Origin of the sequence: Enterobacter sp. 22452 (assembly GCF_052045065.1) — a bacterium.
GTDB lineage: Bacteria > Pseudomonadota > Gammaproteobacteria > Enterobacterales > Enterobacteriaceae > Enterobacter > Enterobacter mori.
Genome location: NZ_JBQEOB010000001.1, coordinates 448,367 through 531,993 on the forward strand (window position 1 = coordinate 448,367; position 83,627 = coordinate 531,993).

Annotated in this window: 75 protein-coding genes and 5 tRNA genes (1 of these 80 cut by a window edge); 54 read left to right on the forward strand and 26 right to left on the reverse strand. The window is 56.1% G+C overall.

Annotated elements, in window-relative coordinates:
- On the reverse strand, positions 1-302 hold the 5' portion of the coding sequence (ybfF, locus tag ACTJJA_RS02195) for an esterase (protein ID WP_440665943.1). Its footprint begins 472 nt before the window's first position; the window shows 302 of its 774 coding nt (coding positions 1-302); its start codon is at positions 300-302; the stop codon falls past the left edge of the window.
- A 183-nt stretch (positions 303-485) separates the two neighbouring features.
- Here ybfF and seqA point away from each other — a divergent pair, with 183 nt between their 5' ends.
- Together seqA and pgm are read left to right on the forward strand one after the other, a co-directional pair.
- Complete coding sequence (seqA, locus tag ACTJJA_RS02200; protein ID WP_440665945.1) at positions 486-1,034, forward strand: replication initiation negative regulator SeqA; 549 nt, start codon at positions 486-488, stop codon at positions 1,032-1,034.
- Positions 1,035-1,058: 24 nt separating this feature from the next.
- Positions 1,059-2,699 carry a phosphoglucomutase (alpha-D-glucose-1,6-bisphosphate-dependent) gene (gene pgm, locus ACTJJA_RS02205; RefSeq protein ID WP_440665947.1) on the forward strand — a complete coding sequence of 547 codons (1,641 nt, stop codon included), beginning with the start codon at positions 1,059-1,061 and terminating at the stop codon, positions 2,697-2,699.
- A gap of 89 nt (positions 2,700-2,788) precedes the next feature.
- Here the strand turns inward: pgm and potE are convergent, their stop codons facing one another.
- The 9 genes from potE to kdpF all read right to left on the reverse strand — a co-directional run bounded on the left by potE (position 2,789) and on the right by kdpF (position 14,720).
- The gene (potE, locus tag ACTJJA_RS02210) at positions 2,789-4,102 is read right to left on the reverse strand and encodes a putrescine-ornithine antiporter (protein WP_010428664.1); all 1,314 of its coding nucleotides are present in this window, start codon (positions 4,100-4,102) and stop codon (positions 2,789-2,791) included.
- The gene (gene speF / locus ACTJJA_RS02215; RefSeq protein ID WP_440665949.1) at positions 4,099-6,297 is read right to left on the reverse strand and encodes an ornithine decarboxylase SpeF; all 2,199 of its coding nucleotides are present in this window, start codon (positions 6,295-6,297) and stop codon (positions 4,099-4,101) included. The genes potE and speF overlap by 4 nt, the downstream gene beginning before the upstream one ends.
- Positions 6,298-6,551: 254 nt before the next feature.
- Entirely contained in the window at positions 6,552-6,656 is a 105-nt protein-coding gene (gene speFL, locus ACTJJA_RS02220) for a leader peptide SpeFL (protein ID WP_003858645.1), read from the reverse strand.
- A 278-nt stretch (positions 6,657-6,934) separates the two neighbouring features.
- Positions 6,935-7,612 carry a two-component system response regulator KdpE gene (gene kdpE / locus ACTJJA_RS02225; RefSeq protein ID WP_218307881.1) on the reverse strand — a complete coding sequence of 226 codons (678 nt, stop codon included), beginning with the start codon at positions 7,610-7,612 and terminating at the stop codon, positions 6,935-6,937.
- A complete protein-coding gene (kdpD, locus tag ACTJJA_RS02230) occupies positions 7,609-10,296 on the reverse strand; it encodes a two-component system sensor histidine kinase KdpD (RefSeq protein WP_440665951.1) in 2,688 nt (895 codons plus the stop codon). The genes kdpE and kdpD overlap by 4 nt, the downstream gene beginning before the upstream one ends.
- Complete coding sequence (kdpC, locus tag ACTJJA_RS02235; RefSeq protein WP_440665953.1) at positions 10,297-10,872, reverse strand: potassium-transporting ATPase subunit KdpC; 576 nt, start codon at positions 10,870-10,872, stop codon at positions 10,297-10,299.
- Between the two features lie 12 nt (positions 10,873-10,884).
- Positions 10,885-12,933, reverse strand: coding sequence for a potassium-transporting ATPase subunit KdpB (gene kdpB / locus ACTJJA_RS02240; protein WP_109081175.1), 2,049 nt, complete (start codon positions 12,931-12,933; stop codon positions 10,885-10,887).
- An 18-nt stretch (positions 12,934-12,951) separates the two neighbouring features.
- Positions 12,952-14,631: a potassium-transporting ATPase subunit KdpA gene (gene kdpA / locus ACTJJA_RS02245; protein ID WP_440665955.1), complete on the reverse strand. Its 1,680-nt coding sequence runs from the start codon at positions 14,629-14,631 to the stop codon at positions 12,952-12,954.
- Positions 14,631-14,720 (reverse strand): K(+)-transporting ATPase subunit F, encoded by a 90-nt coding sequence (kdpF, locus tag ACTJJA_RS02250; protein WP_014069365.1) that lies wholly within the window; start codon positions 14,718-14,720, stop codon positions 14,631-14,633. Before kdpF ends, kdpA begins: the two co-directional genes overlap by 1 nt.
- 309 nt (positions 14,721-15,029) lie before the next feature.
- Here kdpF and ACTJJA_RS02255 point away from each other — a divergent pair, with 309 nt between their 5' ends.
- The 7 genes from ACTJJA_RS02255 to nei all read left to right on the forward strand — a co-directional run bounded on the left by ACTJJA_RS02255 (position 15,030) and on the right by nei (position 21,137).
- Positions 15,030-15,236 carry a YbfA family protein gene (locus ACTJJA_RS02255; protein ID WP_003858637.1) on the forward strand — a complete coding sequence of 69 codons (207 nt, stop codon included), beginning with the start codon at positions 15,030-15,032 and terminating at the stop codon, positions 15,234-15,236.
- 600 nt (positions 15,237-15,836) lie between these two features.
- Positions 15,837-17,249, forward strand: a complete 1,413-nt coding sequence (gene phrB / locus ACTJJA_RS02260; protein ID WP_440665958.1) for a deoxyribodipyrimidine photo-lyase — start codon at positions 15,837-15,839, stop codon at positions 17,247-17,249.
- 10 nt (positions 17,250-17,259) lie between these two features.
- Complete coding sequence (locus ACTJJA_RS02265; protein ID WP_120159168.1) at positions 17,260-18,003, forward strand: type 2 GTP cyclohydrolase I; 744 nt, start codon at positions 17,260-17,262, stop codon at positions 18,001-18,003.
- Between the two features lie 14 nt (positions 18,004-18,017).
- Positions 18,018-18,674, forward strand: coding sequence for a 5-oxoprolinase subunit PxpB (pxpB, locus tag ACTJJA_RS02270; RefSeq protein ID WP_100165275.1), 657 nt, complete (start codon positions 18,018-18,020; stop codon positions 18,672-18,674).
- A complete protein-coding gene (gene pxpC, locus ACTJJA_RS02275) occupies positions 18,668-19,600 on the forward strand; it encodes a 5-oxoprolinase subunit PxpC (protein ID WP_237846366.1) in 933 nt (310 codons plus the stop codon). Before pxpB ends, pxpC begins: the two co-directional genes overlap by 7 nt.
- Positions 19,587-20,327 carry a 5-oxoprolinase subunit PxpA gene (gene pxpA / locus ACTJJA_RS02280; RefSeq protein WP_440665961.1) on the forward strand — a complete coding sequence of 247 codons (741 nt, stop codon included), beginning with the start codon at positions 19,587-19,589 and terminating at the stop codon, positions 20,325-20,327. The genes pxpC and pxpA overlap by 14 nt, the downstream gene beginning before the upstream one ends.
- 18 nt (positions 20,328-20,345) lie before the next feature.
- The gene (nei, locus tag ACTJJA_RS02285) at positions 20,346-21,137 is read left to right on the forward strand and encodes an endonuclease VIII (RefSeq protein WP_440665963.1); all 792 of its coding nucleotides are present in this window, start codon (positions 20,346-20,348) and stop codon (positions 21,135-21,137) included.
- Between the two features lie 84 nt (positions 21,138-21,221).
- On the opposite strand, the gene ACTJJA_RS02290 is transcribed toward nei, so the two are convergent.
- Positions 21,222-22,505, reverse strand: a complete 1,284-nt coding sequence (locus ACTJJA_RS02290; RefSeq protein ID WP_010428698.1) for a citrate synthase — start codon at positions 22,503-22,505, stop codon at positions 21,222-21,224.
- Positions 22,506-23,144: 639 nt separating this feature from the next.
- Between ACTJJA_RS02290 and sdhC the strand changes: the two genes are divergently transcribed.
- The 8 genes from sdhC to sucD all read left to right on the forward strand — a co-directional run bounded on the left by sdhC (position 23,145) and on the right by sucD (position 32,807).
- A complete protein-coding gene (gene sdhC / locus ACTJJA_RS02295) occupies positions 23,145-23,549 on the forward strand; it encodes a succinate dehydrogenase cytochrome b556 subunit (protein ID WP_020684965.1) in 405 nt (134 codons plus the stop codon).
- Positions 23,543-23,890 carry a succinate dehydrogenase membrane anchor subunit gene (gene sdhD / locus ACTJJA_RS02300; RefSeq protein WP_010428702.1) on the forward strand — a complete coding sequence of 116 codons (348 nt, stop codon included), beginning with the start codon at positions 23,543-23,545 and terminating at the stop codon, positions 23,888-23,890. The genes sdhC and sdhD overlap by 7 nt, the downstream gene beginning before the upstream one ends.
- Positions 23,890-25,656 (forward strand): succinate dehydrogenase flavoprotein subunit, encoded by a 1,767-nt coding sequence (gene sdhA, locus ACTJJA_RS02305; protein WP_089598911.1) that lies wholly within the window; start codon positions 23,890-23,892, stop codon positions 25,654-25,656. Before sdhD ends, sdhA begins: the two co-directional genes overlap by 1 nt.
- A gap of 15 nt (positions 25,657-25,671) precedes the next feature.
- A complete protein-coding gene (gene sdhB, locus ACTJJA_RS02310; RefSeq protein WP_010428707.1) occupies positions 25,672-26,388 on the forward strand; it encodes a succinate dehydrogenase iron-sulfur subunit SdhB in 717 nt (238 codons plus the stop codon).
- Positions 26,389-26,611: 223 nt separating this feature from the next.
- Positions 26,612-29,419 (forward strand): 2-oxoglutarate dehydrogenase E1 component, encoded by a 2,808-nt coding sequence (gene sucA / locus ACTJJA_RS02315; protein WP_440665965.1) that lies wholly within the window; start codon positions 26,612-26,614, stop codon positions 29,417-29,419.
- A 14-nt stretch (positions 29,420-29,433) separates the two neighbouring features.
- The gene (gene odhB, locus ACTJJA_RS02320; RefSeq protein WP_411777097.1) at positions 29,434-30,654 is read left to right on the forward strand and encodes a 2-oxoglutarate dehydrogenase complex dihydrolipoyllysine-residue succinyltransferase; all 1,221 of its coding nucleotides are present in this window, start codon (positions 29,434-29,436) and stop codon (positions 30,652-30,654) included.
- A 117-nt stretch (positions 30,655-30,771) separates the two neighbouring features.
- On the forward strand, positions 30,772-31,938 hold the full coding sequence (gene sucC, locus ACTJJA_RS02325) for an ADP-forming succinate--CoA ligase subunit beta (protein ID WP_023310791.1): 1,167 nt from the start codon (positions 30,772-30,774) through the stop codon (positions 31,936-31,938).
- Positions 31,938-32,807 carry a succinate--CoA ligase subunit alpha gene (sucD, locus tag ACTJJA_RS02330; protein ID WP_008501094.1) on the forward strand — a complete coding sequence of 290 codons (870 nt, stop codon included), beginning with the start codon at positions 31,938-31,940 and terminating at the stop codon, positions 32,805-32,807. Before sucC ends, sucD begins: the two co-directional genes overlap by 1 nt.
- An 84-nt stretch (positions 32,808-32,891) precedes the next feature.
- Here sucD and ACTJJA_RS02335 read toward each other — a convergent pair whose 3' ends face one another.
- Positions 32,892-33,608: a GntR family transcriptional regulator gene (locus ACTJJA_RS02335; RefSeq protein WP_410975090.1), complete on the reverse strand. Its 717-nt coding sequence runs from the start codon at positions 33,606-33,608 to the stop codon at positions 32,892-32,894.
- Between the two features lie 170 nt (positions 33,609-33,778).
- On the opposite strand from ACTJJA_RS02335, the gene mngA reads away from it, so the two are divergent.
- From mngA to pnuC, 20 genes are all read left to right on the forward strand, one after another.
- The gene (gene mngA, locus ACTJJA_RS02340; RefSeq protein ID WP_440665968.1) at positions 33,779-35,686 is read left to right on the forward strand and encodes a PTS 2-O-a-mannosyl-D-glycerate transporter subunit IIABC; all 1,908 of its coding nucleotides are present in this window, start codon (positions 33,779-33,781) and stop codon (positions 35,684-35,686) included.
- A gap of 23 nt (positions 35,687-35,709) precedes the next feature.
- The gene (gene mngB / locus ACTJJA_RS02345; RefSeq protein WP_440665970.1) at positions 35,710-38,340 is read left to right on the forward strand and encodes a mannosylglycerate hydrolase; all 2,631 of its coding nucleotides are present in this window, start codon (positions 35,710-35,712) and stop codon (positions 38,338-38,340) included.
- Between the two features lie 675 nt (positions 38,341-39,015).
- The gene (gene cydA, locus ACTJJA_RS02350) at positions 39,016-40,584 is read left to right on the forward strand and encodes a cytochrome ubiquinol oxidase subunit I (RefSeq protein ID WP_440665972.1); all 1,569 of its coding nucleotides are present in this window, start codon (positions 39,016-39,018) and stop codon (positions 40,582-40,584) included.
- 15 nt (positions 40,585-40,599) lie between these two features.
- Entirely contained in the window at positions 40,600-41,739 is a 1,140-nt protein-coding gene (gene cydB, locus ACTJJA_RS02355; RefSeq protein ID WP_010428732.1) for a cytochrome d ubiquinol oxidase subunit II, read from the forward strand.
- 14 nt (positions 41,740-41,753) lie between these two features.
- A complete protein-coding gene (gene cydX, locus ACTJJA_RS02360; RefSeq protein ID WP_003858598.1) occupies positions 41,754-41,867 on the forward strand; it encodes a cytochrome bd-I oxidase subunit CydX in 114 nt (37 codons plus the stop codon).
- Positions 41,867-42,157, forward strand: a complete 291-nt coding sequence (gene ybgE / locus ACTJJA_RS02365; protein WP_109081183.1) for a cyd operon protein YbgE — start codon at positions 41,867-41,869, stop codon at positions 42,155-42,157. The genes cydX and ybgE overlap by 1 nt, the downstream gene beginning before the upstream one ends.
- Positions 42,158-42,305: 148 nt before the next feature.
- Complete coding sequence (gene ybgC / locus ACTJJA_RS02370) at positions 42,306-42,710, forward strand: tol-pal system-associated acyl-CoA thioesterase (RefSeq protein WP_003858593.1); 405 nt, start codon at positions 42,306-42,308, stop codon at positions 42,708-42,710.
- Entirely contained in the window at positions 42,707-43,399 is a 693-nt protein-coding gene (gene tolQ, locus ACTJJA_RS02375; RefSeq protein ID WP_089598919.1) for a Tol-Pal system protein TolQ, read from the forward strand. Before ybgC ends, tolQ begins: the two co-directional genes overlap by 4 nt.
- Positions 43,400-43,402: 3 nt before the next feature.
- Positions 43,403-43,831, forward strand: coding sequence for a colicin uptake protein TolR (gene tolR, locus ACTJJA_RS02380; RefSeq protein WP_003858589.1), 429 nt, complete (start codon positions 43,403-43,405; stop codon positions 43,829-43,831).
- Positions 43,832-43,859: 28 nt separating this feature from the next.
- On the forward strand, positions 43,860-45,113 hold the full coding sequence (tolA, locus tag ACTJJA_RS02385) for a cell envelope integrity protein TolA (protein ID WP_100165268.1): 1,254 nt from the start codon (positions 43,860-43,862) through the stop codon (positions 45,111-45,113).
- A 134-nt stretch (positions 45,114-45,247) separates the two neighbouring features.
- A complete protein-coding gene (tolB, locus tag ACTJJA_RS02390) occupies positions 45,248-46,540 on the forward strand; it encodes a Tol-Pal system beta propeller repeat protein TolB (protein ID WP_089598921.1) in 1,293 nt (430 codons plus the stop codon).
- A gap of 35 nt (positions 46,541-46,575) precedes the next feature.
- On the forward strand, positions 46,576-47,097 hold the full coding sequence (gene pal / locus ACTJJA_RS02395) for a peptidoglycan-associated lipoprotein Pal (protein WP_003858578.1): 522 nt from the start codon (positions 46,576-46,578) through the stop codon (positions 47,095-47,097).
- Positions 47,098-47,106: 9 nt separating this feature from the next.
- Positions 47,107-47,901 (forward strand): cell division protein CpoB, encoded by a 795-nt coding sequence (cpoB, locus tag ACTJJA_RS02400; RefSeq protein WP_100165267.1) that lies wholly within the window; start codon positions 47,107-47,109, stop codon positions 47,899-47,901.
- A 161-nt stretch (positions 47,902-48,062) separates the two neighbouring features.
- A tRNA-Lys gene (locus ACTJJA_RS02405) sits at positions 48,063-48,138 on the forward strand.
- Positions 48,139-48,164: 26 nt separating this feature from the next.
- A tRNA-Val gene (locus tag ACTJJA_RS02410) sits at positions 48,165-48,240 on the forward strand.
- Between the two features lie 3 nt (positions 48,241-48,243).
- Positions 48,244-48,319, forward strand: a tRNA-Lys gene (locus tag ACTJJA_RS02415).
- A gap of 46 nt (positions 48,320-48,365) precedes the next feature.
- A tRNA-Lys gene (locus ACTJJA_RS02420) sits at positions 48,366-48,441 on the forward strand.
- A gap of 24 nt (positions 48,442-48,465) precedes the next feature.
- Positions 48,466-48,541: transfer RNA gene (locus tag ACTJJA_RS02425), tRNA-Lys, on the forward strand.
- A 275-nt stretch (positions 48,542-48,816) separates the two neighbouring features.
- Positions 48,817-49,860, forward strand: coding sequence for a quinolinate synthase NadA (gene nadA, locus ACTJJA_RS02430; RefSeq protein ID WP_440665975.1), 1,044 nt, complete (start codon positions 48,817-48,819; stop codon positions 49,858-49,860).
- Between the two features lie 22 nt (positions 49,861-49,882).
- Entirely contained in the window at positions 49,883-50,602 is a 720-nt protein-coding gene (gene pnuC, locus ACTJJA_RS02435; RefSeq protein WP_010428749.1) for a nicotinamide riboside transporter PnuC, read from the forward strand.
- Here the strand turns inward: pnuC and zitB are convergent.
- Both zitB and ACTJJA_RS02445 read right to left on the reverse strand, forming a co-directional pair.
- On the reverse strand, positions 50,599-51,534 hold the full coding sequence (gene zitB, locus ACTJJA_RS02440; RefSeq protein WP_440665977.1) for a CDF family zinc transporter ZitB: 936 nt from the start codon (positions 51,532-51,534) through the stop codon (positions 50,599-50,601). The two genes, pnuC and zitB, sit on opposite strands and share 4 nt — an antisense overlap.
- Before the next feature lie 100 nt (positions 51,535-51,634).
- Positions 51,635-52,015: a YbgS-like family protein gene (locus ACTJJA_RS02445; protein WP_029485008.1), complete on the reverse strand. Its 381-nt coding sequence runs from the start codon at positions 52,013-52,015 to the stop codon at positions 51,635-51,637.
- A 304-nt stretch (positions 52,016-52,319) separates the two neighbouring features.
- On the opposite strand from ACTJJA_RS02445, the gene aroG reads away from it, so the two are divergent.
- The gene (gene aroG / locus ACTJJA_RS02450) at positions 52,320-53,372 is read left to right on the forward strand and encodes a 3-deoxy-7-phosphoheptulonate synthase AroG (RefSeq protein WP_440665979.1); all 1,053 of its coding nucleotides are present in this window, start codon (positions 52,320-52,322) and stop codon (positions 53,370-53,372) included.
- A 62-nt stretch (positions 53,373-53,434) separates the two neighbouring features.
- Here aroG and gpmA read toward each other — a convergent pair whose 3' ends face one another.
- From gpmA to modE, 7 genes are all read right to left on the reverse strand, one after another.
- A complete protein-coding gene (gpmA, locus tag ACTJJA_RS02455; protein ID WP_089598926.1) occupies positions 53,435-54,187 on the reverse strand; it encodes a 2,3-diphosphoglycerate-dependent phosphoglycerate mutase in 753 nt (250 codons plus the stop codon).
- A gap of 275 nt (positions 54,188-54,462) precedes the next feature.
- On the reverse strand, positions 54,463-55,506 hold the full coding sequence (gene galM / locus ACTJJA_RS02460; RefSeq protein ID WP_440665981.1) for a galactose-1-epimerase: 1,044 nt from the start codon (positions 55,504-55,506) through the stop codon (positions 54,463-54,465).
- Positions 55,500-56,648, reverse strand: coding sequence for a galactokinase (galK, locus tag ACTJJA_RS02465; protein WP_440665983.1), 1,149 nt, complete (start codon positions 56,646-56,648; stop codon positions 55,500-55,502). Before galK ends, galM begins: the two co-directional genes overlap by 7 nt.
- A 3-nt stretch (positions 56,649-56,651) precedes the next feature.
- Complete coding sequence (gene galT, locus ACTJJA_RS02470) at positions 56,652-57,698, reverse strand: galactose-1-phosphate uridylyltransferase (protein WP_042719424.1); 1,047 nt, start codon at positions 57,696-57,698, stop codon at positions 56,652-56,654.
- Positions 57,699-57,707: 9 nt separating this feature from the next.
- On the reverse strand, positions 57,708-58,724 hold the full coding sequence (gene galE, locus ACTJJA_RS02475) for a UDP-glucose 4-epimerase GalE (RefSeq protein ID WP_042719422.1): 1,017 nt from the start codon (positions 58,722-58,724) through the stop codon (positions 57,708-57,710).
- A gap of 201 nt (positions 58,725-58,925) precedes the next feature.
- Complete coding sequence (gene modF / locus ACTJJA_RS02480) at positions 58,926-60,398, reverse strand: molybdate ABC transporter ATP-binding protein ModF (protein ID WP_440665985.1); 1,473 nt, start codon at positions 60,396-60,398, stop codon at positions 58,926-58,928.
- A gap of 67 nt (positions 60,399-60,465) precedes the next feature.
- Positions 60,466-61,254, reverse strand: a complete 789-nt coding sequence (modE, locus tag ACTJJA_RS02485; protein WP_440665987.1) for a molybdenum-dependent transcriptional regulator — start codon at positions 61,252-61,254, stop codon at positions 60,466-60,468.
- A gap of 127 nt (positions 61,255-61,381) precedes the next feature.
- Between modE and ACTJJA_RS02490 the strand changes: the two genes are divergently transcribed.
- The 4 genes from ACTJJA_RS02490 to modC all read left to right on the forward strand — a co-directional run bounded on the left by ACTJJA_RS02490 (position 61,382) and on the right by modC (position 64,232).
- Positions 61,382-61,531, forward strand: a complete 150-nt coding sequence (locus ACTJJA_RS02490) for an AcrZ family multidrug efflux pump-associated protein (RefSeq protein WP_008501118.1) — start codon at positions 61,382-61,384, stop codon at positions 61,529-61,531.
- Positions 61,532-61,708: 177 nt separating this feature from the next.
- Positions 61,709-62,482 (forward strand): molybdate ABC transporter substrate-binding protein, encoded by a 774-nt coding sequence (gene modA / locus ACTJJA_RS02495; protein ID WP_440665989.1) that lies wholly within the window; start codon positions 61,709-61,711, stop codon positions 62,480-62,482.
- Positions 62,482-63,171 carry a molybdate ABC transporter permease subunit gene (modB, locus tag ACTJJA_RS02500; protein WP_440665991.1) on the forward strand — a complete coding sequence of 230 codons (690 nt, stop codon included), beginning with the start codon at positions 62,482-62,484 and terminating at the stop codon, positions 63,169-63,171. Before modA ends, modB begins: the two co-directional genes overlap by 1 nt.
- 2 nt (positions 63,172-63,173) lie before the next feature.
- Positions 63,174-64,232, forward strand: a complete 1,059-nt coding sequence (modC, locus tag ACTJJA_RS02505; RefSeq protein ID WP_216357192.1) for a molybdenum ABC transporter ATP-binding protein ModC — start codon at positions 63,174-63,176, stop codon at positions 64,230-64,232.
- Here modC and ACTJJA_RS02510 read toward each other — a convergent pair whose 3' ends face one another.
- Complete coding sequence (locus ACTJJA_RS02510) at positions 64,233-65,051, reverse strand: pyridoxal phosphatase (RefSeq protein WP_440665993.1); 819 nt, start codon at positions 65,049-65,051, stop codon at positions 64,233-64,235. It abuts the gene before it with no gap.
- A 140-nt stretch (positions 65,052-65,191) separates the two neighbouring features.
- Here ACTJJA_RS02510 and pgl point away from each other — a divergent pair, with 140 nt between their 5' ends.
- Complete coding sequence (gene pgl / locus ACTJJA_RS02515; protein ID WP_221550717.1) at positions 65,192-66,187, forward strand: 6-phosphogluconolactonase; 996 nt, start codon at positions 65,192-65,194, stop codon at positions 66,185-66,187.
- A 443-nt stretch (positions 66,188-66,630) separates the two neighbouring features.
- Entirely contained in the window at positions 66,631-66,720 is a 90-nt protein-coding gene (gene tisB / locus ACTJJA_RS02520; protein ID WP_023332440.1) for a type I toxin-antitoxin system toxin TisB, read from the forward strand.
- A gap of 53 nt (positions 66,721-66,773) precedes the next feature.
- On the opposite strand, the gene ACTJJA_RS02525 is transcribed toward tisB, so the two are convergent.
- Complete coding sequence (locus ACTJJA_RS02525) at positions 66,774-68,057, reverse strand: putative acyl-CoA thioester hydrolase (RefSeq protein ID WP_218307898.1); 1,284 nt, start codon at positions 68,055-68,057, stop codon at positions 66,774-66,776.
- A gap of 223 nt (positions 68,058-68,280) precedes the next feature.
- Between ACTJJA_RS02525 and hutI the strand changes: the two genes are divergently transcribed.
- The 5 genes from hutI (at position 68,281) to hutH (ending at position 74,526) form a co-directional block, all read left to right on the forward strand.
- Positions 68,281-69,504: an imidazolonepropionase gene (hutI, locus tag ACTJJA_RS02530; protein WP_440665996.1), complete on the forward strand. Its 1,224-nt coding sequence runs from the start codon at positions 68,281-68,283 to the stop codon at positions 69,502-69,504.
- Positions 69,501-70,439 (forward strand): formimidoylglutamase, encoded by a 939-nt coding sequence (gene hutG / locus ACTJJA_RS02535; RefSeq protein ID WP_440665998.1) that lies wholly within the window; start codon positions 69,501-69,503, stop codon positions 70,437-70,439. Before hutI ends, hutG begins: the two co-directional genes overlap by 4 nt.
- Positions 70,440-70,458: 19 nt before the next feature.
- Entirely contained in the window at positions 70,459-71,193 is a 735-nt protein-coding gene (locus ACTJJA_RS02540) for a histidine utilization repressor (protein WP_440666000.1), read from the forward strand.
- Between the two features lie 127 nt (positions 71,194-71,320).
- Positions 71,321-73,006: a urocanate hydratase gene (gene hutU / locus ACTJJA_RS02545; RefSeq protein ID WP_440666002.1), complete on the forward strand. Its 1,686-nt coding sequence runs from the start codon at positions 71,321-71,323 to the stop codon at positions 73,004-73,006.
- On the forward strand, positions 73,006-74,526 hold the full coding sequence (gene hutH, locus ACTJJA_RS02550; protein ID WP_440666003.1) for a histidine ammonia-lyase: 1,521 nt from the start codon (positions 73,006-73,008) through the stop codon (positions 74,524-74,526). The genes hutU and hutH overlap by 1 nt, the downstream gene beginning before the upstream one ends.
- Before the next feature lie 84 nt (positions 74,527-74,610).
- Here the strand turns inward: hutH and ACTJJA_RS02555 are convergent, their stop codons facing one another.
- Positions 74,611-75,087, reverse strand: a complete 477-nt coding sequence (locus tag ACTJJA_RS02555) for a kinase inhibitor (protein ID WP_008501131.1) — start codon at positions 75,085-75,087, stop codon at positions 74,611-74,613.
- A gap of 48 nt (positions 75,088-75,135) precedes the next feature.
- Positions 75,136-76,443, reverse strand: a complete 1,308-nt coding sequence (bioA, locus tag ACTJJA_RS02560) for an adenosylmethionine--8-amino-7-oxononanoate transaminase (RefSeq protein ID WP_440666005.1) — start codon at positions 76,441-76,443, stop codon at positions 75,136-75,138.
- 68 nt (positions 76,444-76,511) lie between these two features.
- On the opposite strand from bioA, the gene bioB reads away from it, so the two are divergent.
- From bioB to bioD, 4 genes are read left to right on the forward strand one after another with little or no spacing between them, the layout of a single operon-like run.
- The gene (gene bioB, locus ACTJJA_RS02565; protein WP_440666007.1) at positions 76,512-77,552 is read left to right on the forward strand and encodes a biotin synthase BioB; all 1,041 of its coding nucleotides are present in this window, start codon (positions 76,512-76,514) and stop codon (positions 77,550-77,552) included.
- The gene (gene bioF, locus ACTJJA_RS02570) at positions 77,549-78,706 is read left to right on the forward strand and encodes an 8-amino-7-oxononanoate synthase (RefSeq protein WP_440666009.1); all 1,158 of its coding nucleotides are present in this window, start codon (positions 77,549-77,551) and stop codon (positions 78,704-78,706) included. Before bioB ends, bioF begins: the two co-directional genes overlap by 4 nt.
- A complete protein-coding gene (bioC, locus tag ACTJJA_RS02575; protein WP_440666011.1) occupies positions 78,690-79,445 on the forward strand; it encodes a malonyl-ACP O-methyltransferase BioC in 756 nt (251 codons plus the stop codon). The genes bioF and bioC overlap by 17 nt, the downstream gene beginning before the upstream one ends.
- On the forward strand, positions 79,438-80,139 hold the full coding sequence (bioD, locus tag ACTJJA_RS02580) for a dethiobiotin synthase (RefSeq protein WP_253179161.1): 702 nt from the start codon (positions 79,438-79,440) through the stop codon (positions 80,137-80,139). Before bioC ends, bioD begins: the two co-directional genes overlap by 8 nt.
- Here bioD and ACTJJA_RS02585 read toward each other — a convergent pair.
- On the reverse strand, positions 80,102-80,824 hold the full coding sequence (locus tag ACTJJA_RS02585) for an ABC transporter ATP-binding protein (protein ID WP_174340587.1): 723 nt from the start codon (positions 80,822-80,824) through the stop codon (positions 80,102-80,104). The two genes, bioD and ACTJJA_RS02585, sit on opposite strands and share 38 nt — an antisense overlap.
- 752 nt (positions 80,825-81,576) lie before the next feature.
- On the opposite strand from ACTJJA_RS02585, the gene uvrB reads away from it, so the two are divergent.
- Positions 81,577-83,592 (forward strand): excinuclease ABC subunit UvrB, encoded by a 2,016-nt coding sequence (gene uvrB / locus ACTJJA_RS02590; protein ID WP_238459206.1) that lies wholly within the window; start codon positions 81,577-81,579, stop codon positions 83,590-83,592.
- Positions 83,593-83,627: the final 35 nt, after the last annotated feature.

Here is an 83,627-nt window from a genome sequence, read left to right on the forward strand (position 1 = left end):
AGCGCCGTCAGGGCCATCACCGCTTTGCCACCCATGGAATGCCCGATCAGCGTTACCTTCTGCAGGTTATGTGCATCCAGCGTATCCAGCAGATCCTGCGCCATCGCCGCGTAGGTCATCTCGTCGGAACGCCCGGAAAGACCGTGATTGCGCATATCAACCTGTAAAATATCGTGGTCGGAAACCAGATCGCGCGCCAGCACGCCCAGGTTATCGAGGCTACCAAACAGCCCGTGAACCAGTACGATGGGAGAATTATTGTTCGGCGATTGTGCAGATTGCGCTCGGGTATTCAATTTCATGGCAAAGTTCTTTTTTTACGTATGTCAGGTTAGGGTATCATGTTGACCATTCTGCCGCCCGGCTGCAAGGATCCAGTTTAATCTGACTTTTGCCGCCTGCCGGGTTTGACGCTATCCGCTGTTGGGATTTGACCTTATAATCCCAACGACTTGTATTCAGATAAGATATCGCACTGGATTAAGATGAAAACAATCGAAGTTGATGACGAACTCTATCAGTTTATTGCCAGCCAGACGCGGCATATCGGGGAGAGCGCGTCCGACATTTTACGGCGTATGCTTAAAATTTCCGCCGCCTCACAGCCTGCTACCCCTGTCACAAAAGATGTCGTGTCTCAGCCGAGCGTTGTTGCACAAGTAAAACCTGCCGTGATACCGGCAAAAGATAAAGTGCGCGCAGTACGTGAACTGCTGCTGTCTGATGAATATGCAGAGCAGAAAAAGGCGGTTAACCGCTTTATGCTGGTGCTGTCTACACTTCATTCACTGGATAACAAAGCGTTTGCTGAAGCGACCGAGTCGCTCCACGGTCGCACCCGTGTCTATTTCGCGGGCGACGAACAGACGCTGTTACAAAATGGCAATCAAACCAAACCTAAACATGTCCCTGGCACACCGTACTGGGTCATCACCAATACTAATACGGGCCGCAAGTGCAGCATGGTTGAACACATCATGCAGTCCATGCAGTTCCCGGCGGAATTGATTGAAAAGGTTTGCGGTACAATTTAACCCTTGCATCAAAAGGACCAGGCAATGGCAAATCACAGCCGTGCAGGCCAACCTGCACAACAAAGCGATTTGATTAACGTCGCTCAACTGACCGCGCAGTATTACGTGCTGAAGCCGGTCGTGGGCAACGCAGAACACGCAGTGAAGTTCGGCACATCTGGTCACCGCGGTAGCGCGGCGCGCCATAGCTTTAACGAACCGCACATTCTGGCCATTGCCCAGGCCATCGCGGAAGAGCGCGCCAAAAATGGCGTTACCGGTCCATGCTATGTGGGGAAAGATACTCACGCCCTGTCTGAACCGGCGTTTATTTCCGTACTGGAAGTGCTGGCAGCGAACGGTGTGGATGTGATTGTTCAGGAGAACAACGGTTTCACGCCAACGCCTGCGGTCTCTAACGCAATTCTCGTACACAACAAAAAAGGTGGCGCACAGGCTGACGGTATCGTCATTACGCCATCTCATAACCCGCCAGACGACGGTGGCATTAAATACAACCCGCCTAACGGTGGCCCGGCAGACACCAACGTCACCAAAGTGGTGGAAGACCGTGCGAACGCCCTGTTAGCCGACGATCTGAAAGGTGTTAAACGTATCTCTCTGGATGCCGCCATGGCGTCCGGTCATGTGAAAGAGCAGGATCTGGTTCAGCCGTTCGTGGAAGGGCTGGCGGATATCGTCGATATGGCGGCCATCCAGAAAGCCGGTCTGAAGCTGGGCGTGGATCCGCTGGGCGGCTCTGGTATTGAATACTGGAAGCGCATTGCAGAGCATTACAAGCTGGATCTGACCATCGTGAACGATCACGTCGATCAGACCTTCCGCTTTATGCACCTCGATAAAGACGGCGCGATCCGCATGGACTGCTCCTCCGAGTGCGCGATGGCGGGCCTGCTGGCGCTGCGTGATAAATTCGACCTGGCATTTGCTAACGACCCGGACTACGACCGTCACGGTATCGTCACCCCTGCCGGGCTGATGAACCCGAACCACTATCTGGCCGTTGCAATTAACTACCTGTTCCAGCATCGCCCGCAGTGGGGCAAAGAGGTGGCCGTCGGTAAAACGCTGGTCTCCTCTGCGATGATCGACCGCGTGGTCGAGGCGCTGGGCCGCAAGCTGGTGGAAGTGCCGGTGGGCTTCAAATGGTTCGTTGACGGTCTGCACGACGGCAGCTTTGGCTTCGGCGGTGAAGAGAGCGCGGGCGCGTCCTTCCTGCGCTTCGACGGCACGCCATGGTCGACCGATAAAGACGGCATCATCATGTGCCTGCTGGCGGCGGAAATCACCGCGGTCACCGGTAAGAACCCGCAGGAACATTACAACGAGCTGGCGGAGCGTTTTGGTGCACCAAGCTATAACCGCATTCAGGCTGGCGCAACATCAGCCCAGAAATCGGCTCTGTCCAAACTCTCTCCGGAGATGGTCAGCGCAAGCACTCTGGCGGGCGATCCGATCACCGCGCGTCTGACGGCGGCGCCGGGCAACGGGGCGTCTATTGGTGGTCTGAAAGTGATGACCGAAAACGGCTGGTTCGCCGCGCGTCCATCCGGTACGGAAGATGCGTATAAAATCTATTGCGAAAGCTTCCTCGGCGCTGAGCACCGTCAGCAGATTGAGAAAGAAGCGGTAGAGATTGTCAGCGAAGTGCTGAAAAACGCGTAAGTGCGGTTTGTGTGCCGGGCGGCACTGCGTTTGCCCGGCCTACAACAGCGATCGTAGGCCCGGTAAGCGCTAGCGCCACCGGGCTTTTTTTAACTATGCTTATTCTTCAATTCAAACCGCGGTGACACCAGACCGTACAGCGTCCAGCCCATAAAGGTTACCATCGCCCCGTACAGCATCGCTTCCTGGCCGGATGAGTAGAGCGCATAGAAGCTGTAGATTGCCCCAATCAGCGCCACGATATTGGCCGCTCGCGCCTTGCGTGGATCAACCTTCGCGACTTTCTGAATAATCACCAGCGCCGCCATCGACAGAATGTACGGAATGATATTTGTCACAACCGCCAGGTTGACCAGCACGTTGAACTGGCTGTTCAGCGATGGGCTAATGGTCATCAGCGACAATCCGCTCTGGAAGATGACAATCGCCAGCATGCCCTGCACAGGTGCATCGGCTTTGCTTACGCGGGAGAAAATTTTCGGGAAGTAACCTTCATCTGCGGAGGATTTAAACACCTGCGCAATGGTGAACTGCCAGCCGAGAAGGGAACCGCAGCAGGACATCACCATCAGACCCATAATCACTTTACCGACTTCCGGCGTGAACATCTGCGCGAAAGCCAGCCCGAACGGCGCCGTGGAGTTTGCCAGATCCATATTCGGTACGATGCCCGCAATCACGTTAGTCGAGACGATATAGATCACCGCCGCGCCCAGCGTGCCGCCGAGGACCGCAATCGGCACGTTCTTTTCCGGATTCTCTACCACTTCCGCGTTCGCGCAGGCGGATTCCAGACCGAGGAAGGCCCACAGCGTCATGGCGATGGATGACCCAACAGCAGTAAAGAACGGCACGTGGTGCGGGTTCCAGGAGTTGGCGTACAGCGTCGGGCTAAACCAGAACCAGCCGATGATGCACAGACCGACTACCGGGATAATCACGCCCCAGACGGTGATGCTGCTGAGCTGTCCGGTGATGCGCGCGCCGCCAAAGTTGGCGACGGTGCAGATCCACAGCACCCCGATGGTCGCCAGCCCTATTTGTACCGGGCTGAGCGTCGCGCCAAACAGCTCCGTACCGTAACCCACCGCGGAGATGGCAATCGCCACGTTGGCGATCAGCAGCGACACCCCGTAGGTATAGTTGGCCATAAAGTTGCCCGACTTGCCAAAGGCGTATTCGGCATAGCCGCCCATGCCGCCAGACTTACGGCTGAACATCCCGCACTTGGCAAACGCCCACGCCAGCGCCATTGAGCCGACTGCCGTTACCAGCCAGGAGATAATCGAAATGGTCCCCACTTCTGCGAGCTTGGTGGGCAGCATGATAATCCCGGATCCCATCATGTTGACCATGGTGAGGATGGTGAGTTGCACCACGCCCATCTTATTGGACTTGCTCATAATTTTTCTCCTTTCGGCAGAGATGGCTGAGCGGCGGGTTGTTTAATGACGTAGCAGCGAACCTGTTTTCGACCATCACACTCCTCGACGTACACGCCCTGCAGCTCCGGCGCGAAGCCCGGCAGAAGGTTGATGCCTTCTTCCAGCGCGGCAAAATAGCGCAGTACGGAACCGCCCCAGACTTCACCCGGCACAACGCACAGCACCCCCGGTGGATAAGGAAGCGCACCTTCAGCGGCGATACGGCCTTCTGCGTCACGCAGTGAAACCAGCTCGACCTCACCGCGCAGATAGGCATAGTTCGCCTCTTGCGGGTTCATCATGACGCGCGGGAAGTGAGACTTGCGGAACATCTCTTTCTGCAGCTGTTTCACGTTGTGGCGGGCGTACAGGTCATGCATTTCCAGGCAGATCTGGCGCAGGGTGTAACCGGCGTAACGCTCCGGATGCTGTTTGTAGAGAGAAGGCAGGACCTCTTTTAGCGGAACATCGCTCTCGAGCAGTTTTTCGAAGCGCACCAGTTGAGCAACCAGCTGCTGCAGTTTGCCCATGTCCTCCGCAGGCGTGAGCAGGAACAGGATCGAGTTGAGATCGCATTTCTCCGGCACGATGCCGTTTTCACGCAGGAAGTTGGCGAGGATAGTGGCGGGCACGCCGAAGTCCTCATATTCCCCGGTGCGGGCGTTGATGCCCGGCGTGGTCAGCAGCAGCTTGCACGGGTCGATAAAATACTGGTGCTCAGCGTAGCCCTCAAAGGCGTGCCAGCGTTCACCCGGCACGAAGTGGAAGAAGCGCAGATCGGTCGCAATGTCCGCCGTGTCCCAGCTTTCCCAGGGACGGCCATCCACCGTCTCCGGCACGAACGGGCGGAGATACTGACAGTTTTCCAGGATCAGCTTGCGCGCCTCGATACCGTTCACCACGCAGTCCATCCACATGTTGCGGCCGCTCTGGCCTTCATGCATACGGGCGTTGATGTCCAGTGCGGCAAACAGCGGATAGAACGGGCTGGTGGAGGCGTGCATCATAAAGGCATTATTCAGCCGTTTATGCGGGACATAGCGCTGTTGCCCTTTGATATGGCTGTCTTTCTTGTGGATTTGCGAAGTCTGCGAGAAGCCGGCCTGCTGTTTATGCACGGACTGAGTGACCAGGATCCCCGGATCGTTTTCGTTCAGCTCCAGCAGCAGCGGAGAGCAGTCGGCCATCATCGGAATAAACTGCTCGTAGCCCACCCAGGCAGAGTCAAACAGGATGTAATCACACAGGTGCCCAATCTTATCCACCACCTGACGGGCGTTATAGATGGTGCCATCGTAGGTACCCAGCTGGATCACCGCCAGACGGAACGGACGCGCATCGCGTGCACGGCCAGGCGCCACCTCTGCCACCAGCTCGCGTAGATAATTTTCTTCAAAGCAGTGGGCGTCAATGCCGCCAATAAAGCCGTACGGGTTGCGCGCGGTTTCCAGATAGACCGGCGTTGCGCCAGCCTGGAGGAGGGCACCGTGATGGTTAGATTTGTGGTTGTTACGGTCGAACAGCACCAGGTCACCCGGCGTGAGCAGGGCGTTTAGCACCACTTTGTTGGATGACGAGGTGCCATTCAGCACGAAGTAGGTCTTGTCGGCATTAAAGACTTTTGCTGCATGCTGTTGGGCGATGCACGGCGCGCCTTCATGAATGAGCAGATCGCCCATTGCGACGTCAGCATTACACAGATCGGAGCGGAAAAGCGTCTCACCAAAGAAGTCGACAAACTGATTACCGGCTGGATGGCGGCGGAAGAACTGTCCTCCCTGATGCCCCGGGCAGTCGAACGCGCTGTTGCCCTGTTTTACGTAATCGACCAGGGCGCGGAAGAACGGTGGACGAAGCTGGGTTTCGTACTTCAATGCAGCCGCTTCCAGCTGGCGTCCATAAAAATCGTTGCTGGTGTCTGAATACTCAAATACGCCATGAATGCGCGATAAATAGTCTGCCGGAATGAATTCTTCTTTGTGCGTCGCGACAAAAACAGGAATGCCAAAACCGGTGGCTTCTATTTCGTCCAGAATACCGCTGGCAATATCCGTGACCGCCAGAACAATGGCGGCAACATCAATATAATCAGAAGCGCGGACATCCACCAGTTCACGCTGGGTAATAAAGCAATCCGGACATGCACGGCTGGCTGCGATTTTTAAACTTTTCATCTTTCTCTCTTTATTTTAGGTAATAAGCGTCCCTCGATTTCTTGCAAGAAAGAAATCGATAATTTTCCGGAAAAAAAGCAAAGGGTGACCGCTGATTAAAATCAGTAAATTGCTTTTTTGATGATTGAAATTCAGTCCGCCCGGTGCGGATGAGTCTGAATCAAGATGAATGAGCGCACGAGATCACAGGCAATAGCCTGTAAAATAAGGTGTTTCAGGATGACCTGTGAGCGAGTGCGCCAGAAGTCGAAGGACTACCGGGCATTAAAGAGATGAAAGTCAAAGCAGTTTCGGTGGGCAAACATCATGATATGTGTTGTCCGCCTTATATGGGGCATTAAACGATTGTTGTTTTCCATGTTTCATTTTCCTTTCAGTAATTGAAAGCATGGTCATTTTATCCAGGAAATGGCGATTAACTGTGAAGGAGATCACCGTTAACCGATCATTTCACAAATAATTAGTCGTTTTTGATGAATAACACAGATCAAAATGCTGTTTTGTTGATGGTGTGTTAATGTTGTGTTTGTTTGGTGTTTTTATTGGGCGTAAATAATCCGTAAAATAACGTTTTGATTATTTTTATGTCTATTTTGGCAGGTGGTTTTCTTTATTTGAAATTAACTTGAATAGTTATTCAAATCATAAACCGATAACCGATACCGGTTTCAGTTAATAAATGGCGAGGGCGCGCGGGGTCAACTTCAAGTTTTTGACGAAGGTGTCCCATATAAATGCGTAAATAGTGACTATGCTCGACGGCATTGGGTCCCCAGACCTGGCTTAACAGCTGGCGCTGAGTCAGCACCTTGCCATGATTGTTGAGCAAAACGGCAAGCAGACGGAACTCGATAGGCGTGAGGTGGATCTCTTCTTCTGCCCGGGTGATGCGCCGGGCGGCAAGATCGACCTGAATGTCACCGAAGGTATACACCGGGTCGGAAGGCGTCGTTGCACTATGACGACGCAATGCGACGCGAAGCCGGGCCTGCAACTCACCAATGCCAAAGGGCTTGATAAGATAGTCGTCTGCACCTGCATCCAGCGCGGCGATTTTATCCGCTTCTTCCGTTCGTGCAGAAAGCACCAGAATCGGCATTTGGCTCCACTGACGAACCTCACGGATAAAATCGATGCCATCCCCATCCGGTAGCCCCAAATCGAGGATCGCCAGGTCAGGCTTGCGCGTCGCGGCCTCAATTAACCCCCGTTGAAGCGTACCGGCTTCATGAACGCGCAGGCCGTCGGCTTCCAGCGCGGTACGCAGAAAACGGCTTATGGCGAGCTCATCTTCAACAATCAGGACGTTAATCACAAATCCTCTGGTAATTCATCAAGTTCTGGTGGGGTATCAAGTGGAAGTGTAACACAAAAATGTGCGCCGCCTTCCGGACGGTGCTCTGCCGAAATGGTGCCGCCGTGCACGTCAATAATCGCTTCGCAAATAGCGAGACCCAGCCCAACGCCGGGGATCGCAGATTCCTTATTACCGCGCGAAAATTTTTCGAAAATGGCCTTTTCCTGCCCGACCGGAATACCCGGCCCGGTATCCCAGACTTCCAGCTGCAGCGTTTGTGCCTTCACCGTGGCATTAATGCCAATCTGTGCTTTCGCACCCGCATATTTAGCGGCATTTTCGAGCAGGTTAATCAGCACACGCTCGAACAGGGGGCCATCAACGTGAATTAACGTCAGGGGTTCAGGCATGTTCAATGCGATATGGCGGCCGCCCAGGCCGGGCTCCAGCATTTTCAGCGAGCTCCCGACGACCTCTTCCAGCGTGAGCCACTCTTTTTTGAGGTTAAACCCGCCAGACTGAATGCGCGCCATATCCAGCAGGTTATTCACCAGCCGCGTGGTATTCAGCACATGCTGGCGGATTTCGCTGGCCTGCATCGCATGTTTTGAACCTTCAGCAGCCAGGTCCAGCGTCAGGATCTCCGACTGACCAAACAGCACGGTGAGGGGGGTGCGTAGATCGTGAGAGAGCGCCGCCAGTAATGAATTTCGGATGCTTTCGCGCTCGCTTGCCAGCCGCGCCTGCTCTTCGCTGGCGGTGAGTGCCAGCCGTTCGAGCGCGCTGGCGACCAGCAGGGTGAAGGTTTCCAGCAAACGTTGCTGTTCGGGGATCATCAGTTGGCGCAGGTTGGTTGGCTCAACGATAACCAGCCCCTGATTTTTATCCGCACTGCGTAGCGGCAGGATCTGATAAGGCACGCCTGGCAGAGTGTCCGTTCCTGCGCCTGCGGGCAGCCCTTTATCAAAACTCCAGCGCGCGATGGCTTCATCCCAGGGCGTCATGCCGGAGGCGGAGGTGAGCGGACGAAGGTTGCCATGCTCGTCCGGGAGCAAGATAAGATTACTGGCGTTAAACGTAGAGCGAATAAATTGCTCGCTGGTCTGGACAATATCCAGCGGCGTGCGGCCGACTGCCAGCGATTTGGACATCTCATAGAGATGGCGCGTACGCTGCTCGCGATAGCGTGCAATACGCGCCTGATAGCGAACGCCCGCCGTCAGGTTACCAATCACCAGCCCGACGGTGAGCATCACGCCAAAGGTGAGAATGTACTGCACGTCGGACACGGCAAGCGTTCCGCGCGGGGCAATGAAGAAAAGATCGAAGCTGACAACGTTGATGACCGTCGCCAGCACGGACGGCCAGCGTCCGTAGAAGAGCGCCACCACCACCACGCCGAGCAGGTAAATCATCACCAGGTTGGCGGCGTCGAAGGCGATCAGCCACTGGCTGGCAATCACGGTAATCAGGGCGCAGAGCACGACGGCGACAAGGCAGCCGCGGATCTGGATCCGCCATTTATCACCAAAGGCGCGGGCATCCGGCGCACGGTTGGGCAGGGGCGTGGGCTTGTCATCCAGCGCCACGATCACCAGATCCAGGTCCGGCGCGCGGCGGGCCAGCTTATCGGAGAAGGATTCACGGCTGAACCAGCGGCGGTGCTGGCGACGACCAATGACAATTTTCCCGAGGTTATGCTCGCGCGCGTAGCGCAGGATGGCTTTATCTTCCTGAGGATCGGAAAGGGTGGCGGTTTCGGCACCCAGCTCCTGCGCCAGCCGTAGCGAGCTGAGGATGGCGCGACGCTGATGTTCCGGCAGAGCATGCAGCTGCGGCGTTTCGATATACACCGCATGCCAGACGCTGCCAAATTTCGCCGCAAGCCGCGCGGCGGTGCGGATCAGTTTCTCATTGCCGCTACCGTGCCCGATGCAAAGCAGAATGGCGTCGCGGGTGTGCCAGACGCGTTCTTGCCCTTGCAGGTCGCGCCAGGCGCGCATCTGGTCATCAACGCGGTCGGCGGTACGGCGCAGGGCCAGCTCGCGCAGGGCAATCAGGTTGCCTTTGCGGAAGAAATGTTCGATGGCGCGTTCGGCCTGACCGGCAATGTAGACTTTGCCCTCGTTCAGGCGCTGGCGCAGGTCGTCCGGCGGCAGATCGACCAGCACCACCTCATCGGCGGAGTCAAAAAAGGGATCGGGCACTGTCTCTCGCACCTGAATGCCGGTAACGCTGCTCACCACGTCGTTCAGGCTCTCCAGATGCTGGACGTTAACGGTGGTGAACACGTCGATGCCAGCTTCCAGCAGCTCTTCCACGTCCTGCCAGCGTTTCGGATGACGCGAGCCTGGCGCATTGCTGTGTGCCAGTTCGTCCATCAGGATAAGTGCAGGACGGCGGGCGAGGGCGGCATCGAGATCGAACTCCGTGACCAGCCGTCCACGATGGCTAATTCGTCGTGGCGGCTGTGTGGCAAGTCCTTTTAACAGCGCCGCTGTCTCTTTACGGCCATGGGTTTCCACCACGCCGATGAGAATATCGAGCCCCTGCGCCCGAAGCCGCTGGGCTTCCGTCAGCATGGCGAAGGTTTTCCCGACACCTGCGCAGGCGCCAAAGAAAATTTTCAATTTGCCGCGATGGGCTTCAGCCGTCTGTTCTAGCAGCCTGTCCGGATCCGGGCGCATGGGCTCGTCGGTCATTTAGTTTTTCCTTAGCGCGTCCAGCGCCAGATTCAGCTCAACAATATTCACTACCGGCATGCCGATGAAGCTGACCAGCGGCTTTTGCGTATGCTCAGCGACCAGCTGGCTCACCTGCTCAATGGTCAACTGACGGGCCGCAGCGACGCGCGGAATTTGCCATGCCACCGCCTGTGGCGTCAGGCTGTAGTCCAGCCCGCTGGCTGAGGTGGTGACCAGCTCTACGGGAACGTCACGGCTGGCCTGCGGGTTGGCGGCGCGCAGGGCGGCAACGCGTTCTGCAACGGCTTTATCCAGCTCCGGGTTGCTGCCCGCCAGGTTACTGCCGCCGGATGCCATCGGATTATACGGGCTTTCCGCGGTGGCGGAAGGGCGGCCCTGGAAGTAATGGGCATCCGTAAAGTTCTGACCAATCAACCGTGAACCGCGGGATTCTCCGTTCTGGATAATCTGTGAGCCGTTAGCCTGCTCGGCAAACCACCACTGACCCAGCGCGGTGGTCACCAGCGGGTAAAGCCCGCCGGTAATAAGAGACAGCAGAATAAATAACAGTATAGCGGGACGTAACATCGTCATTTGATTCACCTTTTAGACCAGCCCGAACAGCGTCAGGAGCACGTCGATAACCTTAATACCAATAAAGGGCACAACCAGCCCGCCCAGCCCGTAAATCCACAGGTTGCGGCGCAGCATGGCGGCCGCCGTCAGCGGCTTATAGCTCACCCCTTTCAACGCCAGCGGAATAAGAAAGACAATGATCAGGGCGTTAAAGATAACCGCACTGAGAATGGCCGATGCCGGGGAGTGCAGGTGCATCACGTTCAGCGCATTCAACTGTGGATAGGTTGCCGCAAACGCCGCCGGGATAATGGCGAAATACTTCGCCACGTCGTTGGCGATACTAAACGTGGTCAGTGAACCACGCGTCATCAGCATCTGTTTCCCGATGTGCACTACCTCAATCAGCTTGGTCGGGTTAGAGTCGAGGTCAACCATGTTGCCCGCCTCTTTTGCCGCCTGCGTGCCGGAATTCATTGCCACCGCCACGTCGGCCTGCGCCAGGGCAGGGGCATCGTTGGTGCCGTCACCGGTCATCGCGACCAGACGGCCCTCTGCCTGATACTGACGGATCAGCGCCAGCTTCGCTTCCGGCGTCGCCTCAGAAAGAAAATCATCCACGCCTGCTTCGGCGGCAATGGCGGCAGCGGTCAGACGGTTATCCCCGGTGATCATCACCGTTTTGATGCCCATTTTGCGCAGTTGAGCAAAACGCTCCTTGATGCCGCCCTTAACGATATCCTTCAGGGCAATCACGCCCAGCACGTTCGAGCCTTCCGCCACCACCAGCGGCGTGGCCCCCTGTCGGGCGACGCTTTCGACCAGTTTGTCTACTTCAGGCGGGAAGTGACCGTTGTTGGCTTCGATATGGCGACGGATGGCGTCAACGGAGCCTTTACGAATCATTCGGTCCTGAATGTTAATCCCACTCATGCGGGTCTGCGCGGTGAAGGGGACGAAAGTGGCATGCAGGCTTTGCACGTCACGCTGGCGCAGATTGAAACGCTGCTTAGCCAGAATCACGATGCTGCGACCTTCCGGCGTTTCATCGGCCAGAGAGGAGAGCTGTGCGGCATCCGCGAGCGTTTTTTCATCCACGCCCGGTGCGGGCAAGAAATCAGAGGCCTGGCGGTTGCCGAGGGTGATGGTCCCGGTTTTATCCAGCAGCAGTACGTCGACGTCTCCGGCGGCTTCAACGGCGCGTCCGCTGGTGGCGATGACGTTCGCGCCCAGCATACGGCTCATCCCGGCGACACCGATAGCGGACAGCAATCCGCCAATGGTGGTTGGAATCAGGCATACCAGCAGCGCCACCAGTACGGTGATGCTGACCGCCGTGCCGCCATAGGCGGAGAACGGCCACAGCGTCGCGGTTGCCAGCAGGAAAACGATAGTCAGGGCGACCAGCAGAATGGTCAGGGCAATCTCGTTCGGCGTTTTGCGACGCTGCGCGCCCTCCACCATGGCGATCATCCGGTCAAGGAATGTTTCGCCCGGGTTAACGCTGCACTGGATCACCAGCCAGTCGGAGAGAATGCGCGTCCCGCCCGTCACGGAGGCGAAGTCACCGCCAGACTCACGAATAACCGGCGCGGATTCCCCGGTAATGGCGCTTTCGTCAACCGATGCGCCGCCTTCAATGACTTCCCCGTCGCACGGGATGATGTCACCGGCCTCGACCAGCACCACGTCGCCTTTACGCAGTTCATCTGCCGGAACGTGGTCCATCTGCGCGCCGTATTTAGGTTCACGTAATTTGCGCGCGAAGGCGGTTTTTTTGACCCCTTTCAGGCTGTTAGCCTGTGCTTTACTGCGGCCTTCCGCCAGCGCCTCTGCGAAGTTGGCAAACAGCACGGTAAACCACAGCCAAAGGCTGATGGCACCGGTAAAGAGTGCATTACCCGGAAGATGCCCCGTACCCATCGCAACTGCCAGCGCGGTGGTGAGTAAACTCCCTATCCAGACGATAAACATCACCGGGTTGTGCCACTGCACGCGTGGGCTCAGTTTTTTCACCGCATCCATGAGGGCCTGACGAACTAACGTCGGTTCGAGCAGGGCCAGTTGTTTACGACTCATGACAAATTCTCCGCAAAATCAGCGTAAAGAGAGGGTTTCCGCGACCGGGCCTAACGCGAGGGCGGGGATAAAGGTCAGGGCACCGACCAGCAGCACGGTACCAATCAGCAGGCCGATAAACAGCGCGCCGTGTGTCGGTAACGTACCGGTGGTGGTCGGTTGGATTTTTTTGCTCACCAGCGCTCCCGCGATCGCCATCACTGGCACAATCACGCCGAAACGCCCCACGAACATGCAAAACGCCAGCAGACAGTTCCAGAACGGTGAGTTAGCGCTTAAGCCTGCAAAGGCGCTACCGTTGTTGTTGGCGGCAGACGAGACGGCGTAAAGCACTTCGCTAAAACCGTGAATGCCTGGGTTAAAGATGCCGCTGCGTCCGGCGTCGGTCATCAGCGCCAGCGCGGTGCCGATCAGAACGAGGGCAGGGGTGACCAGAATCGCCAGGGCGGTTAATTTCATCTCGCGGACGTCGATTTTTTTGCCCAGATATTCCGGAGTACGGCCAATCATCAAACCGGCGATGAATACGGCGAGCAGAACGAACAGCAGCATGCCGTACAGCCCGGAGCCGACGCCGCCAAAGACCACTTCGCCAATTTGCATTAGCCACATTGGGATCATGCCGCCGAGTGCGGTAAAGGAGTCGTGCATGGCGTTAACCGCCCCGCACGACGCCGCCGTGGTGACCACCGCATACAGGCTGCTGGCGAGAATGCCAAAGCGGCTCTCTTTGCCTTCCATATTGATGTTGCTGTTGGCACCCAACTGCATGAAGTGGCTGTTACCGTTCCATTCGGCCCACATCACCAGCGCCACGCAAACCACGAAGATTAGCGACATTGCCCACAGCAGGGTGCGCCCCTGACGGCGATCGTTAACCACATCGCCAAAGGCAAAACACAGCGCGGCGGGGATCAGGAAGATCGCCAGCATTTGCACCATGTTGGTCAGCGCCGTTGGGTTTTCAAAGGGATGCGATGAGTTGGCATTGAAGAACCCGCCGCCGTTAGTACCAAGCATTTTAATTGCTTCCTGCGAGGCCACTGGCCCCATCGGCAGGAGTTCTTTTGCGCCTTCCAGTGAGGTGTATGGGGCATAAGGCAGCACGTTTTGCAGGGATCCTTGCTGGATAAAGAACAGGGCAATCAACAGTGCCACAGGCACCAGCACCCACAGGGTTATGCGCGTCAGATCGACCCAGGCGTTGCCCAACGTGCCAATGTTCTGACGGGCAAATGCACGCGTCAGGGCGAAGATCACCGCTATCCCGCTTGCCGCAGAGAGGAAGTTTTGCACGGTTAAGCCAGCCATCTGACTGAAATAGCTGAGCGTGGTTTCACCGGCATAGGATTGCCAGTTCGTGTTGGTCACAAAGCTCACTGCTGTGTTCAGCGCCAGATGCCAGGACAGGCCCGGCAGTTGCTGCGGGTTCAGCGGCAGGCTCCCCTGCAGCATCAGCATGGCGAAGAGAACAACCAGCCCGACGATGTTTAGCAGCAAAATGGCCATCATATACTGACGCCAGTTCATCTCCCGATCGTCTATTCCCAGTACGCGCCAGATCCCTTTTTCAATGCTTCCCGTGCCCGGTAAGGCTACGTTGTTGATCAGCCTTGCCAGTCCTGTTCCCAATGGCCTGGCCAGTACGAACAACACCAGTAAAAAGCTGGCGATAAGCAAAAACGCCTGAGCAGCCATCAGAATGCCTCCGCATTAATCAGGGCGTAGACCAGATAACCCAATAACAGGAACACCAGCACAATGCCGGCAATCAAACCTGCACTCACAATCCACCTCCGGGTGACATTTGTATTTGTGCTAAAGGTAGGATTTACGGCGCAAAGATTTCGCAAAAATCAGGCGGGAGGGTGTAAAAAAAGTATAAAAATGGAGATACCCACAATTTAACCATTGGTAAGTAAATCGTTAACTTTTTTGTAACTTAATTACGGCGTGAATGTAAATATTCACTAAATGGATAAAAATAAGTGGTCGGATGAGTAGTAAAATTACAAACAAAGCGATATTATTTTAGCCAGGTCACAGATTTTGAATTTTCCGGATGACGTTTCCGGCCAACTATAGGGGAGAAAAATATGGATCTTTATAAAGAGTTTCCGGCTCATATCATTTTCATGCGTCGCACTTTCGCCGTAGTGGCTGGCGTGCTGGCACTGCCGGTAATGCTGTTCTGGAAAGATCGTGCACGTTTTTATAGCTATCTGCACCGCGTCTGGGCGAAAACCAGCGAGAAGCCGGTGTGGATGGATCAGGCCGAGAAAGCGACCTGCGATTTCTACTGATACGAAGACTACACACAGCAATAAAAAAAACCGCCTACAGCAATGTGGCGGTTTTTTTGTCCCTCGGGATTCGCGGTCCGTTGGGTGGTTTTCAAACCCTCGTCAGAGGCTTACAAGAATATCTCGGGTCCTTAAGTAATCAAACTGCAACGCCCTAAATATAATCTTAAAAACCTTTTCAGTGGATTACGTTTTGTCGCTGGGCCAACTACTATGCAGCGTCCCTTTCCGCCATCTCGCACATGGGCGCCGGTCCCGGGAGAGGTGTTACCACAACCGTAAGTCAGGCTCTCGTCAGAGCTTGTGTCCACCGACTTATCACCGGTGGTGAACGGTGGAGCGGTTAGCTGCAGGGACCGCATAATGAAACGCTATTTTTGCATCGCGTTCATTGTCGCCAGCGTACTCGTTGTGAAAAGTGATGAACCGACCGTGTTTGTTGCATTTACCACGTTAGCGCAGGACAAGTAGCGTTAAGGCCGCCTCGGGCGGCCTTTTTTATTTCATCCCGTCTACACTTCATGGCAAAGTAGTTCAATGCATGCTTTTTCCTTTTACGGCATGCCCTTACGGACATAATGGACAATTGCCTGGAGTTTTATGCCCACCCATCTGGTTTGGTTTCGCGCGGACCTGCGCGTACATGACAATATCGCCCTTGCGGCAGCCTGCCGCGCCAAAGACGCTAACGTACTGGCACTGTTTATGGCTACACCCGAGCAGTGGCGGCAGCACGATATGGCCCCCCGACAGGCGGCCTTGCTCCGGGCGTATCTGAACGATCTGCAGCACTCGCTTGCCGGAAAAGGCATACCGCTTCTCTATAAAGAGGTGAGTGATTTTGCCGCACAGCTCCAGACGCTGCAGGAGACCTGTAAGCAGCACGACGTCAGGCATCTTTTTTATAACTACCAGTATGAATTCAACGAGCAGCAGCGGGATCGTCAGCTGGAGAACGTGCTGGAAGGGGTCGTCTGTGAAGGGTTTGACGACAGCGTGATGCTGGCACCGGGCAGCGTGATGACCGGCAACCACGAGATGTATAAAGTTTTTACGCCGTTTAAAAACGCCTTTATCAAACGCCTGAAGGAGGCGCTGCCGGAGTGCGTTGCCGCGCCTGCCGTGCGGGGCGAGCCCGTGACGGATTTGCCAGAGCTGACGTTTGATTACCCTCAGCAGGCGTTTGATGAAACGCTGTTCCCCGCCGATGAGAAAGCGGCTATTGCCCAACTCCGGCAGTTCTGTGAACAGAATGCGGCTGATTACGAAGCGCGTCGGGATTTCCCCGCCGTTGAAGGCACCAGCCGTCTGTCGGCCTGTCTCGCGCTGGGTGCGATCTCTCCCCGCCAGTGTTTGCATCGCCTGTTGGCAGAACAGCCGCAGGCGCTGGACGGTGGCGCAGGGGCTGTCTGGCTCAATGAACTTATCTGGCGCGAGTTCTATCGCCACCTGATGACGTATCACCCTGATTTATGTAAACATCGCCCATTCATTAAATGGACTGATAATGTAAGGTGGCAGTCGAATGATAAGCAGCTCAGAGCCTGGCAATCCGGACAGACGGGTTTCCCAATTGTCGATGCCGCCATGCGTCAGCTCAATGAAACCGGATGGATGCACAACCGCCTGCGGATGATTACCGCCAGCTTTCTGGTGAAAGATCTGCTTATCGACTGGCGTATCGGAGAGCGCTATTTTATTTCTCAGCTGATCGATGGCGATCTCGCGGCGAATAACGGTGGCTGGCAGTGGGCGGCCTCCACCGGCACCGATGCGGCTCCCTATTTTCGGATTTTTAATCCGACGACGCAGGGGCAAAAATTTGATGCGGACGGCGAGTTTATCCGCCAGTGGGTACCTGAACTTAACGTTGTCCCCGCGAAAGCGATCCACGACCCATGGGCATGGGCGGATAAACAGGGCGTAAAGCTCGATTATCCCCGTCCGATTGTCGACCACAAACAGGCACGCGTCGCCACGCTGGCGGCGTACGAAGCCGCGCGCAAAGTATGAGAGAGTGATGATGAAAAACAGCGAACTGGAAAGCCTGATTAACGAAAAACTGAACAGCGCCTCCTTCAGCGACTACGGCCCGAACGGCCTGCAGGTGGAAGGGCGCGAAACGGTGCAGAAAATTATCACCGGCGTAACGGCAAGCCAGGCGCTGCTGGATGAAGCCGTGCGTCAGGAAGCCGATGCGGTCATCGTTCACCACGGTTATTTCTGGAAGAACGAATCCCCCATTATTCGCGGCATGAAGCGCAACCGCCTGAAAACATTGCTGGCAAATGACATCAACCTGTACGGTTATCACCTGCCGCTGGATGCGCACCCGGAACTGGGTAACAACGTGCAGCTAGCGCAATTGCTGGGTATTACCGTGATGGGGGAAATCGAACCGCTGGTGCCGTGGGGCGAACTGGCGATGCCGGTGCCGGGTCTCGAGCTGGCGTCGTGGATCGAAGCGCGCCTCGGACGTCGTCCGCTGTGGTGTGGCGACACGGGGCCAGATACCGTGAAGCGTGTGGCCTGGTGCACCGGGGGCGGGCAGGGCTTTATCGATAGCGCCGCGCGTTTCGGCGTCGATGCCTTTATTACGGGGGAAGTGTCTGAGCAGACGGTTCACTCCGCCCGCGAGCAGGGGCTCCATTTTTACGCGGCAGGTCATCATGCAACGGAACGAGGCGGCATTCGCGCCCTCAGCGAGTGGCTGACGGAAAATACCGATCTGGATGTGACCTTTATTGATATCCCTAATCCGGCCTGATGAGAGGTGCCCGAGTGCAGAGAGCGCGTTGTTATCTTTTGGGTGAAACCGCCGTCGTACTGGAGCTTGAACCTCCGGTCACGCTTGCCACGCAAAAGCGTATCTGGCGGCTGACGCAGCGTCTGGCCGATATACCTGAAGTGGTTGAAACCATTCCGGGCATGAACAATATCACTGTCGTGCTGCGCAATCCGCACACGAAAGCCCTGGATGCCATCGAACGCCTGCAGCGCTGGTGGGAAGAGAGCGAAGCGCTGGAGCCGGAATCGCGTGCCATTGAGATCCCGGTCGTCTATGGCGGCACGGGAGGGCCGGATCTGGGCGTTGTGGCAGCGCACTGTGGGTTAACAGAAAAGCAGGTGGTTGAGTTGCACAGTTCGGTTAATTACGTGGTCTGGTTCCTGGGGTTTCAGCCCGGCTTCCCGTATCTGGGCGGATTGTCTCCCCAGCTGCATACGCCGCGTCGTGCCGAACCGCGCCTGAGCGTACCTGCGGGGACGGTGGCTATCGGCGGCGAGCAAACTGGCGTTTATCCGCTGGCATCGCCCGGCGGCTGGCAGCTTATTGGGCACACGGCTACGCCGTTATTTGAACCCGGACGGGAGACGCCAATACTCCTGCGTCCCGGCGATACCCTTCGTTTTATCCCGCAAAAGGAGGGGGTATGTTAACGCTTATTCGCGCAGGGCTTTACACTTCTGTGCAGGATGCAGGCCGCTTTGGCATGCGTCAGTCCGGCGTGAGCTATTGTGGTGCGCTGGACAGGCCTGCGCTGGAAATTGCTAACGTGCTGGTGGGCAACCCCGGCAGTACGGCCGCGCTCGAAATTACGCTCGGCCAGTGTGTGATTGAGTTTGGTCAGGAGACCTGGTTTGCCTTAACCGGCGCAGGCTGTGAGGCCACGCTGGATGGTAAAGCGGTGTGGACCGGCTGGCGGCTGCGGGCGAAAGCCGGACAGCGTCTGACGCTCAAGCGTCCGCTACACGGTGTGCGTAGCTATCTCGCGGTGGCTGGCGGCATTGACGTGCCAGAGGTGCTGGGCTCATCCAGTACCGATCAGAAGGCGGGCATCGGCGGGCATGAAGGGCGTCTGCTGCGCGACGGCGACCGGCTGGCAATCAAGCCCTCCGCGCGCCATTTCTCGACCACGCAGGGCGTAAAGCAGCTGCTGTGGGGAAACCAGATCCGCGCCTTACCGGGGCCGGAATATCATGAGTTTGACGAGGCTTCCAAAGAGTCTTTCTGGCGCTCGCCGTGGAAGCTCAGTCCGCAGAGTAACCGTATGGGCTACCGCCTGCAGGGGCAGCCGCTGACCCGCACGACGGACCGGGAACTGCTCTCCCATGGGTTATTGCCGGGGGTCATTCAGGTGCCGGGCAACGGTCAGCCCATCGTGTTAATGAACGATGCGCAAACCACGGGCGGATACCCGCGAATTGCCTGCATAATCGAAGCCGATCGCTACCATCTGGCGCAAATTCCTCTCGGGCAGCCGATTCACTTCGTGCAGTGTTCGCTGGAGGAGGCGCTCAAGGCGCGGCAGGATCAGCAGCGTTATCTCGAACAGCTGGCGTGGAGGCTTGATGGTAAAGATTGATTTAAATGCCGATCTGGGCGAGGGCGGTAGCGCAGATGCTCAACTGATGATGCTGGTCTCCTCGGTCAATATCGCCTGTGGCTTTCACGCGGGCGATGCGCAAACCATGCTGGAGAGCGTGCGTAATGCCATCAAAAACGGCGTCGCGATTGGCGCTCACCCCAGCTTCCCTGACCGGGAGAACTTTGGCCGCACGGCGATGGATCTGCCGCCGGAGACGGTCTACGCTCAGGTGCTCTACCAGATTGGTGCGCTGGAGGCGATGGTGCGCGCTGAGAACGGTGTTATGCGCCACGTGAAGCCGCACGGCATGCTCTACAACCAGGCGGCGAAAGCTCCGGCGCTGGCGGACGCTATTGCTCGCGCGGTGCGGGACAGTAATCCGCAGCTTATCCTTGTAGGTCTGGCCGGTAGCGAGCTGATTCGCGCCGGGAAGCGGCTGGGGCTGACTACGCGTCAGGAAGTCTTTGCCGACCGCGGCTATCAGCCCGATGGCAGTCTGGTCCCGCGCACGCAGGCCGGGGCGCTGATAACCGATGAAGGTAAAGCGCTGGCGCAGACGCTGGAGATGGTGCGCGCCGGGCGGGTAACCGCCGTGGACGGAACACCGGCAAACGTTCAGGCCGAAACGGTGTGTTTACACGGCGACGGCGAGCATGCGCTCCAGTTCGCGCGCCGCTTGCGGGCAGCGTTCTCTGAAGAGGGCATTCTGGTCAGCGCGGAATAATCATGAAAGGACAATAACATGCCAGAAGGTCCGGAGATCCGCCGCGCGGCGGATAGCCTGGAGGCGGCGATAAAGGGCAAACCGTTGACGAAGGTGTGGTTTGCTTTTCCTCAGCTAAAACCGTTTGAATCACAGCTGGTGGGGCAGACGGTGACCCATATTGAAACGCGCGGCAAGGCCTTGCTTACGCACTTCTCCCATAACCTGACGTTATATAGCCATAACCAGCTGTACGGCGTCTGGCGAGTGGTGGAGGCCGACGAGCAGCCGCAAACCACCCGCGTACTGCGCGTCAGGCTGCAAACGGCGGATAAAGCAATCCTGCTTTACAGCGCGTCGGATATTGAAATGTTAACGCCGGAGCAACTGCTGACGCACCCGTTCTTACAGCGGGTCGGGCCGGACGTGCTGGACATGCGCCTGACGGCAAACGATGTTAAAACCCGCTTGTTATCCCCCAAATTCCGCAACCGGCAATTTTCCGGGTTATTGCTCGAGCAGGCGTTCCTGGCAGGGTTAGGTAACTATCTGCGGGTGGAAATTCTGTGGGAAGTGGGGCTGGCGGCGCAGCACAAAGCGTCTCAGTTAAGCGATGAACAGCTGGAGGCGCTGTCCCACGCGCTGCTGGATATTCCGCGGCTGTCGTACAATACGCGCGGCGTGGTGGATGAGAACACGCATCACGGGGCGCTGTTCCGCTTCAAGGTGTTTCATCGGGCGGGAAAAAAGTGCGAGCGGTGCGGCGGGATTATCGACAGGATGATGCTCTCTTCACGACCGTTTTACTGGTGTCCACACTGTCAGAAATAAAAAAGCCGGGTGGCGGCTACGCCTTACCCGGCCTACATTTCGCCCTCGTAGGCCCGGCAAGCGTAGCGCCGCCGGGCATCTCTGTTAGCGCTTAATATCAGACTTAAAATCACGCTGCTCGTAGCCGGTATACAGCTGACGAGGACGGGCGATTTTCATGCCTTCGCTGTGCATTTCGTTCCAGTGCGCAATCCAGCCTACGGTACGGGCCATGGCGAAGATCACGGTGAACATGGAAGACGGAATGCCCATCGCTTTCAGAATAATGCCAGAGTAGAAATCGACGTTCGGGTAGAGTTTCTTCTCGATGAAGTACGGGTCGTTCAGCGCGATGTGTTCCAGCTCCATCGCCACTTCCAGCAGGTCATCTTTGGTACCCAGCTCTTTCAGCACTTCATGGCAGGTCTCACGCATGACGGTCGCGCGCGGGTCGTAGTTTTTGTAAACACGGTGACCGAAGCCCATCAGGCGGAAGGAATCATTCTTGTCTTTCGCGCGACGCACGAACTCAGGAATGTGCTCAACGGTGCTGATCTCTTCCAGCATCTTCAGTGCTGCTTCGTTCGCGCCGCCGTGCGCCGGTCCCCACAGGGAGGCGATGCCCGCAGCGATACAGGCGAACGGGTTCGCGCCTGAAGAGCCCGCGGTACGGACGGTAGAGGTAGAGGCGTTCTGTTCGTGGTCAGCGTGCAGGATCAAAATACGGTCCATAGCGCGTTCCAGAACCGGGTTCACTTCGTACTCTTCGCACGGCGTGGAGAACATCATGCGCAGGAAGTTACCCGCGTAGGAGAGATCGTTGCGCGGATACACAAACGGTTGGCCGATAGAGTATTTGTAGCACATCGCCGCCATGGTAGGCATTTTGGACAGCAGGCGGAACGCCGCGATATCACGGTGACGCGGGTTATTCACGTCAAGGGAGTCGTGGTAGAACGCCGCCAGCGCACCGGTAATCCCGCACATCACCGCCATCGGGTGAGAGTCACGACGGAACGCATGGAACAGACGGGTAATCTGCTCATGGATCATGGTGTGACGGGTCACGGTGGTTTTGAATTCATCGTACTGCGCCTGCGTCGGTTTTTCGCCGTTCAGCAGGATGTAGCACACTTCCAGATAGTTGGATTCGGTGGCTAACTGATCGATGGGGAAGCCGCGATGGAGCAGGATACCTTCGTCACCGTCAATGTAGGTGATTTTGGATTCGCAAGATGCGGTAGAGGTAAATCCAGGGTCAAAGGTGAAAACTCCTTTGGAACCCAGCGTACGGATATCAATAACATCCTGACCGAGCGTGCCTTTTAGCACATCCAGTTCAATAGCAGTGTCACCACCCAGGGTGAGCTTTGCCTTTGTATCAGCCATTTACGGTCTCCTTAGCGCCTTATGCTTAAGACTGCGCTTTACCGGATTTGCTTTCAGCTGTTAATCACCGTTACCAGATTGTTATTTGGCTTACCGCTCAGCTCACGAGGACAAACCAGGGTACAGAGCTATGGCGCCTTGCAGGTAAACGAATGAAATATCAGTGAAACAACAGCAAATCAGCGTTTTTGCAGTCCGAATTATTCAAACCTGTATATCACTAATAACTGTCCTGATAACTTCGGTCAATACCATCACACTGTTACATAACTATTTGTCAGGTGAAAGTGAGACCTCATAACTTTTGCGCATTATATGCCTTTTCTGCTGACGTTTGTAACAATATTGTTTAACATTTGTCAAATCAGATGATTAAAAATTAAAAAGATGTTGTTATCGTGACCCTGATCACTGTTCCAGAGAAAACCCGACAAACTGTATGTAGGTTAATTGTAATGATTTTGTGAACGGCCTATACTGCCGCCAGGTCTCCGGAACACCCTGCAATCCCGAGCCACCCAGCGTTGTAACGTGTCGTTTTAGCATTTGGAAGCAATGTTTTGCATGACGCGCAGTTATAGAAAAGGAACGCTGCTTGACCCGCATCGCAGTCCGGAGGAAGGAAACAATAAGAACAGCATGTGGGCGTTATTCATGATAAGAAATGTGAAAAAACAAAGACCTGTCAATCTGGATCTCAAAACGATCCGATTCCCTGTAACAGCAATAGCGTCCATTTTGCACCGCGTCTCCGGTGTGATTACGTTTGTGGCGGTCGGTATTTTGCTGTGGTTACTGGGAACCAGCCTCTCTTCTCCTGAAGGATTCCTCCAGGCCTCTGCCATTATGAACAGCTTCTTCGTGAAATTTATCATGTGGGGCATTCTGACCGCGCTGGCGTACCACGTTGTGGTGGGTGTTCGCCATATGCTGATGGACTTTGGCTACCTGGAAGAAACGTTCGAAGCCGGGAAACGCTCCGCTAACATTTCATTTGTGATCACTGTCGTGCTTTCACTTCTCGCAGGAGTTCTCGTATGGTAAGCAACGCCTCCGCATTAGGACGCAACGGCGTACATGACTTCATCCTGGTCCGTGCTACCGCCATCGTTCTCACCCTTTACATCATCTATATGATCGGTTTCTTCGCGACCAGCGGCACGCTGACGTGGGAAATCTGGAGCGGGTTCTTCGGATCTGCCTTCACCAAAGTGTTCACCCTGCTGGCGCTGTTCTCCATCCTTATTCATGCCTGGATTGGCATGTGGCAGGTGTTGACCGATTACGTTAAACCACTGGCGATTCGCCTTCCTCTGCAGCTGGTTATTGTTGTTGCCCTGGTGGTTTACGTTATTTATGGATTCGTTGTGGTGTGGGGTGTGTAATGAAACTGCCAGTCAGAGAATTTGATGCTGTAGTGATTGGTGCGGGTGGCGCAGGTATGCGTGCCGCACTGCAAATTTCCCAGAGCGGCCAAACCTGTGCGCTGCTCTCTAAAGTGTTCCCAACCCGTTCGCACACCGTGTCTGCTCAGGGCGGTATCACCGTTGCGCTGGGTAATACCCATGAAGATAACTGGGAATGGCACATGTACGACACGGTAAAAGGTTCCGATTACATCGGTGACCAGGACGCCATCGAATATATGTGTAAAACCGGCCCGGAAGCGATTCTGGAGCTGGACCACATGGGTCTGCCGTTCTCCCGTCTGGAAAATGGCACCATCTATCAACGTCCGTTTGGCGGCCAGTCGAAAGATTTCGGCGGCGAGCAGGCGGCACGTACTGCGGCAGCGGCTGACCGTACCGGCCACGCGCTGCTGCACACGCTCTATCAGCAAAACCTCAAAAACCACACCACTATCTTCTCCGAGTGGTATGCGCTGGATCTGGTGAAAAACGCCGATGGCGCAATCGTCGGTTGTACCGCACTGTGCATCGAAACCGGTGAAGTGGTTTACTTCAAAGCCCGCGCTACCGTGCTGGCGACCGGCGGCGCAGGCCGTATTTATCAGTCCACCACCAACGCCCACATCAACACCGGTGACGGTGTCGGTATGGCTATCCGCGCGGGCGTGCCGGTGCAGGATATGGAAATGTGGCAGTTCCACCCAACCGGTATCGCCGGTGCAGGCGTTCTGGTCACAGAAGGCTGCCGCGGTGAAGGCGGTTACCTGCTGAATAAACACGGCGAGCGCTTCATGGAGCGTTATGCTCCGAATGCGAAGGACCTGGCGGGTCGTGACGTGGTGGCGCGTTCCATCATGATCGAAATCCGTGAAGGCCGCGGCTGTGACGGCCCATGGGGTCCACACGCGAAGCTGAAACTCGACCACCTGGGTAAAGAGGTGCTGGAATCCCGTCTGCCGGGTATCCTGGAACTGTCCCGCACCTTCGCACATGTCGACCCGGTGAAAGAGCCGATTCCGGTTATCCCAACCTGCCACTACATGATGGGCGGTATTCCGACCAAAGTGACCGGTCAGGCGCTGACCGTGAACGAGCAGGGCGAAGACGTGGTTATTCCTGGCCTGTTCGCGGTAGGCGAAATTGCCTGCGTATCCGTACACGGCGCAAACCGTCTGGGCGGCAACTCCCTGCTGGACCTGGTGGTGTTTGGTCGTGCAGTGGGTCTGCATCTGCAGGAATCCATTGCCGAGCAGGGCGCACTGCGCGATGCAACCGATGACGAAATTGATGCCTCTCTCGCGCGCCTCAACCGCTGGAACGGTAACCGTAACGGCGAAGATCCGGTGGAAATCCGTAAAGCGCTGCAGGAATGCATGCAGCACAACTTCTCGGTATTCCGCGAAGGTGACGCGATGGCCAAAGGCCTTGAACAGCTGAAAGCGATCCGCGAGCGTCTGAAAAATGCCCGTCTGGACGATACCTCAAGCGAGTTCAACACCCAGCGCGTTGAGTGCCTGGAGCTGGATAACCTGATGGAAACCGCTTACGCCACTGCGGTGTCGGCAAACTTCCGTACCGAAAGCCGTGGCGCGCATAGCCGCTTCGACTTCCCGGATCGTGATGACGAAAACTGGCTGTGCCATTCCCTGTATCTGCCAGAGTCGGAATCCATGACGCGTCGTAGCGTCAACATGGAACCGAAACTGCGTCCGGCGTTCCCGCCGAAGATTCGTACTTACTAATGCGGAGACAGGATAATGAAACTCGAATTCTCAGTTTATCGTTATAACCCGGATGTAGACGACGCCCCGCGTATGCAGGATTACACCCTGGAAGCGGAAGAAGGTCGCGACATGATGCTGCTGGATGCCTTAATGCAGCTGAAAGAAAAAGATCCAACGCTGTCGTTCCGCCGCTCCTGCCGTGAAGGGGTCTGTGGCTCTGACGGTGTGAACATGAACGGCAAAAATGGTCTGGCCTGCATCACGCCAATTTCAGCGTTGCAGCGTCCTGGTCAGAAAATTGTTATCCGTCCTCTGCCAGGCCTGCCGGTCGTGCGTGATTTGGTGGTAGACATGGGGCAATTCTATGCACAATATGAGAAGATTAAGCCTTACTTATTGAATAATGGGCAAAATCCACCCGCTCGTGAGCACCTGCAGTCTCCTGAGCAGCGTGAAAAACTCGATGGGTTGTACGAGTGTATTCTCTGCGCATGTTGTTCTACGTCCTGCCCGTCGTTCTGGTGGAACCCGGACAAGTTTATCGGCCCGGCCGGTCTGCTGGCTGCCTATCGCTTCCTGATCGATAGCCGCGACACCGAAACCGATAACCGTCTGGAAGGACTGAGTGACGCTTTCAGCGTATTCCGCTGCCATAGCATCATGAACTGCGTCAGTGTGTGTCCTAAGGGGCTGAACCCGACGCGCGCCATCGGCCATATTAAGTCGATGCTGCTGCAGCGCAGTGCGTAAGTAGTGAGAGGGGAGCGCTGTTCCCCTCACCCTAACCCTCTCCCAAAGGGAGAGGGAACAGATTGCAGAAACCTTTAAAAACTGCCCTGAAGTCTAGACAGTTTCTAAAGGTTCCTTCGCGGGCCAAAGTAAAAGAGCTCGCAGGTGAACCCCGGCACGTACACGTGGTGTGCGTGGTAGTTTCTACGGCGAAAGTAAGCATAAAAATGCTTAAGGGATCACGATGCAGAACGGCGCAATGAAAGCCTGGCTGGACTCTTCTTTCCTTTCTGGTGCGAACCAGAGCTGGATTGAACAGCTCTATGAAGACTTCTTAACCGATCCTGACTCAGTGGACGCAAACTGGCGTTCCATGTTCCAGGAGTTGCCTGGCACGGGAGTCAAACCGGATCAATTCCACTCCAAAACACGTGATTATTTCCGCCGTCTGGCGAAGGATGCCTCACGTTACTCTTCTGCGATTTCCGACCCTGACACCAATGCGAAGCAGGTTAAAGTCCTGCAGCTCATCAACGCTTATCGCTTCCGCGGTCACCAGCATGCGAATCTCGATCCGCTGGGACTGTGGCAGCAGGAACGTGTGGCCGATCTCGATCCGGCGTATCACGATCTGACCGAGGCCGATTTCCAGGAAAGCTTTAACGTAGGTTCCTTTGCCATCGGCAAAGACACGATGAAGCTGGGCGAACTGATTAACGCGCTCAAGCAAACCTACTGCGGCTCCATCGGCGCGGAATACATGCACATCACCTCTACAGAAGAGAAACGCTGGATCCAGCAGCGTATCGAATCCGTGGCGGGCCACGCGACCTTCTCGGCTGACGAGAAAAAACGTTTCCTCAGCGAACTGACCGCAGCAGAAGGCCTTGAGCGCTATCTGGGCGCGAAATTCCCGGGCGCAAAACGCTTCTCGCTGGAAGGCGGTGACGCGTTAGTGCCAATGCTGAAAGAGCTGATTCGCCACGCGGGCAACAGCGGTACCCGTGAAGTGGTACTGGGCATGGCGCACCGCGGTCGTCTGAACGTGCTGGTCAACGTGCTGGGTAAAAAGCCGCAGGACCTGTTCGACGAATTCGCGGGCAAACACAAAGAACATCTCGGCACCGGCGACGTGAAGTACCACATGGGCTTCTCGTCTGATATCGAAACCGAAGGCGGTCTGGTTCACCTGGCGCTGGCGTTTAACCCGTCGCACCTTGAGATCGTTAGCCCGGTGGTTATCGGTTCCGTGCGTGCGCGTCTGGATCGTCTGGACGAGCCGAGCAGCAACAAAGTTCTGCCAATCACCATTCACGGTGATGCGGCGATTACCGGTCAGGGCGTGGTTCAGGAAACCCTGAACATGTCGAAAGCGCGTGGTTACGAAGTGGGCGGTACCGTTCGCATCGTGATCAACAACCAGGTGGGCTTCACCACCTCTAACCCGCTGGACGCGCGTTCTACCCCATACTGCACCGACATCGGTAAGATGGTGCAGGCGCCAATCTTCCACGTGAATGCGGATGACCCGGAAGCGGTCGCTTTCGTCACCCGTCTGGCGCTCGACTTCCGTAACACCTTTAAACGCGACGTGCTGATCGACCTGTTCTGCTACCGCCGTCACGGCCACAACGAAGCTGATGAGCCAAGTGCAACCCAGCCGTTGATGTACCAGAAAATCAAAAAACACCCGACGCCGCGCAAAATCTATGCAGACAAGCTGGAAGCGGAAAAAGTGGCGACGCTGGAAGATGCGACCGAGCTGGTCAATCTTTACCGCGACGCGCTGGATGCGGGTGAATGCGTAGTGAAAGAGCTGCGCCCAATGAACATGCACTCCTTTACCTGGTCACCGTACCTCAACCACGAGTGGGATGAGAGCTACCCGAACAAGGTCGAAATGAAGCGCCTGCAGGAGCTGGCTAAACGCATCAGCACCGTACCGGACGCTATCGAAATGCAGTCTCGCGTAGCGAAAATCTACGGCGACCGTCAGGCCATGGCGGCAGGCGAGAAGCTGTTCGACTGGGGCGGAGCGGAAACCCTGGCCTATGCGACCCTGGTTGACGAAGGTATTCCTGTTCGTCTGTCCGGTGAAGATGCGGGCCGTGGTACCTTCTTCCACCGTCACGCGGTGGTTCACAACCAGTCCAACGGTTCAACTTACACCCCGCTGCAGCACGTGCACAACGGTCAGGGCCAGTTCAAGGTCTGGGACTCCGTGCTGTCTGAGGAAGCGGTACTGGCCTTCGAATACGGCTACGCCACCGCAGAACCACGCACCCTGACCATCTGGGAAGCGCAGTTCGGTGACTTCGCCAACGGCGCGCAGGTGGTCATCGACCAGTTCATCTCCTCCGGCGAGCAGAAGTGGGGCCGCATGTGTGGCCTGGTGATGCTGCTGCCGCACGGTTATGAAGGGCAGGGGCCGGAGCACTCCTCCGCGCGTCTGGAACGTTATCTGCAGCTCTGTGCCGAGCAGAACATGCAGGTTTGCGTGCCGTCTACCCCGGCTCAGGTGTACCACATGCTGCGTCGTCAGGCGCTGCGCGGTATGCGCCGTCCGCTGGTGGTGATGTCACCAAAATCTCTGCTGCGTCATCCGCTGGCTGTTTCAAGCCTGGATGAACTGGCCAACGGCACCTTCCTGCCAGCCATCGGCGAGATTGACGAACTGGATCCGAAGGGCGTGAAGCGTGTCGTGATGTGTTCTGGTAAGGTTTATTACGACCTGCTGGAACAGCGCCGCAAGAACGATCAGAAAGATGTCGCCATCGTGCGTATCGAGCAGCTTTATCCGTTCCCGCATCAGGCGATGCAGGACGTGTTGAAACAATATGCTCACGTACATGATTTTGTCTGGTGCCAGGAAGAGCCGCTTAACCAGGGCGCATGGTACTGCAGCCAGCATCATTTCCGTGAAGTGATTCCATTTGGGTCTGCCCTGCGTTATGCAGGTCGCCCGGCCTCCGCCTCTCCGGCGGTAGGGTATATGTCCGTTCACCAGAAGCAGCAACAAGATCTGGTCAATGACGCGCTGAACGTCGATTAATTAAAGGATACATAATGAGTAGCGTAGATATTCTTGTTCCCGACCTGCCTGAATCCGTAGCAGATGCGACCGTCGCCACCTGGCACAAAAAACCGGGCGATGCCGTTAAGCGCGATGAAGTGCTGGTAGAAATCGAAACTGACAAAGTGGTACTGGAAGTACCGGCTTCGGCGGATGGCGTTCTGGATGCGGTGCTGGAAGATGAAGGTACCACCGTCACCTCTCGTCAGATCCTGGGTCGCCTGCGTGAAGGCAACAGCGCGGGCAAAGAGTCCAGCGCCAAGTCTGATGAGAAAGCCTCTACCCCAGCGCAGCGCCAGCAGGCGTCTCTGGAAGAGCAAACTAACGACGCACTGAGCCCGGCGATCCGTCGTCTGCTGGCTGAGCACAGCCTGGACGCGGCAGCCATTAAAGGCACCGGTGTGGGTGGACGTCTGACGCGCGAAGATATCGAAAAGCACCTGGCGAAAGCGCCTGCGAAAGCAGAAGCCAAAGCCCCTGCGGCAGCACCGGCAGCGCAGCCTGCTCTGGGCGCACGCAGCGAAAAACGCGTGCCGATGACTCGCCTGCGTAAGCGTGTGGCCGAGCGTCTGCTGGAAGCGAAAAACTCCACCGCGATGCTGACCACCTTCAACGAAGTGAACATGAAGCCAATCATGGACCTGCGTAAGCAGTACGGTGACGCGTTTGAAAAACGTCACGGTATCCGTCTGGGCTTTATGTCCTTCTACGTGAAGGCGGTGGTTGAAGCGCTGAAACGCTACCCGGAAGTAAACGCCTCTATCGACGGCGATGACGTGGTTTACCACAACTACTTCGACGTCAGCATGGCGGTTTCTACCCCGCGTGGCCTGGTGACCCCGGTTCTGCGTGACGTAGATACCCTGGGCATGGCTGATATCGAGAAAAACATCAAAGAGCTGGCTGTGAAAGGCCGCGACGGCAAGCTGACCGTAGACGACCTGACCGGCGGTAACTTCACCATTACCAACGGCGGCGTATTTGGTTCGCTGATGTCTACCCCGATCATTAACCCGCCGCAGAGCGCGATCCTGGGTATGCATGCCATTAAAGATCGCCCTATGGCGGTAGACGGTAAAGTTGAGATCCTGCCGATGATGTACCTGGCGCTCTCTTACGACCACCGCCTGATCGACGGCCGCGAGTCCGTGGGCTTCCTGGTAGCGATTAAAGAGCTGCTGGAAGATCCAACGCGTCTGCTGCTGGACGTCTAGTCACGTTTTAGCGTCACCTGCCCTGTAGGCCGGATAAGCGTAGCGCCATCCGGCACACACACCGCGCCGGTCTACAGGTTTGAAGATAACGATTACCCTGAAGGATGGATAGAACACATGAACTTACATGAATATCAGGCCAAACAGCTGTTTGCCCGGTATGGCTTACCGGCTCCGGTGGGTTATGCCTGTACTACCCCGCGTGAAGCAGAAGAAGCCGCATCTAAAATCGGTTCCGGCCCGTGGGTAGTTAAATGTCAGGTTCACGCTGGTGGCCGTGGTAAAGCGGGCGGTGTGAAGGTTGTTAAGAGCAAAGAAGAAATTCGTGCGTTTGCTGAACATTGGCTCGGCAAACGTCTGGTGACGTACCAGACAGATGCAAACGGCCAGCCGGTTAACCAGATCCTGGTTGAAGCGGCGACCGACATCGCGAAAGAGCTGTACCTGGGCGCGGTTGTTGACCGTAGCTCCCGTCGCGTAGTGTTCATGGCGTCTACCGAAGGCGGCGTGGAAATCGAAAAAGTGGCGGAAGAAACCCCGCACCTGATCCACAAAGTGGCTATCGATCCGCTGGCGGGCCCAATGCCTTACCAGGGTCGTGAGCTGGCGTTCAAACTGGGCCTGGAAGGCAAGCTGGTTCAGCAGTTCACCAAGATCTTCATGGGTCTGGCGAACATTTTCCTGGAGCGCGATCTGGCGCTGATCGAGATCAACCCGCTGGTGATCACCACCCAGGGCGACCTGATCTGCCTCGACGGCAAGCTGGGCGCTGACGGCAACGCGCTGTTCCGTCAGTCCGATCTGCGTGAAATGCGCGATCAGTCTCAGGAAGACCCGCGTGAAGCACAGGCTGCACAGTGGGAACTGAACTACGTGGCGCTGGATGGCAACATCGGCTGCATGGTTAACGGTGCGGGCCTGGCAATGGGCACCATGGACATCGTTAAGCTGCACGGCGGTGAGCCAGCAAACTTCCTCGACGTAGGCGGTGGCGCAACCAAAGAGCGCGTAACCGAAGCGTTCAAAATCATCCTCTCTGACGACAACGTGAAGGCGGTTCTGGTTAACATCTTCGGCGGCATCGTGCGTTGCGACCTGATTGCCGACGGCATCATCGGTGCAGTAGAAGAAGTGGGTGTTAACGTACCGGTTGTTGTGCGTCTGGAAGGTAACAACGCTGAACTCGGCGCGAAAAAACTGGCTGACAGCGGCCTGAATATTATTGCAGCGAAAAGTCTGACGGATGCAGCTCAGCAGGTTGTTGCCGCAGTGGAGGGGAAATAATGTCAGTTTTAATTAATAAAGATACCAAGGTTATCTGCCAGGGCTTCACCGGTAGCCAGGGGACATTCCACTCCGAACAGGCGATTGCCTACGGTACGCAGATGGTTGGCGGTGTAACGCCAGGCAAAGGCGGCACCACGCACCTGGGCCTGCCGGTGTTCAACACCGTGCGTGAAGCGGTAGAAGCGACGGGCGCAACCGCGACCGTGATCTACGTTCCAGCGCCGTTCTGCAAAGACTCTATTCTGGAAGCGATCGACGCAGGCATCAAACTGATCATCACCATCACCGAAGGTATCCCGACGCTGGATATGCTGACCGTGAAGGTGAAGCTGGATGAAGCGGGCGTGCGCATGATCGGCCCGAACTGCCCAGGCGTTATCACCCCGGGCGAATGCAAAATCGGCATCATGCCGGGTCACATTCATAAGCCGGGCAAAGTGGGCATCGTTTCCCGTTCCGGTACCCTGACCTATGAAGCGGTTAAGCAGACCACTGACTACGGTTTCGGCCAGTCCACCTGTGTGGGCATCGGCGGTGACCCGATCCCTGGCTCTAACTTCATCGACATCCTGAAGCTGTTCCAGGAAGATCCGCAGACCGAAGCGATCGTAATGATTGGTGAGATCGGCGGTAGCGCAGAAGAAGAAGCCGCTGCTTACATCAAAGAGCACGTGACCAAGCCGGTTGTGGGTTACATCGCGGGTGTGACCGCTCCGAAAGGCAAGCGTATGGGTCACGCAGGCGCGATCATCGCTGGTGGTAAAGGTACGGCTGATGAGAAATTCGCAGCGCTGGAAGCCGCAGGCGTGAAGACCGTTCGCAGCCTGGCGGATATCGGCGAAGCACTGAAATCCATCATTAAGTAAGTCCTCTCTGCGCCCTGAATGGGGCGCGTTGAAATAAAAAAAATGTCCGTTTCGACATGGTTGGCCGCTGTAAAGCGGCCTTTTTTATTGCCTGCGTTTGGCGACAAGCGTGAACTTGTAATCGTCGGTATTGAACACGTTGCGGCTGTATTCAAATACCCGTCCGTCCTTTAGAAACCCGCGCGAGACTTTTTCCAGGATCGGCTTTGTCGGATCGAGCGACAGTGCGGCAATCGCCTCTTCTGACGGCATGATCGGCACCAGTTCCTGCTCGCTGCGATCGATAACCAGCTTTTTGATCTGCTCAACGTAGTGGTATTTCGAATTCTCCATCACTTCCCAGGTAAGGTCGGGGAACATCGCCAGCGGCATCCACGTTTCTTCCAGATTCACCGGTTTTTGTTTGATAAAGCGGACGCGTTTGACGTGCCAGACTTTATCGTCCGGGTTGATCGCCAGCCTTGCTGCGAGCCTCTCATCGGCTTTCACCACTTCGAAGACGCTGACGTCGCTGTGTGTATCGACGTTTCGGTCCGCCAGCTTTTCGTAAAAGCCGGTGAGCTGGTAAATGTCGTAGTTAACGCGCTCTTCTTTTACGTAGGTGCCGCTGCCCTGAATGCTCTCGACGATCTGCTCTTCCGTAAGCAGCTTCAGCGCTTGTCTCACCGTTACACGGCTCACGTTGAACGCCTCCTGAAGGCTGGATTCCGTCGGTAACGCATCGCCAGGTTTTAACTCACCCGCATTGATTTTCTCGCGAAGCGCATCGGCTATCTGCCGGTACATCGGTTTGTTACCCATAGAATCTGCCTTTCTAATACCTTTTCACGGAATTATGCCTTCAGCGTAAAATTTGTAAATAATACAATTTAAATACAAATTTACGTTGTTAGTGAAAGTGATCACATAAATGTATTGAATTGCCTGCCACAATTGCCGCCAGACAATAACAAATTACGTGTGAGGATCTTATGAACCTGACGACTCTGACCCACTCCAGTGCTGTCTGCGTGCAGGCGCACTATGCCAGCCGTGATGAGGCAATTCGCCAGCTTACGATGCGACTGGTGGCGCTGGGCAAAATTACCGATGGCGATGCATTTCTGGCGGAGGTCTACCGTCGTGAATCTCAGGGGCCGACCGCACTGGGGGAAGGGCTGGCTGTCCCGCATGGTAAATCGAGCGTGGTGAAGGAAGCGGCTTTTGCGGTTGCTACGCTGAGCGAACCGCTGGAGTGGGAGGGGGTGGACGGCCCTGAAAACGTTGAGCTGATCGTCCTGCTTGCCATCCCGCCTGCTGAAGCCGGATCCACGCATATCCAGGTACTGACGGCGCTGACGTCTCGCCTGGCAGATGATGCACTCCGGGAACGCGTTATGGCTGCAGCGACGGCGGAGGATCTGCTTGATGCGCTGAACGGTGGCTCGCAGGAAGACGAGGTTGCCACACGGGTGAATGCACCAACCGTCATCTGCGTCACCGCCTGTCCGGCCGGGATTGCCCATACCTATATGGCAGCTGAGTACCTGGAAAAAGCGGGACGTAAGCTGGGCGTCAACGTTGTGGTCGAAAAGCAGGGGGCGAATGGCATTGAGGGGCGCATCACCGCGCAGCAGTTGCAGGAGGCCAAAGCGTGCATCTTTGCCGCAGAAGTGGCGATCAAAGAGAGCGAGCGTTTTCAGGGGATCCCCGCCATTTCCGTGCCCGTCGCGGAACCCCTGCGCCATGCTGAAGCGCTCATTGAGCGCGCGCTGGCATTACCGTCTTCGTCTGAAGCACTGCCCGGACAGGCAGAAAAAAAGAGCGTTAAGACGGAGCTTAAGCAGGCGCTCCTTAGCGGTATCTCCTTTGCGGTGCCGCTGATCGTCGCCGGCGGGACGGTGCTCGCCGTGTCGGTACTGCTGGCGCAAATCCTTGGCCTGCAACACCTGTTCGACCAAGAAAACTCATGGCTGTGGATGTACCGCAAGCTTGGCGGCGGCATGCTCGGCATTTTGATGGTCCCTGTTCTGGCGGCCTATACCGCTTACTCGCTGGCGGATAAACCCGCGCTGACGCCGGGCTTTGCGGCCGGCCTTGCGGCCAATATGATCGGCTCCGGTTTTCTGGGGGCTATCATCGGCGGGCTGATTGCGGGTTACCTGATGCGCTGGGTGAAAAATCACATTCGCCTGAGTAGCCGCTTCAACGGTTTTTTAACCTTTTATCTCTATCCGGTTATTGGCGTACTGGGGGCGGGCAGCCTGATGCTGTTTGTGATCGGTGAGCCGGTGGCCTGGCTTAATACTACGCTCACCGCCTGGCTTAACGGTTTGTCCGGCGCGAATGCGCTGCTCCTGGGGGCGATCCTCGGGTTTATGTGCTCATTCGATTTGGGTGGCCCGGTTAACAAAGCCTCATACGCGTTCTGCCTGGGCGCGATGGCTAACGGGGTATACGGTCCCTATGCCATCTTTGCCTCCGTCAAAATGGTGTCGGCCTTCACCGTCACGGCGTCAACATTGCTGGCACCGAAACTGTTTAAACCGTTTGAAATTGAAACCGGTAAATCCACCTGGCTGCTTGGACTCGCGGGCATCACCGAAGGGGCGATTCCGATGGCGATTGAAGATCCGCTTCGCGTCATTGGTTCATTTGTTCTCGGCTCCATGGTAACAGGCGCGATTGTCGGCGCGATGGGGATCGGGTTGTCCACGCCGGGGGCCGGTATTTTCTCTCTCTTTTTACTTCACGATGCCGGGTTGAGCGGTGTGGTTGCGGCGGCGGGCTGGTTTGGCGCGGCGCTGGTGGGTACAGCAATCTCCACCTTTATTCTGCTGCTCTGGCGACGCCAGGCGGTGAAAAAGGGCAACTACGTCACTGAAGACGCCATACCGTAACAACGCACAAACAGGAAACGAAGATGAAAGCTGTATCTCGCGTTCATATCACGCCGCATATGCACTGGGACCGTGAGTGGTACTTCACCACCGAAGAGTCGCGTATTCTTCTGGTCAATAATATGGAAGAGATCCTGACCCGTCTGGAGCAGGATGACGAGTATAAATATTATGTCCTCGATGGACAGACGGCGGTGCTGGAGGATTATTTTGCCGTCGTGCCTGAAAACCGCTCGCGAGTGAAAGCGCTTGTGGAGCGCGGAAAGTTGATTATCGGCCCCTGGTATACCCAGACCGATACCACGATTGTCAGCGGTGAGTCGATTGTCCGCAACCTGATGTACGGCATGCGCGACTGTATGGCGTTCGGCGAGTCGATGAAGATCGGCTATCTGCCAGATTCGTTTGGTATGTCCGGCCAGCTACCGCATATCTATAACGGGTTTGGCATTACGCGCACGATGTTCTGGCGAGGCTGCTCCGAACGACACGGGACCGATAAAACCGAGTTTCTCTGGCAGAGCCAGGACGGCAGTGAAGTGACGGCGCAGGTACTGCCGCTGGGCTACGCGATTGGTAAGTACTTACCGGAGGACGAAGCAGGGCTGAGAAAACGGCTCGACAGCTATTTCGAGGTACTGGAAAACGCCTCCGTTACCAAAGAGATTTTACTGCCCAACGGTCACGACCAGATGCCGCTGCAGCAGAATATTTTCGCGGTGATGGATAAGCTTCGTGAAATCTATCCCCAGCGTCAATTTGTGATGAGTCGGTTTGAAGAGGTGTTTGATTATATCGACGCGCACCGCGACGAACTGGCGACGCTGAAAGGCGAGTTTATCGACGGGAAATACATGCGTGTGCACCGCACCATCGGCTCCACGCGCATGGACATTAAAATCGCCCATGCGCGTATCGAGAACAAAATCGTCAATATCCTCGAGCCGCTGGCGGCGCTTGCCTGGACGCTGGGCTTCGACTACCACCACGGCCTCCTGGAGAAGATGTGGAAAGAGATCCTCAAAAACCACGCTCACGACAGCATCGGCTGCTGCTGCAGCGATAAGGTGCACCGCGAGATTGTTTCCCGCTTTGAACTGGCTGAGGACATGGCGGACAACCTGGTGCGTTTCTATATGCGCAAGATTGTCGACAACATGCCGCAAAGCGACGCCGATAAGCTGGTGATGTTCAACCTGATGCCCTGGCCGCGTGAAGAGGTGATGAACACCACGATTCGGCTGCGGGCCAGCCAGTTCAGACTGCGGGATGAAAAAGGCAACGAGATCCCCTATTTCATTCGCAGCGCGCGCGAACTCGACCCCGGCCTTATTGACCGGCAGATTGTCCATTACGGCAATTACGACCCGTTTATGGAGTTTGATATTCAGCTCAGCCAGATACTGCCATCGATGGGCTACCGTACGCTGTATATCGAGCCGAACGTGGCCGGGAAGGTGCTCCCGGCGGTGAAAAATGCCGAATCCTTACTTGAAAATGCCTTCTGGCAGATTGATTTAAATGGCGACGGTACGCTGCGCCTGCGCGATAAAGAAAGCGGGCTTATTTATGACCGCGTACTGGAAATCGAAGAGAGTTCGGACGATGGCGATGAGTACGACTACTCGCCTTCCCGGGAAGAGTGGAGGCTCACGTCAGCGCAGGGCGAGCATGAGGTTGAGGTCACGCACGAAGGCTGGCAGAGCAGGGCGGCTATCCGCCATCGGATCGCCGTTCCGACAAATCTGGATGAACGCGCGGCGCGCCAGCGAAACGGCTCACTCAACGTAGAGTTTGACGTCACGCTTAGCCATAACAGCAGGCGTATTGATGTGGCCGTGCGTCTGGAAAACCAGGCTAACGACCACCGCGTTCGCGTACTGATCCCTACGCCGTTTATGACAGATGACGTGTTAGCGGATACGCAGTTTGGCTCGCTCACTCGCCCGGTGCAGGACGCGGCGATGGCGACCTGGCGTGAGGAGGGCTGGAAAGAAGCGCCGGTTCCCGTCTGGAATTTACTCAACTATGCCGTCCTGCAGGAAAAGCGCAACGGGCTGGCGCTCTTCACCGAGGGACTGCGCGAGTTTGAAGTGGTGGGCGATGACAAAAAAGCATTCGCTTTAACCTTGTTGCGCGGCGTGGGGCTGCTCGGGAAAGAGGATTTGCTGCTGCGTCCAGGCAGACCTTCGGGGATCAAAATGCCTGTTCCTGACTCTCAGGTACGCGGGCCGTTAACCTGTCGCTTTAGCCTCTTCAGCTTTAGCGGTACGCCAGAAAACGCGGGCGTCGCACAGCAGGCTAAATCGTGGTTAACACCGGTACAGTGCTATAACAAAATTCCCTGGGATGCGATGAAACTGAATCGTGCGTCGTTTATCACGCCGGAAAGTTACAGTCTGTTAGCGCTTTCGCCAACGGGATGTGTGCTCAGTACGCTCAAAAAGGCTGAAGATCGTGATGAGCTCATTCTCCGCCTGTTCAACCCTTCGGCGTCCAGCGCATGTGACGCGACGTTATCCATGAACCCAACGGTGAAACGGTGGCGCGAAACGGACATGAACGAACGGATAATGGATCGGTGTGAAGAAGAGGGTATTGTCGGGGCATTCAGGCCGGGGCAGTCGCGAACCTTTAGTATTCTTTTCGCCTGAACCAGCGAGACAAAAAGGCTGCAGAGAAGGCGGCCTTTTTTCATTAAATAGTCACACAGCGGTGTTAACTTATAGGGTGTCAAAAGTAAATTAAATGTAATTTCGGAGGGTTGCATAAATGCAATGGAAAAATAACCTGGCCCGACTACGCTTTATTGTTTGTCCCCCGTTGAAATGTTGCTTTCTTTTGCGTTAATTAAAATCACTTCTGTTTATATTTTTTCCCGTCTTCGATAACCAATCTCATCTTTGCATGCACATATCATTAACATGGTTTTTACCATTCTCACCATGATTAAACATGGTTAACATCAATGGTTGTTTTTGATTTAAATCAAAGTTTAATCCTTGGAAAATCTCATCAAAAGGCGCTAAATTGTCCCGGATCAAAATGGCCGAAAAGTGGTAATTTTGCTATAAATTGATCGTCGTCGAAAAACGTAAATGTGATTCAATAAAAACCTGTTTATTGTAAGGGTTTTGCAGCGTATTATATTTGCGGGATCAATTTGAGTTTTTTATTAACCTATTTGTAACCTGGCATCATCGTTTTTATCCTTCTCCAGGGTAATAACGACGACAAGGATGCGAATAATTTGTATTGGGGCATGCGTGTGGATCTCTCTTTGACGGGGTTCACTCTCGGAGTCTTCATGCGATGAGCAAGGAGTCATAATGTTAGACGTAGTCGAACTGTCGCGCTTACAGTTTGCCTTGACCGCGATGTACCACTTCCTGTTTGTGCCACTGACGCTCGGTATGGCGTTCCTGCTGGCCATCATGGAAACGGTTTACGTCCTCTCCGGCAAACAGATTTATAAAGATATGACCAAGTTCTGGGGCAAGTTGTTTGGTATCAACTTTGCACTGGGCGTGGCAACCGGTCTGACCATGGAGTTCCAGTTCGGGACTAACTGGTCTTACTATTCCCACTATGTAGGGGATATCTTCGGTGCGCCGCTGGCCATTGAAGGTCTGATGGCCTTCTTCCTCGAATCCACCTTTGTAGGTCTGTTCTTCTTCGGTTGGGACCGTCTGGGTAAAGTCCAGCATATGGCGGTAACCTGGCTGGTGGCATTAGGCTCTAACCTGTCCGCGCTGTGGATCCTGGTGGCGAACGGCTGGATGCAAAACCCAATCGCATCCGATTTCAACTTCGAAACCATGCGCATGGAGATGGTCAGCTTTGCTGAGCTGGTCCTGAACCCGGTTGCTCAGGTTAAATTCGTTCACACCGTGGCTTCTGGCTATGTGTGCGGTGCGATGTTCGTACTGGGCATCAGCTCTTACTACATGCTGCGCGGTCGTGACTTTGCTTTCGCAAAACGCTCCTTTGCTATCGCAGCAAGCTTTGGTATGGCGGCAATTCTGTCTGTTATTGTTCTCGGTGATGAATCCGGTTACGAAATGGGCGACGTGCAGAAAACCAAGCTGGCCGCTATTGAAGCAGAATGGGAAACCCAACCGGCTCCGGCGGCATTTACCCTGTTTGGTATTCCCGATCAGGAAGCGCAGGAAAACCGCTTCGCCATTCAGATCCCTTACGCTCTGGGCATCATCGCCACGCGCTCCGTCGACAAACAGGTGACTGGCCTGAAAGATCTGATGGTGCAGCACGAAGAGCGTATCCGTAACGGGATGAAAGCTTACTCGCTGCTGGAACAGCTGCGCGCCGGTTCAACCGATCAGGCCGTTCGCGATCAGTTTAACGACGTGAAGAAAGACCTGGGTTACGGCCTGCTGCTGAAACGCTATACCCCGAACGTCTCCGACGCGACGGAAGCGCAAATCCAGATGGCAACCAAAGACTCGATTCCACGCGTTGCACCGCTGTACTTCGCGTTCCGTATCATGGTGGGCTGCGGCATCATCATGCTGCTGATTATCGCGGCGTCCTTCTGGTCCGTGATTCGCAACCGTATCGGTGAGAAAAAATGGCTGCTGCGCACCGCGCTGTACGGTATTCCTCTGCCATGGATCGCTATCGAATCCGGCTGGTTTGTTGCGGAGTATGGCCGTCAGCCATGGGCAATCGGTGAGGTGCTGCCGACGGCAGTAGCGAACTCGTCCCTGACTGCGGGTGACCTGATCTTCTCCATGCTGCTGATTTGCGGTCTGTACACCCTGTTCCTGGTGGCTGAACTGTTCCTGATGTTCAAGTTCGCGCGCCTTGGCCCAAGCAGCCTGAAAACCGGTCGCTATCACTACGAGCAGTCCATCGCGACTACTCAGCCGGCACGCTAAGACAGGAGTCATCAAATGATCGATTATGAAGTATTGCGTTTTATCTGGTGGCTGTTGATTGGCGTTCTGCTGATCGGTTTTGCGGTCACTGATGGTTTCGACATGGGGGTAGGGATGCTTACCCGTTTCCTCGGTCGTAATGACACCGAGCGTCGAATTATGATCAACTCCATCGCCCCTCACTGGGACGGTAACCAGGTGTGGCTGATCACCGCGGGTGGCGCGCTGTTCGCTGCCTGGCCGATGGTCTACGCGGCTGCGTTCTCCGGCTTCTACGTGGCGATGATTCTGGTGCTGGCATCTTTATTCTTCCGTCCGGTAGGCTTCGACTACCGTTCCAAGATTGAAGATACCCGCTGGCGTAACATGTGGGACTGGGGCATCTTCATCGGTAGCTTTGTTCCGCCGCTGGTGATTGGCGTGGCATTCGGTAACCTGCTGCAGGGCGTACCGTTCCACATTGATGAATATATGCGTCTTTACTACACCGGTAACTTCTTCCAGCTGCTGAATCCGTTTGGTCTGCTGGCAGGCGTTGTTAGCGTGGCGATGATCATTACTCAGGGCGCGACCTATCTGCAGATGCGTACCGTGGGTGAACTGCACCTGCGTTCCCGTGCAACGGCGCAGGTTGCGGCGCTGGTCACTCTGGTTTGCTTCGCTCTGGCCGGTGTGTGGGTGGTGTACGGTATCGATGGTTACGTAGTGACGTCTGCGATCAACCATGTTGCGCCGTCTAACCCGCTGACTAAAGAAGTCGCGCGTCAGGCGGGTGCCTGGATGGTGAACTTCAACAATACCCCTGCTCTGTGGGCTATCCCGGCGCTGGGCGTACTGTTGCCACTGTTGACCGTGCTGACCTCTCGTCTGGAAAAAGGCGCTCTGGCGTTCGTGTTCTCTTCACTGACACTGGCGTGCATCATCCTGACGGCAGGTATTGCGATGTTCCCGTTCGTCATGCCATCCAGCACTATGATGAATGCTAGCCTGACCATGTGGGATGCAACCTCCAGCCAGCTGACGCTGAACCTGATGACCTATGTTGCCTGCGTGTTCGTACCGATTATTCTGCTCTACACCGCCTGGTGTTACTGGAAAATGTTCGGTCGTATCACCAAAGAACATATCGAAAGCAACACCCACTCTATGTACTAAGTAAGGAGCTGAATATGTGGTATTTCGCATGGATTTTAGGGACGCTTCTTGCCTGCGCATTTGGTGTCATCACTGCCCTGGCGCTTGAGCACGTCGAAGCGACCAAAGCGGGTGAAGAAAAACACTAATGAATATTATCGCAACGTTATATGCGGTAATGGACAAGCGCCCGTTACGGGCGCTTTCTTTAGTGATGGCATTACTGCTGGCGGGCTGCATCTTCTGGGACCCGTCGCGCTTCGCGGCAAAGACCAGCGCACTTGAGATCTGGCACGGCTTCCTCATCATGTGGGCGGTGTGCGCAGGGGTCATTCACGGCGTGGGCTTTCGTCCGAAAGCCGTTCACTGGCAGGGAATTTTCTGCCCGCTGATTGCCGATTTGGTTCTCCTTGCTGGTCTGATTTTCTTCTTCTTCTGAATAAGAAATGTCCTATAACGATATGGGCTTACCCGAGCCCATAAAAATTTACTCTCCGTTTACTTTCTCCCATTCCAAACCATCATTCCCGCGCGTATAGTAGCGAAGTTTAAAAGCTCTAACTTTTGTTGCATTACTGGGATGTAAAGTGAATACAACGCTGTTTCGATGGCCGGTTCGTGTCTACTACGAAGATACCGATGCCGGTGGTGTGGTCTACCACGCCAGCTACGTTGCTTTTTATGAACGGGCACGCACAGAGATGCTGCGCCATCATCACTTTAGTCAACAGGTGCTGTTGGCTGAGCGAGTTGCCTTCGTGGTACGCAAGATGACGCTTGAGTATTTTGCGCCTGCCAGACTCGACGATATGCTCGAAGTCCAAACTGAAATTACATCAATGCGCGGAACCTCACTGGTTTTCACGCAGCGGATAGTCAATGCAGAGAACACCGTACTGAACTCAGCTGAAGTACTGATTGTCTGTGTTGATCCAACCATAATGAAGCCTCGTGCGCTTCCTAAGTCTATTGTCGCGGAGTTTAAGCAGTGACTGACATGAATATCCTTGATTTGTTCCTGAAGGCTAGCCTTCTGGTTAAACTTATCATGTTGATTTTGATTGGTTTTTCAATCGCATCCTGGGCCATCATTATCCAGAGAACGCGTATTCTTAATGCCGCTGGTCGTGAAGCCGAAGCGTTTGAAGACAAGTTCTGGTCGGGTATCGAACTTTCTCGTCTGTACCAGGAAAGCCAGGGGCGCCGTGATAATCTTTCAGGCTCCGAACAAATTTTCTATAGCGGATTCAAAGAGTTTGCCCGCTTACATCGCGCGAATAACCACGCGCCGGAAGCGGTGGTAGAAGGTGCGTCGCGTGCGATGCGCATTTCCATGAACCGCGAACTGGAAACCCTTGAGACGCACATTCCGTTCCTCGGCACTGTGGGTTCCATCAGCCCGTATATCGGTCTGTTTGGTACCGTGTGGGGGATCATGCACGCCTTTATCGCGTTAGGCGCGGTGAAGCAGGCGACGTTGCAGATGGTTGCGCCGGGTATCGCTGAAGCACTGATTGCGACCGCTATCGGTCTGTTTGCGGCAATCCCGGCGGTTATGGCTTACAACCGTCTGAACCAGCGCGTGAACAAACTGGAACTGAACTACGACAACTTTATGGAAGAGTTCACCGCGATTCTGCACCGTCAGGCGTTTACCAGTACCGAGAGCAACAAGGGGTAAACCATGGCCAGATCGCGTGGACGAGGTCGTCGCGAGCTCAAGTCCGAAATCAATATCGTTCCACTGCTGGACGTACTGCTGGTACTGCTGCTGATCTTTATGGCGACAGCGCCGATCATTACCCAGAGCGTGGAAGTTGATCTGCCGGATGCGACAGAATCACAGGCGGTAAGCACCAATGACGATCCTCCGGTCATCATTGAGGTTTCCGGTGTAGGGCAGTACAGCGTAGTGGTCGAGAAAGATCGTATGGATCAACTGCCACCCGAGCAGGTTATTGCTGAAGCGCAACGACGCCTGGAGTCAAATCCGAAAACGGTCTTCTTAATCGGTGGCGCGAAAGACGTGCCTTACGATGAAATTATTAAAGCGCTGAACTTGCTACATAGTGCGGGCGTTAAGTCTGTTGGCTTAATGACTCAGCCTATTTGATCATCTGCGTAGTTTTTGGGAACCGATAGTGTCAAAGGCAACCGAACAGAACGACAAGCTTAAGCGAGCGATAATCGTCTCCGCAGTGCTGCACGTTATTCTTTTTGCAGCGCTGATCTGGAGTTCGTTCGACGAGCACATTGATGCATCAGCTGGCGGCGGTGGGGGGTCTTCCATCGATGCCGTCATGGTGGATCCCGGTGCGGTAGTGCAGAACTATAATCGTCAGCAACAGCAGCAGGCGAGCGCAAAACGTGCTGAAGAGCAGCGTGAAAAACAGGCGCAACAGCAAGCGGAAGAACTGCGTGAAAAGCAGGCCGCGGAGCAGGAGCGTCTGAAGCAGCTTGAGAAAGAGCGTTTGCAGGCGCAGGACGCGGCGAAAGAGCAGGCTGAACAGCAGAAACAGGCTGAAGCCGCAGCGAAGAAAGCGCAAGAACAGCAGAAACAGGCGGAGGAGGCTGCGGCCAAAGCCGCTGCGGATGCGAAAGCACAGGCAGATGCGCAGGCTAAATTAGCCGCAGACGCTGCGAAGAAAGCCGCTGCTGACGCTCAGAAGAAAGCTGAAGCGGAAGCCGCGAAAAAAGCTGCTGCCGATGCTCAGAAGAAAGCTGAAGCGGAAGCCGCGAAGAAAGCCGCTGCTGATGCTCAGAAGAAAGCCGAAGCGGAAGCCGCGAAGAAAGCCGCTCAGGAAGCAGAGAAGAAAGCTGCTGCCGAGGCGGCGAAGAAAGCGGCTGCTGCCGAGAAAGCCGCAGCTGAAAAAGCGGCCGCCGCAGAAAAAGCCGCAGCCGATAAAAAAGCTGCAGCCGCGAAGGCCGCTGCCGATAAGAAAGCAGCCGCCGAAAAAGCCGCTGCGAAAAAGGCTGCTGCCGCTGAAAAAGCTGCCGCTGCTGCAGGCGTTGACGATCTGCTGGGCGATCTCAGTTCAGGTAAGAATGCACCGAAAACGGGTGGCGGAGCGAAAGGAAACAACGCAGCGCCGTCTGGAAGTGGTAACACTAAGAGTAACGGTGCATCAGGCGCTGAAATCAACGGTTATGCCGCGCAGATTAAATCCGCTATCGAAAGCCGATTTTATGATGCGTCTTCCTACACCGGTAAAACGTGTACGCTGCGTATAAAACTGGCGCCGGATGGGATGCTGCTCGATATTCAGTCTGAAGGTGGCGATCCAGCCTTATGTACTGCTGCACTGGCTGCAGCGCGTCAGGCGAAGATGCCAAAACCGCCTTCTCAGGCCGTGTATGAAGTCTTTAAAAATGCGCCACTGGACTTCAAACCTTAAGTTACATTTTCCCCGTGCAAACGGGGGAAAATAGACCAGGTTTAGTCACAGGGTTCAGGTAGTTTTGTCTATTTGAGTTTGTTAACATTCTGCTAAATTATCGTGGGTAAGGTTACCCAGATAAGGGAGATATGATGAAGCAGGCATTACGTGTAGCATTTAGTTTTTTAATGCTGTGGGCAGCTGTGCTGCATGCAGAAGTACGTATCGAGATCACCCAGGGGGTGGACTCGGCGCGCCCAATCGGCGTTGTTCCGTTCCAGTGGGCTGGCCCGGGTGCGGCGCCTGAAGACATCGGCGGCATTGTAGCCGCTGACCTGCGTAACAGCGGCAAATTCAACCCATTAGATCGTTCTCGCCTGCCACAGCAGCCGGGCACCGCGCAGGAAGTACAGCCTGCGGCGTGGTCTGCGCTGGGTATTGATGCGGTCGTGGTCGGTCAGGTAACGCCTGCCCCAGACGGTGGCTACAACGTGGCTTATCAGCTGGTCGATACCGGCGGTGCGCCAGGTACCGTTCTGGCTCAGAACACGTATAAAGTGAACAAGCAGTGGCTGCGCTATGCGGGCCACACCGCAAGTGACGAAGTGTTTGAGAAGCTGACCGGTATAAAAGGTGCATTCCGTACTCGTATCGCTTACGTGGTTCAGACCAACGGCGGTCAGTTCCCGTATGAGCTGCGCGTTTCTGACTACGATGGCTACAACCAGTTCACCGTTCACCGTTCTCCACAGCCGCTGATGTCTCCGGCGTGGTCTCCTGACGGTTCCAAACTGGCCTACGTCACCTTCGAAAGCGGTCGTTCTGCGCTGGTTATCCAGACGCTGTCTAACGGTGCCGTGCGTCAGGTTGCGTCGTTCCCACGTCACAACGGTGCGCCTGCGTTCTCTCCGGATGGCTCAAAACTGGCCTTTGCCCTGTCTAAAACCGGTAGCCTGAACCTGTACGTGATGGACATCGGTTCTGGTCAGATTCGTCAGGTGACGGATGGCCGTAGCAACAACACCGAACCAACCTGGTTCCCGGACAGCCAGAACCTGGCCTTCACGTCTGACCAGGCAGGTCGTCCACAAGTTTATAAAGTGAATATCAACGGCGGAGCGCCGCAGCGTATTACCTGGGAAGGTTCTCAGAACCAGGATGCTGACGTCAGTGCCGATGGTAAAACGATGGTAATGGTCAGTTCTGCGGGTGGTCAGCAGCACATTGCCAAACAAGATCTGGTAACGGGTGGCGTGCAAGTTCTCTCGTCAACGTTCCTGGATGAAACGCCAAGTCTGGCACCTAACGGCACGATGGTAATCTACAGCTCTTCTCAGGGGATGGGATCTGTGCTGAATCTGGTTTCTACAGATGGGCGTTTCAAAGCGCGTATTCCGGCAACTGATGGACAGGTAAAATCACCTGCCTGGTCGCCGTATCTGTAAATAATAATTAATTGATTACTAAAGGAATCTTAGAAATGCAACTGAACAAAGTGCTGAAGGGGCTGATGATCGCTCTGCCTGTAATGGCAATCGCAGCGTGTTCTTCTAACAAGAACGCAAGCAATGACCAGAGCGGTGAAGGCATGATGGGTGCCGGCACCGGTATGGACGCTAACGGCAATGGCAACATGTCTTCTGAAGAGCAAGCGCGTCTTCAGATGCAGCAGCTGCAGCAGAACAACATCGTTTACTTCGATCTGGATAAATACGACATCCGTTCTGATTTCGCTGCGATGCTGGATGCTCACGCTAACTTCCTGCGTAGCAACCCGTCTTACAAAGTCACCGTAGAAGGTCACGCGGACGAACGTGGTACTCCAGAGTACAACATCTCCCTGGGTGAACGTCGTGCTAACGCTGTTAAAATGTACCTGCAGGGTAAAGGCGTTTCTGCTGACCAGATCTCCATCGTTTCTTACGGTAAAGAAAAACCTGCAGTACTGGGTCACGACGAAGCGGCTTACTCCAAAAACCGTCGTGCCGTACTGGTTTACTAAGAGAATGGCATGAGCAGTAACTTCAGACATCATCTCATGAGTCTGTCGTTACTGGTTGGAATAGCGGCCCCCTGGGCCGCTTTTGCTCAGGCACCAATCAGTAGTGTCGGCTCAGGCTCGGTAGAAGACCGGGTCACTCAACTCGAGCGTATTTCTAACGCTCACAGTCAGCTTTTAACCCAACTCCAGCAGCAGCTTTCCGATAACCAAAATGATATTGACTCTCTCCGCGGCCAGATCCAGGAAAGCCAGTATCAGTTGAACCAGGTTGTGGAACGCCAGAAGCAGATCTTGCTGCAGATGGACAGCCTGAGTAGCGGTGGTGCAGCAGCACAGCCAGCTGCGGGCGACCAAAGCGGTGCGGCGACAGCGACACCTGCTCCGACAGCAGATGCGCCAGCCTCTTCAGGCGCGCCTGTACAGAGCGGTGACGCGAATACTGACTACAACGCGGCTATCGCCCTGGTGCAGGACAAATCTCGCCAGGACGACGCTATCGTTGCGTTTCAGAACTTCGTGAAGAAGTACCCTGATTCCACTTACCAGCCAAATGCGAACTACTGGCTCGGTCAGCTGAATTACAACAAGGGTAAAAAGGACGATGCGGCGTTTTATTTTGCCTCAGTGGTGAAAAATTACCCGAAATCGCCAAAAGCGCCGGATGCGATGTATAAGGTCGGCGTGATCATGCAGGACAAAGGTGACACTGCGAAGGCCAAAGCGGTGTATCAGCAGGTTGTCACAAAATTCCCGGGTACCGAAGGTGCCAAACAGGCGCAAAAACGTCTGAGTTCGATGGGATGATTATCGCATGACCAGAAATCGTGTTATTTCTGGTCGTGCCGCATGATTCGTAAGCAGTTAAGTGATCTTCATCGAAATTTTTGTTGCGCAGAATTCTTAAATCAGTAATATATGCCGCCGTTGCCACGGGATATCAAACAACGTGAAAACAGCGTAAAAGTGGGTCGTTAGCTCAGTTGGTAGAGCAGTTGACTTTTAATCAATTGGTCGCAGGTTCGAATCCTGCACGACCCACCACTTAACGCAAACCAGTAGTACAGAGTGGGTGATTAGCTCAGTTGGTAGAGCATCTCCTTTACACGGAGGGGGTCGGCGGTTCGAGCCCGTCATCACCCACCACTCGGGTCGTTAGCTCAGTTGGTAGAGCAGTTGACTTTTAATCAATTGGTCGCAGGTTCGAATCCTGCACGACCCACCACTTTCCGGTGGTACCGAGTAAAAATCTTCGAAGTCAGCACCCGAATGGGTCGTTAGCTCAGTTGGTAGAGCAGTTGACTTTTAATCAATTGGTCGCAGGTTCGAATCCTGCACGACCCACCACTTCGAAGAAAAAAATCCCGCAAGGGGTCGTTAGCTCAGTTGGTAGAGCAGTTGACTTTTAATCAATTGGTCGCAGGTTCGAATCCTGCACGACCCACCAGTGTAGAAAGGCGCCCTAAAGGCGCCTTTTTGCTATCTGCAGATCCTGAGCCTAAAACACACTGCCTGATGGCGCTGCGCTTATCAGGCCTACGAACAAAGTAGGTCGGGTAAGGCGAAGCCGCCACCCGACAAATGCTATGTGCACCTATACCCGGTGACTTTTCTTCTCAAATTCGCTATCTTGTTTAGTATATAAAACACAATTGCCGACCGTTTTGCTATGTTGCGCAAAATAAAGGCAATATTGTTAAGCCAGTAAAACGAGAAGCCATAATGAGTGTGATGTTTGATCCCGAAGCCGCAATCTATCCGTTTCCGCCAAAGCCTGTCCCGCTGAGTCTGGATGAAAAGCAGTTCTACCGCGAGAAGATCAAGCGTCTTCTCAAAGAACGAGATGCGGTAATGGTGGCCCATTACTACACCGACCCGGAAATCCAGCAGCTGGCGGAAGAGACCGGCGGATGTATTTCTGACTCACTGGAGATGGCACGCTTCGGGGCAAAACATCCCGCTTCCACGCTGCTGGTCGCTGGCGTGCGCTTTATGGGTGAAACGGCAAAAATTCTCAGCCCGGAAAAAACTATTCTGATGCCGACGCTCAACGCAGAGTGTTCTCTCGATCTCGGCTGCCCTGTTGAGGAATTCACCGCGTTCTGCGATGCCCATCCTGACCGCACCGTGGTGGTCTATGCCAATACGTCTGCGGCGGTAAAAGCCCGTGCAGACTGGGTGGTGACCTCCAGCATCGCCGTTGAACTGATTGAACATCTGGATAGCCTGGGCGAGAAAATTATCTGGGCGCCTGACCGCCATCTCGGTAATTACGTTCAGAAGCAAACAGGCGCAGATGTTCTCTGCTGGCAGGGCGCATGTATCGTTCACGACGAATTTAAGACTCAGGCGCTGACGCGTATGAAGGCGCTGTACCCGGAAGCGGCCATTCTGGTGCATCCAGAGTCGCCTCAGTCGATTGTCGATATGGCCGATGCGGTTGGCTCAACCAGCCAGCTCATCAACGCGGCCAGGACGCTGCCGCATAAGCAGCTTATCGTGGCTACCGATCGCGGTATCTTTTACAAAATGCAGCAGGCGGTGCCGGAAAAAGAGTTACTCGAAGCGCCAACCGCAGGCGAGGGGGCAACGTGCCGCAGCTGTGCGCACTGCCCGTGGATGGCGATGAACGGCCTGAAAGCGATTGCCGAAGGGCTCGAGACGGGCGGAGCAGCGCATGAAATTCATGTTGATGCGGCGTTGCGGGAAGGTGCGTTAATTCCGCTTAACCGCATGCTGCATTTTGCGGCTACACTACGTACTTAACTTATTCAGAACCGGGGAAAAGATGGATTTTTTTAGCACGCAGAACATTTTGGTTCATATACCGATTGGTGCGGGTGGCTATGACCTGTCATGGATTGAAGCCGTTGGCACGCTGGCGGGGTTACTCTGTATTTGGCTGGCGAGCCTGGAGAAGATCAGCAATTACGCGTTCGGGCTGATTAACGTCACGCTGTTTGCGATTATCTTCTTCCAGATCCAGCTCTACGCCAGCCTGCTTTTGCAGCTGTTTTTCTTTGCCGCCAATATTTACGGCTGGTACGCGTGGTCGCGTCAAAACAGCCAGCAGGAAGCCGAGCTGCAGATCCGCTGGCTGCCGCTGCCGAAAGCCATCGCCTGGCTTGTCGCCTGCGTGGCGGCCATTGGTTTGATGACCGTTTATATCAACCCGGTGTTTGCGTTTCTGACGCGCGTTGCCGTTTCGGTCATGTCCGGACTCGGTTTGAGTGTCACGATGCCTGAACTCCAGCCGGATGCCTTCCCGTTCTGGGATTCCTGCATGATGGTGCTGTCGATTGCGGCGATGATCCTGATGACCCGAAAATATGTCGAGAACTGGCTGCTGTGGGTCATCATCAACGTCATTAGCGTGGTGATTTTCGCCCTGCAGGGCGTCTATGCCATGTCGCTGGAATATCTGCTGCTGACCTTCATTGCCCTGAACGGCAGCCGTATGTGGATTAACAGCGCGCGTGAGCGAGGCTCTCGCGCGCTTTCCCACTAATGGTGATGATGTGAATGGCCGGACTGCGCCTCGTTCAGGTGGCAGTCTGGCCCGCTACAGGGCTGATACTCCATCTGGATCGTCGAATGGGCAATCTCATAGTGATGCTCCAGAAAATGCTGGATACGTTCGAGCAGCGCGTCGTGATCGTGGGGTGGGATCACCTGAACGTGCAGCGTCATGACCGGCTTTTCTCCGACCAGCCACACGTGAACGTGGTGGACGTTTCGCACCTCCGGAATCGAGCGGCTCAGATTTCGTCTCAGCTCACCAATGTCAATTGACGTGGGGGCACCTTCCAGCAACTCATTGACGCTCTCTTTCAACAGCCGCCAGGCGCTGCGTAGCACCAGACAGGAGACGAGCACCGAAAGAATCGGGTCGATGGGTGTCCATCCCGTCCCGAGAATAATCAGCGCAGCCACAATCGCCCCAACGGAGCCGAGCAGATCCCCCAGAACATGCAATGCCGCGGCACGCACATTGAGATTCTTTTCCCCGCTGCCGCGATGCAAAATCCAGAACGCCAGAATGTTGGCAATCAAGCCCGCTATTGCGATGACCATCATGGTGGTTCCGGCGACGGGCTGCGGGTGTCTGAAGCGCTGAACGGCTTCCCAGACGATCAGGATGGTTATCACCACTAGCGCAATCGCGTTAACGAAAGCGGCAAGCGTAGTGAGCCTGAGCCAGCCAAACGTGTGGCGAGCATTGGGTGGACGGCGTGAGAACTGGACGGCGAGCAGAGCAAACAGCAGGGCAGCCGCATCGGTAAGCATATGTCCCGCATCTGCCAGCAGGGCCAGAGAACCTGAAATTATCCCCCCAATGACCTCGATAACCATAAACGTTGCCGTGAAGCCAAACGCCAACAGCAGCCGTTTGGCATTCTCATCGCCGGAGGTGGGGGAAGGGGAGTGTGTGTGCGCCATGTCATCTTTCCTGATTTTGTAATTATTTTTAGTGTAGCGTTTTTAAGAGCTTAAATAAAAAAGGAGAGCACGCGCTCTCCTTTATTCAGATTACTCAGCGTTACTGCGTGGTACCGTCAGTTTTGGTATCCGCATCACTGCCGACTTTGTCATTTGGATCCGGACAGCGGCCGTCTTTACACATGGAGTTTTTGTGCACTTCATCTTTGGTCATGCCGTCGTGATTCATCGTGCCGGAATCCGTACCATTGGGATGTAGCATGGTGCCGCCGGTTTGGGTATTTCCGGAATTGATTTGGCTGTTATCGACATTATTTGGTGCGATGTTTTGTTTAGCATCAGGGGCGACCTGGCCAGCAGCGGCGGCTGCATTGGCATCGCCGTTGCTGTCTGATGAGCCCGTGTCAGCGGCCAGGACGCTACCGCTTGCCAGGGTGAGTGTGGCGGTCAGAAAGAGAGTTGCCAGTTTCGTCATTTTCATCATGCTGCTCCTGTTCTTGTCGTTACGCTGGATAACATTCTCCAACAGTGCATCTTGTTCAAAGGCGAAAGATACCAGCATACGGACTTACGTCAGTATGGAATCGTGTTTAATCACACAAAAATGGTTGTTACAGTTAAAAAGCTTAGGTTAGATCTCATTTTTCGCTATTTTGTGGCGATTTTTAGGCGAATTCCAGGAATTATCTGCGTGAAGTGTAAAAGCCCGTTTACACTTCCTGGCCGACAAGTTAGATTGAAAGCATTGCTTTCACTACTAAAGATATGGCAGAGCCGGAAAGAAGATGAATTATCAGAACGACGATTTACGCATTAAAGAGATCAATGAGTTATTACCTCCTGTAGCACTCCTTGAAAAATTCCCCGCCACTGAAAATGCTGCAAATACGGTGTCTCATGCCCGCAAAGCGATCCACAAGATCCTGAAAGGCAGCGACGATCGTCTTCTGGTGGTGATTGGCCCGTGCTCTATTCACGACCCGGCGGCCGCGAAAGAGTATGCTGCCCGCCTGCTCACCCTGCGTGAAGAGCTGAAAGGCGAGCTGGAAATCGTGATGCGCGTCTATTTTGAAAAACCGCGCACCACCGTGGGCTGGAAAGGGCTGATTAACGATCCGCATATGGATAACAGCTTCCAGATCAACGACGGTCTGCGCATTGCCCGCAAGCTGCTGCTGGAAATCAACGACAGCGGCCTGCCTGCCGCGGGTGAGTTCCTGGACATGATTACGCCACAATACCTGGCAGACCTGATGAGCTGGGGCGCAATTGGTGCCCGCACCACGGAATCTCAGGTTCACCGCGAGCTGGCGTCCGGCCTCTCTTGTCCGGTTGGTTTTAAAAACGGCACTGACGGGACCATTAAGGTGGCTATCGACGCCATCAACGCAGCGGGCGCGCCACACTGCTTCCTCTCCGTGACCAAATGGGGTCATTCCGCCATCGTGAATACAAGCGGTAACGGTGACTGCCATATCATTCTGCGCGGCGGCAAAGAGCCAAACTACAGCGCAAAACATGTCGCGGAAGTGAAAGTCGGGCTGGAAAAAGCCGGACTGGCGCCGCAGGTGATGATCGACTTCAGCCACGCCAACTCCAGCAAGCAGTTTAAAAAGCAGATGGAAGTGGGGGCAGACGTTTGCCAGCAGATCGCCAGCGGTGAGAAAGCGGTGATCGGGGTGATGATTGAAAGCCATCTGGTTGAAGGTAACCAGAATCTGGAAGGCAGTGAACCGCTGGTTTACGGTAAGAGCGTCACCGATGCCTGTATTGGCTGGGACGATACCGACGCCATCCTGCGTCAGCTGGCGATTGCGGTAAAAGCGCGTCGCGGCTGAGTCCTCAGGCACAAATAAAAAAGCGCGGAAGGCTCCGCGCTTTTTTTTATGCCTTGCGAAAATTACTTCGCTTTACCCTGGTTCGCAACAGCCGCTGCTTTCGCTGCGATCTCGTCCGCGTTACCCAGATAGTAATGTTTGATTGGTTTGAAGTTTTCGTCGAACTCATACACCAGCGGTACGCCAGTTGGGATGTTCAGCTCGAGGATTTCGTCTTCACCCATGTTGTCCAGGTATTTCACCAGCGCACGCAGGGAGTTACCGTGAGCGGCGATGATCACGCGCTCACCGCTTTTCAGACGTGGCAGAATGGTTTCATTCCAGTAAGGCACAACGCGGTCGATGGTCAGCGCCAGGCTTTCAGTTTGTGGCAGTTCTGCGTCGGTCAGTTTAGCGTAACGTGGGTCGTGACCCGGGTAGCGCTCGTCATCTTTGGTCAGCTCTGGCGGGGTTACCGCGAAGCCGCGACGCCACTGTTTAACCTGCTCGTCGCCATATTTCTCAGCGGTTTCCGCTTTGTTCAGACCCTGCAGCGCACCGTAGTGACGCTCGTTCAGTTTCCAGGATTTCTCAACCGGCAGCCAGGCCTGATCCAGTTCGTCCAGCACGTTCCACAGGGTGTGGATGGCACGTTTCAGCACAGAGGTGTAAGCAAAATCAAAGGTGAAGCCTTCGTCCTTCAGCAGTTTACCTGCCGCTTTGGCTTCGCTTACGCCTTTCTCAGACAGATCAACGTCGTACCAACCGGTGAAGCGGTTTTCGTTGTTCCACTGGCTTTCGCCGTGGCGCACCAGAACCAGCTTAGTTACAGCCATATCGTACTCCTCATAAGCTTTATTGAATGATAACAATTCTCATTATATTGCCGTGGACGTGCCAGCAGCAACGCTTAACCCTAACCATAGCGAAAATAGTCTCTGAGTGTAAGATGCTTGTGAATCCAGGGTTATGATTTTGTCTGCGATCGGCGGTATTTTCAGCAAGACGAGCAGAAAAAAGCCCTCGCTGTGAGGGCTGGCGTTTTTTGCCGGATGGCGCTTCGCTTATCCGGCCTACCCGTAGGCCTGTGCAAGCGTAGCGCCGCCGGGCATTAAGCGCGCGGAATGAAATGATACTCTGTGACGCTCACATACTCTTCGCCGGGGCGCAGCACGCAGTCTGGCTGCGGCCATTCCGGATGATTCGGGCTGTCGGGCAGGAACTCGCTTTCCAGCGCCAGCCCTTGCCAGTCGCTGTACTCCTCGTGCTCGCGCGCCGTCGTGCCGCCGAGGTAGTTGCCTGAATAGAACTGCAGGGCAGGGGCGGTGGTGTAGACCGTCATCTGCAGTTTCTCATCCGCAGACCAGACCTGTGCAGCAGGTTGTTTCACATCACCTTTGGCCTGCAGCAGGAAAGCGTGGTCGTAGCCTTTCACCTTGCGCTGATCGTCATCGCTCAGGAAATCCTGGGCGATAGTTTTCACGCTGCGGAAGTCAAAGCTGGTCCCGCTCACCTCTTTCAGCCCCTGATAAGGAATACCCATCTCATCAACCGGCAGATATTCATCCGCCAGGATCTGTAGCCTGTGGTTACGCACATCGCACTGGTTACCGTCCAGGTTGAAGTACGCATGGTTAGTCAGGTTAACCGGACACGGCTTGTCGATCGTCGCACGGTATTCAATGGCGATACGGTTATCGTCGGTCAGCGTAAAGCGCGCAGAGGCGATAAGGTTCCCCGGGAAGCCCTGATCGCCATCAGGTGAATCCAGCGAGAGCAGCACTTCCCCGTCGTTTTGACGAACAATCTTCCAGCGGCGTTTATCAAACCCGTCCGGTCCGCCGTGCAGCTGGTTCTCACCCTGGCTTGGCAGCAGGGTGTACTGCACGCCGTCGAGTTCAAAACGGCTCTTCGCGATACGGTTAGCATAGCGCCCAACGGACGCGCCCAGATAGGCGGACTGATTAATATACTGCTCAGGCGAGGCGCAGCCGAGCAGAGTCTCGCGTACGCTGCCGTCCGGCATCGGTACGCGGGCAGAAAGAAGGGTGGCACCCCAGTCCATCAGCGTAACGACCATCCCCACGCTGTTGCGCAGGGTTAACAGGCGATACGGCAGACCATCCGGTGCAAGGGTAGGTGTTTCGTTTAGCACTGTCCGGCTCCTTGTGATGCTTTACAAACATAGAAGGTTTCTTTGATACCCGTTTTTGCTTCGTACTGCTTCGCCACGGCGTCCTGTACGGCAGGGACCAGCTCTTCAGGCACCAGCGCAACGATGCAGCCGCCAAAACCGCCGCCCGTCATGCGCACGCCGCCTTTGTCGCCAATGGTGGCTTTGACGATGTCCACCAGGGTGTCGATCTGCGGAACGGTGATTTCAAAATCATCGCGCATGGAGGCGTGAGATTCCGCCATCAGCTCACCCATGCGTTTCAGATCGCCTTTCGCCAGTTCGGACGCGGCTTCAACGGTACGGGCATTTTCCGTCAGCACGTGACGAACGCGTTTGGCGACAATCGGATCCAGCTCATGCGCCACTTTGTTAAATTCATTGAGCGTGACGTCGCGCAGGGCAGGCTGCTGGAAGAAGCGGGCACCGGTTTCGCACTGTTCGCGGCGGGTGTTGTACTCACTGCCCACCAGCGTGCGTTTGAAGTTGCTGTTGATAATCACCACGGCCGCGCCTTTTGGCAGGGGAACGGCTTTGGTGCCAAGCGTTCGGCAGTCGATCAGCAGCGCGTGCTCTTTTTTGCCCAGCGCGGAGATCAGCTGGTCCATGATGCCGCAGTTACAGCCCACGAACTGGTTTTCTGCTTCCTGACCGTTCAGGGCGATTTGCGCGCCATCCAGCGGCAGATGATAAAGCTGCTGGAACACGGTTCCCACGGCGACTTCCAGAGACGCAGAGGAGCTTAAGCCCGCACCCTGCGGCACGTTGCCGCTGATCACTAAATCCGCACCGCCAACGTTCTTGTTACGCTTCTGCAGATGCTTCACCACGCCGCGCACGTAATTAGACCACTGCTGGCTGTCGAGCGTCACAATCGGGGCATCGAGTGAAAACTCGTCCGTCTCATTACCGTAATCTGCTGCAATCACGCGGATTTTACGGTCGTCGCGCTTCGCGCAGCTGATGACGGTCTGGTAATCGATGGCGCACGGCAGCACGAAACCGTCGTTATAGTCGGTGTGTTCACCGATCAGGTTAACACGGCCAGGCGCCTGGATAACGTGGGTGGCAGGGTAGCCAAATTTCTCAGCAAACAGGGATTGTGTTTTATCTTTCAGACTCATTTTTTAGACTCCTGATTCGCGATAATGGACGTCGCTAACGGCACGCAGACGTTCTGCCGCCTGTTCCGCCGTCAGGTCACGCTGGGTTTCCGCCAGCATTTCATAGCCCACCATAAATTTACGCACCGTCGCAGAGCGCAGCAGCGGCGGATAGAAATGGGCGTGCAGCTGCCAGTGTTGATTCTCTTCGCCGTTAAACGGGGCGCCGTGCCAGCCCATGGAGTACGGGAAGGAGCACTGGAAGAGATTGTCGTAACGGCTGGTCAGCTTTTTCAGCGCCAGGGCAAGGTCGTCACGCTGCGCATCGCTGAGATCGGTAATGCGCTTCACGTGCGCCTTCGGCAGCAGCAGCGTTTCAAACGGCCAGGCGGCCCAGTAAGGGACGACGGCCAGCCAGTGTTCGGTTTCCACCACGGTGCGGCTACCGTCGGCCAGCTCGCGCTGCGTGTAATCCACCAGCATCGGAGAACCGTTTTCCGCGTAATATGCTTTCTGCAGACGGTCTTCACGCTCGGCTTCGTTGGGCAGGAAGCTGTTCGCCCAGATCTGGCCGTGCGGGTGCGGGTTAGAGCAGCCCATCGCCGCGCCTTTGTTTTCAAACACCTGCACCCACGGATAGCTCTGCCCCAGCTCTGCGGTTTGCGCCTGCCAGGTGCTGACCACCTCTTTCAGCGCGTCCACGCTCAGCTCCGGCAGCGTTTTGCTGTGATCGGGCGAGAAGCAGATCACGCGGCTGGTCCCGCGCGCGCTTTCGCAGCGCATCAGCGAATCGTGGCTTTCCGGCGCGTCCGGGGTGTCGGTCATCAGGGCGGCAAAATCGTTGGTGAACACGAAGGTGCCTTTGTAGTCCGGGTTTTTATCCCCGGTGACGCGCGTGTTGCCCGGACAGAGGAAGCAGTCCGGGTCGTGCTGTGGCAGCGTCTGTTTTGCAGGCGTCTCCTGCGCCCCCTGCCAGGGGCGCTTGGCGCGATGCGGAGAGACCAAAATCCACTGCCCGCTTAGCGGGTTAAAACGACGATGCGGGTGATCGACGGGATTAAATTGCGTCATGACGGATCCTTAGTCCGGATAGCCCTGCGGATGGCGTGACTGCCAGTGCCAGGTATCCTGTGCCATTTCATCAAGCGTGCGGGTAACACGCCAGTTAAGCTCTTTATCGGCTTTGGTGGCATCGGCCCAGTAAGCAGGCAGGTCGCCATCACGACGCGGGGCGAAGTGGTAGCTCACCGGCTTACCGCAGGCTTTGCTGAAGGCGTTAACCACGTCCAGCACGCTGCTGCCGACTCCGGCGCCGAGGTTGTAAATATGCACGCCCGGTTTGTCAGCCAGTTGCTGCATCGCCGCCACGTGGCCGTCTGCCAGATCCATCACGTGGATGTAGTCACGCACGCCGGTGCCGTCTTCGGTAGGGTAGTCATTGCCAAAAATCGCCAGCGAGTCGCGGCGGCCTACGGCGACCTGGGCGATGTACGGCATCAGGTTATTCGGGATGCCCTGCGGATCTTCACCCATATCTCCCGACGGATGCGCGCCGACCGGGTTGAAGTAACGCAGCAGCGCGATGCTCCACTCCGGCTGTGCTTTTTGCAGGTCGGTCAGGATCTGCTCCACCATCAGCTTGCTTTTGCCGTACGGGCTTTGCGGGGTGCCGGTCGGGAAGCTTTCAACGTAAGGGATTTTGGGCTGATCGCCGTAGACGGTGGCGGAGGAGCTAAAGATAAAGTTTTTGACGTTCGCCGCGCGCATGGCGGAGATGAGACGCAGGGTACCGTTGACGTTGTTATCGTAATACTCAAGCGGTTTCGCAACGGATTCACCGACGGCTTTCAGACCCGCGAAGTGGATCACTGCTTCGATGGCGTGGTCGTGAAGGATCTCGGTCATCAGCGCTTCGTTGCGGATGTCGCCTTCCACGAAGGTCGGCTGTTTTCCACCAAGACGTTCAATCACCGGCAGCACGCTGCGCTTACTATTGCACAGGTTATCGAGGACGATCACATCGTGACCATTTTGCAGCAGCTGCACACAGGTATGACTTCCTATGTAACCGCTACCACCTGTTACCAGAACTCGCATAATTCGCTCCATTGGGCTTATGGTATGTAATAACCATAGCATAACAGAGAGCTGAAAAGTGTGACATGGGATAAAATAGTGGAATCGTTTACAATCGGTTTTACACTCACTTTTTCAATGACTGATGACATTCTAGATCAAAGGGATAGCGATGTATTGATGCAAGTTATCTGAAAAAGCGGAGGGCAGTGCCCTCCACGATTAATCGATTTTGCTGAGAAGGTAGCGATAGCGCTCGCCGTCGGGGACAAACTCAAGGCGATGCGTGATACAGGAGGGCGCATCTTCGGCATGGTGTGAAACGAACAGCAATTGCGTTTCGCCCTCACTAATGAGGATATCGACAAAGCGACGGACCAGCTGGCGGTTTAGCGGATCCAGCCCCTGAAGCGGTTCGTCGAGAATCAACAGCGTCGGGTGTTTTACCAGCGCGCGAACAATGAGTGCCAGGCGCTGCTGTCCCCACGACAGGCTATGGAACGGCGCGTCAGCAACCCGGCTGTCCATACCCAGAATATCCAGCCACTGCTGAACCAGCTTGAGCTGTCTGTCCGACACCGCCTGATAAATGCCGATGGAGTCAAAATACCCGGAGAGGATCGCGTTGCGCACCGTGGTACTGACGCGGTAATCCAGATGCAGGCTGCTGCTGACGTAGCCAATGTGCTTTTTGATATCCCAGATGGTTTCACCGCTGCCGCGACGTCGGCCAAACAGCGTCAGATCGTTGCTGTAGCCCTGCGGGTGATCGCCGGTTACCAGGCTCAGCAGCGTCGATTTTCCCGCGCCGTTAGGGCCGACAATCTGCCAGTGTTCGGCGGGATTAACCGTCCAGCTAAGGTGGTTCAGGATCGGTCGATCGTCATAGGAGACCACGCCGTCGCGCAGAACGATAAGGGGCTGGTGTGGGTCGAGGCCGTGGCGTGCCGCCGGGGCATCGGGCTCCGGAAGCGCGATACCGTCCAGTTTTTCGCTGTGCGCTAGCTGAGCAATCAGCGCCTGCCTGAGCAATGCGGATTTTTCCCCGGTTTCGGCCAGATTGCAATCTGCCAGCACGCCCGCGTTCTGCACGAAATCCGGAATTTCATCAAAGCGGTTAAGCACCAGTACGATGGTGTAACCATCCTGATTAAGCGTTCCTAACAGGGCGGCCAGCTGGGCACGGGAGTGCACATCCAGCCCGTCGAACGGCTCATCCAGAATCAGCAGTTCCGGCTGGCTCATCAATGCCTGGCACAGCAGCGTTTTGCGCGTCTCGCCGGTGGAAAGGTATTTGAAGCGCCGGTTCAGCAGGGCGGAGATGCCAAACTGCTCCGCCAGCTGTTGGCAGCGGGCTGGGTTTTTGACCTCGTCCTGAATAATTTCTGCTGTGGTGCGACCGGTATCATCTTCACCCGGGCTGAGCAGGTCGGTGTTGTTGCGCTGCCACTCATCGCTCACCAGCTTCTGGAGTTGTTCAAACGACAGGCGCGTCAGGCGGGTGAAGGTATTCTGGCGTTCGCCTTTAAGCTGGGTTAGCTCTCCGGCCAGAGCTCGCGCCAGCGCTGATTTGCCGCTGCCGTTGGTTCCCACAAACGCCCAGCTTTCGCCTGCGCGCAGCGTTAAATCAGGAAGGGTCAGCGTTCGGGTATCGCTAAGACGAAACGTGCCTTGCGAAATATGCAATGATGACATGATGTATCCCATTTTTTGCAGCGATAGATGTCAGGGATACTGGCTGTCGGCACGATTGTCAATGCACTCAGCACAATGTGGCGATAATGACCCGGTCAGCGTTGAAATATGCGGTAACGACAGCACCTTCTTCTAAACCGTTCGCCTCCGCAGCGGGGAGCGTCGCGCAGAGAGGTTGCCCATCCGGCAGCGTCATCAGCACTTCGCACTGTTCTTCGCCGCGTTCGATATGGCTGATGGTGCCCTGCAGCTGGTTATCTGCACCACTGGCCTGCTCCGGGTTGCGCGTAATGCTGACCCACGGCGCTTTGAGCAGCACCAATACCTCTTTGCCTTCGTCCAGACCAAGGCGCTGCCCGCTCTGCGCGGTGATCGCGGCTTTCAGACGAGTAGTCCCATCCGCAAGCAGGATGTCGATATGCTGCTGCACCTGGGCGTCGTCGCGAGCCGTGACCTTGCCAAACCACTGATTGCGGGCGCTGGTCTGCAGTGAAAAGCGTGAAATGGCGGCCAGCAGACTGTCCAGCGGTACGTTGTCATCATCGCTCAGTACATCGAAGGCTTTTTGCTGGATCTGCGCCAGCAGATCGTAGAGCTGGATCAGACGCTGACCGTAACGCGTCAGGACGGCTCCACCACCGCCTTTGCCGCCTGTTGCACGGTCGACCAGCGCTTGCTCGCTCAGGGTGTTCATCTCATTGATGGCATCCCAGGCGCTTTTGTAGCTGATGCCCGCGTTTTTGGCACCCTGGCTAATCGAGCCTGTTTGTTCTATTTGTTTAAGCAGGGCGATACGTCGTGGGTCGGCAAAAAGCTTTTGCTGAAGTCGTAAGGTGAGGAGAATTTCGGCCTGCATAACAGTGTCCTGGCAAAAAGTGTATTGTGACCCAAATGGCGCAGGGCGCAAAGTGCACCGCACAAAAGGGGATGTTTTTCTCACTTGAAAGGGTAGAATAAGCCGTTCACAATAACTGGAGAAAACCATGTTAGAGTTGTTGAAAAGTCTGGTATTCGCGGTAATCATGGTACCAGTAGTGATGGCCATCATCCTCGGTGCCATCTACGGCCTGGGTGAAGTGTTCAACGTCTTTTCGAACATTGGTCACCGAGACCAGGCTAAAAAGCAGCATTGATTCCCTCCAAAACGCCCGGTTAATCCGGGCGTTTTGCTCTCAAGTATTTCTTTCCATCGCCGATATCTTTTTTAGCGACAGGCCGTTTACTCATTAATCGGTACCATTTAACGCTGGGATCTCCCTGACGATATCGTTATATTAATATGTATATAACGATGATGACAGGAGCTACAGATGGCACGTACATGGGTACGCCTTTTTGCAGGGGCAACGCTGACGCTTTCTCTTACCGGGCACGCGCTGGCTGAAGAGGGGAAAATTACGGTTTTTGCGGCCGCCTCGCTGACCAATGCGATGCAGGACATCGCCGCTGAGTATAAAAAAGAGAAGAACGTTGATGTGGTCTCATCGTTTGCTTCCTCTTCGACGCTGGCGCGCCAGATTGAAGCGGGTGCACCGGCCGATTTGTTCATCTCTGCCGACCAGAAGTGGATGGACTACGCGGCTGAGAAAAAATCGATTGATGCCTCAACCCGCGAAACGCTGCTGGGGAATAGCCTGGTGGTCGTGGCGCCGAAAGCCAGCGCTCAGGGCGATCTCACCATCAACAAGGCGACCGACTGGACCCGCTTGCTGAACGGGGGGCGTCTGGCGGTGGGCGATCCGGAACATGTGCCTGCCGGGATTTACGCCAAAGAAGCGCTGCAAAAGCTGGGCGCGTGGGAAAGCCTGTCACCGAAACTGGCCCCGGCGGAGGACGTTCGCGGCGCGCTGGCGCTGGTAGAGCGTAACGAGGCCCCGCTGGGGATTGTTTATGGCTCTGATGCCGTTGCCAGCAAAGGGGTGAAAGTGGTTGGTACGTTCCCGGAAGACTCGCACAAGAAAGTGGAATATCCTGTTGCGATTGTTGATGGACATAAAAATGCGACCGTGACGGCCTTCTATGACTATCTGAAGGGGCCAGACGCGTCTGCGATCTTTAAACGTTATGGATTTACGACTCACTGATGATATTGACCGATCCTGAATGGCAGGCTGTGCTGCTGAGCCTTAAAGTCTCTTCCCTCGCGGTTGTGCTGAGTTTGCCCTTTGGGATCTTCTTTGCCTGGTTACTGGTTCGCACCCGGTTTCCGGGCAAAGCCCTGCTTGATAGCGTTCTTCATCTTCCCCTTGTGTTACCGCCCGTGGTGGTCGGTTATCTTCTGCTCGTCTCGATGGGGCGACACGGTTTTATCGGCGAGAAGCTCTACGACTGGTTTGGGCTGACGTTTGCTTTTAGCTGGCGCGGCGCGGTGCTGGCGGCGGCGGTGATGTCATTCCCGCTGATGGTGAGGGCTATCCGCCTCGCGCTGGAAGGCGTGGACATGAAGCTCGAACAGGCGGCACGCACGCTGGGAGCCGGACGTTTACGCGTCTTCTTTACCATCACGCTTCCGCTCACGCTGCCGGGAATTATTGTCGGAACGGTGCTCGCGTTTGCCCGTTCGCTCGGCGAGTTCGGCGCGACCATCACCTTTGTCTCGAACATTCCCGGCGAAACGCGAACCATCCCGTCCGCAATGTATACCCTGATTCAAACCCCTGGCGGTGAGGGAGCGGCGGCGCGATTGTGCATCATCTCGATAGTTCTGGCGCTGGCCTCTCTACTGGTATCTGAATGGCTGGCCCGGCTTAGCCGCGAGCGAATGGGGAAATAAGCATGCTTGAACTCAATTTCACCCAGACGCTGGGAAACCATACCCTTACGCTTAACGAGACGCTGCCGGCAAGCGGCATTACCGCCATATTTGGCGTTTCCGGTGCGGGGAAAACGTCGCTGATTAATGCTATCAGCGGCCTGACGCGCCCGCAGTCCGGACGTATTGTCCTGAATAACCGCGTTTTAAATGACGTAGAAAGTAAGGTCTACCTCTCTCCGGACAAACGCCGCATTGGTTACGTTTTTCAGGATGCGCGGCTATTCCCGCACTACAGCGTGCGCGGCAACTTGCGCTACGGCATGGCGAAAAGCATGGCTACGCAGTTTGATAAGCTGGTGGCTCTGTTAGGCATTGAACCGCTGCTGGACAGGCTACCTTCCTCGCTCTCGGGCGGCGAGAAGCAGCGCGTGGCGATAGGGCGTGCCATTTTGACCGCGCCGGAGCTGCTGCTGCTGGACGAACCGCTTGCCTCGCTGGATATCCCACGCAAGCGTGAGCTGTTGCCGTATCTGCAACGTCTGGCGCGGGAAATCAATATTCCGATGCTCTACGTGAGCCATTCCCTGGATGAGATTTTGCATCTGGCAGACAAGGTGCTGGTGCTGGAAGAGGGCAGCGTGAAGGCCTTCGGCAGCCTGGAAGAGGTGTGGGGCAGCAGCGTGATGCACCCGTGGCTCCCGAAAGAGCAGCAGAGCAGTATCCTGAAAGTGAGCGTACTGGAACACCATCCGCACTACGCGATGACCGCGCTGGCGCTGGGCGATCAGCATCTTTGGGTCAATAAAATCGACAAACCGTTACAGTCCGCGCTGAGAATTCGCATCCAGGCGTCGGACGTCTCGCTGGTGCTGCAGCCGCCGCTGCAAACCAGTATCCGAAATATTCTGCGCGCCAAAGTGGCCGAGTGTTTTGACGATAACGGGCAGGTGGAAGTGAAGCTTGAGGTTGGCAGCAGGACGCTCTGGGCGCGCATCAGCCCGTGGGCCAGGGATGAGTTAGGCATCAAACCCGGCCTGTGGCTTTACGCGCAAATCAAGAGCGTCTCGATCACCGCCTGATTACAGCAGGTGGGTATAAATGTACTGTGCGATGCTGTCGGTGGTGTTGTCGCCAATCACTACGTTAGCGCGCGCTTTGACCGCGTCGTCGGCATTGCCCATCGCCACGCCCGTTCCTGCGGCTTCGAGCATGCTGATGTCGTTGTAGTTATCGCCAAAGGCGATCACATCCTGCATCGACCAGCCCTGAGATTCCACAAACTGCGTCAGGCGTTTGCCTTTGCTGTTACCTTTGCGGGCAATATCCACCTGATCGTGCCAGGACCATTCGCACTCCAGACCCAGCGTCTCCTCGATGTGCTTCGCAAAGGCGTTCAGTTTGGTGGTGTCTTCATCCGTCAGGGCGAATTTCCAGATGGCCTCAACATCCTGTGCTGCCTGACGCAGAGAGGAAACTTGCGTAAAGACGGGGCGCTGCGCTTCTGGCAGGGAAAGCGCCCAGTTGCTGGTGCGTACCACATGGCCGGTCGGGCGCTCATACATCATCGCGTTATCCACATACATCAGGCCGTGAATGGCGTGCTCATCCAGCAGATCAATCAATTGCAGCGCCTGAGGAACCGGCAGCGGATCGGATGCCAAAACCTTTTTTGCATGATAATCATACAAATAGGTGCCGTTACAACAAATTGCAGGTGTATCTAACGCCAGTGCCTGATAAAAAGGATGAATGGCAACGTGATGTCGACCCGTTACGATAAAGAGTTGATATCCCACTTCCTGCGCACGCTTGAGCGCTTCAAGAGAAGAGGGGAGCAGGGTTTTCTGAGGGGTAAGTAATGTTCCGTCTAAATCCAGTGCAATCACACGCGAGGTCATTTGTTCTTCCGGGTTAATGTTGAATTTTAGGTCTCAGGGGATGTTACACCGAGAGTAAATCGCTGCAAAATTCCTGGCTAAAATTCAGCATTCACCGTTAAAAATAATCACTTTCACGTGCAGTGAGGAAAGGAGTATTCATGAAACAAACCGTTTATACCGCCAGTCCTGAAAGTCAGCAGATCCACGTCTGGCGTTTGAATGCAGAAGGTTCGCTCACGCTGGTTCAGGTTGTTGATGTTCCGGGGCAAGTACAGCCAATGGTCGTCAGCCCGGATAAACGTTTTCTCTATGTTGGCGTGCGTCCTGAGTTCCGCGTGCTGGCGTACCGTATCTCCCCCGATGATGGCGCACTGACCTACACCGCCGAAGCACCGCTGCCGGGGAGTCCTACCCATATCTCTACCGATCGCAAAGGACGCTTCATCTTCAGCGGTTCCTATAATGCGGGCTGCGTCAGCGTGACCCGTCTTGAGGACGGTATTCCGCTGGACACCGTCGAGGTGGTGGAAGGGCTGGAAGGCTGCCACTCGGCGAATATCTCCCCGGACAACCGTACGCTGTGGGTGCCTGCCCTGAAGCAGGATCGCATCTGCCTGTTTACCCTGAGCGATGACGGGCATCTGGTGGCACAAAACCCTGCCGAAGTGACGACCGTAGAAGGCGCGGGTCCGCGCCATATGGTCTTCCACCCGAATCAGCAATATGCGTATGTGGTTAACGAACTGAACAGCTCAGTAGACGTGTGGGAATTGAAAGATCCAAACGGTCAGATTGAGTGCGTGCAAACGCTGGATATGATGCCGTCTGACTTCTCCGACACCCGCTGGGCGGCCGATATCCACATTACGCCGGATGGTCGTCATCTGTATGCGTGCGATCGTACCTCCAGCCTGATTACCGTCTTTAGCGTCTCTGAAGATGGCAGCGTGTTGGCGATTGAGGGCTTCCAGCCAACGGAAACCCAGCCGCGCGGCTTTAATATCGATCACAGCGGCAAATACCTGATTGCGGCGGGGCAGAAATCCCACCATATCGCGCTGTATGAAATCAAAGGCGAGCAGGGGCTGCTGGAAGAGAAAGGGCGTTATGCCGTCGGCCAGGGGCCAATGTGGGTAGTGGTAAACGCTCACTAAGCGGCTAAAAACAAAAAACCTCGCGAATGCGAGGTTTTTTTATGCCCGGTGGTAGCCGGGTGAGCACATCAAAACATAACCAACCTGATCATCATAATATTGGCTTAAGGCGATGTAAATTCATCGTCAACAAAGAAAAGAGAATACGGAATGATCAGAAATTAGTAATTATAGAATAATCATTTGCTTAGGTGATATTACTTTATAAATTCCTAAACTGATTTTATCTGTTTTTATGTACAGTGGTGATTTGATATCATTCTGTCCGTTGGTTTGATGTGCTGCAGTTCCGCAATTCAGGCTCCTTTTTAAGTCCTGGCTGTCGGGTGGTGCCGACGGTGCCTTAACTGCGGAGCACCTCAAAACATAACCAACACACCTCTGGTGACAGGCAGCGGAAAGGTAAATCAGAGGAGAAGTGCTCTATACCAAAGGAGTGGCGTATGAGCGGTGTGGAATGGGCAATTCTGTTCCTGCAACTCATGGTTGCGATTATGCAACTATTGGATGCGTATCTTAAGTTTGGTGCCTGACGCATTCAGTCGCAGTAAAAAGGGGGATTAAAACTCCCCCTTTTACTCTCATCTTACTGCTTCTGTTCAGCAACCACTTTGCTACCCACACCGCGGTTGTTGTATTCCCACATGCGGTTGAAGCTAGCGTCGTTCAGGTTGCGCTGCACATTCCCTTTATCATCCACCGCACCGGTATTGCCGGAGAACGGACGTTTTGAGATCGCGGCATCAGCCCACGGCTTCGCCATATTGAAGCCTTCATTGATCACGCTGTCGCGGATCACGACCTGGCCGTTAGTGGCAGAGTCCACATCCAGAGAGCGGCCCAGCTGCGCCACGCCGTCACCGGCAGCATTAAAGCGGCTGTTCACGGCCAGGAAGCCGAAGAAGAGGTTCGACTGGGTTGCCGGCGCAAACACATAACCTTCCTGCTGCGTACGCGAGTTCACCACGCGGAAGTCGGTGTTATCAAACACTACTGCGCCACGACCAGAGACCAGATCCACGTCGCCTTCAACGTAGCTGTTGGTCACCAGGGTACGGGTCAGGCGATTATTTTGCAGGGTGTTCTGCACACCGCTATTGGTCACGAAGAAGGTGTTCTGGCGACCCAGAATATTCACGTTGTTAATCTGTACCTTGTCGCCATCGCTGCGCAGAGCCACGGCCTGATGATTACCCGCGTCAACGCTGTCACCCAGGGTATTTTGAATGGTCAGGTTCTGCAATTGCAGACCGTTATTCTGCGACCAGACCACCGCTGAGCACATCACGCCAATGGTGGCGGCGCGCTTGCTCTGGCAGTTATCAAACATATACCACGCAGGTTTACCCGGCATGTATTTCCCGGCCGGGTTCACCAGGTGACGCCAGGTAGTGGTGTCGATTTCGGAATCAATCGCCAGACCAATTTTCACGTCGAGCGCTTTTTCGCCCAGACCATAAATCGTAATGCTGCCCGGCGCCGCTGGCACGTAAACGGTACCTTCATATTCACCTGGCAGGATCGCGATGTACTGACGCGATGCGCTGTGTTTAGTGATAGCCGCGTCAACTGCCGCCTGGATAGAGGTATGGGTTACGCCCTGCGCCCCAGCCGGACCCACAACGAAGTTTGGCTGTTTTGGCAGGGTAATAGAAGACGGTGTCCACGGTGCAGCATTGGGATCCATCGCCGTGAAGTAACGTGCCTGGGTGAAGTTTTTCGCTTCATCGGCGGACAGGATCGGGCGAGATGAGGTCCCCGGCGCTACCTGCTCAGAAGGTCGCTGATCCGGCGGGGTTGAGCTGCAAGCGGATAAAGTCACGCCAAAGGCAAGTGCTAACGCCAGACGGGAAATCCTGGAAATGTTCAAGGTGAAGCTCCTGGGTATGCAAGTCTTAACGGGATAGACGAAATAGCCTGCTTTTTTATACTAAGTTGAGCGAAACGGGAAGATAAAAAGGGTAAAAGTTGCGTTTTTACCCTCAGGGGGCGGGGAAGTCATCACAAATAAATAACATTTTCCATGAATGCGGTTGACACCAGACAGCAGATGAAAATAAATGTCTATACAACCCATGACAAGTGGAATCCCCATGCAGCAGCTTCATCCCGACGATGTGATATGGCGAAATGCGCGGCTGGCAACAATGGTTGCTGGCGAGCCGGAATCTTATGGCCTGAAAGAACAACACGCTCTGGTGGTCAGGGGCCAAACCCTTCTGGCCGTTGTTCCAGAGTCTGAACTGCCTTCCGGACACCGTCACAGCGTCGATCTTCAGGGGCGTCTGGTCACGCCAGGCCTGATTGACTGCCATACCCATCTGGTGTTTGGCGGCGACCGCGCGGCAGAGTGGGAGCAGCGTCTGAACGGTGTGTCTTACCAGACCATTAGCGCGCAGGGGGGCGGGATTAACGCCACCGTGACGGCGACGCGTAGCAGCTCGCCGGAAACCCTGCTAGAACTGGCGCAACAGCGGCTCCAGCGACTGATGAATGAAGGTGTGACCACGGTTGAAATCAAATCGGGATACGGGCTAAACGCCGAAGCCGAAGAGAAGATGCTGCAGGTTGCGCGCCAGCTGAGTCTCAATAATCCGATTGATATCAGCCCAACGCTGCTGGCGGCCCATGCGGTTCCGGCGGAATACCGGCAGGATCCGGATGCGTACCTCACGCTGGTCTGCGAGCAGATCGTGCCCACGCTGTGGCAAAAAGAGTTATATGAAGCAGTCGATGTGTTTTGTGAAAACGTCGGCTTTACCCCGTCGCAAACCGAGCGACTCTTCCAGGCTGCCACCGCGCTCGGTATCCCGGTGAAAGGGCACGTCGAGCAGCTGTCGAATCAGGGCGGCGCGGCGCTGGTCAGCCGATACAAGGGGCTTTCCGCCGATCACATTGAGTATCTCGATGACGCAGGCGTACAGGCGATGGCGGAAAGCGGCACGGTTGCCGTCCTGTTGCCGGGGGCGTTCTATTTCCTTCAGGAGCGTCAGCGTCCGCCGGTTGAACAGCTCAGAAAACTGGGGGTCCCGATGGCCGTCGCTACCGACTACAACCCCGGCACCAGCCCGTTTGCCAGCCTGCACCTGGCGATGAACATGGCCTGCGTCCAGTTCGGCCTCACGCCGGAAGAGGCCTGGGCTGGCGTAACGCGACATGCGGCGCAGGCGCTGGGGCGCGGCGCCACGCACGGGCAATTAAAGGCCGGATACGTGGCGGATTTTATCGTCTGGGATGCAAAAAATCCGGTGGAAATGGTTTATGAACCGGGACGTAATCCTTTGTATCAACGCGTCTTTCGGGGGAAAGCGCTATGACACTGTGGCGGTCCACATCACCGCAGATCTGGCAGGGGCGCGACGACAGCGTTGAAGCCACTAATGCAAAACGCATTTTCCAGATTATTCAGCAACCTAAAGCGTTTTCACCTGCGCCTTCAGGCATTGGCCTGATAGGCTTTGAATGTGATGAAGGGGTGAAGCGCAATCACGGCAGACCCGGCGCGGTGCAGGCACCCGATACACTTCGCCGGGCGCTCGCGAACATGGCAAGCCATCAGGGACATGAGCGGCTTGTGGATATGGGCTCAATTTATCTCAAGGGCACAGTTCTTGAAGCCGCGCAGCGGGCATTAAGCGATGCGGTGGTGCAATGCCAGCAGTCCGGGATGCGCACGCTGGTGTTCGGCGGCGGGCATGAAACCGCGTGGGCGCACGGCCGCGGCGTGCTGGACGCTTTTCCGAACGAGCGGGTTGCCATTATCAACCTTGATGCCCATCTCGATCTGCGCAAAGCCGATCAGGCCACGTCAGGCACGCCGTTTCGTCAGCTGGCGAATTACTGCGATGAGCGCGGGCGGGAATTTCAGTACGCCTGCTTTGGCGTGAGCCGGGCGGCGAACACGCTGGCGTTGTGGGATGAGGCGGAACGTCTTAACGTCACGCTGGTGGAGGATCTGCATTTCAGGCGTGATGCGCTCCCTTCACTGGAAAAGGTGCTGGCGCAGGCCGATCGCGTTTATCTCACGATTGACCTGGACGTTCTCCCTGCGGGAGAAATGCCCGCCGTCTCGGCCCCTGCGGCACTGGGCATACCGGCGCTGGATCTTATGCCGGTCATCGAACGCATCTGCCGCAGTGGAAAACTGCAGGCCGCCGATCTGGTAGAATTTAACCCGCAGTACGACCGCGATGGGCAGGGCGCAAAGCTTGCCGCCCGTCTGGCCTGGCAAATTGCTCACTGGTGGGCATAACACTATTCAAGGAGTCACGATGTTTTCACGCTCACCTCTGCCGCCGTCGAGCCCTCCCGCGCCTTTCTACGAAAAGGTGAAGCAGGCCATTAGCGAAAAAATTGCCACCGGCGTCTGGCGGCCGCACGACCGGATTCCCTCGGAGGCCGATCTGGTGGCGCAGTTTGGTTTTAGCCGCATGACCGTCAACCGGGCGCTGCGCGAACTGACCGACGAAGGGCTTCTGGTACGCCTTCAGGGCGTGGGGACGTTTGTGGCGGAACCAAAAGGGCAGTCAGCGCTGTTTGAAATTCGCAGTATTGCCGATGAGATAACCTCGCGAAATCACCAGCACCGCTGTGAGGTGCTGGTGCTCGAAGAGACTCAGGCCAGCGCCGAGCAGGCCGTAGAGCTGAATGTGAAAGAGGGAAGCCGCATTTTCCATTCGGTGATGGTGCATTTTGAGAACGACATTCCGGTGCAGATTGAAGATCGCTGCGTGAACGCTGAACGGATCCCGGACTATCTGAATCAGGATTACACCCGAACCACGCCGCATGCGTATCTCTCGCTCGTCGCCCCGCTGACGGAAGGGGAGCACATTGTGGAGGCGGTTCGCGCCACGCCGCAGGAGTGCGAGTTGTTGCGCATCAAAGAGCACGACCCTTGCCTGCTTATTCGCCGCCGCACCTGGTCATCCTCGCAGATTGTGTCGCATGCCAGACTGCTGTTTCCCGGTGACCGTTACCGGCTGCAGGGCCACTTTATGTCATAAGTTTTATAAGCGTGATCGCTAACGCAATATAACAAAATTGTATCTTTTTTGTTAAATCTGACCTTGTGTGTGCTTGTCTATACAAGTATATCTTAATGCATCATCTGTCCCGTATGAGGAGCACACAATGTCGTCAGGTAAATACCGCCAGCAGGACGTTCGCGCGCCGCGCGGCACCACGCTTACCGCCAAAAGCTGGCTCACCGAAGCACCGCTGCGCATGTTGATGAACAACCTTGATCCTGAGGTAGCGGAAAATCCCCACGAGCTGGTGGTCTACGGCGGCATTGGCCGCGCCGCGCGCAACTGGGAGTGCTATGACGCCATTGTCGAGTCCCTCACCAACCTTGAAGCTGACGAAACCCTGCTGGTGCAGTCCGGCAAGCCGGTTGGCGTATTCAAAACCCACAAAAACGCGCCGCGCGTGCTGATTGCCAACTCTAACCTGGTGCCGCACTGGGCCACCTGGGAACACTTCAACGAGCTTGATGCGAAAGGGCTGGCGATGTATGGCCAGATGACCGCCGGGAGCTGGATCTACATCGGCAGCCAGGGGATTGTGCAGGGTACTTACGAAACCTTCGTGGAAGCCGGTCGCCAGCACTATAACGGTTCGCTGATAGGCCGCTGGGTGCTGACCGCCGGTTTGGGCGGCATGGGCGGCGCGCAGCCGCTGGCCGCCACGCTTGCCGGTGCCTGCTCGCTAAACATTGAGTGCCAGCAGAGCCGTATTGATTTCCGCCTGCGTACCCGTTACGTCGACGAGCAGGCGACCAGCCTGGATGATGCGCTGGCGCGTATCAAAAAATATACCGCCGAAGGCAAAGCGGTCTCGATTGCCCTGTGCGGCAACGCGGCGGATGTTCTTCCTGAGCTGGTTGCTCGCGGCGTGCGTCCTGATTTAGTGACCGACCAGACCAGCGCGCACGACCCGCTCCACGGTTACCTGCCGAAAGGCTGGACGTGGGAAGCCTATCAGCAAAAAGCGGAAACCGACCCGGAAGGCACGGTGCTTGCCGCTAAACGTTCCATGGCAGAACACGTCTCCGCCATGCTGGCCTTTAGCCGGATGGGCATTCCGACTTTTGATTACGGCAACAACATCCGCCAGATGGCGAAAGAGATGGGCGTGAGTAACGCCTTCGACTTCCCGGGGTTCGTCCCGGCCTATATCCGCCCGCTGTTCTGCCGCGGCATCGGTCCGTTCCGCTGGGTTGCCCTGTCCGGCGACCCGGAGGACATCTACAAAACCGACGCCAAAGTGAAGGAGATCGTCGCCGACGACGAACACCTGCATCGCTGGCTGGACATGGCCCGCGAGCGTATTAACTTCCAGGGCCTGCCGGCGCGTATCTGCTGGGTAGGGCTGGAGTGGCGGCAAAAACTGGGCCTCGCCTTCAACGAAATGGTGCGCAGCGGCGAAGTCTCCGCGCCGATTGTTATCGGCCGCGACCATCTGGACTCCGGCTCTGTTGCCAGCCCGAACCGCGAAACCGAAGCCATGCGCGACGGTTCGGATGCCGTCTCCGACTGGCCATTGCTGAACGCTCTGTTGAATACCGCCAGCGGCGCGACCTGGGTATCGCTGCACCACGGCGGCGGCGTGGGGATGGGCTTCTCCCAGCATTCCGGGATGGTCATCGTCTGTGACGGAACCGACGAAGCCGCCGCGCGTATCGCTCGCGTGCTGCACAACGACCCGGCCACCGGCGTGATGCGTCACGCGGATGCGGGTTATGAGATTGCCATTGACTGTGCCAAAGAGCAGGGGCTGAACCTGCCGATGATCCCTGCCACACAAGGAAAGCAATAATGAATGCATTAACACTCACTCCCGGCTCGCTGACGCTCAAACAGCTGCGTAGCGTCTGGCGCCAGCCGGTTACGCTCTCGCTGGATGAAAGCGCCCACGCCGCCATTAACGACAGCGTCGCCTGCGTCGAAGCCATCGTTGCCGAAGGGCGCACGGCCTACGGGATTAACACCGGCTTTGGACTGCTGGCGCAAACCCGCATCGCGACGCACGATCTGGAAAACTTACAGCGCTCGCTGGTGCTGTCACACGCGGCGGGCGTCGGCCAGCCGCTGGATGATGAGATTGTCCGTCTGATGATGGTACTCAAAATCAACAGCCTGGCGCGCGGCTTCTCCGGCATTCGCCTGAGCGTCATCCAGGCGCTGATGGCGCTGGTCAATGCGCAGGTCTATCCGTGGATCCCGGCGAAAGGTTCCGTTGGTGCTTCCGGGGATCTGGCCCCGCTGGCGCACATGTCGCTGCTGCTGCTGGGTGAAGGTAAAGCGCGCTGGCAGGGCGAATGGCTCCCCGCAAAAGAGGCGCTGAAAAAAGCCGGGTTAAACCCGATTACTCTGGCGGCGAAAGAGGGGCTGGCGCTGCTCAACGGCACGCAGGCGTCGACCGCTTTCGCGCTGCGCGGCCTGTTTGAGGCTGAAGATCTGTTTGCCTCGGCGGTGGTGTCCGGTGCGTTGACCACCGAAGCCGTGCTGGGCTCGCGTCGACCGTTTGATGCCCGCATCCACGACGTGCGCGGCCAGCGCGGACAGATTGACGCGGCCAGCATGTACCGTCATGTGCTTGCCGACACCAGTGAAATCGCGGATTCACACCACAACTGTGACAAGGTGCAGGACCCGTATTCACTGCGCTGTCAGCCACAGGTGATGGGAGCGTGCCTGACGCAGCTGCGCCAGGCGGCAGAAGTACTGCTGGTGGAAGCCAACGCGGTATCCGATAACCCGCTGGTGTTCGCCGAGGAAAACGAGGTGGTCTCCGGGGGGAACTTCCACGGCGAGCCGGTGGCAATGGCGGCGGACAATATCGCGCTGGCGATTGCCGAAATCGGTGCGTTGTCCGAGCGTCGCATTGCGCTGATGATGGATAAACATATGTCCCAGCTGCCACCGTTCCTGGTGCGTAACGGCGGGGTCAACTCGGGCTTTATGATTGCGCAGGTGACCGCGGCGGCGCTGGCAAGCGAGAACAAAGCCCTGTCGCACCCGCACAGCGTGGACAGCCTGCCTACCTCTGCGAATCAGGAAGACCATGTCTCGATGGCACCGGCTGCCGGGCGTCGCCTCTGGGAGATGGCCTCCAACACCCGTGGCGTGCTGGCGGTAGAATGGCTGGCGGCGTGTCAGGGTATCGATCTGCGTGAAGGGCTGAAGTCCAGCCCGCTGCTGGAGCAGGCGCGTCAGACGCTGCGCGAGCACGTATCGCATTACGATGATGACCGCTTCTTTGCGCCGGATATTGATAAGGCGATGCAGCTTCTGGAAGAAGGGCGTCTGGTGGGGTTGTTGCCTTCCATACTGTGATTTTTTGCCCGGTGGCGCTGCGCTTACCGGGCCTACGGATACGAAATGTAGGCCGGGTAAGGCGTAGCCGCCACCCGGCTTTTTTTACGAATACATCGCCGTAATCGACGCGCTCCCAAGCGAATGGAAATGCACGTTAAACCCTACCATCGCGCCGCTCGCACCTTCATCGACCTCAATCTTCTCCACATCCAGCGCGTGCACCGTAAAGATATAGCGGTGAGTTTCCCCTTTTGGCGGCGCAGCACCGCCGTAGCCCGCTTTACCAAAATCGGTGCGCGTCTGAATGGCGCCTTCAGGCAGGGCAACCAGGTCAGAGCCGGAACCCTGCGGCAGCACGCGCGTGTCGGCAGGCAGGTTCGCCACAATCCAGTGCCACCAGCCGGAGCCGGTCGGCGCGTCCGGGTCGTAGCAGGTCACGACAAAGCTTTTGGTTCCGGCCGGAACCTCGTCCCACGCCAGGTGCGGGGAGATATTGTCTCCCTGATAGCCCATACCGTTGAATACGTGGCGTTCCGGGAGCTTTTCGCCGTCGCGCAGATCTTTACTGATGATTTTCATACGGTTTACCCTCGTTGATCGCTCGTTCAGGAAGTGTAACGCATGGGGTCAAATCGTGAAATGCGCGGGAATGTTAACGGCTGTAACGACCGCGTCGGTTAATTTACGCAGCTGCTCTGGCGTGATGCTGTACGGCGGCATCAGATAGATAAGCTTGCCGAACGGACGCACCCAGACGCCCTGCTCAACGAAGAAGCGCTGCAGCGCCGCCATGTTTACCGGGTGCGTTGTTTCAATTACCCCGATGGCACCCAGCACGCGAACGTCCGCCACAAAATTCACACCTGAGGCCGCGCTCAGCTCCTCTTTCAGCTGTGCTTCAATCGCCGCCACCTGCGTCTGCCATTCACCGCTTTCCAGAATGGCGAGGCTTTCGCTTGCGACGGCACAGGCCAGCGGGTTGCCCATAAACGTCGGGCCGTGCATAAAGCAGCCCGCCTCGCCGTCGCTGATGGTGTCGGCAACGTGACGGGTGGTTAGCGTGGCGGAGAGCGTCATGGTGCCGCCGGTCAGCGCTTTACCCAGGCACAGAATATCCGGCGTAATTCCCGCATGCTCGCAGGCAAACAGCTTGCCGGTGCGGCCAAAGCCGGTGGCGATCTCATCGGCAATCAGCAGAATGCCCTCGCGGTCGCACATCTTGCGAATACGTTTCAGCCATTCCGGGTGGTACATCCGCATTCCGCCTGCGCCCTGCACAATCGGCTCAAGGATCACGGCGGCGATGTTATGACGATGCGCCGCCATCAGCCGCGCGAAACCGACCATGTCCATCTCGTTCCACTCGCCGTCGAAGCGGCTCTGCGGGGCTGGGGCAAACAGGTTTTCCGGCAGATAGCCCTTCCACAGGCTGTGCATGGAGTTGTCCGGATCGCACACCGACATCGCCCCGAAGGTATCCCCGTGATAGCCGTTGCGGAAAGTGAGGAACTGCTGGCGCGTTTCGCCTTTGGCATGCCAATACTGCAGCGCCATTTTCATCGCCACTTCCACCGCCACGGAGCCGGAATCGGCCAGGAACACGCACTCCAGCGATTCAGGCGTCATCGCCACCAGGCGACGGCATAAATCCACCGCGGGCTGATGGGTGATCCCGCCAAACATCACGTGCGACATCTGGTCAATCTGCGTCTTCATCGCCGCATTCAGGCGCGGGTGGTTGTACCCGTGAATGGCCGCCCACCAGGAGGACATCCCGTCAACGAGCCGCTCGCCGCTGGCGAGGTGCAGCTCGCAGCCGTGGGCCGAGGCCACCGGATAGACGGGAAGGGGGCGGGTGGTGGAGGTGTAAGGGTGCCAGATATGCTGCTTGTCGAAGGCGAGATCGTCCTGGGTCATAATCGACTTGTAAACCATTTTGAAAAGTTTTAGGTTTACGAGTATAAACCGAACCGAAAATTAACAAAACCCTTTGGAGAAGCCCAATGGCTCACCACGCACGCTGGACGATGTCGCAAGTTACTGAATTATTCAACAAACCTTTCCTTGAGCTGATGTTCGAAGCCCAACAGGTGCACCGTCAGCACTTCGATCCCCGCCATGTTCAGGTCAGCACGCTGCTGTCGATTAAGACCGGTGCCTGTCCTGAAGACTGCAAATATTGCCCGCAGAGCGCGCGCTACAAAACCGGCCTGGAATCCGAACGGCTGATGGAAGTTGAGCAGGTGCTCGACTCCGCGCGCAAGGCGAAAAACGCCGGATCGACCCGCTTCTGCATGGGCGCGGCGTGGAAGAACCCGCACGACCGCGACATGCCGTATCTGGAGCAGATGGTGAAGGGCGTGAAGGAGATGGGCCTCGAAGCCTGTATGACGCTCGGCACGCTGAACGACGAGCAGGCGCAGCGCCTCTCCGCGGCGGGGCTGGACTACTACAACCACAATCTCGATACCTCGCCGGAGTTTTACGGCAACGTTATCACCACCCGTACCTATCAGGAGCGTCTGGATACGCTGGATAAAGTGCGTGACGCGGGGATCAAGGTCTGCTCCGGCGGTATCGTGGGCTTAGGCGAAACGGTGAAAGACCGCGCGGGCCTGCTGCTGCAGCTGGCGAACCTGCCGACGCCGCCGGAAAGCGTGCCGATCAACATGCTGGTGAAGGTTAAAGGCACGCCGATGGCGGACAACGACGACGTGGATGCGTTTGATTTTATCCGCACCATCGCGGTGGCGCGCATCATGATGCCGACCTCTTTCGTGCGCCTCTCCGCCGGTCGCGAGCAGATGAGTGAGCAAACTCAGGCCATGTGCTTTATGGCCGGGGCCAACTCCATCTTCTACGGCTGCAAGCTGCTGACCACGCCGAACCCGGAAGAGGACAAAGACGTTCAGCTGTTCCGCAAGCTGGGGCTGAACCCGCACCAGGCCGAGGTGCTGACGGGTGATAACGAGCAACAGCAGCAGCTGGAGCAGCAGATTTTCAACGCCGACACCGACCAGTTCTACAACGCGGCAGCCGTATGACCTGGCAGGCACGCATTAATACCGCGCTGGACGAACGCCGGGCGGCAGAGGCGTTTCGCGTTCGCAGGGTGGTGGAAAACGGCGCGGGCCGTTTTCTTACCCGCGAGGGGCGGCAGTTTTGTAATTTCTCCAGCAACGATTATCTCGGGCTGAGCCAGCATCCGGCCATCATCCGCGCCTGGCAGCAGGGTGCGGAGCGGTTTGGCGTGGGCAGCGGCGGCTCGGGACACGTCAGCGGATACACCACGGCGCATCAGGCGCTGGAAGAGACGCTTGCCGACTGGCTCGGCTACCCGCGCGCGCTGCTGTTTATCTCCGGCTTTGCCGCGAATCAGGCGGTTATTACCGCGCTGATGGAAAAAGAGGACCGCATTGTCGCTGACCGCCTGAGTCACGCCTCGCTGCTGGAGGCGGCAAATTTAAGCCCGGCACAGCTGCGCCGCTTTGCCCATAACGATGCGGGGCAGCTCGCCGCGCTGCTGGATTTACCCTGCGACGGACAGCAGCTGGCGGTCACGGAAGGGGTGTTCAGCATGGACGGTGACAGCGCGCCGCTTGCCGCGCTGCACGAGGCCGCAAAACGGCAAAACGCCTGGCTGCTGGTGGACGATGCCCACGGTATTGGCGTGATGGGCGACGAAGGGCGCGGCAGCGCGCATCAGCAAAACGTGAAGCCGGAACTGCTGATTGTCACCTTCGGCAAAGGCTTCGGCGTGAGCGGGGCCGCCGTGCTGTGCAGCGATTCGGTCGCCGACTATCTGCTGCAGTTTGCCCGACACCTGATTTACAGCACCAGCATGCCTCCGGCGCAGGCCGTGGCGCTGTCTGCGTCGCTGGCGGTGATCCGCAGCGCAGAAGGGGATGAACGTCGCCAGCGGCTGGCAGAGCATATCTCCCGCTTCCGCCAGGGGTTAGCGGCGCTGCCCTTCCACAGTCCCGATTCGCAGAGCGCTATCCAGCCGGTGATTGTCGGCGAAAACGGCCGCGCGCTGGCGCTGGCACAGGCGCTGCGCGAGCGCGGCATGTGGGTGACCGCCATCCGCCCGCCAACCGTTCCGCCGGGTACCGCGCGTCTGCGCTTAACCCTGACGGCGGCGCATGACGCACGGGATATCCAGACGCTGCTGGAGGCGCTCCATGTTGCCGGTGAATAAACAGGCCGTTGCAGCGGCATTTGGTCGGGCCGCGCAGAGCTATTCGCAGCACGATGAACTGCAGCGTCAGAGCGCGGAGGGGCTTCTGGCCGCGCTTGGCGAAAATCGTTTTCCGAAGGTGCTGGACGCGGGCTGTGGTCCCGGCAGCAACAGCCGCTACTGGCGCGGGACGGGAAGCCAGGTCACGGCTATCGACCTCTCAGACCAGATGCTCGACGAGGCGCGTCAAAGGCAGGCAGCGGATTGCTATCTGCTGGCCGATATCGAGGCTATCCCGCTGGCGGATGCGCAGTTCGATCTGGTCTGGAGTCATCTGGCGGTCCAGTGGTGCAGCAGCCTGCCACAGGCCTTACGCGAGCTTTATCGCATGGCGCGACCGGGCGGGAAGGTGGCCTTTACCACCTTGCTGGAAAGTTCGCTACCTGAGCTGAATCAGGCGTGGAAAGCGGTGGATGAGCAGCCGCACGCTAACCGCTTTTTATCGCATGAACAGGTGACGCAGGCGCTGGCAGGCTGGCGCTATCGCAGCACGGTACAGACCATCACCCTCAATTTTAGCGATGCGTTCAGCGCCATGCGCTCGCTGAAGGGCATCGGGGCCACGCACTTGCATGCCGGGCGGGAGAGAAAACTGCTCACCCGGGGACAGCTGCAGCGTCTGGAGCTGGCCTGGCCGCAGCAGCGGGGTCATTTCCCGCTCTCTTATCAACTTTTTCATGGGGTTATCGAACGTGACTGAACGTTATTTTGTTACCGGCACGGACACGGAAGTGGGCAAAACGGTTGCCAGCTCGGCGCTGCTGCAGGCGGCGCAAAAGCTTGGGAAAAACACCGCCGGCTATAAGCCTGTTGCTTCCGGCAGCGAGATGACGGCGGAAGGGTTACGCAACACCGACGCGCTGGCGCTCCAGCGCAACAGCACGCGTGAACTTGCCTATTCAGCGGTGAATCCGTACACCTTTGCCGAGCCGACCTCGCCACACATCATCAGCGCCGATGAAGGCCGTCCGATTGATTTCGCCGTGCTGTCTGCCGGATTACGGACGCTGGAAAGCCAGGCCGACTGGGTGCTGGTGGAGGGGGCTGGCGGCTGGTTTACGCCGCTTTCCGAAGAAAACACCTTTGCTGACTGGGTGCAGGCCGAGCAGCTTCCGGTCATTCTGGTCGTCGGCGTCAAGCTGGGCTGCATCAATCACGCCATGTTGACGGCGCAGGCCGTACAGCAGGCCGGGCTGCGTCTGGCGGGCTGGATAGCCAACGACGTGGTTGCGCCGGGGAAACGACACCAGGAGTATCTGGCGACCCTCAAACGCGTGCTCCCCGCGCCGTGCCTCGGGGAAATCCCCTGGCTTGCTGACGGCGCGGAAAATGCCGATACCGGGTGTTACCTCGACCTCAGCGTCTTGCTTCCCGCGACATCCAGTGGGCGATAAGCTCGTCATCCAGTTCGTTAACGTGGCCCTGCGCCACGTTACGCCCGCGATAGAGCATGCAAAAACGGTCCGCAACCCGGCGGATAAACGACAGCTGTTGCTCCGCTAATAACACCGTCATACCCAGCTCCCGATTTAAGCGCACCAGCAGCTGCCCCAGCTTCTGGGCGAAGCTGTGTCCTGCGCCGTGCAGGGGTTCATCGAGGATCAGCAGGCGCGGGCGGTTCACCAGCGCGTTGGCCAGCGCCAGCTGATACTGGTCGTCCGGAGAGAGCGTGTTGGCGCGGGCCTGCCGCAGCGCATAGAGTGCCGGAAACAGGTCGTAAACATCTCTTTTCGCCTCAGGATCGGGTTTCCCCACGGCCTGCATCGCAATATGCAAATTCTCATCGATGGTCAGCTGGGAAAAGATCCGTCTGTCCTGCGGCACATAGCCTATGCCCGGCATGGAACGGTGCTCTGACGCCTGGCTGAGCAAATCGCGCGGCGGCGCACCGGCTTCATGCCAGATAATGGTGCCGCTTTCGACGGGCACTTTTCCGGTAATGCAGTTCATCAGGGTCGTTTTGCCCATTCCCGGCAGGCCAACGACGCCTGTACACATGCCTTGCGGAAAATCTAAATCCAGGTTCCATAGCGTATGTTGGCTTCCGTAAAACTGATTCACAGCACGCAGACTCAACATCTTTCTCTCCTTAAAAATGTTTATGGATGACGCTCGTAGTCGACTGTGCAAAACGCCTGCCAGAAACCATAAAGTGATTAAAAAAGGGGCTTTTTTAGGAATAAGTCTCTGCGGATCGTCGTGCGGATCCTTGAATTGCACATCAACGGTGCCGGAAGAGGTGAATTATGGTGCAGGGCGTGAAATGGCGGATTTGTGAGCGAGATCGCATGAGTTGGTTATGAATGACTCAACTGTTTATCATCAAAAAATAGCTATAAAAATTTTTTGTTGCCGCCTCGTGGGAAAAACCGGGAATTTGCCGAGTGGCGCTCTGTACGGGCTGGAAGCAGTTATCCACTATTCCTGTGGATAACCATGTGCATTAGAGTTAGAAAACACGCGATAAGCGAGAGAATACGCGGGTTACGCCCGAATTGATGCGAAACACGGCTTTAGAAAATATCGCTTAGTAATTAACTGGTTAGATAAAATCAATTGCCGTCATGAAACTGTCACTCGTTGCCACAAAACTATCATTACCTGGCTTGACAAATGTTAAAAAAGGAAAAGTTCTGGGGATAACCGAGTCAGGCTGGTGTTTTATTTTGTCACAGTCTACATTTCAACCGGGATCGCGCTCATTCCCCAGGCGCTACTCTAAATATCCTGCCACGCTACTGGTTTTTCATCCAGTGTTTTTTACTGGCATTCCTGGCAACAACGAGTAAAATTACTCACCTGCCGCTTATAACGTCATCAGGTTGTCGCCCATGAGTAAACCGTTCAAATTGAATTCTGCTTTCCGTCCTTCGGGGGATCAGCCCGAGGCCATCCGCCGTCTGGAAGAGGGGCTGGAAGATGGGCTGGCGCATCAGACGCTATTAGGTGTGACGGGGTCAGGTAAAACCTTCACCATCGCCAACGTGATTGCGGATCTCCAGCGCCCAACGATGGTGCTGGCACCCAATAAAACCCTGGCGGCGCAGCTTTATGGTGAGATGAAAGAGTTCTTCCCGGACAACGCGGTGGAGTATTTCGTCTCCTACTACGATTACTACCAGCCAGAAGCCTATGTGCCGAGCTCTGACACCTTCATCGAGAAGGATGCCTCCGTGAACGAACACATTGAGCAGATGCGTCTGTCGGCCACTAAGGCGCTTCTGGAGCGTCGCGATGTTGTGGTTGTCGCATCGGTTTCCGCTATCTACGGCCTGGGCGATCCGGATCTCTATCTCAAGATGATGCTGCACCTGACGCAGGGGATGATCATCGACCAGCGCGCCATCGTCCGTCGTCTGGCGGAGCTGCAGTATGCCCGTAACGATCAGGCCTTCCAGCGCGGCACCTTCCGCGTGCGCGGTGAGGTGATCGACATCTTCCCGGCGGAATCGGACGATATGGCGCTGCGCGTCGAGCTGTTTGACGAAGAGGTTGAACGCCTGTCGCTCTTCGATCCGCTGACCGGACACATTGAATCGGTGATCCAGCGCTTCACCATCTACCCGAAAACGCACTACGTGACGCCGCGCGAGCGTATTGTGCAGGCGATGGAAGAGATCAAAGTGGAGCTGGCCGAGCGCCGTAAGGTGCTGCTGGCCAACAACAAGCTGCTGGAAGAGCAGCGCCTGAGCCAGCGTACCCAGTTTGACCTTGAGATGATGAACGAGCTGGGCTACTGCTCCGGTATTGAAAACTACTCGCGCTTCCTCTCCGGACGCGGGCCGGGCGAGCCGCCGCCGACGCTGTTTGACTACCTTCCGGCAGACGGTTTGCTGGTGATCGACGAATCCCACGTTACGATCCCGCAGATCGGCGGGATGTACCGCGGTGACCGCGCGCGTAAAGAGACGCTGGTGGAATACGGCTTCCGCCTGCCGTCGGCGCTGGATAACCGTCCGATGAAGTTTGAAGAGTTTGAGGCGCTCGCGCCGCAAACCATTTACGTCTCGGCCACGCCGGGCAACTACGAGCTGGAGAAATCCGGTGAAGACGTTGTCGATCAGGTTGTGCGTCCAACGGGTCTGCTCGACCCGATTATTGAAGTTCGTCCGGTGGCGACTCAGGTGGACGATCTGCTCTCGGAAATTCGCGCTCGTTCCGCCATCAACGAGCGCGTGCTGGTGACCACGCTCACCAAACGCATGGCGGAAGACCTGACCGAGTATCTGGAAGAGCACGGCGAGAAGGTGCGTTATCTGCACTCGGATATCGACACCGTCGAGCGCATGGAAATTATTCGCGATCTGCGTCTGGGCGAGTTTGACGTGCTGGTGGGGATCAACCTGTTGCGAGAAGGTCTGGATATGCCGGAAGTCTCGCTGGTGGCGATTCTGGATGCGGATAAAGAGGGCTTCCTGCGTTCCGAGCGTTCGCTGATCCAGACCATTGGCCGCGCCGCGCGTAACGTCAACGGTAAAGCGATTCTGTACGGTGACAAAATCACCCCATCGATGGCGAAAGCGATTGGTGAAACGGAGCGCCGCCGCGAGAAACAGCAGCGCTACAACGAAGAGCACGGCATTACGCCGCAGGGTCTGAACAAGAAGGTGGTGGATATCCTGGCGCTGGGCCAGAATATTGCCAAAACCAAAGCGAAAGGTCGCGGCAAGGCGCGCTCAGTGGTGGAAGAAGATACCGTCGTGCTGACGCCGAAAGCGCTGCAGCAGAAAATTCACGAGCTGGAAGGACAGATGATGCAGCACGCGCAGAACCTGGAGTTCGAAGAAGCGGCGCAGATCCGCGACCAGCTTCATCAGCTGCGGGATCTGTTTATTGCAGCATCGTAGTTTTCTGCCCGGTGGCGCTGCGCTTACCGGGCCTA

What these genes read in the sequence shown, in the direction of transcription:
- seqA (WP_440665945.1), top strand. Translation starts at nt 486, where the DNA reads ATGAAAACAATCGAAGTTGATGACGAACTCTATCAGTTTATTGCCAGC.
- pgm (WP_440665947.1), top strand. Translation starts at nt 1,059, where the DNA reads ATGGCAAATCACAGCCGTGCAGGCCAACCTGCACAACAAAGCGATTTG.
- potE (WP_010428664.1), bottom strand. Translation starts at nt 4,102, where the DNA reads ATGAGCAAGTCCAATAAGATGGGCGTGGTGCAACTCACCATCCTCACC.
- speF (WP_440665949.1), bottom strand. Translation starts at nt 6,297, where the DNA reads ATGAAAAGTTTAAAAATCGCAGCCAGCCGTGCATGTCCGGATTGCTTT.
- speFL (WP_003858645.1), bottom strand. Translation starts at nt 6,656, where the DNA reads ATGGAAAACAACAATCGTTTAATGCCCCATATAAGGCGGACAACACAT.
- kdpD (WP_440665951.1), bottom strand. Translation starts at nt 10,296, where the DNA reads ATGACCGACGAGCCCATGCGCCCGGATCCGGACAGGCTGCTAGAACAG.
- kdpC (WP_440665953.1), bottom strand. Translation starts at nt 10,872, where the DNA reads ATGACGATGTTACGTCCCGCTATACTGTTATTTATTCTGCTGTCTCTT.
- kdpB (WP_109081175.1), bottom strand. Translation starts at nt 12,933, where the DNA reads ATGAGTCGTAAACAACTGGCCCTGCTCGAACCGACGTTAGTTCGTCAG.
- kdpA (WP_440665955.1), bottom strand. Translation starts at nt 14,631, where the DNA reads ATGGCTGCTCAGGCGTTTTTGCTTATCGCCAGCTTTTTACTGGTGTTG.
- ACTJJA_RS02255 (WP_003858637.1), top strand. Translation starts at nt 15,030, where the DNA reads ATGGATCTTTATAAAGAGTTTCCGGCTCATATCATTTTCATGCGTCGC.
- phrB (WP_440665958.1), top strand. Translation starts at nt 15,837, where the DNA reads ATGCCCACCCATCTGGTTTGGTTTCGCGCGGACCTGCGCGTACATGAC.
- ACTJJA_RS02265 (WP_120159168.1), top strand. Translation starts at nt 17,260, where the DNA reads ATGAAAAACAGCGAACTGGAAAGCCTGATTAACGAAAAACTGAACAGC.
- pxpC (WP_237846366.1), top strand. Translation starts at nt 18,668, where the DNA reads ATGTTAACGCTTATTCGCGCAGGGCTTTACACTTCTGTGCAGGATGCA.
- pxpA (WP_440665961.1), top strand. Translation starts at nt 19,587, where the DNA reads ATGGTAAAGATTGATTTAAATGCCGATCTGGGCGAGGGCGGTAGCGCA.
- nei (WP_440665963.1), top strand. Translation starts at nt 20,346, where the DNA reads ATGCCAGAAGGTCCGGAGATCCGCCGCGCGGCGGATAGCCTGGAGGCG.
- ACTJJA_RS02290 (WP_010428698.1), bottom strand. Translation starts at nt 22,505, where the DNA reads ATGGCTGATACAAAGGCAAAGCTCACCCTGGGTGGTGACACTGCTATT.
- sdhC (WP_020684965.1), top strand. Translation starts at nt 23,145, where the DNA reads ATGTGGGCGTTATTCATGATAAGAAATGTGAAAAAACAAAGACCTGTC.
- sdhD (WP_010428702.1), top strand. Translation starts at nt 23,543, where the DNA reads ATGGTAAGCAACGCCTCCGCATTAGGACGCAACGGCGTACATGACTTC.
- sdhA (WP_089598911.1), top strand. Translation starts at nt 23,890, where the DNA reads ATGAAACTGCCAGTCAGAGAATTTGATGCTGTAGTGATTGGTGCGGGT.
- sdhB (WP_010428707.1), top strand. Translation starts at nt 25,672, where the DNA reads ATGAAACTCGAATTCTCAGTTTATCGTTATAACCCGGATGTAGACGAC.
- sucA (WP_440665965.1), top strand. Translation starts at nt 26,612, where the DNA reads ATGCAGAACGGCGCAATGAAAGCCTGGCTGGACTCTTCTTTCCTTTCT.
- odhB (WP_411777097.1), top strand. Translation starts at nt 29,434, where the DNA reads ATGAGTAGCGTAGATATTCTTGTTCCCGACCTGCCTGAATCCGTAGCA.
- sucC (WP_023310791.1), top strand. Translation starts at nt 30,772, where the DNA reads ATGAACTTACATGAATATCAGGCCAAACAGCTGTTTGCCCGGTATGGC.
- sucD (WP_008501094.1), top strand. Translation starts at nt 31,938, where the DNA reads ATGTCAGTTTTAATTAATAAAGATACCAAGGTTATCTGCCAGGGCTTC.
- ACTJJA_RS02335 (WP_410975090.1), bottom strand. Translation starts at nt 33,608, where the DNA reads ATGGGTAACAAACCGATGTACCGGCAGATAGCCGATGCGCTTCGCGAG.
- mngA (WP_440665968.1), top strand. Translation starts at nt 33,779, where the DNA reads ATGAACCTGACGACTCTGACCCACTCCAGTGCTGTCTGCGTGCAGGCG.
- mngB (WP_440665970.1), top strand. Translation starts at nt 35,710, where the DNA reads ATGAAAGCTGTATCTCGCGTTCATATCACGCCGCATATGCACTGGGAC.
- cydA (WP_440665972.1), top strand. Translation starts at nt 39,016, where the DNA reads ATGTTAGACGTAGTCGAACTGTCGCGCTTACAGTTTGCCTTGACCGCG.
- cydB (WP_010428732.1), top strand. Translation starts at nt 40,600, where the DNA reads ATGATCGATTATGAAGTATTGCGTTTTATCTGGTGGCTGTTGATTGGC.
- cydX (WP_003858598.1), top strand. Translation starts at nt 41,754, where the DNA reads ATGTGGTATTTCGCATGGATTTTAGGGACGCTTCTTGCCTGCGCATTT.
- ybgE (WP_109081183.1), top strand. Translation starts at nt 41,867, where the DNA reads ATGAATATTATCGCAACGTTATATGCGGTAATGGACAAGCGCCCGTTA.
- tolR (WP_003858589.1), top strand. Translation starts at nt 43,403, where the DNA reads ATGGCCAGATCGCGTGGACGAGGTCGTCGCGAGCTCAAGTCCGAAATC.
- tolB (WP_089598921.1), top strand. Translation starts at nt 45,248, where the DNA reads ATGAAGCAGGCATTACGTGTAGCATTTAGTTTTTTAATGCTGTGGGCA.
- pal (WP_003858578.1), top strand. Translation starts at nt 46,576, where the DNA reads ATGCAACTGAACAAAGTGCTGAAGGGGCTGATGATCGCTCTGCCTGTA.
- cpoB (WP_100165267.1), top strand. Translation starts at nt 47,107, where the DNA reads ATGAGCAGTAACTTCAGACATCATCTCATGAGTCTGTCGTTACTGGTT.
- nadA (WP_440665975.1), top strand. Translation starts at nt 48,817, where the DNA reads ATGAGTGTGATGTTTGATCCCGAAGCCGCAATCTATCCGTTTCCGCCA.
- pnuC (WP_010428749.1), top strand. Translation starts at nt 49,883, where the DNA reads ATGGATTTTTTTAGCACGCAGAACATTTTGGTTCATATACCGATTGGT.
- zitB (WP_440665977.1), bottom strand. Translation starts at nt 51,534, where the DNA reads ATGGCGCACACACACTCCCCTTCCCCCACCTCCGGCGATGAGAATGCC.
- ACTJJA_RS02445 (WP_029485008.1), bottom strand. Translation starts at nt 52,015, where the DNA reads ATGAAAATGACGAAACTGGCAACTCTCTTTCTGACCGCCACACTCACC.
- aroG (WP_440665979.1), top strand. Translation starts at nt 52,320, where the DNA reads ATGAATTATCAGAACGACGATTTACGCATTAAAGAGATCAATGAGTTA.
- gpmA (WP_089598926.1), bottom strand. Translation starts at nt 54,187, where the DNA reads ATGGCTGTAACTAAGCTGGTTCTGGTGCGCCACGGCGAAAGCCAGTGG.
- galK (WP_440665983.1), bottom strand. Translation starts at nt 56,648, where the DNA reads ATGAGTCTGAAAGATAAAACACAATCCCTGTTTGCTGAGAAATTTGGC.
- galT (WP_042719424.1), bottom strand. Translation starts at nt 57,698, where the DNA reads ATGACGCAATTTAATCCCGTCGATCACCCGCATCGTCGTTTTAACCCG.
- galE (WP_042719422.1), bottom strand. Translation starts at nt 58,724, where the DNA reads ATGCGAGTTCTGGTAACAGGTGGTAGCGGTTACATAGGAAGTCATACC.
- modF (WP_440665985.1), bottom strand. Translation starts at nt 60,398, where the DNA reads ATGTCATCATTGCATATTTCGCAAGGCACGTTTCGTCTTAGCGATACC.
- modE (WP_440665987.1), bottom strand. Translation starts at nt 61,254, where the DNA reads ATGCAGGCCGAAATTCTCCTCACCTTACGACTTCAGCAAAAGCTTTTT.
- ACTJJA_RS02490 (WP_008501118.1), top strand. Translation starts at nt 61,382, where the DNA reads ATGTTAGAGTTGTTGAAAAGTCTGGTATTCGCGGTAATCATGGTACCA.
- modA (WP_440665989.1), top strand. Translation starts at nt 61,709, where the DNA reads ATGGCACGTACATGGGTACGCCTTTTTGCAGGGGCAACGCTGACGCTT.
- modB (WP_440665991.1), top strand. Translation starts at nt 62,482, where the DNA reads ATGATATTGACCGATCCTGAATGGCAGGCTGTGCTGCTGAGCCTTAAA.
- modC (WP_216357192.1), top strand. Translation starts at nt 63,174, where the DNA reads ATGCTTGAACTCAATTTCACCCAGACGCTGGGAAACCATACCCTTACG.
- ACTJJA_RS02510 (WP_440665993.1), bottom strand. Translation starts at nt 65,051, where the DNA reads ATGACCTCGCGTGTGATTGCACTGGATTTAGACGGAACATTACTTACC.
- pgl (WP_221550717.1), top strand. Translation starts at nt 65,192, where the DNA reads ATGAAACAAACCGTTTATACCGCCAGTCCTGAAAGTCAGCAGATCCAC.
- tisB (WP_023332440.1), top strand. Translation starts at nt 66,631, where the DNA reads ATGAGCGGTGTGGAATGGGCAATTCTGTTCCTGCAACTCATGGTTGCG.
- hutI (WP_440665996.1), top strand. Translation starts at nt 68,281, where the DNA reads ATGCAGCAGCTTCATCCCGACGATGTGATATGGCGAAATGCGCGGCTG.
- hutG (WP_440665998.1), top strand. Translation starts at nt 69,501, where the DNA reads ATGACACTGTGGCGGTCCACATCACCGCAGATCTGGCAGGGGCGCGAC.
- ACTJJA_RS02540 (WP_440666000.1), top strand. Translation starts at nt 70,459, where the DNA reads ATGTTTTCACGCTCACCTCTGCCGCCGTCGAGCCCTCCCGCGCCTTTC.
- hutU (WP_440666002.1), top strand. Translation starts at nt 71,321, where the DNA reads ATGTCGTCAGGTAAATACCGCCAGCAGGACGTTCGCGCGCCGCGCGGC.
- hutH (WP_440666003.1), top strand. Translation starts at nt 73,006, where the DNA reads ATGAATGCATTAACACTCACTCCCGGCTCGCTGACGCTCAAACAGCTG.
- ACTJJA_RS02555 (WP_008501131.1), bottom strand. Translation starts at nt 75,087, where the DNA reads ATGAAAATCATCAGTAAAGATCTGCGCGACGGCGAAAAGCTCCCGGAA.
- bioA (WP_440666005.1), bottom strand. Translation starts at nt 76,443, where the DNA reads ATGGTTTACAAGTCGATTATGACCCAGGACGATCTCGCCTTCGACAAG.
- bioB (WP_440666007.1), top strand. Translation starts at nt 76,512, where the DNA reads ATGGCTCACCACGCACGCTGGACGATGTCGCAAGTTACTGAATTATTC.
- bioF (WP_440666009.1), top strand. Translation starts at nt 77,549, where the DNA reads ATGACCTGGCAGGCACGCATTAATACCGCGCTGGACGAACGCCGGGCG.
- bioC (WP_440666011.1), top strand. Translation starts at nt 78,690, where the DNA reads ATGTTGCCGGTGAATAAACAGGCCGTTGCAGCGGCATTTGGTCGGGCC.
- ACTJJA_RS02585 (WP_174340587.1), bottom strand. Translation starts at nt 80,824, where the DNA reads ATGTTGAGTCTGCGTGCTGTGAATCAGTTTTACGGAAGCCAACATACG.
- uvrB (WP_238459206.1), top strand. Translation starts at nt 81,577, where the DNA reads ATGAGTAAACCGTTCAAATTGAATTCTGCTTTCCGTCCTTCGGGGGAT.